Origin of the sequence: Gilliamella sp. (assembly GCF_024104075.1) — a bacterium.
Classification (GTDB): Bacteria; Pseudomonadota; Gammaproteobacteria; order Enterobacterales; family Orbaceae; genus Gilliamella; species Gilliamella bombi.
In genome coordinates this window covers 1-81,654 of sequence record NZ_JAGGHR010000008.1, presented here as the reverse complement: position 1 = coordinate 81,654, position 81,654 = coordinate 1, and the positions used below count along the sequence as shown (strand labels likewise).

The following is an 81,654-nucleotide window of genomic DNA, read 5'->3' as shown; positions in this document are numbered from 1 at the left end:
TCTAAATAAAACAAAATATTACTTGACAGGTGGAACAAAATGCAGTACCATTTTAGGCACAAGGCACAAGGCACTGGCAAACCTATGTATTAAATTTATCAAATAATCCTATTCGACGAGTTTTTACACAAAACTCCATTATATCATCGCAATTATCTCTCAGATTATTATCGAAATTATTCACAAAATTATTTTCAAAAATCCCATTGGCATTAGCACCGTTGTTATTATTGCCGTACTCATTAGAATCACAGGCATTATCGGCCACGACTTCTGAGCGCATTCACGGTACTGAGCCTTATTTAACCTTTGATGGTGGTGTTACTAAAGTGACTAAAACAGAGGACTTATTAGGTATTAAGTTATCAGATGGTCGAACATTTACATCGCAAAATAATTCTTCATCACCAACAGCGCCAATCAAGTTACCTAATGTAGGGGATACCTTGGCTGATATTGAAATGATAGTCCCGCCATTAAGCGTCTCAATAAATATAAATGACTTAGTGACACAAGGTAAATGGGGAGATGATGATGGAGATGGTCAGGGTACAAATGGTGTTACCGCATTAGGAAGTATATCGTTAGCAATAACTGATAAAGATGGAAATGCTGTTAGTCGTGGCGATGCATTAGATATATGTAATGCACCTTATAAGGTAACCTTAGATAGTTCAGGGGGAACTTTAACTACGCAGTATGGCGTGCCGAATAGTAGTAGGTTTTACGGAGGGACAGCGGAATATTATATCACTTTGCCGTTACCGCCAGTTATTTGTTCGGTCAGGCCGAATTTATTGTATGGTGGCACAACTGGAACTGGCTTGGATTGGGACGACCCACGCTATGCAGGTCCAGCTAACATATGGAATCCAGTTAAGGGTTTTTTAGTTCAGTCAACAACCCCATCATCTTACGGTTTAAATTTTCCAACTACGGGGTCAGATGGATTGTATTTTGATTTGGATATAGGTGGGATAGATGCAAGTCAGTTTACTTGGACCGTTATCACAAGTGGTAGTATAAGAGCAACGGTGAGTTGGATATTACCAAACCAAGGTACAAACGAAGATAAATGGATTAGAGATAAATCCAAGAATGTAACACGGGTAACGTTGAATGGTCCAGAGGCAAGAAGCCAGTGGAGCAATTCTAATCCTAGTCAAATTACCGTGCCATCTTTGCCACAGACATTTGAATTAATCGGTAGGGATAGAAGTGGTAATGAGGTTCGGTATGGATTTGAATTGAGGCAGTGGTTCGTCAATCGGGGAGGTCAAGGGGCTAGCCTTTCTAATCAAACCACATGGTGTAATAGTTTGGGTTATCGAATACCACGGATAAGAGATTTAACTAATGCGAAGTGTGGTGTAGATAATCGTTGGTACCCATGTGTAAATGACATAGATGGCGCTAATCCATCCTCAGGTTTTACTGGCTATCAGCGTCACATAGGAGCAGGCTTTTTCACGGAGTGGGGCGCTATGTCCTACTACACTGATGCGGACTTTGTCTTCGACACCTTCTGGACAAGTGACGCTACAGATACAGATAGCGTTCAGTTCACTGTCTACTCGTACTACGGCGGCGTCGGCAGTTACAGCGATTACTACAGCGGCTTTGCTGTTTGCACTACTCCTTAGCGTTTAGTTCTTAATCCTTAGGGAGCAGAAGGTCTTATGGTGCCTGAGAGGACAATATAGATAAGAATAAAGCCCCCGCGCAAGTTGGGGCTTTTAGCAGGCAAAGCTTGCGAGCCTTGCAAATTTATGGTTCGCTAATAAGTAGTTAAATGTTGATTTTATCCGTAATAAATCAGCAAAAAATTAATCAACTTTATTTTAGCCTTAATTTTGTTACGTTTATGCCGATTTTATGTATATAATTAACGTAAATTCATCTATTGTGTATTATTATGGCTAATGTATCTTCGTTTCGCCAAAAGCAAAGCACTATTTTTGTCGCATTTCTAGTCACAACTTTTATTGTTGGTATTGCTGGTGCTTTACAATCTCCTACTTTAAGTCGATTTCTAACTTTTGAAGTTAATGTTAATTCACGGCTAGTTGGACTTTTTTTTTCTGTTAATGCTTTAGCCAGTATTGTGGGTAGCTTTTTATTGGCTAAATATTCCGATAAAAAGGGCGATAGGCGTTATATTGTTATATTTTGCTGTTTAATGGGCATTGCTAATAGCATTACTTTTGCGTTTACACGTCACTATTTGGTGTTAATCACGCTGGGTGTTTTGTTTGCTGCGTTATCGTCTGCTGCTATGCCACAAATTTTTGCTTTAGCACGCGAATATGCCGTTAAAACTGGGCGTAATGTTGTGGCATTTAATTCACTTATTCGAGCTCAACTTTCGCTTGCTTGGGTATTTGGCCCACCAATTTCTTTTGGCTTAGCTATTAATTTTGGTTTTACGGCAATGTATTTAACGGGCATGTGCATGTTTATGGTCGCGATGCTGTTTGTTGCTATTTTTTTACCTTCGGTTGAAAAAAATCCCACCTCACAATTTAATAACGAAGCAGAGTTACAAGCGGCAAATCAACCACTTTGGAAGAATAGAAATGTGCTTTGTTTATTGCTATCTACGGTATTTATGTGGACAGCAAATATGATGTATATTATTGATATGCCAATTTATGTTGATGTTGTATTACATCTTTCAGATTCATTGCCGGGTGTATTGATGGGGCTTGCTGCTGGTATCGAAATTCCAGTTATGCTCATTGCTGGATATTTAGTGCCACATTTAGGTAAACGAAATCTGTTTTTTATTGCGATTGTTTGCGGTTTGATTTTTTATCTTGGTGTGATTTTTTGTACTGGTAAATATGCTTTATTAGCATTACAGCTCTTTAATGCTCTATTTATTGGTATTGTAGCTAACATTGGTATTATCTATTTTCAGGATTTATTGCCTACCCGAATGGGAGTGGCTTCTACTTTATTTAATAATGGTATTATTTTCAGTATAATTATAGCTGGAATGTTGCAAGGATTTGTATCAGAAGCCTATGGACATGAGGTTATCTATTGGATTGCGTTAGTAATGGTTGCGATATCATTGTTATTCTGTACGTTGGTGAAAGATGTAAAAACTAACGTGGGCTGAAAGTAGATGAATAGTTAGATAATTAATAACAAAATCAATAGTAAATAAATAATTAAGTGTAATTTGTCTTCTTAATAGTTAGGAAGACAAATTACTGAAACAATTAAAGATTAGATGTGTTTAACAGTTTTTCATAAAAGGCATAATCGGTCCTTTCATAACCCAATGGCGTAATGGCAATAAAGTTGGCATTAGCGGCATCAAGTTCTTTATTGTCATCAAGTATTTGTAAATTGCGTTTTGCTCTAAACCAAAAGTAATCATTGCCTTCGGGATCTTGTGTTGGTATCACCATAAAACGACTTACATCGCTATCGCCTTGTTTTGTTATTTTCAAACCTTTAATTTGTTGTGCTGTACATGCAGGAAAATTAACGTTAAAACAAATATTTTGCGCAGATGGTAACGAAAGTAATTTAGCAATAACTGTTTGAGCGTGATGTTTGGCACAACTCCAGTCAGTTGGCTGGTTATCTTCACTGGTTAATTGACTCAATGCAATTGCAGGAATGCCCAAAGTCATAGCCATCATTGCCGCACCAACAGTGCCAGATAACACTGTTTCAAATCCCACATTTGAACCATTATTAATTCCAGATAGTACTAGATCGGGTAGGTTATTAGCCATCAAATATTTAATTGCAAATAGTGAGCAATCGGCAGGTGTGCCATAAACGGCAAATTCTTGTTTTCCACGTTGAACAACTCTAAATGGCGTTTTTAAGCTCACTGAACAAGATACTCCACTTTGATCTATGGCTGGTGCAACTACCCAAACCTCGTGAGCTATCTTTTTTGCCACTTCTTGCAATAGTTTAATACCTGGTGCATCAAAGCCATCATCATTGACTAGTAAAACGCGATTAACTAACTTTTTTAACATATTATTTCCTTATTGAGCAAATGTATTACATTCGTTAATTGCACCGCTATCAAACCCATGTTTAAACCAAGTATAACGTTGCTTAGATGTACCATGGGTAAAACTATCAGGTACAACATAACCTTCACTTTGTTGTTGCAAGCGATCATCACCAATGGCTTTTGCGGTGTTTAAAGCTTGTTCAATATCACCTTCATCCAGTCGATTTTGCTGTTGCATTGCATTGCCCCACATGCCAGCAAAACAATCGGCTTGGAGTTCTAATTTAACCGACAATTGGTTATTTTTGATTGTGGACTGACCTTGTTTTAATTGCTCAACGTGGCTAAATGTGCCCAGCAAATTTTGTATATGATGACCAACTTCATGCGCAATTACATAACCTTGAGCAAAGTCGCCACCACCACCAAGTCGCTGTTTCATCTCTTGATAGAAAGACATATCTAGATAGACAGTTTTGTCAATACTACAATAAAATGGTCCCATAAAGGTTTGACCAGTGCCACAAGATGTTCTTGTAGAGCCTTTATAAAGTACTAACTTAGGGGGAGTATAGGTTTTACCTAAACGTTGAAATTCTTGATGCCAATAATCTTCAGTACTTGCTAAAATGATAGACGTAAATTTGACGGCATCTTCATCATCAATTGAATATTGATTAGTATTTTGTTCGGTACTGTTCGTATCAATTAGTGTTGAATCTAGCAAGCCAGTTAAATCAACACCATAATAGCCAGCAATTAACACTACAATAAATAAAACAATCTTACCTTTACCACCAATTGGAAGTCTTGTTCCTATTTCACTTCCTGATTGTGAGCGACGATCTTCAATGTTATCGCTCTCTCGTTGGTCTCTCCAGCGCATAGGAATTACCTTGTCAGTTTTAGTTTAATTATTTTAATGGATAACAAATAAGTATTCTAGATTAAGTTATTAGCGTTGTTATAAATTGAACCAATTAACTGTATAAAAATAGGTAAAGTATTTGTTTGTAAATTTGGTTATTTCTTGCTTTTTTTAGGTATATAATAGAATCCATACCATTATATCTTTATACTAATATTTGGGTATTGTTATGCCATATTTATTTCTTACTTTGGCGGCTTGTTTTTGGGGTGGTAATTACGTTGTTGGACGTGTTTTAGTTACTCAAGCCGATCCTATGGTAATATCCGAAGGTCGTTGGGTTATTACTGCGCTGTTATTATTGTGTTTATATCAACGTCAAGTTCGTAATGACTTATCCAAAATTAGAAAATCAATTGGTCCCATTTGTTTGTTAGCCATTTTTGGGCAGATTTTATTTCCATTAACACTTTATGTTGGATTGCAATATACCTCATCGCTTAATGCATCAATTTACCTTTCTGCAACACCATGTATGGTGTTGGTTATGAATAAATTGTTATTTAATGATACGATTTCAAAAAATAATATTTTAGGCGTGCTATTTAGTACAATTGGCGTGATTTATTTGATTTTACAAGGAAATCTAACTAATTTAAGTGAGTTGAGTAATATTAATAAAGGGGATTTATGGGCAATGGCATCAGCAATGAGCTGGGCTTGTTATAGCGCATTTATACGGTTAAAAGATAAATCTATATCTGGCAATGCTTTTGTGACTGTTAGTGCCGTGTTGGGTTCGGTCATGTTACTTCCTGTTGCGTTAGTGTATTTTTATTTTTACCCAGTTTCCAACCTAGCGCATTATACCTCAACAAGTTTTTTGCTTGGCTTATTATATATTGCTATTTTTGCGTCTTGGTTATCTTATTTATTTTGGAATAAAGGTATTATGGATATTGGCGCAACACGTGGGCAAATCTATACTCATATTATCCCTTTGTCAGCAGGAATTTTCAGTATTCTATTTTTACATACGCCAGTTGCGTATTTTCATATTGTGTCGATAGTACTAATAGTTATTGGGATCTATTTTTGTTCACGGAAATAGTTAATAATACAAACAATCGTTTTTAAAATAGCTTTAGTTTTGACTTAAAAATCAAGAAAATTTTACAAAATGAGGTTATTTTGCTATAATTAGCACTCAATTTTCACAAAAAGGAATTGTTTTGTTGTTATTTAGTAGAAATTAAAACAAACAAACAAACAATAAAACATTAGTTTTTGCTTTTTTATTATCCTCTTTTTTTATCTTTGCTGTATTTTGCTTCAATTTTAATTAACTGATAAACACTTTTTCAAAGTGTAATCTAAAAAGTATTGTTCTTTGTGTATTAAAAGGTAACCGTTTACCTTGTTGCATCATTCCTTTTTATTATTTGTATGTAAACAGGCGGTATTTTATGAAAAAAATAAGACAGTCCCAAAATAAACCATTAAACATCAACGATATTACTATAATTGATGATAGCAAGTTAAAAAAAGCCATTACCGCAGCAGCACTTGGTAATGCGATGGAGTGGTTTGATTTTGGTGTATATGGCTTTTTAGCCTATGTTTTAGGGCAAGTATTTTTCCCTGATGCATCCCCTAGTGTGCAAATGGTTGCTGCACTCGCCACGTTTTCCGTACCATTTTTAGTTCGGCCGTTAGGCGGTTTAGTGTTTGGGATCCTTGGTGATAAATTTGGACGCCAAAAAGTATTATCAATAACCATCATTATTATGTCGTTAAGCACTTTTTGTATTGGTTTAATTCCTTCTTATGCCTCGATTGGTATTGCTGCACCAATATTATTATTGCTAGCTAAATTTGCGCAAGGATTTTCAATAGGGGGTGAATATTCTGGTGCGGCTATATTTGTTGCCGAATATTCGCCAGATCGCAAACGTGGTTTTATGGGGAGTTGGTTAGATTTTGGTTCGATTGCTGGTTTTTTAGTTGGAGCAGGTTTAGTCGTGCTTTTATCTAGTATTCTTGGCAAAGTTGCATTTCATGATTGGGGCTGGAGAATTCCATTTTTATTCGCTTTACCGCTAGGACTAATTGGGCTTTACTTACGTCATGCGCTAGATGAAACACCGGCATTTCAACAGCATACCGATTTGATGGATCAAAATGTTCGCGATCATATTACTAATCAACCTAAAATGACTTTCAAACAGATTATTATCAAATATTGGAAAAGCCTATTAGTCTGTGTAGGGTTAGTGATTGTTACTAATGTGACTTATTATATGTTGCTTACCTATATGCCTAGTTATTTATCTCATAACTTAAATTACGATACAGATCATGGCGTACTAATTATTATTGCTATCATGATAGGTATGTTATTTGTTCAACCATTAATTGGTTTTATTAGCGATAAAATAGGTCGCAGACCGTTCATTATTGGGGGAAGCTTAGGTTTATTAATTCTTGCTTATCCGTCATTTGTTATGATCAATAGCGATATTATAGGTCTTATCTTTTTAGGATTATTGATTTTAGCTGTATTACTTAACTGTTTTACTGGTGTTATGGCCTCAATTTTACCGGCTATCTTTCCGACTAGTATTCGTTACAGTGCTCTAGCTATATCATTTAATATCTCGGTATTAGTTGCTGGTGCTACTCCAACAGTGGCGGCTTGGTTGGTTGAAGAAAGTAATAATTTATACATGCCAGCTTATTATTTAATGGTTGTAGCATTAGTGGGTTTACTTACAGGCATAAAAATGAAAGAAACCGCAAACCGTCCACTCCGCGGCGCAACGCCTGCAGCATCAGACAGGTCAGAGGCAAAAGAAATATTATCAGATCACTTTGACTCAATAGAACAAAGAGTCGAAGATATAGAACAGCAGATCGAAACATTACAACAACAGCGTCAGAATTTAGTCGATCAACATCCTAAGTTAGATTGATTTTTTTATTTTTTGGGTTTTGTATATTTTGTTTAACATACAAAACCCAAATTTAATAAAATCAAAACGATACATAAGTATTTTTTAACGATAAAATTGACACATCATAGAAATAGCTAAAACACTGCCAACCCTTTTTTTTATTAATAAATAAAAGTAAATAAAAACAAAGTATTATAAAACCGCTATAAAAAAGGGTTTTTGAAAACAGAAATCCTATTTGCCTTTTGCTAAACAGGGTTTATAGTATATCGGTTTCTAGTTTACCGCCGCATAGGCGGTTTAGAAATAATTTCTGGTTTTACTCGACTAGTTTCAATGGTTTACCGCCGCATAGGCGGTTTAGAAAATCTTCACAATAAAGACAACTGCTAATAAAAAGTTTACCGCCGCATAGGCGGTTTAGAAACTGCAGATACTGTTAATTGATTATTATTCTTGGTTTACCGCCGCATAGGCGGTTTAGAAATTAATTGCATCAACCACACCAACAAATGTAACGTTTACCGCCGCATAGGCGGTTTAGAAAATATTTTTCAATGATTTTTAACAAAGTAGCTTGTTTACCGCCGCATAGGCGGTTTAGAAAAAAGCACTATCAAATAATCGAGGGTATCGAATGTTTACCGCCGCATAGGCGGTTTAGAAAAAGGTCCACCCCTCAAGTTTTAACTTGTACATGTTTACCGCCGCATAGGCGGTTTAGAAAAGGCTGGTGCTCTTTCTACAAAATCATAAAAAGTTTACCGCCGCATAGGCGGTTTAGAAAATTCCGCATTAGTAAAAATTGCGAAGACATAAGTTTACCGCCGCATAGGCGGTTTAGAAATGCTTTCTGTGATAATGTAGTAGTAATGTTATGTTTACCGCCGCATAGGCGGTTTAGAAATCAAACGTCGAACTATCAAGAATTCCCTGATTGTTTACCGCCGCATAGGCGGTTTAGAAAAAGATCGTATGGTAGTGACGTTATTAAACTTAGTTTACCGCCGCATAGGCGGTTTAGAAACGTCCGTCGCACAAGGTTTTTAGTGTGTTATTGTTTACCGCCGCATAGGCGGTTTAGAAAAAAAAATATAAATGATTTATTGACGTTTTTGAGTTTACCGCCGCATAGGCGGTTTAGAAATTTTTATAAGTAAACTGTTTATGATTCTCACAGTTTACCGCCGCATAGGCGGTTTAGAAACCTTAGAACGTGTGTACCAGTCAAATCTAGGTGTTTACCGCCACATAGGCGGTTAGAAATTCTGGCATTATTATTTTTAACAGCATGACGTTCACAGCTATATAATAGATTGATTTTATTCAAAATTATTAAGTTAAAAAATAAAATCAATATTCTACCTGATTGATTTTATATAAAAATGTACCGATAATTAAGTGCGCTAAACAAGAGCGATAAATATGTGTAATTTTGGCACAATGTAAAAAATAAAAGAGTTTGAAAGTTTACTGTGAAAAAACTATTTGCGCATTAACTTACTATGATATTGTCGACGATATTCGGTTGGTGTTCGTTCTGTCTTTTTTTTAAAAATCCGACAAAAATAATTACTATCTTTAAACCCCGATGCTAGAGCAATTTCTTTTATATTTAGATCATAATCCTTTAGTAGCGATTTTGCATATTCTAAGCGAATATGATTTAGATATTCATTTAGCCCTATTTTTCCCTCGCTTTGAAATAGATGTGATAAGTAATTGGGTGAAATGTAAAACATATTAGCTAAAAAGTCGCGTGTAATATCTTCACGAAAGTGAGTATCAATATATTGGCGAATGGCTTCATATAGGCAAGTAGTTTTGGATGATGTTTTGATATTGATATTTAACAAATCGAGTGTGTTGCTAAGTAAACTGTGAATAAGATAGTAAGCAGTTTGATTTTGTTTACATGATTGGTTTTGCCAGATAAGTTCGGTCAGCGCTTGAATAATAAATGTACCAACCCGCGGGCCTCGTCTTGGTGTGTTAATTTGCCTAAGTGGAATTAGTTGTGTGCCATCCCAATGCAATAGGCTTATACCAATTTGTTGTTTACCAAACAATATGTTTAATGAAGTAACAGGGTTTGTCCAAATGGGTTTGTTCCAGCTTTGAGCGGAAATATATAAAAGATCATTAATTGATAATATTTTTTCAATAACTTTGCCATTACTATCCGCCCATAGCATCTGTTGCTTTCCTTCTAATATAATTTCAATTCTAGGAAAGTTGACTTGGTAGGCAAGTGAAGGCGGACAAGCATTACTATTGGCAAAATAGATATGATTGATTGACTCTTGGTTATTGACTAGTTTGGTTAGTTTTTCGTTAATGATTTTTGTCATAAATTAAGTTAATGATAAATCAAGTGTGTACTATCGTTTAGATTATATACGCATATGGAAAAGATGAAAATAAGTATAAATTTTTCTTTTATTTAATAAATTAATGTTAATTTTTCGTTGTGTGATCTAAATCTCAATTTCTTATTTAGCGTACAAAAATCCAGTAAATGACAAAATTGTCTTCTAGGCGGTTGGATCAGTTTTTTTTACTATAGCTGTAACGCAAAATTTGTAATACAAAGAGCGTTATATGTATACGTTAATAGATATTTGTTGGTTTTAGCTAGGAGTTAACCATGGAATTATATTTAGATACCGCCGATCTTGTCGCCATTAAACGTTTAGCTAAGGTGTTACCTATTAGTGGGGTTACCACTAATCCAAGCATTGTAGCAAAATCGGGCAAGCCAATTTTTTCGTTATTAGATGAACTACAGGGAGTATTGGGTTCAGATAAATTACTATTTGCTCAGGTACTTTCAAGTAATGCTGATGAAATGATAAAAGAAGCTCATCAGCTTAGAAAAGCAGTACCATCGATTGTGACTAAAATTCCTGTCAATGCTCAAGGATTGATTGCAATTAAAGAGTTAACCCAGCAAGGAATTCCAACTTTGGGAACGGCTGTTTATGGTGCAGGGCAGGGATTTTTAGCTGCATTAGCAGGGGCTAAATATATTGCACCTTATGTTAATCGCATTGATGCTCAAGGCGGAAATAGTAAAGATACAGTACTGGAATTACAAGAATTGTTAGATTTGCACTGTCCACAATCGATGGTGTTAGCCGCAAGCTTTAGAACGCCAAGGCAAGCGTTAGATTGTATGCTTGCTGGTTGTAAGTCTATTACGTTGCCAGTAGATGTGGCTGAGCTATTTATTTCTGATCCAGCTGTTGATGCGGCGATTACTAAGTTTGATCAAGACTGGTGTAATGCTTTTGGTGCGTTATCGTTTTAAATTTATTTTTTAATTTGATTTTTTCTAAACTTGTTTCATCGCTTTTGGGTTAAACAAGTTTATCTATTTTTTCAATTATAAAAATAGCATTATTCTAATATATTTTGTTGTATGATGAGTCATTTAGCAATAAATATAAGGATCAGCTGATGGATGAAAAAATAGGAAAAATCAAATTCAATAAGAAAGTCATCGTCAATGCGTTATTAACAGTATTGAATATTGAAAAAATATCTCCCAGTTTTATTCGCATACAGTTTAGTAGCGATAAACCAGTAAATATCGATCCATTATGGATTTGTCCGTATTTAAAATTGCTTTTTCCTGATCCTTCAACCAATGTAATTACTTTCCCTAAACTTGATGATAATAATAAAATCGCTGTTGATGATAAGCAACGTCAGCTAGTCCGTAGTTATAGTGTGCGCGAATTTGAGCGTGCCTCTAATCAATTTTTTGTTGATTTTGCTATTCATGATACAGGATTGGCTTCAGTGTGGTCGCAAAAAACTAAGATTGGTGACCAAATTGGTTTGATTGCGGCAGCCAGCAAGTTGCGATTTACTGATAATTGTTTGGTGTTAATGGGGGATATTTCGGCTGTGCCCGCCATATGTTATACGCTTGAACATCTTCCTCAAAATCAGAAGGCTTTTGCCTTTATACAGGTTAATCATAAAAGTGATATAGTGCCGTTGCCAGATAATAAAAATATTAAGGTGAATTGGTTTATACAAAATAGGGATAATCCCTTTCAATTAGTTGATGCGGTAATTAATGCTGATTTATCAGAGCAAAATAAGCTGTTGTTTTGGGGAGGGATGGAGCGTTCGTTGGCACAATCTGTTCGTCATGCTATTAAAGATAAATATATACATTTGTCGCCTGATGCTTTTCATATTACTAGTTACTGGCGAGAAGGTTTCGCCGAAGGCGAATTTAAACATCGTGAATAATTAACGGTTACTTTTATGAATATTCTTGCTCATTTGCATTTGGCTACGTTAGCACGTAGTTCGTTGATTGGTAATACAGTTGCTGATTTTGTTAAAGGTGATCCTTATTTAATTTATAACTCTAATATTGCCGATGGCATTATGCTACACCGTAAAATTGATAAATTGACCGATAGCCTGCTTGAAGTTAAGAAAGCCAAGCTGCTGTTTAGAAAATCGCATCAGCGAGTTGCACCCATTACATTAGATATTGTGTGGGATCATTTTTTGTCAAAGCATTGGGCTAATTATGGTTTGTTGTCGAGTGTGTCTCAATTTAATCAAGTAACAAAAGCTCATATCCAACCTTATATTGACGTTTATCCGGTAGATTATCAGCATTTTATGAATTCAATGTGGCAAGGGGAGTGGCTCGAAAATTATGCTTCTATTGACTTTGTTGGTAATGTCCTTAGTGGCATGGCAAATAGACGACCAAAATTATATTTGTTAAAAGAAACAATTGTTGATGTTAAGCAGCATTATGCTCAATTAGAGTCGTTATTTTTTTTGTTATATCCCAAAATCTGTTTAATAGTAAAAGATAGCACCAGCTAAACTGGATTTTGGTGCTACCAGTTCAAGCCGCTATGCTTAAACCAGTAGTGTTTTAGATTATTTGCTGTTAATTTGGCAATATCAGTTTGCCATCTGCTTTTTGGATAATGCTGTTGCTATTTGGCGTTTGAGCTATCGGTTTTAGGTTGTTGTCGGTTATTTGTGGCGCATAACCGCTTTTACCTCCACGAGTTTTGGTACGTACAACTTGGCTTACTGGTAGCGTAGCGTTGTTGGTTAAGTTAGCCCATAACCACTCGATGGCATCTTCGCCATAATAATCAATTGGTAGTAATGTGTTGTCAAATGGGGCTCGGCCATCTAAGTAGCTGGCGTTTTCTACTTCAATATATCGCAGTTGTGATTGTTTACCTTCAACTAAGCTATTTAGTGCGACATAAGCGCGCGATGTATAATTTGGTAATTGTTTAACATTGTTCCGACCATGGACAATAAAGGTTTTTATACCATGTAAGTTACCCGATGCCATAACTTGTTTTATGCCTTCTTTAATGCGTGGTTCTTGTGATTTTTTATAAACACAGATCGATCCTTTAGTGCCGTAATCGATTGTATTTTTCGTTTGCGAGCTAGAATAAAATTCACGTCTTGGGGTGTTGAGATCTTCGTTTTCAACTAGATCCAAAACCGTTGCATTACGGCCATTCCAAAGCGGTAAATGGCCGTTAGCCATTCCCCATATTTGTTCAAACGAAATTTCTTTTAATGGTGCAACTTTTCCTGTGTTGTTAATTGGGTTTTGCTGGGTGCTTGCTACCGAAAAATTGCACATATTTTCGGTGACACTATATTTGCCATAGGCACTAATATATTGATATGGTAGACCAATAGATTCAGTGTAGTAAAAATAGGGTAGTTGAATATCCATTTCTGGTGTCCAACCATTTTTATGTAGTTTTTCTAACGCTTCTTTTGGTGTTCCTGTAGTAAGTAACTTTGCTTTTTTAAGGGCGTTACAGCGCTCTTGTGAATAAAGAAAATAATCAGCATAAGGTACATAAGCATCGTCTTTATAAGCTGTTATGGCTGGTATGGCACATGGTATATATAACGCACCATAAGCACTGTAATTAGCAATAGATTTGGCTTCTAACTTTTGCGAGTTGTTGTTGCCGATTTTGAGTTTAACTGAGGCTTTGTCAAGATTTGGTTGAATTTGTGGATTAACTGCAACAATACCGTCAATCATATTTTGATCATCTAATTCGCCAGCTTTTAATGCTGCTCCACCACCATCGCTTGCGCCATAGACTAAAACCAGAGTGTTGTCTTTGTTAAATATAGCTTGATCATTCGGTGAAAACATAATATTAAGTTCATAAAAAGCAAATTCTAGGGATTTTAATACGTGTTCCCCCCAGCGGGCTTCGGCATTGAGTTGCGAGTGTAGTTGTTTTATAGCATAGCGGTGGGGATATTTTTTGATATATTTTTCTTTATTATTAATCGAAGGAGAGAATAAGATGTTACCGCTTTGTACTTCTCCCCAAACGGTGAATCCAAGTTTGCGTTCAATATCATAAATGCCGTTACCTAGCCCTTTGTCGTTATATACTACTGCACAGTTGTGACGGAGTCCCCATAATCCACGAATCTGTATATCTTTGGTATTAAATATTCCATCCGAATCACTAGCAGGAACCGCAACAATGCAAGGTTTATTTTTGTTAAAATCAAGTGGAATTTGTAGCAACATGCCAACACCGTCTTGTCTTTGTACGGCTGATATTTCGGTACCTGCAATTTTACCGTCAAACAAAGGAGTTAGTTCTTGCTTTCTAAAACCAAATAGTGTTCCTTCACCAATTTTGGTGTCAATATAGCGATTTAGTTTGGCTTGTCGGCGTTCTTGAAAGTTTGGTTTAGCTGGAATTTCAACTTCTGGTACGATAGTGGTGGTTGATAATGGGGTAAACCCAAGCCCAGCTGTAACAAGGTCATCACTATCACCATCATAATAAGCCAATGTATTGCGGACTAGCCACTTTGGCTTTTTAATTGTGTTATCAATTGGGGATGGCGTGCTGCTGTTAGTTTCAGTATTGGTTGTTATAGTTGTGGTTGACGTTGCCGTTTTGCCGTCAGCTTTTGTGTTAGAGGTGGTTGATTTTGTGGTATTGGACTGTGCCATTAATGGCATAGTAACAGCGGCAAAAAATATCAATGAGGCTAACGTTCTTAATTTTATCTTTTTCATTTTCAATACCATGCAATGTTATTCTGTTACATAAAATCTTAATAAAAAATTAGGTATATGCTAGTTAACACGTTATATAGTTTTAATTTTTTGAGGTGTAATTATACACTATATTTTTGTTATGCGTTATTAGGTAAATTGAGATTGCAAATTGCCCAAAAGGCAGCAATGATTTTCTCTGATAATCTTCTTTTTTGTACACAAATACCAACATCAAACGGTTCCATTAAGTTTGTTGACCATTCGGTTATGCGCTCTCTTATTCGTTCAGGGCTATTGTCCATTACGACTTTAGGTAATAAGGCTACCCCACAACCTAAAGCAACCATCGATACAATGGCTTCGTGTCCTGCGACCGTAGCATAAATTTTGGGATTGGAAATTTTTCTTTGCTTAAACCATAAATCAATACGGTGGCGACTAGGGCCATGTTCAGGCAATATAAAGGGAATATTATGCCAGTCAGGCTGTTTTTGATGTAATCTGTCACTAAACGTGCTATTAAGTTTAGGTATTAGCAATACCATTTCAATTTCGCCAAATTTTAAAAACTCAATACCAGTAGGGAGCTGTTTTGGTTTGCCTGCTATAGCTAAATCGGCTTCATTTGCTTGAATTTTCTTTACAGCGTCAGCAGCATCACCCGTTGATAGTTTGATTTCAACTAGAGGATAGTGGATCCTAAAGCGATCAAGTATTTCAGGTAGATGGCTATATGCAGCGGTGACTGAACAAAATAGAGTGAGTTCGCCGACAATTTGTTGGTTAGATTGATCTAAATCATATTTTAGTTGTTGGTGCATGTTTATTACTTGTTGAGCAAAACGTTTAACTTTTTCGCCCTCCGAAGTGATTTGTACTTGCCTATTGTCTCGAATAAATAGCGCGTGACCAAAATGTTCTTCAAGTCGTTGGATCTGCCTTGATAAGGTTGATGGACTAACATGCATAGCATTTGCCGTTATACCAAAGTGACAGGTTTCGCATAAATGTAAATACAATTTTAAATCACGAATGTTCATAGCAAATCCCAGTTTTTATACTTAAACATATAGTTACCTGAAACTTTTTAACAAAAAGCAGTAAATAGTGCATTACTTATTAAGTCAAATATTATGCATAGATAAATAAATAAGGCAAATAACGTTGCATATAACATCAATAGCAAAACAGGCAGATACCTGCTAAAATATGTGATTATTTTTGTGTGAGTTAAAACAGTTTTATGACAGAACAAGCTTATTTAGACGAAGTTAATGCACGTCGCACTTTTGCAATTATATCTCACCCCGATGCTGGTAAAACAACCATTACCGAAAAGGTATTGTTATTTGGTCATGCGATTCAAACAGCTGGTACAGTTAAAGGACGAGGCGCTAATGCCCAACATGCGAAATCAGACTGGATGGAAATGGAAAAACAACGTGGTATTTCAATTACTACATCTGTTATGCAGTTTCCTTATAATGACTGCTTAGTTAATTTATTAGACACTCCAGGGCACGAGGATTTTTCTGAAGATACTTATCGTACGCTAACAGCGGTTGATAGTTGTTTGATGGTAATTGATGCAGCAAAAGGGGTTGAAGATCGTACTCGCAAATTAATGGAAGTGACACGATTACGCAATACACCAATTTTAACCTTTATGAATAAGTTAGACCGTGATATTCGCGATCCAATGGAACTGCTTGATGAGGTTGAAAACGAGTTAAATATTATGTGCGCCCCTATTACTTGGCCGATTGGTTGTGGCAAGTTATTTAAAGGTGTTTACCATTTAGCTAAAGACGAAACTTACCTTTACCAATCAGGGAAAGGTCATACAATACAAGAGGTCCGAATTATTAAAGGGTTAACTAACCCTGATTTGGATTTAGCGGTGGGTGATGATTTAGCGCAGCAACTGCGTGAAGAGCTTGAATTAGTGCAAGGCGCATCAAACGAATTTGATTTAGATGCTTTCTTGTCAGGCGATTTAACGCCAGTCTTTTTTGGTACGGCATTGGGTAATTTTGGCGTGGATCATATGCTTGATGGTTTAACAGCTTGGGCACCAACTCCTCAACCTCGTCAAACCGATAAGCGTGAAGTCGAATCATCAGAAGAAAAGTTCAGTGGTTTTGTTTTTAAAATTCAAGCCAATATGGATCCTAAACACCGTGACCGCGTTGCATTTATGCGCATTGTATCCGGTAAATATGAAAAGGGCATGAAGTTACGACATGTACGTATTGCTAAAGATATCAATATTTCTGACGCCTTAACATTTATGGCAGGTGATCGTGAACATGTTGAAGAAGCCTATGCTGGTGATATCATTGGTTTACATAATCATGGCACGATTCAAATAGGTGATACTTTTACACAAGGTGAAGATCTGAAATTTACAGGCATTCCTAACTTTGCACCAGAACTGTTTCGTCGAATTCGTCTTAAAGATCCACTTAAACAAAAGCAGTTATTAAAGGGGTTAGTTCAATTGTCCGAAGAGGGTGCTGTACAAGTGTTTCGTCCATTAACCAATAATGACTTAATTGTGGGAGCTGTAGGGGTGCTACAATTTGATGTGGTGGTTGCTCGTTTAAAATCAGAGTATAACGTTGAAGCCATTTATGAGCCAGTTAATGTGACAACAGCGCGTTGGGTTGAGTGCTCAGATGTGAAAAAACTGGAAGAGTTTAAACGAAAATGTGAACAAAATTTGGCCTTAGATGGCGGGGATAATCTATCTTATGTGGCACCAAGTATGGTTAATTTAAATTTAACTCAAGAAAGATATCCTGATATTGGGTTTAGAAAAACTCGAGAACATTAATTGTATTCATCACAAAATAGCGGAATCTATCATTATGTTTAAGCATTTTGATACATCCGCTTCTTTCTTTTTAACCGTATTTTTTTGATGATAAAGTCAAGCGAGTGAATATTATGGATTTGAAAAATAAAAAAATAGTCAATTTAATAATTAGTAGTGTTATTGGATTATTAACTATGACTACTTCACCGATATTGTTTGCTATTGAAAATAAGCTTGTGAGCCCAGTTTTGTTAGAAAAAGTTCAGCAAAGCGAGCGCGATAAGCGCCAATATGAGGTGGTTGAGCTAGCAAATAAAATGCGAGTGTTACTTGTTTCAGATCCTAATGCTGTAAAATCACTGGCATCATTAGCACTGCCTGTCGGCTCGTTGCAAGATCCCAAAGAGCAACAAGGGTTGGCTCATTATGCTGAACATATGGTATTAATGGGATCGAAAAATTATCCAGAACCAGCAAGCTTTTCTCAATTTTTAAGTCGTCATTCGGGAAGTTATAATGCTAGCACTGCGGCACATAGAACAGCTTTTTATTTTGAAGTTGAAAATAGCGCATTTGATAAAGCACTGGATTATTTAGCTGATGCTATTGCTGAGCCCAATTTAGATCCTAAATTTGCCGATAAAGAACGTAATGCAGTTAACGCTGAATTGACAATGGCCAGATCAAATGATGGTTTTAGGATCGGGCAAGTTGATTCTGAAACAATTAATCAAAACCATCCAGCTTCTCAATTTTCAGGTGGTAATTTAGAAACGTTAAGTGATAAAGAAAATAGTAAATTACAAGATGCTTTAGTGAATTTTCATAAAGATTATTATTCAGCCAATATTATGGTTGGAGTGATGTATAGCAATCAGTCGATCAATAAATTGACAAAATTAGCTGAAAATAGTTTTGGTAAAATCCCTAATAAAAATATTAATGCCCCAATAGTTGATAAACCCGCTATAACACCAAATGTGTTAAATAAACAAATTTCTATGGTACCAGCACAACCCAAAAAGCTATTGTTTTTACAGTTTCCGATTGAAAATAACTTGGCTAAATTTGCTGATAAAACCGATGAGTATATTACTTATTTAATCTGTAACAGTAGTCATAATACGTTGTCTGATCAGTTACAAAAACAAGGTTTAATTGAAGGAATTAGTTCATCTATCAATCCTATCCGTTATGGTAATAGTGGTATATTGAGTATTAATGTGAGTTTAACCGACGATGGACTTGCTCAAAAAGATAAAGTTATTGGCGCTATTTTTAATTATTTACAGTTGATTCAAAAAGAGGGCATTTCTGACGCTTATTATCAAGAGATTCAAAAGGTATTAGCGTTAGAGTTTAAATATCAAGATGTCGAGCGTGATATGTCATATGTAGAATGGCTATCAGATCAAATGTTGTTGTATCCAGTTCAAAATGTGTTAAATTCAGATTATGTTGCTACTCATTTTGATAAATCAGCTATTACGGCACGTTTAAAAAGTTTGACTGCCAATAATGCTAGAATTTGGGTGATTTCGCCAAACCAAACTACCAATAAAACTGCTTATTTTGTCGATGCGCCTTATAAAATTGATAATATCACTAGCGAGCAAAAAGCAAGTTGGTTAGCACTAGGCAAAAATTTTACATTTAGTTTGCCTGAGCTCAATCCTTATATACCTGATAATTTTACGATTTTAAAACAAAATCGTAATCAAGCGCAACCTGAAAAATTTAGTAAGCGCGGTAATCATATTCATTTTGCTAGCCAGTATTTTAAAAATGAACCTAAAGCTGCTATTGTTGTTTCATTACGCAATAATCAGGCTACTAGCGACGTAAAAGCTGTGGTTGCTTTTAATCTGCTTGATTATATTGTTAGTCGTAATTTAGAACAATTGCGATTTCAGGCTGGAGTTGCTGGTATTTCATTATCAACTGGTAATGATAATGGCTTAATGATTTCAGCCAGCGGTTTTAGTCAGCATTTACCAAAAATGGTTACGGCCATACTTGATAACTATCGCAAGGCCACTATTGATGAGCAAAGTTTAGCATTAGCTAAATCTTGGTATTTGCAAGAATTGGATAAAGCCGATCATGCTAAGAGTTATCGGTTAGCGGTTAATCCTATTAATGCATTGTCGGTATTACCGCATTATTTTGAACGAGATGAAAAACGACAAATTACAGCAAATATGACCATTAATGATGTATTAGCTTACCGTGATAACTTATTAACTCACTCAGTACCTTATATGCTTAGCTTGGGTAATTTGTCTAATGAGGACTCTTTAGATCTTTATCATGCCATCCAGAAAACATTAGTGCGTGATGTTGAATTTACTCCTGTTAATAATATTCAGATTAAAAACTCGTTAGAGGCTAAAATAACTCAACATGCAAAAAGCACTGATAATGCTTTGATGATGAGCTATATTCCAATGGGTTATGATCGAATTAGTAGTAGCATGATAAGTTATACTCTTTCTAAAATTATTTCACCTTGGTTTTATGATCAGTTACGCACCAATGAGCAACTAGGTTATGCTGTATTTGCAGAGCCTATTACGGTTGGTGATTCGTCGGGAATGAGTTTTATTATCCAAAGTAATCAATATGATCCGGCTTATTTAATTAAACGCTACCAAGAATTTTATCCAGTTATGCTGAATAAATTGCAAGCATTATCGAAAAAAGATATTGAGCAATATAAAAAAGCGGTACTTGATGAATTGAAAATGCCTCCGCAAACATTGGATGAGGAGTTTGGTCGTTATATGCCTGACTACCGTAATTCACGTTTTGCGTTTGATTTAAAGGATAAAAAAATCGAGCAATTGCAAAAAATTACTAAGCAAGATTTGATTGATTTTTATAAACGTTCAGTAATGCACCCTAACGGATTTGTAATGGCATCACAAGTACTTGGCAATACAACTGATATATTAAAGCAGCCACAAGCAATAACTGAGTATACCGAATATAAGAATGCATCAGCTTTGCAGGCTATATTACTACAGTCACAAACTAAATAAATTGTTATAAATAATAGAAAAGTTAATTCAATAGGAGAAAAAACTTAGATAGGAATAAAACATTTTGCCAAAAATTGGCATTGCTATCACCTTGTGATACACTGCCAAAATCCTAATAGTTTGAGTGTATTATGATTACTGGATCGATTGATTATTGTGCTATAGGTCAGCGTCTGCGTGCGTATCGGATTGCTGCCTCTTTGAAGGCTGAAGATGTTGCAGAAAGTCTTAAAATTTCAAGAGCAGCAGTATATCGGTTAGAAAAAGGTGAGATCGTTAAAATTGAAACTCTAGAGCGATTGGCTTCCTTACTTGATACGTCTTTTGCTAGTTTACTTGGCATTGATACTGAATACTATTCGAGTGGTGAAGGCTTTTTTGAACGTATGCGTCAATTAGAAGAGCAATCAACTCATATCTATTCTCATTTCGATCCTTTTTCCTTTTTATTAACTTCTTCTGATTATTTGTCTCATTTAGCAATGATGTTAAATGAATCGAGTAACCCCGCTGATCCTCAAAAATATGCCACTACCTTATCCATTTTAAAAGATCGTAAAACTCAGTTCTGTCAATCAATTCCAAAAGTTATTAATTTAATCAGTTTACGTAATGTAGAACGTTTTTTACATATTGGTTTGGTTGGTAATTTAACGATTTCGCCGGGTAAAAAATCGGAAAGAATGCTACTAGCACGCAAAGAAGTTTATCACTTAATTCAGTTAATTGAACAACAAGCCCTTGCGCCAACAATTGCTATTACACAAGAAGCTATTCCGTCAATTGCTTTTCAGATTTTTTATCAAGATGGGAATCCTATTTCATTAGCAATGAGCCCATTTCGATTAGGTGAGTTACCTAATGTTACTACCGGTATTGCATCGATTACGTCATCTTATGATGCAATTAAACGGTATCGCCATTTATTTGATAAGTTATGGGAAAATAGTGCTAAAGATAAGCAAGCAATTGATTTATTGAAAGCGACGTTAGAGAAATTTTAAAGAATATTAAAGAGAGTCCTTATGTTATCCTTAACATTACAACCGATAAAAAGATTTAATGGTACTATCAATTTGCCTGGTTCAAAGAGTGTTTCTAATCGTGCTTTATTACTATCAGCATTGAGTAAAGGTAATACACGGTTAAAGAATTTACTTGATAGTGATGATGTGCGTTATATGCTTGATGCGCTTGCAGCGTTAGGTGTGAAGTATCAGCTATCACACGATCGCACGATTTGTGATGTGCAAGGTGTGAGCGGTATTTTGCAATCCGACCATGCATTAGAGCTTTTTTTAGGTAATGCTGGCACAGCAATGCGTCCTTTAGCTGCTACGTTATGTCTTGGAAATAATAATATTGTGTTAACGGGCGAACCTCGCATGAAAGAACGCCCAATTGGTCATTTGGTCGATGCTTTGCGACAAGGTGGAGCTAAAATTGATTATCTTGAAAATGAAGGCTATCCACCACTACATATTCAAGGTGGTTTTACAGGTGGTGATATTAAAGTTGATGGTTCGGTCTCTAGCCAATTTTTAACTGCACTATTAATGGCTGCGCCATTAGCAAAACAAGACACAGAAATTACTATTATTGGTGATCTTGTTTCTAAACCTTATATTGATATTACAGTCAAAATGATGGCTATGTTTGGTGTTTTGGTTACCAATCACAATTATCAAAAATTTACTGTTAAAGCTAATCAGTGTTATCAATCGCCGGGAGATTATTTAGTTGAAGGGGATGCGTCTTCTGCTTCTTATTTTTTAGCAGCGGCTGCAATTAAAGGTGGTAGTGTTAAAGTAACTGGCATAGGGAAAAATAGCTTACAAGGCGATACCCAATTTGCTCATGTACTTGAAAAAATGGGGGCTAAAGTTATTTGGGCTGATGATTATATTCAATGCTCTCGTGGTGAATTACACGGTGTTGATATGGATATGAATCATATCCCAGATGCAGCAATGACTATTGCCACAACAGCGCTGTTTGCTAAAGGTCCAACTACAATTCGTAATATTTACAATTGGCGAGTTAAAGAAACTGATCGTTTATATGCGATGGCAACAGAATTAAGAAAGGTTGGCGCAACTGTTGATGAAGGTCACGATTATATTACTATTATTCCACCAGTTAAATTAAACCATGCCGAAATCGAAACCTATAATGATCACCGTATTGCTATGTGTTTTTCGCTAGTGGCGCTTTCTGATACTTCTGTGACGATATTAGATCCTAAATGCACAATGAAGACTTTTCCTGATTATTTCGAACAATTTAAACGATTAAGCGAAGAATGAAATGAATAAATCTGTTCCCGTTATTGCTGTTGATGGACCAAGTGGTGTCGGTAAAGGTACGTTATGTCAAGCATTAGCCAATCATTTTAAATGGCATCTTTTAGATTCTGGTGCTATCTATCGTGTGCTAGCACTTAGTGCGCTTAAGCAAGATATTGCGCTAGATGATGCCAATAAACTTGAACAACTAGCTCTTAATTTGCCACTAACGTTTGATACGCAAGGTTATAATGTTAAAGTGTTATTAGATCAGATTGATGTGACTAAAGAAATCCGTACAGAACAGACGGGGGGAGCCGCATCAAAAGTGGCGGCAATTAATTCGGTTAGAGTAGCTTTATTACAACGTCAACGTGACTTTAAGCAAGCACCTGGATTGGTTGCAGATGGTCGTGATATGGGCAGTGTAGTATTTAGTGATGCCCCTGTTAAGATATTTCTTGATGCTAGTGCCCAATCTCGTGCAGAAAGGCGAATGAAACAGTTGCAAGATAAGCAAAATAATGTTAAATTCGCCGAAATTTTGCAGGAAATAACTGCGCGTGATGAAAGAGATCGTCATCGCGCCGTTGCGCCACTTAAACCTGCAATTGATGCTCTAATAATTGATACTACATCACTGTCTATTGAAGATGTTTTTAATCAATCTATTAAGTATATAAACGAAAAACTTGCGTTGTAACTTAAATTATAGCGTGAAACTAGCTCCATTATAAGGATGTATGGAGTATTATAAACAACCCCACAAGACAGGATGTAATGTGGACGTTAAAATTAACTTAAGTATATAAATATGACTGAATCTTTTGCTCAACTCTTTGAAGAGTCTATCAATCAACTAGACACTCGTTCTGGTAATATGATCCGTGGTACTGTCGTTGCAATCGACAAAGATGTTGTTTTAGTTGACGCTGGTTTAAAATCTGAATCAGCGATTCCAGTAGAGCAGTTTAAAAATGCCCAAGGCGAATTAGAAGTTCAAGTCGGCGACGTTGTTGACGTTGTGCTTGACTCAATCGAAGATGGTTTTGGTGAAACTATCTTATCTCGTGAAAAAGCTAAGCGTCATGAAGCATGGCTTACACTAGAAAAAGCAGTTGAAGATGCTGCAACAGTTTTAGGTGTTATCAATGGTAAAGTTAAAGGTGGCTTTACGGTTGATCTTAATGGCGTTCGTGCGTTCCTTCCAGGTTCACTTGTTGACGTTCGTCCATTACGCGATACTTCTCATATTGAAAATAGAGAAATCGAATTAAAAGTTATTAAATTAGATCAAAAACGCAACAACGTTGTTGTTTCACGTCGTGCAGTTATTGAATCTGAAAATAGTGCAGAAAGAGAACAACTTCTAGAAAATCTACAAGAAGGTTCCGAAGTTAAAGGTATCATCAAAAATCTTACTGATTACGGTGCATTCGTTGATCTTGGTGGGGTTGATGGTTTACTTCACATTACTGACATGGCTTGGAAACGTGTTAAACACCCAAGTGAAGTGGTTGAAGTTGGTCAAGAATTACTTGTTAAAGTACTTAAATTTGATAAAGATCGTTCACGTGTATCACTTGGCTTAAAACAATTAGGCGAAGACCCATGGGTTTCAATCGCTAAACGTTATCCAGAAGGTACTAAAGTAACTGGTAAGGTAACTAACTTAACTGACTACGGTTGTTTTGTTGAAATTGAAACCGGTGTTGAAGGTTTAGTTCATGTTTCTGAGATGGATTGGACAAACAAAAATATTCACCCTTCTAAAGTTGTTAGCTTAGGTGATGTTGTTGAAGTGGTTGTGCTTGAAATTGATGAAGAACGTCGTCGTATTTCTCTTGGCCTTAAACAATGTAAACCAAACCCATGGTTACAATTTGCTGAAACACACAATAAAGGTGATAAAGTTAGTGGTAAGATTAAGTCAATCACTGATTTTGGTATCTTTATCGGTTTAGATGGTGGTATCGACGGTTTAGTTCATCTTTCAGACATTTCTTGGAATATGCCTGGCGAAGAAGCTGTTAAAGCTTATAAGAAAGGTGATGATATCGAAGCTGTTGTTTTACAAGTTGATGCAGAACGTGAACGTATCTCTCTAGGTATTAAACAATTAGAAGATGATCCATTCAGTAGCTTTGCTTCTAACTATAAAAAAGGCACAATAGTTAAAGGTACAGTAAGTGCAGTTGACGCTAAAGGTGCAACCATCGAAATCGCTGAAGGTATTGAAGGCTACTTAAAAGCACAAGATATCGCTCGTGAGCGTATTGAAGATGCAACAACTGCATTAAAAGTTGGTGATGAAGTTGAAGCTAAAATTGTTAACATCGATCGTAAAACTCGTGCAATTTCGTTATCAGTACGAGCGAAAGATGAAGCTGATGAAAAAGAAGCTCTCGCAGCAGTAAACAACACAGCAACTCAAGAAGATGCATCATTTACTAATGCAATGGCAGAAGCATTCAAAGCTGCATCAAAAACTGAGTAAAAAATATTTATGTAAAGAGTAAAGAGGGCTTGCCCTCTTTTTCTTTTATGGGATAAAATGAAATAGTTACATGCCACATAAATAAATTAGGAGTGATCATGAACAGATCAGATTTAGTAGAACGAATTGTTAACTGGCGAACACACCTCCCAGTTCAACTAGTTGATGATTCAGTTAGAGATATCATTGAACAGATCGCTTTAGCTATGGAAAGTAACGATCGTGTGGAAATTCGAGGTTTCGGTAGTTTTAGTTTGAACTATCGAGCTCCACGTAAAGCAAGGAATCCAAGAACTGGTGGTAATGTTGAAGTGAAACATAAATATATACCTCACTTCAAACCAGGTAAAGAATTACGTGAAAGAGTAAATAATGCTGCAAACGCATAATCTTTAAATTTCACACCTAGATGGAAGCCTTTGAGTTAAATCAAAGGCTTTTTTGTTTTAGCTAGTTTAATTTCTATCATCTAGTCGTACTTACTTATTTAAATAACCTTTACCATTTATCATTAAGGAAAAACCAGTCAACGTTATGTTGATTTAAGTCGTTAAATCCCTCTTTTAAAATATGCAATATTGCGAATAATTTCAGTAAATTTCATTAAGATTAATGATTAAAATGGAACAAAGATCGAAAAATTCAACATCAATTATTTTTTTATAATATCAAGTGATAAACTTATATTGTTCAATTTAAAGATGGTAAAGTGCTAGTGCAAAAAATTTGTTCTTTGGATTTAATGGCTATCATGTTTTCATTAGGTTGTTTGCCATTACTCTTTTTGCCCCATTTATTGTCTGATCTATATTGGTGTTTACTTGCTTTTATCTTGTTTTTAATTGTGTTAACCGTTCCTGTTAATTTTCGTTGGTATTTATCTGTTTTTGTTGCATTTAGTTTAGGTTTTTTGTGGTCAACTGCTTATTCTAAGCAATATTTATCCAACATTTCTCCCTATATTGATAAAACGCTAGTTGTTCATGCCAAAGTAGTTAATATCAATACTCATCAGGCAGCAACGGTCAACGGACCTTATTACATGTCATTTTCTATTTTTTCCATTTCAGATGTTACGCTTGCAAATGATATTCCGATTTCTGTTTACTGGGATAGGTTAGATCCTCCTAAATCTGGGGAAATTTGGCAATTGACACTAAAAACAAATGTTGTACATGGATACTTAAATGATGGAGGATTTGATAGCCAACGCTTTTCGATAGCAAATCGTAGCTTATTATCGGCTAAATTGGTTGATGCCAAGTTATTAAATGATAAATCTGACTTAAAACAATATATTACTGATTTGGCTATACCTTATATCGATTTATTTATTTATAAAGGTATTTTGCTAGCCCTTGCTTTTGGTGATCGTTCTCAATTAGATGACGAGCATCGTATGGTAATGATGCAAACAGGTATTGCTCATTTAATGGCTATATCTGGTATGCATATTTTAGTTGTTTATGGACTTAGTTGCTTTTTGGCTAAAGCTATACTGTTTTTTATTCCAAAGCGTTTTATCTATTTTTTTTTACCAATTATAATAGGGTGGTTATGTGCATTTTTTTATGCATGGTTAACAGGTTTTAATCCGCCTACTTTGCGAGCTATGGTTGCTTTGTCAATTTGGATCTATTTTCGTTATAAAAAATATAAAATAAGTTCATGGCAAAAAATCAATCGGATCATTGCGTTGTTATTATTATTTGATCCATTGATGATTTTATCTGAAAGTTTTTGGTTATCTTGCTATGCAGTAATAACTTTAATTTTTTTGCATGATTGGGCGCCGCTTTCCAAAGCAGTAAGGCATAAAAAACGTTGGTATATAATTAGGATATTGTATTTGCAGTGTGGGTTAACCTTATTGCTGCTTCCAATTCAGTTTTTTGTTTTTCAAGGTGTTAGTGGAGTTTCGATTTTAACAAATCTAATTGCAATTCCTGTTATTTCATTAGTTACATTTCCTACCATTTTATTGGCGTTAATATTTAGTATTTTTGATTGTTTTTCTATTGCCTTATGGTTTTGGCTAATTGCTGATAAATCTCTAGAATGGCTATTTTTGAGTTTAAATTGGCTTAATCAATTATGGATTAACATCCCTTCAGATTTTTATTTATTAGGTCTTTTAGGTTGGTTAACTTTAGTGATAATCCGTACAGGTGTTTGGCAACGCTTTAGCATTACTTTGCTCGTAATTTTGATGATACTGGTTACCCCTTTTTTTAAACAGCAACACTATCGTTGGCGGTTAGACATGTTAGATGTAGGTCATGGATTAGCTATCGTTATCCATGATGGTAAGTCTGCAATTTTGTATGATACAGGAGCTAAGTGGGAAAAAAGTTCCGCTATGGAAAGGGTTATTATTCCTTTTCTACAATGGCATAATTTGAATGTACAAGGTATTATTATTAGTCATCAACATAATGATCATGTTGGCGGTTTGAAATTACTTCAACTTATTTACCCTAAAGCATGGTTAATGAGTTCGTCTTCTGATTTTAATAATGATTATCAATGTTTAGCGGGTAATAGTGTTATTTGGAATGATCTGACGTTTAATGTGCTGTGGCCTAATCAGCTGGTTAGCGATGCTCAAAATAAGGATTCCTGTGTGGTGCAAGTTACAGATGGACATTTTTCTGTATTGTTAACTGGGGATCTAGAACGTAATCAGGAATATCAGTTAGTTACTAAATATCGAAATCAGCTAACATCCACTATTTTACAAATCCCCCATCATGGTAGTAGTACATCGTCAAGTTATACATTTCTAAATCATGTTAAACCAGTAAAGTCTTTGGCGTCTACATCTCGTTATAATCCTTGGAAACTCCCCTCCAATAAGGTAATGGCAAAGTATAAAGATTTACAATTAGACTATTATGTTACTGCTAGAACAGGTCAAATAAGTCTTTTTTTTGATAAACAAACATGGAAGCTAAAAACTATGCGAGGTGAAATTAAACCTAGATGGTATCATGATTGGTTTGGTAGTTTACCAAATTATGAGTAAAATAGGCTATCGTTTGCTATAGGCAACTATAATAATTGTTATATTGAGATATAAAACAATTTTACTAAATGTAATTGAGTGATGTTAAAGTTATGATTGAAAAACTGTGGTATGGTAAAAATCGTTTATTTTGGTTATTCATACCATTTTCCTTATTATATGGTTTAATTGCTATTTTCCGTCGCTTTTTATATCAAGTTGGTATTTTAAAATCTTGGCGATCTCCTGTACCTGTTATTGTTATTGGCAACTTATCTGTTGGTGGTAACGGTAAAACGCCACTAGTTATTAGTTTAATTGAATCGTTAAAACAAAAAGGATTACAGGTTGGAGTCGTTTCACGAGGATATGGAGGCAAAGCTGATAACTATCCGCTTATTTTAGATAATACAACCACAACCGAACAAGCAGGTGATGAGCCTGTGCTTATTTATCAACGTACTAGTGTACCTATTGCTGTCTCACCTTATCGCTCTGAGGCTGTTCAAGCGTTATTAAAGCACTACCAATTAGATGTTATTTTGACTGATGATGGTTTACAACATTATGCTTTAGCGCGTGATATTGAAGTGGTGGTGATTGATGGAAAGCGCCTATTTGGTAATGGATGGTGGATGCCGGCAGGGCCAATGCGAGAGCGTGAAAGTCGGTTAAAATCGGTTGATCTTATTGTCATCAATGGTGATAGTGTAAATAATTTAGCGCAGCAGTATCCTAATAAAACCTTTACTATGCAATTAATGCCCCTGTATGCAGTGAATTTACTTACTCAAGAAAAAAGAGCGTTATCTTCGTTGTCAAATATATGTGCTATTGCTGGTATTAGTAATCCAAAACGTTTTTTTGATATGTTAAGTAAATTGCAAGCGGATGTGGTTGAAACCGTTTCTTTTGCCGATCATCAAAAATTTACTTTACCGTTGTTAAACAATGTTGCACGTAATAAACAAACACTTTTAATGACTGAAAAAGATGCAGTTAAATGTAGACAATTTGCTCAACAAAATTGGTGGTATCTGCCCATCGATGCGGTAATACCTGTGCAAGTTATTGATCAAATCTGTTTATTACTAGCTGAGACAAAATCCAAAGAGAAGAAAAAATGAAAGATATCCTATTAAACGCACTTGCTTGTCCTAAATGCCATGGTCAATTGCAATATAATGCTACTAATCAGCAGTTAATTTGTCATACAGATAATTTAGTTTATACAGTTAAAGATAATATTCCGGTGTTGTTAGAATGTGAAGCTAAACCACTTAACCAATCTGAATGTATTCAAGAATAAATAATAAGGTCTTAATTATGAACTTTTCGGTTATTATTCCCGCTAGGTATGCTTCGAGCCGTTTACCTGGTAAGCCACTAGCGGATATTCATGGTAAACCAATGATTGTTCGTGTGATGGAGCAAGCAAAAAAATCATCAGCCAATCGAGTGATTATTGCCACAGATCATCAACAAGTTTATGAGGTAGTCAAGGAGTATGGTGGTGAAGTCATTCTGACAAGTGATAAGCATAATTCTGGTACAGAAAGACTGGCAGAGGTGATAAATACTTATCAGTTTACTGATGATGAAGTTATTGTTAATGTACAAGGGGATGAACCTTTAATACCGCCAGTCATTATTAATCAAGTGGCTGAAAATTTAGTGCAATATAAAACAGGAATGGCAACGTTAGCAGTGCCAATTGATTCTGTTGAAGAAGCATTTAATACTGGTGCAGTTAAAGTTGTGACAGATAAAGATGGTTATGCGCTTTATTTTTCTCGTGCAACCATTCCTTGGGAACGCGATCGTTTTGTGAAATCAGCTGAACAGTTAAAACCATCGAGTATCGGTGATTTTTATCTCCGCCATATTGGTATTTATGCTTACCGTGCTGGCTTTATTCGTCAATATATTAAATGGGCACCATCAATGCTTGAACAAATTGAAATGTTAGAGCAATTAAGAGTACTTTGGTACGGTGAAAAAATTCATGTCGCTGTGGCAAAACAACCTCCTGCAATTGGTGTCGACACTTTCGAAGATTTAGAAAAAGTAAGAGCGTTATTTAAGGAGTAAGCAATGGCAAACTTTACTGGCTTTAGCCAAGCTGGACTTAATTTTTTACAAGACGCTTGGATTAAAAACAGCAAACCGTGGTTTGAAGAGCATCGTGCTATTTATGATAACGATTTAGTTAAACCGTTTAGGCTTTTGGTTGAACAATTAACACCAGAGATGCTCAAAATTGATGAGTGGTTTGAAACTCGTCCTGCTATTGGTAAAACGATTTCACGTATACATCGAGATACTCGTTTTTCAAATGATAAATCACTTTATCGTAGCCGACTATGGTTGACATTTAAACGACCAAATAAAGATTGGAAAGAAGCGCCTGCTTACTTTTTTGAAATTAGCCCAAGCAGTTATCAATATGGGCTAGGCTATTATTGTTCATCAAAACAAACAATGGATATCTTTCGAGACGAAATTCTTAACGATACTAAGAAATTTTTAGCAATGATACGTTGCGTCAAAAAACCATTTGAGCTTGTTGGCGAAAGTTATAAACGCCCATTAATTAAAGAGCAGGACGAAAAAGTTGCAACCTGGTATAACCGAAAAAATATTGCGGTTATGGTGACAAGTAATCATATTGAGGATGTGTTAAATAGCGATTTACCCGATAAACTAATTAAAGGTTTTAAACAGTTAGTTCCACTTTATGATTATTTAATGCGGGTAGAAATGATTAAAAATATACCGACTCTTTAGCTTTGTTGAGTCGGTGTTTAATATTAAATATTAGGAAAATTCAATATAATTTCTTTAATACCATTAATTATGAATTGAGTTCCAACACAAACTAATAAAAAGCCCATAATTCTTGAAGTGGCTTCAATGCCACTTTTCCCCATAAAACGCATTATGCTACCTGCACTGCGCATGCAAAACCAAAGGATAATACATAACAATAAAGGCACTAAAATCGAAGCAGTATAAACAACCCAAGTTGAAACGTCATAACCACCACTTTTTACTGTTGATGACATGCTTATTATCATTGCTATAGTTCCGGGTCCTGCTGTACTTGGCATAGCGAGAGGAACAAAAGCAATATTATTTGAGATCTCTTTCTTTTTTGCATCTGCTTCAAGCGTTTTGTGTGATGGTTGTTGTGGAAATAACATTCTAAAACCAATAACGCCAACAATCATGCCACCAGCAATACGTAATCCGGGAATCGATATGCCAAATGTGCTCATCACTAGTTGCCCACAATAAAACGATACAACCATAATTATAAACACATAAATACAGGTCAATTTTGATTGGTAATTCCGCTCTTCATTGGTCATATCGCCCGATAGACCTAATAACAGTACCACAGTGGTTAAAGGATTCGTTAAAGGAATAAATAAAATTAAACCAAAGCCGACAGTTTGTATAAGTTCCAACATAGATTTATTTTAAATCCAACAAAATTTGCAGTTAAGTATAATTGAAATAAACAGAAAATGATATATGGAGGTAGTTGTAATTCGGTATCGGATTTTATTACCATGTTTGAAAAAATTGTAGGCACTACACTGATAATTATAGGTCTAATATTAGTAGAAATAATGTCAAGCGTGAATGATTTTTATGCATTAGTAGATAAAATGTAATATCAAATTAAGGTTTGAAAGGAGTAATATTCGACTCCTTTCATTAAATCAAATTGAACTTTTAATACTTAAAATGGAATATCGTCATCAAAATCCATTGGTGGCTCTGGTGTTGCTGCTGGTTGCGCTGGTGTATTTTGCGTTAGAGGACGAGAAGGAGCCACTGGTGCAGATGAAGAATTATTAGCACTTTGTCCCCAATTTTGTGAACCATCGCCCATGTTTTCACCACCATTGCGTGTTGCTAAAATTTGTAAAGTACCACCAATTGGGTTGACTACAACTTCAGTTGTGTAACGATCTTGTCCTGACTGATCTTGCCATTTTCGAGTTTGTAATTGCCCTTCAATATAAATTTGGGAACCTTTTTTTAAGTATTCGCCAGCAATTTCAGCTAATTTACCGAATATAACAACGCGATGCCATTCAGTACGTTCACGGTATTCATTTGTTTGTTTATCTTTCCATGATTCTGATGTTGCAATGCTAATATTAGCAACTGCATTACCATTAGACATATAACGAACTTCGGGATCTTGACCTAAATTACCAACTAAAATGACTTTATTTATTCCTCTATTGGCCATTATTAACTCCTAAACATGACATAAGTATTTTAAGCTGCATATTGTAACATGAGACTGTAGTAATATCAGCGAATTTAATTTAATAATGGAATTTTTCTCCCATTTTATAAAGATATAGAAAGATTGGTTTAAACATAGGAATTTGCTGCCATAGCGAGTATAATGCCAAGCATTTGTTAATGTGATGTTCTAAAAGATTTTTCCTATAGGAGGCCTTATGATTAATGCGTTTGGATTAAAAAACAAACAATTAGTAAAAATTAATGAAGGCGATATAAATAATGCAACTTGGATTGATTTAATTGAGCCAGAAGAAGCTGATCGAGATTTTGTTTTAACACATTTAGGACAAAACTTAGCAACTAGTATTGAACTTGACGATATTGAAGCGTCAGCTCGTTTTTTTGAAGATAACGAAGGTTTACACGTCCACTCTTTCTTTTTTTATGAAGATGCAGAAGATCGTGCAGGCAACTCAACAGTAGCTTTTACAGTGCATAATGGTCGTTTGTTTACACTACGTGAGCGAGATTTACCAGCATTTCGTTTGTATCGCATGCGATCGCGCTACCAAGGAATGAACGATGGAAATCCTTATGAAGTATTACTTGATTTATTTGAAGTTAAAGTTGAGCAGTTAGCAGATCAAATTGAAAATATCTACAGTGAACTCGAAGAATTAAGTTTAATTATTATGGATCGTTCAGCTCAAGAGCATTACGATGAAGCTATTACCTCGTTGGCTGAACTTGAAGATACCGCGTGGAAAGTTCGTCTTTGTTTGATGGATAGCCAACGTGCAGTTAATTATTTAGTTCGCCGAGCAAAGATGCCAGTAGATCAACTAGAACAAGCTCGTGAAGTTATTCGCGATATTGAATCGCTTGTTCCACATAATGAGTCATTATTCCAAAAAGTAAACTTTTTAATGCAAGCTGCAACTAGTTTTATCAATATTGAACAGAGCCGAATTATCAAAATTTTCTCGGTTGTATCTGTTGTGTTTTTACCCCCAACGGTAGTTGCTTCAGCTTATGGTATGAATTTTGAATTTATGCCAGAATTAAAATGGGAATATGGTTATCCTTTTTCATTACTATTAATGTTGCTAGCAGGTGTTGCTCCTTATATTTATTTTAAACTTAAAAAGTGGTTGTAGATTTATTGATTTAAATTGAGTTTTTATTCGATAGTTTTTTAATATATTAGATGAAATTCTTATCGTACTAACTGCTTAGGATAATTTAATATAAATAATTATTAATATCAGCAATATACTTTCATCGAGTGATGGGTAAAACTTAATATTTTAACTGAAAGAATTAATTTATTATAAAGGAAGTAACATGAATCAATATGCACTTGTCACCGATATCGGTGGAACTAATGCTCGATTTGCGCTTTATAATTTGGCTACAAATGAGCTATCAGCAATAACTAAAGTTCTTATTGCAAAGGATGATGTATTGCTAAAATTAATTAAGAATTACTTACAAGCCCAATCGGTTACCGTTAAAATGGCTTGTATTGCAATTGCCTGTCCGATTAATGACGAAGATATAATTAGTATGACAAACAATGATTTGTCGTTTTCACGATCTGAATTAGTTAAGGAACTTAATCTTGAAAAACTAGAAGTAATCAATGATTTTACAGCAGTATCAACTTCAATTCCTAAATTATCTAAACAAGATCTTGTTCAGATTGGTGGTGATGAACCTGATTTAGATTATCCAATTGCAATTTATGGTGCAGGTACAGGACTTGGAGTGTCACATTTAATTAAAGTAAATGGACGTTGGATTAGTTTGTCAGGAGAAGGGGGGCATACAGAGCTTCCAATGATAAGTGATGATGAAGACCGTATTTTAGTGCAACTTCGCAAAAAATTTGGGCGTGTTTCTACCGAGCGGTTTTTATCAGGCAATGGTATTGTTAATATTTATCAAGCGTTGTTACAAATTAATAATCAACCAGTAATAGAGATTACACCCGACATTATTGTTGAGAAAGCGCTATCTAAAAGTTGTCCACTTTGCTTGCAAACTTTAACCTATTTTTGTACTTTTATGGGGCGTTTTGGTGGTAATTTGGCATTAACACTTAATACACAAGGTGGCGTTTATATTGCTGGGGGTATTGTGCCACGCTTTATCGAATTTTTTAAAACATCTCCATTTAGAGATGCTTTTGAACATAAAGGTCGTATGTCCTATTTAGTCAAAAAAATTCCTGTTTATGTAATAACACATGAAGATCCAGGCTTGTTTGGTGCAGGTGTTTATTTACAAAATTGTCTTAATAAATAGTATTAATGAGTAAAGGTTTTATTTTATGATGTGGTGTTATATTTACCGAAGTACCAAAAAAGAGAACTGCTATCTATATATGGAACATGAAAATGATTTTTCAACGATTCCTGAAAAAGTAATGTCTATTTTTGGTTCACCTGTTTTTGTCATGAAAGTATTACTTGACGGTAAACGAAAATTTGTAGTTGGTACCGCCACTGAAATAGAAGAAAAGATTAAAACTGATGGATTTTTCTTACAAATGCTAAAAGAAGATGATTTCAAAGTATGATTGAGCCATTTTGGGAATATAAGACATTAGCTCAGATGAGTGATGAAGAATGGGAACAGCTCTGTGATGGTTGTGGTCAATGTTGCTTAAATAAATTGATGGACGAAGATACAGACGAGATCTTATATACTAATGTTGCTTGTAATTTGCTTGATTCTAATACTTGTCAATGTAAACACTATTATAATCGCTTTGATTACGAACCTGATTGTATCAAGTTGACTCGTGATAACCTCCTTACCATTGAATGGTTACCTTTAACCTGTACCTATCGTTATTTTTCTGAAACAGGACAATTGCCTCATTGGCATCCGCTTATTACGGGTAATAAAAAGCTTATGCATAAGCTGAAGATATCGGTTAAAAATCGGATTGTTTATGAAAAAGATGTGATTTGTTGGGAAGACCATATTATTTAAAATAGGGAGCTACAGCTCCCTTTTGATTTTAATTTAAAGCACAATCCATAAATATCCAAATACATCAACAGCGAGCATATTTAAAAACATTAAAATAAATACAAAAATCATAAATGAGATATCAATCATTCCAAGCGGTGGCACAATACGGCGAATTGGTGCTATAAGTGGTTCAGTTAACTGAGCAAGTAATTCATCCGCGTTTGATTGTCCACGGCTAACCCAACTTAGAATTGCTCGAAATAGTAATAACCAGAATAATAAATGCCCAAATGCATGAGCTATGACAGCAATAGCATAAAGTAGGTATTTACTAGTCCAAATTGATTCATTAATCATTCCATAGTAGGAAATAAAAATAATTTTAATGACGGCAACAAAATATAAAAGAACCCATGTAGCGGTATCTATTTGTTTAATAGAAGGAATGACTTTGCGTAGTGGACCGATAACAGGTTGAGTTATTCGTACGATAAATTGGGTAAATGGGTTATAGAAATTTACACGCACACGCTGCATCCATAAACGCAAAATTAAAACATAGAGACATACCGTTAAGATGGTATTACCTAGAAAATAAAGCGATGTCATTTAAGACTCCTTAAAATAAACTATTCGGGCAATATATCACAAATACTGCCTTGCTCCAAAGATCGCTGTACCTATTCGAACCATAGTGCTACCAGCAACAATAGCAGCTTGCATGTCGCCACTCATGCCCATGGATAATGTATCCATAAATGGATAATCAGTTTGTAAAGAACGCAAAAATTCGTGCATTTTGTTAAAGACGTTTAGTTGTTTGTCAAAATCATTTTCAATTTCAGGGATCGCCATTAATCCACGTAAATTTAAATTGGGTAGTGTTATAATTTGTTTTGCTAAATCAGCAACTTGTTCAGGATAAACCCCCGACTTGCTGGCTTCTTTACTAATATTAACTTGAATAAGTACATTTAAGTTTTCCATATTAGCTGGGCGCTGATCATTTAAACGTTGAGCAATTTTAAATCGATCAATGGTATGCATCCAATCAAAGTGTTCGGCGACTAATTTGCTTTTGTTCGATTGTAATGGACCAATAAAATGCCAAGTTAATAAAGTATTGGGAAGTGTTTGTTTAAAATACTGGATTTTTTCAACGCCTTCTTGAACATAGTTTTCACCAAAAGATAGTTGACCTGCATCTATCGCTTGTTTGATTAAGGTTACTGGCTTTGTTTTACTGACCGCAATAAGTTCGATTGTATTGGGATCTCGTTCGCATTTTTTTGCTATTTCTTGAATTGTGTTTTTTATAGTAAGTAAATTGTCACGTACTGTATTCATGTTAATTCCCAATTAATAAACTAATAGGTAAAATATAATGTTAAAATCGATGTTGTCGCTTAGTGTAACGCAAAAAGCATCCGATTTGCATCTTTCAAGTGGTGAAGTTGCACGCATTCGCATTAATGGACAATTACAGTGTGTATCAAACGAAAAGTTATCGCCGTTAGATTTAGAATCTGAACTATTGGCGTTACTTAATGAATCACAAAAATTACAATTACAGCAAGATAAACAAATTGATTTAGCCTATCAATCTCCTGAAATAGGTCGCTTTAGAGTCAATATTTTTTATCAACAGCGTGGTATTTCGGCAGTGTTTCGAATGATTAAAAAACAGATTCCAGATCTAGATGAAATAGGTGCGCCCGAGGTTTTTAAAAAGCTAATAACGCACGAAAGTGGTATTATTTTAGTGACAGGTGCTACAGGAAGTGGTAAATCAACGACGCTTGCATCATTAATTGAATATATTAACTCAACTCAATCCAAACACATTATTACTTTAGAAGACCCCATTGAGTTTATTTATCATAATCAACATTCATTAATTCAACAAAGAGAGCTTACAAATTTTGACTACGCACTTGATAGCCTTTTAAGGCAAGATCCTGACATAATATTACTTGGGGAATTACGTAATAAAAAATCTATCCAAACTGCATTAACAGTAGCTGAAACAGGGCATTTAGTTTTTGCTACGTTACATACATGTTCTGCTATTCAAAGCATTAATCGTATTATTGATGTATTTGATGAAAATTCGCGTAACTTTATTCGCACACAATTATCAAATAATTTAAGAGCAATTATCAGTCAAAAGCTAATATTAACAAAAAATGGGCGTAAAGCGTTGTTTGAAGTGCTTATCAATACTCCTGCTGTCAGTAATTTAATTAATGAAGGCAAAATTAAACAAATTATTTCCCTTATGCAGACGGGGCGACAACATGGTATGCAAATTATTACGGATCAATAATTACTGAAATTGAAATAATCTTTAATCATAAACTAATTTTATTTATTTACCTGTGACTACAAACGAATGGCAAAGCGGAAAGAGTGATAAAAACTTTGAATTGAGATATGACATAATCAGCAAATATTTATCGATTTAAAAGATAGAAAACAAAAATTTAAACGCTTTATTAATTTTTATAATACCGTTAAAGCACATAGAGCGATTTCAGGGAAAATGCCTTATGATTTTTAGAGGATTATTTTAACCATGAAGTGTAAACAACTCGGCGTTTTCCTGAAATTATCAAAGTTTAAAGCAATTAAAATTAACCCAAAAGCTTAATTGTAAAAAACGTTTACAAATGTTTACAAATCTTTACAAAAAAATTTCATAAAAGTAGTCAAATTTTTTTTTAATAGCTATACTTTAATAATTGAAAAACCTCAAAAGATTGAGTGTTAGTAATTGAAATTAGAGTAAAATAAAAAATATCTGACAGAGGGATATTATGTCAAACTATTTTAAATCTCAGCAAATCGATATCTTAGCTTTACAGTGTTATCGTGCTACCCGTATTTTTACGTTCATCTCATTTATATTCTCGACATTGCCTAAAAAATTATTGCCTGATTTAATGCGAAATTTAGTATCAAACGTTATATTTTTAGCTTCATTACTATTGTACTCTTTTGGTTCACAAGCATTAACATCTTATTCTGCCTATGCTATTCAAGGATCTGCACCATATTTTACGGTCGATGGTGGGCAAACTAAGATAACTTCGTCTGATGGGTTATTAGGGATTCGGTTATCTAACGGTACAATAATTACACCTTCAACTAATGATTCAACCACTGCAAATCCAATTGTGTTACCTAAGAGTGGGGAACGTTTTACTGATATTAGTATGTTTGTTCCACTATCAAAAAATTCTAGCGAGCTAAATATACCGTTAAACACACTTGTTACAGAACCATATAACTATTGGGGTGATGATGATGGTGATGGTCAAGTTTCAGCAACTGGCGAAATATCAGTAAAAATTACTGATAAAAATAATCGAGCTGTTAATCGTAGTGAAGTATTAACGATATGTCATGCACCTTATAAAGTAGTATTAAGTAATACTGATAGCACATTAAAAACAAAATATGGCACACCTGACCATATTATGGTTAGTGCTGCCACCACATCGTATTACATTAACCCAAAAGACTCACCAGCTGTTTGCTATGCCAGGCCGGGGCTACGTTATGGTGGTTTAGATTATGCAGATGATGAACGCTATCACGGCCCAGCAAATATATGGGATCCAGATAGAGGCTTTCTTACCCAAACTGCTACCCCTGAATCATACGCTCGTAATTTTCCAACGACGGGCGGTGATAATGTGTATTTTTATTTAGATATTGGAGGAATAGACGAAAAAGAGCTAACTTGGTCTTCGATTACAAAAGAAGGAATAACGGCGACAATAGAAGTAGTGCCACCAGATGATCGCGCTAGTAACCAGTTTGACCGTAAAGGGGGAACACGAGTTACTTTAACTGGCCCAACAGTGGAATATTTAGGTATGATTAGTTTTCCTGATCGAATATACAAACCAAACTTACCACAAACATTCGAATTAGTGGGCGAAGATAACCATGGTAATAAAGTAAAATACGGGTTTGTATTGAAAAAATGGTTTGTAGGTAGAACCGAATCAGGGTATGTTGAAGAGATGCCGCCTATCGATACGTGGTGTAGTCGTTTAGGAGATTATCGTGCGGTAAAAATAGAGGATCTGACCAATGCAAAATGTGGTATTATAGATAATAACGCTTATTTTCATTTTCCGTGTATAGATGGGGTAGATGGTGCGATGCCTTTCTCAAATGGAAATTATTACCAACGTCAAATAGGTGCTGGTTTTTTAACAGAGTGGGGAAGTTATGGTAATTACCCGATGTCTAAGTTTAGCAATAACTCTCACTTTGTGGGTTTCAGTAAAAATAATGATTATACTTTTGAAATTATAGCGGAGAACGGCGTAGTGTCTGTTAAGGAAAGAGGATATGTTGACGACAAATATCCAGGGATATGTGTTACCCCTTAACCTTTTAATCTGTAAGTTGGCATATAGTATTAAATAAGAATAATCATAATAAAAAAACAAAGCCCTAACCGCAAGGTTGGGCTTGATTTATATTTATACTTTTTAAATAATCATGTAACGATTTCCTAAAATAGTGTAACAAAAACTATAAAACTTTTATGATAAAAATAAAAGATAAATAGAAAAGTAGCTAAACATCAATTGCATCATATATTTAAATAAGGTAGATATTTAGGTTGGCTAAATGGTTGTGCCATTCCAAAAATTGACATAGTTTTGTTATGCTATAATGATATCGATTTGCTTTTAGGGTAGCAAGTTTCGTTCTATTATCAGTGTTGCTTGCTTTAGAATATCGTTTTCCATATGGAATTGTTTAAGCTCTTTGCGCAAAACGATTAACTATTGTTTTTGTGGAGTGCGATTATCTTTTGTTTTAAATGAGCCACTTTTGTTTGCTTGCGTTATCCAACGATCTCGTGTTGATGGAGTCAAATCATATTCTGTAACGATTTCACTATGTGTTTTACCATGTTGATAAAGACTGACCCTTGGTGTTTTAAATCATCTGTGAATGTTCGTCTTTTGCGTTTAATCTTATTCATATTTGTCCCCGTTTTAGTTGTGATAAGTTTACCTTACTCCTTAAAAAAGTTGTATGAATTAGTGTAGCCGATCCAAGTAGGCTAATTAGGGATTGATGAATTTGGTTTTATTAGGTAGATAGAAATTGGTACAAATTTAAATATTTTACAAGGCGAAGATAGTTTAAAAAGGCGAATATTATGGCTAAGACGAGTAACTTTAAGTCGGCTACATTTTTCAGCCAATCCACTATAACTATTCTTACTAAACACCCTTTGCTAAAAGGTCAAAGGTAGTACATAATATGTGGTTAAAATTTAGATAAAAATAATTAGTAATAAGAATTATTGTTTATGGGGTGGAAAATGGGGTTAGTAAAGCATTTAGTTGTATTTAGCCTGCTGTTAGCATTAGCTGGTTGTGATAATAAAGACGCTGAACAAAACACACGCGCTGAACAGGCAGAAACGCAATCAGAAACAAAAGTTATTGATAATAATACAACCGCTGATATTAGCAATCCTAGTGATGACAACGATATCGTACAAGATGAATCGTCAAAACTAGCCTTTAACCCCACACCAGAATTAGTTGAAAAATATCACGGTAAAGAATTAACTGTTATTGATAGTTCAGAGGTCATTATTGATGGTTCAAGTACTTTAGTTATTACCTTTTCGGTTCCTTTAAATCCTAAACTCAATTTTTCTAATTTACTTCGTTTAGTTGATCGCCAAACGGGTAATGTTGACGGAGCTTGGGAGTTGTCGGATAACGGATTAGAATTAAGACATCGCTATCTTGAACCAAATCGTCAATTAGATCTCACCATTGATAAGATGTTAGCTGCAATTAATGGCAACAGCTTAAAAGAAGTCTACCAAGCAGAAATTAAAACTCAAGATCGCCTGCCGATGGTGGGATTTGCTAGTAATGGTTTTTTGTTGCCAAGCAAATCAATGACAGGTTTACCTGTTACTACGCTTAATGTTAATAAAATTGATGTTAATTTCTTTAAAATTAAACCTGAACAGTTATCTGATTTTATCGCTGATTATGGTTTTATTAACCAAGTGTCAGCTTGGAATTCAAAGAATATTAATAAATTTGCTGATTTAGTTTATACGTCTCGGTTTGATCTTAATCCTAAGCGTAATTCGCAAGAAACCGTATTACTTAACTTATCATCCATTCCGCAACTTCAGCAAGAAGGGATTTATTTAGCTGTTATGAATCAAGCAGGAAGTTACGATTATACAAATCCTGCATCGCTATTTTCGATCAGTAATATAGGTGTTGCGGTTCATGCTTATAACAATGGTAAATTATCTGTTATTACCCATGGACTTGACAATGGAAAACCATTTGCTGATGTAAATATATCGATTTTATGTAACAAAAGTATTCGAGATAGTAATAAAAACTGTACCACTATTTCGGCTAAAACTGATGCTACAGGTTATGCTGAAGTCACTTTGCCAAAAGATATGGATTATGCACTACTTACGGCAAGTGATGGTAATCAAATTTCTTTGGTGAATTTGGATCGTAGTGCATTAAATTTAAGTGAATATAATTTAACGGGGTCTACTTTTTATCAAAAACAACTATTTGCTTTTGGGCCTCGTGATTTGTATCGCCCACAAGAGACGGTCTATTTTAATGCACTTTTGCGTAATGCTGATGGTAAGCCATTGCCTTTGCAACCAATTGTGGTTGATGTTATGTCACCCGATAATCAAGTTGTTGAGAATTTTACTGTCGATGCTAAAGCAAAATCTAACGGTTTATATCAATGGCAATATGTTATTCCAGCTAATGCAGCAACGGGTAAATGGGCATTTCGTTTTAATTTAGGCGACGATAATTACCGTTATGTGTGGTTCCGTGTGGAAGAATTTTTACCAGAGCGTATGGCAATGGAAATTACGACCGCATCCAATAAGCCTATTACGCTTGATAAACGTGTCAATTTTGATGTTAAAGGTTGGTATCTTTATGGTGCTCCAGCAGCAGGAAATAATTTAGAAGGTAATATTTATCTTAAAAAAATTGATTCAATACCTGAACTTGCTGATTATAAAATTGGTAATGTGACTGACAATAGTATAGGTAGACAACTTTATAATATTGAGACGACTTTAGATAAAAATGGCAATGCACAAGTAGGAATTGATACTAGCGATTGGGGTAAATTGGGTTTTCCTATCAAATTTATTTTGCAAGCCAGTTTACTTGATTCAGGAGGACGTCCTGTTACTCGTTATGCCAGCCAAATTATTTGGCCAAATCAGCAAATGCCTGCTGTGCGTGCACTATTTTCTCAATCACCTTATTATGATTGGTCATTAGATAAATATGAAACTAGTCCGACAGTTGATAAAGGTGCTAATGCTGAATTTGAAGTGGCTTATGTTAACACTGATGGGCAAAAGCTGGCTGCTAGTCATTTAAAGGCAAGAATTATTCGTGAACGTCATAATTATTATTGGACTTGGTCTGAACATACTGGGTGGTATCAAGCATACAATTCAAGTGAGTTCGTTGTGCAAGAGCAACCGCTGTCTATCGCTGCTAATGGTACAGCTAAAGTGAGTTACCAAACGGATGATTATGGCTTTTATCGTATTGAAGTTGTTGATACTAAAAATAATATTATCAGTAGTTTACGTTTTAGAAGTGGTTATAATTGGGAAGATAATACCAATGGCACCAATGCTGTTCGTCCAGATCAGGTTAAATTAAGCCTGGATAAAACCGCCTATTCGGTTGGTGATACTGCTAAAATACATGTACAAGCTCCAGTAGCAGGCTCGGGTTATATTTCACTTGAAACCAATGATGGTATATTATGGAAAAAAGATATCACTGTTGGTGAAAACGGTCTTGATGTTGAAATTCCAATCCAAGATTGGGGACGCCATGATATTTATATTAGTGCGATGATTATTCGCCCATCAACTGACGCTGCAGTTCAGACAATTAAACGAGCAATTGGGTTACTTTATTTACCAATTGACACTTCAAATCGTCAATTAAACTTGAGCATTGAAGCACCTACGAAGACAGAGCCTGAAAAAACTATTCCAATAAAGGTCAAAATAGATAAAAGTGCAATCCAAAAGGATCATAAGGTTTCAGTATTGGTTTCGGCTGTTGATTCAGGTGTTTTGAACATTACTAATTTTGCGACACCTGATCCTTATAGCGCATTTTTGGGTCGTAAACGTTATGAAGTTGATCTTTATGATGTGTATGGCAAATTAATTGAAGGTAAAGGACGCAATTTGAATGTGAGCTTTGGTGGTGATGCTATGCTTGGTGAATCTGGCCCAGGTGGTAAAAAACCATTAAACGAAGTTAAAATTGTGGCTCAACAATTGCAAACTATTGATCTTAATGATGACGGTGAAGGTTTTGTTGACCTTGCTTTGCCTAATTTTAATGGCGAATTACGCATAATGGCTCAAGCATGGGATGATAGCCGTTATGGTAAAGCGGAAAAAGCCATGATAGTTGCATCACCAGTCGTTGCTGAGCTATCTACACCTCGCTTTTTATCGGGTGGTGATCAGGCTACCTTGGCACTAGATCTAAATAATCTAACCGAAAAAACACAAACAATGCAGGTCAATGTTTTGACGGATGGTTTGATTCATCAAAATGCAGTTGAGTCTACGAAAGTTACACTTGATAGCAAGCAAAGACAGATTATTCAAGTGCCAGTTGTTGCTGATTATGGTTATGGACAAGGTACGGTGACAATTAATGTCACAGGAATTTTATTGGAGGATGGCTCAAATTATCAGATCAAGCGATCGTGGATGGTCGGTGTTAGACCAGCTTATGCCGTTACCAATAAATATTATGCAGCAGCAATCAATGGTGGTGAAAGTTGGGTTTTACCTGAAGATAGTATAGCTGAGATGATTGAAAACACGGTTGATGGTAAATTAATTGTATCTAATCAACCGCCGTTAAATATTGCTCAATATATTAAATCGCTATTTGCTTATCCATATGGTTGTTTAGAACAGACCATTAGTGGTTTAATGCCATCATTGTATGCAAACCAAGACCAGCTTGCAGCTTTGGGAATTAAAACCGAATCGGATAAAGAGCGACGTGAGAAAGTGCAATTAGGTATTTCACGAATTTTATCAATGCAACGTAATAATGGTAGTTTTGGTTTATGGAGCAAAGACAGTGCCGAGGAATATTGGTTAACGGTGTATGCGACTGATTTTTTAATCCAAGCAAGTGAGCGTGGTTATAATGTCAATAATAAAGCGCTTGATGCAGCAATTACCCGTATCAGCCAATATACTTATGATGCCAATGCATTTAATAGTTTACAAAGCTACTATGAAAACTCACAAGTAAGCTATTATACGCAATTTGCAACTAAAGCTTATGCTTTAGCTGTGTTGGCAAGGCAAAATAAAATCACTGTGCCTATGCGTAATGAAATTAATCGGATGTATCAACAGATCACTGAAAGTGATTTTAAAGTATTGTCACCATTACCAGTTGCTCAGTTAGCGCTTTCTGCTAAGCTGGCTGGTTTTGACAATATTTATAATAATTTGATGCCTCGAGTATTTACTACAAGTTATGATAATCGCTATTCTTGGTTAGGCGAATATGGTAGTGCTATTCGTGATAATGCATTAGTTTTATCTTTATTGGTAGAAAATAATTTAAGTGTTGATAAGCAAGCTGATTATTTAATTCAGTTATCTGATTTGCTTAATGATACTCGTTATTTTTCAACTCAGGAACTTAACGCATTATTTGTGGCTGGCTGGTCATTAGAACAACATAAATCTTCACATAAATTTAATGTTGTGCTCAACGAGCAGTCAAATGAGGTTGATTCGACTTTATCACGCTCTTTTGATTTTGCTAATTTAGCCAATAGATTAACGATTTCTAATCCAGAAAATGCACAACCACTTTATATTAAATTCACCGTTTCAGGTTATGGCAAGAAAGCGCCTGCACCAACGAGTGATGAAAATGTTTTAACTATCAATCGTTCCTATTACGATTTGAAAGGTAACAAAATTCAACCTGATCACTTGAAAGTGGGTGATTTAGTGGTGGTATTATTGGATGTTAGAGCACATAAAGAGGTCGTTCACGATGCGTTAATTGTTGATTTTTTACCTGCTGGACTTGAGTTAGAAAATCAAAATCTCACAAATAGTAGTGTAAGTTTACAGGCAATACCAGAACTTGCCAATTTGTTGAAAGATGAAGATAGCAATGATATTAAATATCAAGAATTCCGTGATGATAGATATGTTGCAGCAGTTGATATTAATCACTATTTGAGCGATGGTACTTATCGATCGCAGGTTGCTTATTTGGCTAGAGCAGTGACGGCAGGTAATTATATGATTCCATACCCTTATGTTGAATCTATGTATCGGCCCGATCGGTTTGCAATTGGTCAATCAATTGACTTAATGTCTATTGTTGAGCGCAATGTCGAGCCCAATGAATCTAAACAACAATAACGAGTATGTATCAATTAAATTTGATTTTTAAAATGTAAACAAATTGATTATCCGCTAACAATTGTTAGCGGCATCTATTTATACTGAAACATATTATACTGAAACATAGTGTTACCTGAAACTTTTTGACAAAATGAAAAAGCGCCTACTTAAAATTCTGGCTTTCTTATTTTTTTCTATCCTTTTGTTATTAGGTAGCTTTTTTGTTGCCGATTACTTTTATCCTTTATCAATAACAAAAAATAAAACAACACAAACAATTCTTGCGCAAGATGGTACGCCTCTGTGGCGATTTGCTGATGAAAATGGTATTTGGCGATATCCTATCAAATTAGATGAAGTCCCCAATGATTACCTTGATGTGTTATTAAATTATGAAGACCGCCATTTTTATGATCATTTTGGTATTAATCCTGCCTCTTTATTGAGAGCAGCTTGGCAAAATATCACCAATAAAAGAATTATTTCAGGTGGTAGTACTATTTCGATGCAGGTTGCAAGATTGCTTTATCCACACGATCGCTCCATGGCAGGAAAGTTACAACAAATATTTCGAACACTACAACTTGAATTACATTTTACAAAAGATGAAATTTTAACTTTATATATTAATCGAGCCCCATTTGGCGGGACAATCGAAGGCTTAGGGGCTGCTAGTTGGTCATATTTTGGTAAAGAGCCCAAAGCGTTAACACGTAGTGAGGCGGTTTTATTGGCCGTATTGCCACAAGCACCCAGTCGTTTGCGTCCTGATAGGTACCCCGAACGAGCCAAACAAGCACGCGACAAAGTTCTAGCAAGATTGGCTCAATATCAGGTATGGTCACCTGATATTATAGAGCAAGTTAGAAAAGAAGAAGTATGGGTTTACCCACGTAAAAAGCCACAATTAGCTCCTTTATTAGCTCGAAGGTTAAGTCAACAATATCCTGATGTTGATATTATTCGATCAAATATCGATCTCTCCCTTCAATACAGCCTTGAAGATATTGCTGCTAATCGTAAAAATCAGTTACCTCCCAAAAACTCACTAGCTATTTTAGTTGTCGATCATACGGATATGTCCGTAAAAGGCTATGTTGGGTCGGTTGATTTTAACGATAAAGAGCGATTCGGTCAGGTTGATATGATAAGTTCGCTTCGATCTCCTGGATCGACATTAAAGCCTTTTATGTATGCTTTAGCGATTGATGACGGCATGATTCATTCTGAATCGTTATTGCAAGATACACCTAGAATCAGTTCTGATTATCGACCTACGAATTTTGATGAAGATTTTTATGGACCAATCAGTGCCTCAGAGGCATTAAAAAACTCATTAAACTTACCTGCTGTTGAGTTAATTGAGCTTTATGGACCAAAACGATTTGCTGGCAAGCTGTTTAGTATTGGCTTACCGCTTCAATCTAAAGGTAATGATCCTAATATATCGTATATTTTGGGTGGTGCGTCGTTAAGAATGGATAATTTAGTTAGCGCATATAGTGCCTTTGCTCGTCATGGGCAAGTAAGTCCTTTACGATTTACGCAAGCAGATCCCTTACTAAGCAAGCCATTTATTAGCGATGGAAGTGCATGGATCACAAGACAGATGCTAGTTAATAATTATCAGCTTGCCTATAAAACAGGCACTAGCTATGGATATCGTGATGCATGGGCGATTGGGGTCAATCCTCGCTATTTGATTGGCATTTGGGTCGGTCGTCCTGATGGAACGCCCGTTGTTGGTCAATATGGCAGTATTACAGCGGTGCCGATACTACAGCAAGTTAACACGTTATTATTAAATAAAGAGCGACGAATAAATCGCCCACTTCCCTTAGTAACTAAACCGACAACAGTAACCTTAGAAAAAATTTGTTGGCCATCAGGACAAAAGTTACCTGCAACTGATGAAAACTGCCACCGTCAAAAAAATGCATGGGTATTAAATAATATGATACCTCCAACACTTGATACGCTAACGGCACTTAATAATAATATTTATCGTTCAGGGTGGGTGACTATTTGGGTAAATGATGCCGGCAAACGTGTGTCAGCAGACTGTAGCAATGCACATAAAAAACAGGTTGCACTTTGGCCAATAGCTTTAGAAAATTGGCTACTACCCAAAGAACGTCGACAATCGCTAATTCCTGAAGTTGATAATCATTGCCCAGTGTTTGGTAAAGATATCTTTTTGCCACTCAATATTATTGGGCTGCAAGATAAGCAATTGGTAAAACGATTACCTGGGCAGCAAGATGTCACTATCGATCTAACTCCACAAGGTGGTGTTGGTGACAAATGGTGGTTTTTAGATGGTCAACTTATTGAGAAAACGTATGGCGATCAAAAGGTAGCTTTGACAGTTACTCATAAAGGTTTACATCATCTATTTTTATTAGATCAAAGTGGACAAATTTCACGAATGACATTTACCCTTGATTAAACCAATAAGGAGCAAACCTATGGCTATTGAAAGAACCTTATCTATCATCAAACCTAATGCCGTTAAAAAACAATTGATTGGTGAAATTGAAACCCGTATTAGCCAAGCAAAACTTAACATTATTGCCTTAAAAATGCTTAGATTAACAAAAGAACAGGCAGAAGGATTTTATGCTGAGCACCAAGGTAAATCATTTTTTGATAAGTTGGTTAAATTTATGATATCTGGGCCGATAGTTGTTCAGATTCTCGAAGGCGATAATGCTATTAAGCGTTATCGAGAATTGATGGGACCAACTGATTTATCTAAAGCAGCCACAGGCACTTTACGAGCTGATTTTGCTGACAGTATGACTGAAAATGCCGTACATGGCTCAGATTCTCTAGCCACGGCTGAAAAAGAAATTGCTTATTTTTTTGTTGATAGCGAGATAGTAGGGTAAATCAATATTATTAAATAAATCAAAATAGTGATATAAGCTGTTTTAGCTTGTATTAGTTTTTTTAATGTCATTAATCGAAAGCTACTACATATAACTTTAAGTTATAACCATGTGAGTATTTGTTATTTATTTATTCGATTCTTTGTTGCTAGACTTTAACGGTACATAACATAACCTTGATTGAGGGAGAATCAGAATGAAATTGTTGACTAAATCACTAGCTGTTGTTGCATTAGTAAGTAGTTTGTTAGGTGCAAATTCTGCTTATGCAGATCGCCTTGATGATATTGAGAAACGAGGAGAAATAAAAATAGCGGTATTTGATAGTAATCCGCCATTTGGTTATATTGACGAAAAGACAAATAAAATTGTTGGTCTTGACGTTGATTATGCCAACGAGATAGCAAAAGCATTAAAGGTTAATGTTGAGCTAGTTCCGACTAATCCGGCCAATCGAATTCCGTTATTAACATCCCAAAAAGCCGATTTAATTGTAGCTAATTTTACCGTTACTGATGAAAGAGCAAAAACTGTTGATTTTAGTCTTCCTTATTTTGCGACTGGTCAGAAATTTGTAGCAAAAAAAGGAGTATTGAAATCAGCAGATAATTTGAAAAATCTTCGTATTGGTGCCGATAAAGGTACAGTTATGGAAATTACATTGCGAGAAAAATACCCAACAGCTAAAGTAATTTCTTATGATGATACACCATTTGCGTTTGCAGCGTTACGTAATGGTGTTGTGCAGGCAATTACTCAAGATGATGCAAAATTAATCGGCCTATTAGCGAATTTACCAGAAGAACAACGAGCTGTATTTGAAATTTCACCATTTAGTATTACTCAAGAATATCAAGCTGTTGGTATACCAAAAGGGGAAGATCGTTTGAAAGAAAAAGTGAATCAAATTTTGTTAACACTAGAAAAAGATGGTGAAGCATTAACGATTTATAATCGTTGGTTTGGACCTGAAACTGCATCAGCGATGCCTCGTGGTGATTTTAAAATTGGTAAAGGTCAGTAGTTATGTATGAGCAACTACTTGAGCCTCGTTATTTGTGGTGGTTATGGGATGGTTTTTTAGTTACGTTAGCTATCTCATTGCTAACCATTATATTTTCAACATCACTAGGTTTTTTGCTGGTTATTGCTCAACAAAGTCGAATTAAATTCATTCAAGTTATAGTAATGGGGTATAACGCAATTTTTCGTTATTCTCCGTTATTGCCTCAACTCTTTTTTTGGTATTTTGGTGTGGGTAATTTATTACCAATAGAATTTAAATTATGGTTATTTGACGAACCGCAAATCCAGTTGCTGTTTTTTTCACTGAAAATGCCATCATTTGAATTTATAATCGGTTTAGTTGGTTTAACTTGTTATTCCAGTGCTTTTATTGCCGAAGAGTTTAGAGCGGGTATAGCTGGTGTAAGTCGAGGGCAAGAACAGGCTTCATTGGCATTAGGTTTAACTTGGTGGCAAAGTATGCGATTTATTATTTTGCCACAAAGTTTTCGTATTGCATTTCCGCCTTTAATTGGTCAGTACATGAATATTATAAAAAATTCGTCGTTAACAATGGCCATTGGTGTGTTAGAACTTTCTTATGTATCGCGTCAAGTTGAAACCGAATCATTAAAAACCTTTCAAGATTTTGCTATTGCAACTTTATTATATATTTTGGCGATAGTGATTGTTGGAACTTTGGGTAATATTTATCAAGCAAAACGATTGCAAATAGGTAAGGTGTAATCTTTTATGGAGCTTAAAGGTTTAGAGGTTATTTACCACAATTTCAGTTATATGATGTGGGGAAATTTTCCTGGAGGAATTTTTTTAACGCTGTTAATGAGTTTTGCCGCAATTATATTTTCAAGTTTTTTGGGTATTCTTGCTGGAGTCGGGTTGACTGTTTTAAAAGGAGTTATGCGTTATTTTTTAGTTGGTATACTTGGTTTTTTAAGAGCTATTCCTGTCATTATGCTTATTTTCTGGACTTACTTTCTTCTACCTGTGTTACTTGGTGTAGATGTGCCAGCAATTGCAACGGTAATATTTGCATTATCCTTGATAGGAGCTGCATACATTGGACATTCAGTTCATGCAGGTATGATTGCTGTGGCTAAAGAACAATGGCAAGCGGCGTTTTCATTAGGCTTAACTAAAAAGCAAGTTATTATATTTATCATATTACCACAAGCCCTTAAAATGATGTTGCCGTCTTTTGTAAATCAATGGGTATCACTGATTAAAGATACTTCACTGGCTTATATTGTTGGAGTAGCAGAATTTACTTTTATTGCAACCCAAATTAATAATCGTAGTATGATTTATCCAACAGAAATCTTTCTATTTGTTATAGTTGTTTATTTTATCATCTGCGCCTCGCTTGATTTTGCGGTTACGTTTTTCTCAAAACGCCAATTATTTTGCTTTAAATAAAACAATATTCTCATAGGGTATATGGGGGATTTCACTATTTACTTGAATAACGTTCTCTTAATTTATTCATGTAAAATTCGATTGAATCTTTAGCTTTGGGATGTGTTTCAATATAGCTATTAAATATTATTTGTATAAGTCGAAAAAAATGTGGAAGATATATTATTGAATTTTCATGATCACTAATCTTAAAAGATGCATTTTTAAATGTACTAGCTTAAATTAAATCTGAGCTACTACAACTGATTTCTTGAAGAGCAAGTCCCTTCTCATTGCTCATTTTTTAAAGCGATAATAATTATCTCGATTATATCCTATGACTTTACAGGCTTATTGTGCGTACTAAGTTGCTGGTTAATTCTAAAAGCCATAATTTAGGTTTAATGATTTTTCTGTTTGATTCAATTATGACACTCCTAGTTACGTTATAAAATAACGCAAATGTCAGATTAAAACTATTCTTATGAGGTATAGAAACCCAGTTTATTTATATATTTTATGAAAGAGGATAATTCAATGAATTTTCTCATTGTGTTCTAAAATAGAAAAAAAGCACCTTATATTAAGGTACTTTTTATATTATAAAATGTTAAATAATAGAAGATTAACTCATTCCATATTGTTTTAATTTTTTGCGAAGTGTACCGCGGTTGATTCCAAGCATATTTGCTGCTCGAGTTTGATTGCCGCGTGTATATTGCATAACCATATCAAGGAATGGATGTTCAACTTCAGCTAACACTAATTCATAAAGGTCTGTAGGATCTTCACCATTTAATTGTGATAAATAGTTTTTTAAAGCTTGCTTCACTGAATCACGCAATGGTTTTTGTGTTATTTGGTCTTGAGAATTTACAGTTGTAAATTTAAGTGCTGCAGCTGTAACGCGTTGTTCTGACATAGTATTCTTAACTCTTTGGGTTGTTTCTAATTTTACTAAAAAATGCTTTTAGAGTGTTTACTTGCTCACTTGTATTGCTAAGTACACTAAATAAGCGCCTGAATTGATCGCTGTCAGCATAATTCTTGGTGTACCAATTTACATGCTTTCTGGCAATCCTTAATCCTTTGTATTCTCCATAGAATTGATAAAGATCATCAAGATGTGATAGTACAACTTGTTCTACTTCATCAATACTTTTGTTTTTCTGTAACTGTCCATGTGTTAAATAGAATGCAATTTCTTCAAATATCCAAGGTCGCCCTTGTGCCGCTCGCCCGATCATTATAGCATCAGCCTGCGTATATTGAAAAACATCTTTTGCCTGTTCAGGTGTACAAATATCTCCATTAGCAATTACAGGAATTGTAACATTTTCTTTAACTGCTCTAATAGAGTCATATTCAGCGACACCGTTGAATAAGCAAGCACGTGTTCTTCCGTGAATAGTAATTGCCTTTATACCACAATCCTGTGCAATTTGTGCGATTTCTATGCAATTTCTATTTTCTTTATTCCATCCAGTCCGCGTTTTTAATGTTACCGGAACATCAACTGCACCGACAACTTTCTGCAAAATTTTTTTAATAAGTTCCGGATACTGCATTAAAGCAGAGCCAGCCAATTTTCTATTGACCTTTTTAGCCGGACATCCCATATTAATGTCAATCAACTGAGCACCGTGTTTGACATTAAATTCAGCAGCTTTAGCCATTTCGTCGGGATCAGAACCGACAATTTGTACTGCACGAATACCAACATCATCACTCGCTATCATTCGCATAGCTGATTTATCGGTATGCCAAACATCAGAATTTGCTAAAAACATTTCTGAAACAGTCATACCAGCACCAAATCGATGACATAGATTACGAAATGGTTTATCACTTATTCCAGCCATTGGTGCAGCAATTAAATTATTCTTTAATTTTAGTTCACCAATGCTAAGTAAATTAAAGTCGGCTATATTACGCATTTTTTTTCAAACTTAAAAGGGGGTAGCGTTAATTTTTTTTATTTTTTTTTACCAGTGATACAACACCACTCGTCAAGTTCAACCACTGGATCTAATTTAAAATTGGGTTGGTAAGCCATGCAAACACTTGATGATTGGGTAGTTAAAATACCAGATAAACCTAGTTTACCTTCAGGTTTTACTAATTTACTTATATGTGGTTCAAGCTCTTTTAATGGTCCAGCTAAAATATTGGCAACAACTATATCTGCTTGCAAATTGTCTGGGATCTCTTTTGATAAATAAAGCTCTAGTCTTTCACTGACATCATTACGCTGTGCATTGTCACGGCTAGCTTGAATGGCTTGAGGATCGATATCAATACCTATTACTTGTTTTGCTCCTAATTTTAACGCAGCAATCGCCAAAATACCAGAACCACAACCATAATCGATAACTAATTTATCTTTAAGGTCTAAACTATCAAGCCAAGTTAAGCATAATGCCGTGGTTGGGTGAGTACCTGTGCCAAATGCTAATCCAGGGTCTAACATAACATTAACAGCATTAGTGTCGGGCACGTCACGCCAACTAGGACAAATCCAAAGTCGCTCACCAAATTTCATAGGATGAAAGTTGTCCATCCATTCACGTTCCCAGTCTTTATCTTCTAATTGTTCAATTTTATAAGAATATTGTTCAAGATTTAATATTGCTCTTAATTCATCGATATCTGTTTGAGCATCATAAAGCCCAATCACATCGGTATTACCCCAAAGTTTAGTTTCGCCGGGTAATGGTTCAAAGACAGGCGTGTCAAAGGTATCTTGAAAAGTGACTGATACAGCACCAGACTCCTCTAATTGTTCGCTAATTTGTTCAGCAAGATCGTTGGTTGTATTAATTTTGAGTTGAATCCAAGGCATAATTCTTCCTTTTATTGTCAAACATATTGGCTATAATAAAAATAATAAATCCAATAGTTAAAGAGGGGACTATTGGGTGTAGTGATAATAATTTAATATTATAACTTGCCAATAATGTATAACTTATAGCTCCTGTAAGCATTGAACAAAGAGCACCAGTAGCATTAGCTTTTTTCCAATATAATCCAAGTACTAACGGCCATAAAAAGACAGCTTCAAGTCCACCAAAAGCGAGTAAATTTAGCCAAATAATCATATCAGGCGGGGTCCATGCTGCCCAAATAAGTAACCCACCAAAAATAAAAGTGATAGTGACCGAAATCCGAGTAAGAAACTTATCACTGAAATTAATATTAGTTTTGATGCTTAAAAACAGATCTTTGATGATAACAGATGATACTTGTAATAATTGAGCATTAATGGTGGACATAATAGCGGCAAGTGGAGCAGCTAAAAAGATTCCAGCAGCAAAAGGTGGTAATACATTTATAATTAATGTCGGTACTATTTGATCAGGAATGGTTAAATCGCTAATAATAGCACGCCCTAAAGCACCAGATAAATGCATAGTTAGCATAATAACAGTAACGACAATGGTGCCAAGAATAATTCCTTGATGTACTGCTTTGCTATCTTTATAGGCCATACAACGAACAGCAGTATGAGGTAAGCCAACCACACCAAAACAAACTAATATCCAAAATGAAGCCATGAACGGAAAGTCCATAAAGTCATTAGGTCCTTGTGGTGTTAAAAGAGCAGGGTCAATTTTTATTAGCTGATCAATTATTGCAGTGATTCCACCACCTGCATAGATAATAGCACCAAGTAATAATATAGCACCTATGATCATCACTAACCCTTGAAAAGCATCATTTAATATACTGGCTCGAAAACCGCCAAATGCGGTATAAATAACCGTACCAATACCAAATATTAATAAGCCCGTATGATAAGGTATACCTACTGATGATTGTAGTAAGCGAGCCCCACCAACAAACTGTACTGTCATTGCGCCGATAAAGGCAACGACAAGGGTAATACTTGCTAGCCAAACAATAGTTTTACTTTTATAGTGAGCATAAAGCATATCACTTAACGTTATAGCATCATATTTACGAGCTAAAATGGCAAATTTTTTGCCTAGAATACCAAGCGAGAGTAATACAGTTGGAACTTGGATCATCGATAATAGCACCCAACCAAGGCCAAATTTATAAGCAGCACCAGGACCACCAATAAACGAGCTGGCACTAATATAAGTTGCGGCTAGTGTCATGGCGAGTAAAAATCCTCCCATGGTGCGATTACCGATAAAATAATCAGTAAATTGATTTACTTTTTTGCGTTTTACATAAGCATAAATTGATAATGCGAATACAAAAACAAGATAGATGACAAGCGGTACAATAATATCTAAATGCATGTTAGATCACTTAGTTTGTTCTAATGAGAAATTTTTAAATTGAAATTTTACAACTAACCAGCAAAGCAATATAAAACCGATAGGCACCATAATGCAAGATAGTTCAAACCACAATGGAAGACCTAAAAATCCTATTTTGTCGTTAATACAGTATGCACAAACGATCCATCCAAGAAGATAAATAAAAGTTAGTAATAAAGAAAGTTTAGCCTCTTTATTTGCTTGTTTATATCGAGCATCCATATTGATTTATTCAAAATTAAGGGTGGTTTAGAGTAAAAGAAAGCATTGAACTTAGCAAGTATATTGCGATTTATGCAATATTATATTTTAAATATATCAATTTTAGCAATATTAAAAGTATTATATAGTGTTTTATTGTTGATTATGAATACCTAAACTCTTGGAGAGAAAAATGTCAAATTATTTTAATACATTGAATTTGCGTGAAAAATTAGAACAATTAGGTCAATGTCGTTTTATGGCTCGTGATGAATTTGCATCAGAAGCTAATTTTTTGAAAGGTAAAAAAATTGTAATTGTTGGTTGTGGAGCACAAGGTCTTAACCAAGGTCTAAATATGCGAGATTCAGGTTTAGATATATCTTATGCATTACGTAAAGAAGCTATTGCTGAAAAACGTGCATCATGGAAGAAAGCAACTGAAAATGGTTTTAAAGTTGGAAGTTATGAAGAATTAATTCCAACAGCAGATCTTGTTATCAATTTGACTCCTGACAAACAACATTCTGCCGTTGTTCAAGCTATTCAACCGTTGATGAAAAAAGGCTCTGCGCTTGGCTATTCTCACGGATTTAATATTGTTGAAGTAGGAGAAAAGATTCGCTCTGATATTACAGTAGTGATGGTAGCCCCTAAATGCCCTGGTACTGAAGTTCGTGAAGAATATAAACGAGGTTTTGGTGTGCCAACACTAATTGCAGTTCATCCAGAAAACGATCCAAAAGGTGAAGGGCTAGCAATTGCTAAAGCATGGGCTGCGGCAACAGGCGGACATCGTGCAGGTGTTTTACAGTCGTCATTTGTTGCCGAAGTTAAGTCAGATTTAATGGGTGAACAAACAATCCTTTGTGGAATGTTACAAACAGGATCATTACTTTGTTTTGATAAGCTAGTGGCAGATGGTGTTGATCCTGCTTATGCATGTAAATTACTCCAATTTGGTTGGGAAACGATCACTGAGGCGCTAAAACAAGGTGGAATTACTTTAATGATGGATCGTTTATCAAATCCAGCTAAATTGAGAGCAAATGCTTTAGCAAAAGAATTAAAAGTGATCATGACGGATCTTTATCGTAAACATATGGACGACATTATATCAGGTGAGTTTTCGTCAACTATGATGAAAGACTGGGCAAATGATGATGCGAACCTTCTTAAATGGCGTAAAGAAACAGGTGAAACCGCCTTTGAAAAAGCTGCTGACTATCAAGGTAAAATTGATGAACAAGCTTACTTTGATCAAGGCGTTGTTATGGTTGCAATGGTTAAAGCCGGTGTTGAACTTGCCTTCGAAACTATGCTTGAATCTGGTATTTTAGCTGAATCAGCTTATTACGAATCATTACATGAGTTACCACTTATTGCTAATACTATTGCACGTAAACGTTTGTATGAAATGAATGTTGTTATTTCTGACACAGCTGAGTATGGCAACTATCTATTTGCTAATGCCGCTGTACCACTATTAAAAGAAAAATTTATGCCAATGTTACAAGCTGGCGATTTAGGTAAAGCGATCCCTGAAGGTAGTGTTGATAATGCACAATTACGCGATGTGAATGAAGAAATCCGTAATCATCCAATTGAAACAATCGGTCGTAAATTACGTAGTTACATGACTGATATGAAACGCATCAATGTTGCAAGCTAAATAGCTATTTATAATTATAAAAAAGGTGCTGAAAAGTACCTTTTTTTGTATCTAAAAATTGAATTTATTGTAAAAAACTTTCAGGTAAGTATATGTTTCAGTATAAAATGATTAGATCTAAAAGGATCTAATTTAGATCCAATTTATATTTTTTTGATCCTTTCACTTTATAATTAAATTTTTTAAAAATTATATAATTAAATTATTTTTATTTTAACTTTTTATTTATTTTTTATGTAATTTATGTTATCTTTTTGACCAATTTTAAATCAAATGATAAGGGTAACATATTAATGAAAATGACTTTTCGACCAACTGATTGTTGGCGATGGTATTTTGATAGCGAATACGATAGTTTAATGCTTGAAGTTTCATCTGAAATGTTATTTCGTTCTTGTTATCCAAGTAAAATGTTAGTTCCTGATGTTTTTGGTGAGTTTCCATTTTCTGTTAGTGACGCAACGTCTTATTATCAATTTTATAATAGTTGTCAGTTACTTAATTTGACAGATTCACAAAAGATTGAACTAGCTATTAACGCTATTGTTGCAGCTAATTTTTTAAAGCCTCAAATGCCTAAAAGTTGGTATTTTTCACAACAACCAATGTTATACAAGCCCAAAATAGCTGATATTGTTGAGGTAATTTTACAAGAAGATGGACAAAAGGTTTGTTTAATGGTCGTTGAAGCAGGGGAAAATGCATCTCTTTGTATTATTGCACAAGCTTCATTTATTGCAATGAATAAAACGTTTGTGTTTTCTGAAGCAATTAAAGTAATGAATGATAGATTAATATCTGTAGAGAAAAAATTTACTGAACAAAAGCTGACTTCAGATAATTTTGAATTTAAGGCTATTTCTTAAGTAATTTAATGGTAATATCTCCTTTAGGCACACAACTACAGGCTAAAATTTTATTATTTCGCCTAATAGCAGCTTGTGTTAATGCCTCTACTTCACCTTGTTTTAATTCAACTAGACAACGTCCACATATACCTGCACGGCAAGAATAAGGTAATGCTATTTTATGTTGTTCTAACTGCTCTAAAATAGTTTGCTTATTATTACCTTTAATTATTTGATTTTCAAAATTTATTGTACAAACTTTTGCTTCAGTTTTTATTTCTGTTGGAAAGGTTTTAATATAATTTTTAGCTGGTTGCCGTTCCAATACTTCAATTTTATCGTGAACTGAAATTGTTCCATGATTTCGGGCTATCATATTCATACCAAAATCAATTTCACCTTGCTTATCGGCTCTAAAGTAACGTAAGGTTTTAATTGGTTCATTATCAGCTAAGGATGTTGCAGATTTTATGTTCATTGTCGTTATAACACAGCGACTACAAGGTTTAACAATATCAAAAATCACATTGCCAATTTTTATTGTTTTCCAGCCATCTTCCGCAAAAGGTAGTGCTCCTTGAATAACAATATTTCCACGAAATTGTCTAATATCGAGTTTTTCAAGGCATTGTTGTTGTAAATAATCAAATGAAGCTTTATTTAATAACAAATAAGGATAACCATCAGCAAAACTAACAGGAATTTCAGGATAGCGTTTGGTTCGACGAGTTAATTGTTGACCAACCCATCTTAATTGTACATCTTTATGCAAAATTTGACTGAAAAATTGATTGACTCTTATAGGGGCAATTAATGAAGTAAAATGATTACCCCAAATTTCAGTAGGCTCATAATTCAACGAAAACTCATCAAGATTAAATATTATCATTTCTGTTGGAGATAGCGAAATATGTACTTCGTTTTTTACTATGAATGTTTTGAATTTCAGGAGCTCAGGGTGTTGTCTTGCCGTGATAAAAGTGCCATCGGGTTCACTAAGCATCAATATACGGTCATGCTCAAAGCCTCCATCGACAGTATTAGCCTTTGTTAATTGTATCCCTTGCATCGATTTGATTGGGTAGATGTATAGTTGATTGACGAAAATCATAATATCTTAAATAGATTATAAATGTTCTGATAATTATATACTTAATTACCCATATCTTATAGTTTTTAGATTTAACAAATGGAATGAATAAGTTAAGGCATATCAGCATAACTCGGTATAGCTTATTTCAGTAATGTAATACAATACTTTGCCATTAGGGGTGATAACGGCTATTTCATCATCAACTTTATGACCTATTAATGCTTTTGCTACAGGGCTATTAATCGATATCCAATTTTTTTTAGGATCAAATTCATCGCTACCAACAATACGGTAAATATGTAAATTACCAGATTCATCTTCCAATTTTACCCATGCGCCAAAAAATACTGTACCTTTTTGTTTTGGATGTGGTTCAACAATTGTTAATGTTTCTAGTCGCTTGGTAAGAAAACGTATACGCCGATCAATTTCGCGTAATCTTCTTTTTCCATAAATATATTCTGCATTCTCACTACGATCTCCGAGGGCTGCTGCATCTGATACAGCTTGTGTAACGCGAGGTCTTTCCTCTTTCCATAAATATTTCAATTCACGATTAAGGTTCAAATAACCTTCTCTTGTTATATAATTATTCTTTCGCATATTTTCATTCCCTATAGTAATCTTTATTTTTCGAGTAAAAACTCGATATTTCTTTATTAAAATATATTGTTCGAGTAAAAGCTCGACATTTATTTAATAAAATTTATTCTATTTTTTAATATTTATCAAAATAAAGTTAAATAATATTTAAAAATCAACATTAAAATGATATTATTTTTTTCATTGCTTGTGTTGTGTTTTTTTATTTTATTCTTGGAATATCTCTTGCTCAATAAGTAATTAAGTTAATTATATCGCATAAATAAGTTTAATTTCGCAATTATACAATAATAAAATAAATAAGTTGTTATTATTATCACCATTAGGAATGAATATGACTACACGGAAAGAGCCAATTTGGGGTCTAGTTTGTCTTATTAGTTTTTTTTCAACTAAATCTTTAGCATTATCGGCTGTTACTGCAAATCCTATTAATGGAAATAGTCCTCGGTTTATTAGTTCAATTGAAAATAATATTCAATCCAATAAAGCATTTAATTATTTTGGTGTCATCTATAATGGAAACACCTATTTTTATACAGGTGATTTGAACACAGCATTAGGCTCAAATGTTTCAACTAAAACTCCTGAAAGTTTAGGTTTATTAGCAGCAATTAAACAACCAGAAAGCTCTGAGGTTATAGATGTTGATGGTGATGGAGATATTAAATTATCAGAGGACAAGGATAACCCAGTTTTGTTGGAATGGTATTACGAAGACGAAAATAATAAAGAAGTTAAATTAACAGACGATCAAACAAAAACGACATTTGAAAAATTAGTAAAAAGTGGTATTTATCCTTATATTAAAGTTAGTGGTGGGGTAGCATTAACTACAAAATACGGAGTTCCAAATTTTCAAAATTACCCAGATAGTAAGATTGCTATAACAAAAACACCTTATCGAAATTTTAATGTACAAGTAGGTGGTGAAGCTATCAAATATGCTAGTCCACATATGCTTTATAGTGCTCCAGCTTATTCTTGGGGGGATAGATCTGTTTTTGATTGGGTAGACTGGAATGGTTTTGTAGCACAAAATGATTATTTAAATAATTTCCCTTCAGTTGGTGCAAATGGTCTCTTTTTCTATTTAATTACCGAGAATATTGATAATTCATTAAGCACAACAAAATGGATCGTAAGAACATCGGATCCTGATAAAGGATCACCTGGCGCAATTACAGCGACAGTTGCAAAGTCAGAGGCTCCAAGAGCAGTAGTTGTAGGTGGTTTTAAGGCTTATGATGCAAAAAATATGGTTCTGGTTACGTTAAAAGGTCCTGATTCCTCATCTAAAGGTGCTAATCGAGCTACAGCGCCTAAAGCGAATTTACCTGTTGATATTGAGATAATAGGCGAAACCAAACAAGGCGTAATGCTTAGTTACAGTTTCCGGATAACTAAATGGTTTATCAATAGAGGAGAATATATTGATACATATCAAGAGCAAAAAGATTGGTGCAGAAGTTTAGGTGATTATAAATTAGCATCTCTTAGAGAGCTGAGTAATGCAAACTTTCTGCTTCATCAAGATAAATATGGTAATAATCCTGATAACTACTATAAAAGAGCTGTACATGGGGGATTAATTACTGAATGGGGGGGATTAGCGTATTATCAAGGTGATAATTTTTATAATCCAACCTATGGTTGGACTAGTGATATTTCTAATTCTACGGGTTCTCCTATTTATATCAATATGAATGATGCTGCACTAAATGGCGATAGAGATGATCAGCATCCGTATTACGCATTATGTAGTTCTAAATAAAGAAGTTAAATTTGTGGTTAGCTCTATTAAATGTTAGCCAAGCTAAAAATATCCCAATAACTAGCAGTTATATTTTTGGGGGAGGAGATAAAAGGCTCAGAATTGCAACAGAAACAAGGATAGGTATATAATCACTACTTTGCTTAAAATTGTTAAAAATACCATGATGAATAAACAAATTAGCCATATTATAGCCAGTGAGTTAGCCGTAAAGTCAGAACAAGTTCAAGCGGCGATTCAATTATTAGATGAGGGTAGTACCGTTCCTTTTATTGCTCGTTATCGAAAAGAGGTGACAGGTGGGCTTGATGATACCCAATTACGTACTCTTGATAGTCGATTGAGCTATTTGCGAGAACTTGAAGATCGTAAGCAAACAATTTTAAAGTCTATTGAAGAACAAGGTAAATTGACATTAGAATTAAGTAACAGTATTGCACAAACGCTTAGTAAAACTGAACTTGAAGATCTCTATTTACCATATAAACCTAAACGCCGTACTCGAGGTCAAATTGCCATTGAAGCAGGGCTTGAGCCATTGGCGGATGGCTTATGGCAGAATCCCATGCTTGATCCTGTAATTGAAGCCGAAAAATATATCAATTCCGACAAAGGTATTACTGATACAAAATCAGCAATGGATGGAGCTCGTTACATTTTGATGGAGCGCTTTGCAGAAGATGCAGCATTATTAGCAAAAGTGCGTCATTATCTTTGGAATAATGCTCATTTAGTTTCGCAAGTGGTGAGTGGTAAAGAGGAAGAAGGAGCTAAATTCCGAGACTATTTTTCACAAAGCGAGCTGATTTCTAAAATACCATCTCATCGTGCATTAGCAATGTTTCGAGGACGAAATGAAGGCTTTTTACAACTCTCCTTAAATGCTGATCCGCAATTTGAACAAGCGCCTAAAGAGAGTTATTGTGAACAAATTATCACTGAATATCTAGGCGTCCATTTTAATGAACAGCCAGCAGATAAATGGCGCAAAGCTGTGATTAATTGGACATGGCGCATTAAAATTCTGATGCACATGGAAACCGAATTAATGACAACATTACGTGAGCGAGCAGAGGAAGAAGCGATTAACGTATTTGCTGATAACTTACATGATATGTTAATGGCTGCTCCAGCAGGCATGAAAGTTACTATGGGCATGGATCCTGGTTTAAGGACAGGTGTAAAAATAGCTGTTGTTGATGCAACAGGTAAATTAGTTGCGACTGAAACGATTTATCCTCATACAGGGCAAGCAGATAAAGCAGCTATGGTTATTGCCGCACTTTGTATTAAATATCAAGTTGAATTAGTGGCCATTGGTAATGGTACTGCTTCGCGCGAAACTGAACGTTTTTATCTTGATGTACAAAAGAAATATCCAGAAGTGAAAGCACAAAAAGTAATTGTAAGCGAAGCAGGTGCCTCGGTTTATTCTGCATCAGAACTAGCAGCGCAAGAATTTCCTGATTTAGATGTATCTATTCGTGGTGCAGTATCAATTGCACGTCGTTTACAAGATCCATTAGCAGAGCTTGTTAAAATAGATCCTAAATCGATTGGGGTGGGGCAATATCAGCATGATGTTAGCCAAACTCAGTTAGCAAAAAAACTTGATGCTGTTGTTGAAGATGGTGTTAATGCCGTTGGTGTGAATTTAAACACTGCTTCGATGATGTTACTTGCTCGTATTGCTGGACTTAATAAAGTAATAGCTCAAAATATAATTAATTGGCGTAATGAAAATGGACAATTTACGGATCGTAAACAATTATTGAAAGTGGCTCGCTTAGGTCCTAAAGCATTTGAACAGTGCGCTGGATTTTTACGTATAATGGATGGTAAAAATCCTCTTGACGCATCGGCCGTTCATCCAGAAGCTTATCCAGTTGTAGAACGAATTTTAGAAAAAAATCACAAATCTTTAAAAGAAATTTTAGGTGATACAAACTATTTAAAATCACTTAAAGCAATCGATTACGTAGATGATCATTTTGGTGTGCCAACAGTTACAGATATTATCAAAGAGCTTGATAAACCTGGTCGTGATCCAAGACCTGAATTTAAAACTGCGCAGTTTGCTGATGATATAGAAACGATGGAAGACCTAAAAATAGGTCTGATTATGGAAGGATCTGTTACTAATGTAACTAATTTTGGTGCGTTTGTTGATATTGGTGTGCATCAAGATGGTTTAGTGCATATTTCAGCTTTATCAGATAAGTTTGTTGATGATCCAAGAACAGTGGTAAAAGCTGGTGATATAGTCAAAGTTAAAGTGATAGAAGTTGACATTCCACGAAAACGTATCGCTTTATCAATGCGATTAGATGATCCTGCTGCGCCAAAAACTGATAATCGAAAATTCATTAATGAACGTTCGGTTAACAATACTAAAAAACAACATTCATCTTCAATGACTAATAATGTCATGGGAAATGCATTTGCAACTGCATTTAAAAAGAATAAATAATATTTTTCTAGTTTAAGGGACAATTGTCCCTTTTCTGCATTTAAAACCATTTAGTTAAAGCTATCTAATAGTGATCTATTCAATATAGAACTGAACCATATAATTAAAGCCAACTCAGGTTTATCTTTTTTACTTAATGTAATAATATTATCAGTTATGATATAAAGTATTATTAATATTATATAATTCTATTGTAAATATCCTTAAACAAGCAGCATAATTTCTACTTGAATCTTGACTAAGTTTGAAGTATTTACACATTGGTATAAATTATCTGTTATTTATTGATACTTAAAAGTAACAAGTTATTACCATTACAAATAAACATTAGGTAATATAATATGTTGTAGGCTATGCTGTTTTAATTGTTCTGCAAACTGTTCTACTTCAGGCCTACTGGCGGATGGCCAGTTTTTAGCGATACCACGTACACCATGATTATGAAAAGCATTAATTCTTATTTGAATATTGGGATCTAAATCAATTAAAAATTTGGCAATATTTTTAGCATTAACTTGTAGATCTGTTTGATTAGGAATAATTAAAAGTCTTACCTCATATAGTTTTTTTATTTTTGCCAGATAGTTAATCGTTTCTTTTACTCGTTGATTGTCTCTTCCCGTTAACTTTTTATGCACATCATTATCCCAAGCTTTGAGATCAATCATTGCGCCATCCATCACATTTTCTACTTTTTGCCATCCTGTTTTAGTTAAATAACCATTGCTATCAATAAAACAGGTAAGGTGCTTTAAATCGTTAGATTGTTTGATAACATTGAATAGCTCTTTAATAAAGGGTAACTGCATTGTTGCTTCTCCACCACTTATGGTAATACCATTTAAAAATGGTAGATATTTCCGGATAGCGATTAAAATATCATCTACACTATATCTATAAGTCATTGGTGATGAAAAATGTTTACAAGTATTAATACAAGTATCACATTGCTGACAATTTGAAGTTTGCCATATAACTTTATTGTTACTAAAACTTAATGCTTTGTGTGGACAAGTATCAACACATTGACCACAATCCTTGCACAATGATATCGTATAAGGATTATGGCAGTTTAAACAACGAAAATTACATCCTTGTAAAAATATAACTAGTCGATTACCAGGTCCATCTACACAAGAAAAGGGTAAAAGCTTATTAACGATTGCCCATGACTTGCTCATGACTAATTACTCGTGGTTTTCGACATAAATAACTATTATTTTCGGTATCGTCGGCAGCCTCAGCTCCTAAGAAAGTAGTATTAATTCGTGAGCCTTCTTTTTTATATCTTTTAATATCAGATAATCTCACCATATAACCTGTAACTCGAACAAGATCATTACCACTGATATTGGCAGTAAATTCACGGAAACCAAATTTGAAAGCAGCTTTACAAATTTGTAGCAAGGCTAGGGGATTATTCTTTATGGTCTCATCAATTGTTAAAATATCACTAATACCCGAAGTGAAATACTGGTGATGTTTATACAGTGCCATAATATGAGTGACAGGATCGGGTTCTTGCCCATATGGTATTCTTAATCCAGGTGTTGTTGCTCTATCTATACTAATGCCTGATTGTGAATGTAGCATTGCTTTCCCTTTCCAAGCATAAACTATTGTATGGTTATTAATAAACTTAGCAATTAATTGTGTAATAGTTAATGCAAGTTCATTAGCTTGTTCATTAAAACCATAACGTCCAGCTAAATTTGCTTTTTCTTGCAAGATATTGACGGCTTCAGCCATTCCAAATATACCAAACATTGGAGCAAATCGTTTTGGATCAATTAAACCTTCTTCAACTAAAAAACTGCTATTAAAAAAGTTTGATTTATTGTAAAGAAAGTTTGACCTTGCTTGAATAAGATTGAGCTGCAATTGACAATAGTGGGGTAAGATATTTGACAGAAAGTCTTCTATATTTTTACTGCGTATCGCAACTTCTTTTAAATTGATTCGTGAAAGCGTGCTTCCCCCTCCAGCTACTGGTAGTGAATTATAGCAACTTACAACACCGTAACCTTGGTTATCAAAATCTTTTTGAATCATATTGTTGTTTGCAATATGAGGTTTGCTTGTTTCACAAATATTTTCAATTGCCACTAATAATAATGATTCTGGTGTAATGTCTTCATCATAGATAAAGGTTAAATTTGGAGCAACTTGTTTGAGTTCTCTATCTATACGCAAGATTACCCGACAGATAATATTATCGGTTGGTCCAATGTTTGCATGCATAAATGCATCAGGTAAATTACGATCAAGCATGATCCAAAAATGCTTTAATCGCTGATAAATCTCATCTTCAGTAAGATTACCAACGTAAGGAAGTAAAATTTGATCTAAGCATCCTAAATAAACAGGCATACCAGTTACTGAAGGAACATGATGATAGATGATGATAAGCAAATTTAATGCATCATTAAATGTTTCAGCTGGATTAAGTTCTAGCCACTGTGATCCTTGTTTTAAAAATTTTACATAATCAGGTAAAACATAACGAGGTTTATAAGGTGCGTGACCTTCGTACATATCACAAATAACGCGGTCATTTAAAGCTTGTTGTGTTTCTTCATCCAGATCTACATAAGGTAAATTATTTTCTGCTGCTAAGGCGAGCAAATTTGATTTTTGTTTGGGTGACAAATTGGGGTCTGTCACAATATTATAACAACTTTGTTGAAATTCGGTCATGCTCATAATTATCTCAATATTTATTTCTCAATAATAAATTGTTTTGGTTCATAATCAGACGCAGTAATTGGCGAATGGTTCTCAAAATACTGTTTTACTACATCGGCATCGCGATAACCCGTATCAACGTAAGTCGGTGATGTATTAGTTATTGGATAGCCATCTCCACCAGCGGCTAAAAAGTCAAGTGTAGCAACGCGATAGTTTTTTTGTAAATCGATCGGTTGATCATTAATTTTTACATCTTCAATATTGTTCCCATTTCTTGTTAGGTTTATATTTTTCAAATGTGCATACCCACCCGAACCTTGCTTTTTACTTAATGCAACTTTTAGATAATCAATTAATTCATTGCCAGTTAATTCGAAATAAACCACACTGTTACCAAAAGGTTCTACTTTTAAAATATCACGATAAGTAATATCACCTTCAATTAATGAGTCACGAATCATCCCCCCAGACATAATGCCAACGTTTGCATTAGTTTTTTCAACAAAAGCACTGAGTAAAAGTTGTCCCATATTGCTTTGTTGGTATCTAACAACATCTCGATTACCTTCTAATCGTCCTTTTAACTCGCCACTTTTCACTAACAACTGCTGTTTACCTAATTCTTGATAAGGTCTTAAATTTTCAAGTAAGGATTTATCTTGAGGAATTTCTTGCGTGTAATATTCAAGGCGTTTGGTACTGTTACCATTATCAACCTCTTTTTTAAGGTTAATAGGAATTAATTGGTAATTTTTTAACGTGATTTTGCCATTTAAAAAGACAAAATCTCCACGTCCAACATATTTCCCCCATTCGTGGGCCTGCACAATCCATGTGCCATTTTGTTGATCTGGCGCACAAGGTGTACCTGGTACATATTCGGTAATACGTTTATTAGGACTAGCCATACACACAGGGTTTTGTGAGTGTCCTCCCACTATCATATCTAAATCGCCGGCCTGTAAATTTCTGGCTAATTCAACATCACCCAGTGCCATTGAGCCATGTTCACCATTTTCATAATGCCCCATATGAGTGACAGCAATAATCATGTCAGGGTGTTCATTATCTTTTAACTGTTTAATTATTTTTTGTGCTTCGGGTAAGGTTTGTCGAAATTCGACGCCTTCCGTATTTTTGGGTGAAGCAAGAAAAATAGTATCGTCAGTGGTTAAACCAAACACAGCAACTTTAATACCATTCAAATCAAACATTTTATAGGCATCAAATACACGTTTATCTGTGCCTTTAAAGTAAGTGTTTGCCGATAAAAAAGGAAATTTTGCCCATTTCTGTTGCTCACGAATAATAGTCAAAGGATGATCAAACTCATGATTACCCACAGCCATAGCATCGTAACCAACCGCATTCATGCCAATAAAATCAGGTTTGGCTTGCTGTACATCAGATTCAGGGACACCAGTATTAATATCACCACCTGATAGCAGCAGTAATTTCCCTCCTTTTGCTGTAACTTCTTTTCGAATTTCATCTACTACGGTTTTTTGAGCAGCAAGCCCATACTCACCAATATCATTTTGCCAAAAACGGCCGTGGTGGTCATTGGTATGCAAAATAGTAAATTGATAAGACTTGTCTTTTTCTAAAGTTGGAACTGATGAGCTTTTTGTGGAAACAGCGGCCATGCAAGAGGCTGAAAATAGCCCCATACAAACAAGTAATGATAATTTTTTATTAAACTGATAATAGTACATGGTATCTCCTAAATCCTTATATAACAGCTATTATCCTGTAATCACCTTGTAAATAAGTTGTGGCTCAGTTGCGTTATCACTAATGGTAATATTGTCATATAATTTTTGCTTGATAGTATCAAGCTTATCAGTATTGGCGTGTATCGTTAATAAAACTTCACCTTCAGTAACTTTGTCACCTACTTTTTTATGTAACACGATTCCAACAGCGGGATCAATAATATCTTCTTTGGTTGCGCGACCAGCACCTAATTGCATTGCAGCGATCCCGATTTGATCTGCGATAATTTTTGATACATAACCTGACTTAAGGGCTGGTAGGGCAATTTGGTAAGGTGCACTAGCCAATTTTTCAGGATGATCAACGACCGAACTATCACCGCCTTGTGCTTCAATTAGGGTTTTAAACTTCTCGATAGCTTTACCATTTTTAATGACTTCTTGAAGTTTTATTCTGGCTTCTTCTAATGTTTTTGCTTTATCGGCAAGTACAACCATTTGACTACCTAATGTTAAAACCAGTTCGGTTAAATCGGCTGGACCATGACCTTTTAACGTATCAATTGCTTCTTTTACTTCAAGAGCATTACCAATTGCAAAACCAAGAGGTTGAGACATATCCGAAATAATTGCCATGGTTCTACGGCCAATTTGATTACCAATATTTACCATTTCATGGGCTAATTTTTCTGAATCGGCCATATCTTTCATTAGCGCACCATCACCTGTTTTAACATCAAGAACGATGGCATCAGCACCCGCTGCCAATTTTTTACTCATAATTGAACTTGCAATAAGAGGAATAGAGTTAACAGTACCTGTTACATCACGTAACGAATAAAGTTTCTTGTCTGCTGGGGTTAAATTGCCTGATTGACCAATAACTGCAAGGCCTTTATTATTAACTTGATTAATAAAATCTTGTTTACTTAATTCAATTTTAAAATCAGGAATCGATTCAAATTTATCTGTGGTGCCGCCCGTGTGACCAAGCCCTCGTCCAGACATTTTTGCTACTGGAACATCTAAAGCTGCTACTAAAGGAGCTAGAACTAATGTTGTAGTGTCACCTACACCGCCAGTTGAATGTTTATCAACTTTAATGCCTTTGATTGAAGACAGATCAACAGTATCGCCAGAATACATCATCGCCGAGGTTAAATCTGCGCACTCTTTGGAAGTCATACCTTGATAATAAATTGCCATTAATAAAGCACTAACTTGATAATCGGGGATAGTTCCATTGGTATAATTAGTGATAAAAAATTGGATTTCATCAGTGGTTAATACATTGCCGTCACGTTTTTTTTCTATAATATCTACAAATCTCATTACTATCCTCTCTTACTATCAATAAATAAAATTAGTGTATTGCTTTGTTTATACAAAATAAATTTTAAGTCCTAATTATTATTTTTTATTGTTAAAAAATAATGTTAATCAAGATCACTTGGTGAAAAAGACCAAGGTAATAATTCTCCAACTGTTGTTTCTTGAATTTTTCCCTGCATGTTGGTCAAAATAACAGGCATATCTTTAGCGCAAAACTCACTAATAACTTGACGGCAAGCTCCACATGGTGAAATAGGCCCATCAGTATCTCCAATTACCACCAATTTTTTAAATTTTGTTTTACCTTCAGAAACCGCTTTAAAAATTGCCGTTCTTTCGGCACAATTTGCTAGTCCATAAGATGCGTTTTCAATATTACAACCTAAAATTGCTTCATCATCTTCAGTAATTAGCACGGCACCAACCTGAAATTTAGAATAAGGTACATAAGCTTTAGAACGGGCTGTTTTAGCAAGTTCAATCAGTTTTTCAATTTTCATATTAATAATCCTTTTGGCCGTAATAAATCTAACTAAATTTTAGGTTGAGAGTTAACAGGAGACTGCAAATCTATCTTATAAACACCAAAACCAGATGTATCTGTATCGATAAAATGAATAGGGTATAGTGAATGTTTCTCGATATAGGTTTTAGCTTCATCTGTTGGTGATGATTCAAAGCGAATATCTAATTTTGTGTTACTAATAATTGGAGAAATTTGCCAATTATTGTCGATGGTAACATTCGTTATACTATATTTTTGGGTAGTATTGGTAATATAGGCTGAAAGAATTACTCTTAGATCGTCAGGAGAATTAAATTTGACATTTTTTTCACCAGTACCTGGAAATATACCACTATAAGCACGATAATTATTGGTGGCAATTAAGAATTCTTGGTTAGGAGCAATTGTTTTTTGTTGATAAGTCAGATTCCTAATTCTTTCAGATGTAGGGTTAATTAACTGGCAATTTGCATCATAACGGGGTGGCTTTGTTACATCTATTTGATAATTCACTCCATCAATAATATCAAAATTATAGGTTCTGAATTTATCCCAATTAATCAAATATTGTGGTTGTGATGAATTAGTATTAATTTGATTATATACACCAGCTGAACACTCTAACCACTCTTTGACATCTTTACCTGTAATTTTCACAGCAGACAAAATATTAGGATAAAGGTAAATATCTGCAGCATTTCTAAACGATAAATTACCTGCTTTAACATCAACAAAAGCGCTAGGATCGTTTTTCCTGCCGCCAGCTTTAAATGGTGCAATGGCCGATAAAACGGGCAAACCATCAAGATCAGGATCCCCTTTAATAAACTGCTTAACGTAATCGATTTGTGCATCATTAATAATTTGTAAGGCAGATGTATCTTCAACCAATGCTAGATAGCTCGTAATATCGGTTGAAACTTTACCTATTGGTTTACTAACAAATTCACGTGTTCCTTGGTGATCTTTGTTTAGAATGTCGACGATTTTTTGATCGGCTTTAACAAGTGCCTTTTTAGTTTTTACATCATAGATTGGTCTAGCTTCTGATTTACCTGAAATCACTTGCCATTTTGATTTATCACCATCAAGAACTAAGTCCACCACTCCCAAATGGCTACCCCAATGTCCGGGCATAACAGCAGGCACATGATTAATGTTACCAGTTTTGATATCAGTATTTGGTAATGATTTGAAATCTTCACTAGGAAATATGCCGTGAGAATGACCAAACATAATTGCATTAATACCCTCTACTTGACTCAAGTAGTAAACCGAATTTTCAGCTAATGCTTTATAAGGTTCAGCTGAAACACCAGAATGTGGAATAGCAATAATAACATTAGTGCCTTGTTTTTTCATTTCAGGGACTAATAGTTTGGCCGTTTCTGTAATATCTTTGACGACAACTTTGCCATCAAGATTAAGTTTGTCCCATTGCATAATCTGTGGAGGGACAAAACCAATATAGCCGATTTTAATCGTGTGCTTATTGCCGTTTCTATCAATAACAGGAGTATCTAAGATAATATATTGTGTAAAAAATGGCTTTTGAGTTTTGGCATCATAAACATTAGCGTTGATGTAAGGAAATTTAGCCCCAGAAAGACTTTTTTGTAGAAATTCTAATCCAAAATTAAATTCGTGGTTACCAATATTACCCACACTATAATTAAGTGTATTGAGCGCTTTATAAACAGGATGAATATCGCCATCATTAAAACCCTTCTTTACGGCATAATCAGCCATTGGGCTACCTTGAATTAGGTCACCATTATCAACAAGAACACTATTTTTTACCTCACTTCTTGCTTGATGAATTAAATTAGCAGTTTTTACTAATCCAAAAGAATCAACAGACTGATCTTTGAAATAATCATAATTCATCATGTTTCCATGCAAGTCGGTTGTTTCAATAATCCTTAAATCAACAGTTGCGGCATTAACAACGCCAGATATAAATAGGGTTAAAAAGGGTAAAATTAACTTATTTTTTTTCATGCAAATCTCCTATTATTCTGACAACTAAATTAGTTAACGGGTATGGCTAGTAACAGCTTCTGATATTCTAAAAATCGTTCAATGATTGCTGGATGATATTTTTTGTCATTAATAAATTTTTTAAGCAATTGTCTATCATCAGATGAAAAACATAAAAGAACTTGCTCAGTTAAACGACTTTTAACCATATCTTCAACAAATGCGGCTTGAATGCCACATAGCGTTATATCAAGCAATTCTAATCGTGAAAATGCAAATATGGATTGGGCGATACTATATTCTTTTTCAATATCAGTACCAAAAATCCCTGCATCATCGGTATTTAAGGTAATGCGAACACCTTGGTCATAAAGTTGCCTTATAGGATGTTGATAAATATCGCCATGCAATTCATTCACTAAAATCCGATTACTCGTTAAAGCAATTTCTAGAGTGATTTTTTTTTCGACCAGTTCACAAATAAGCGCTTTGTTTTCAATGGCACGAATACCATGACCGATTCTGATTGCACCGTGTTTAAGAGCTTGAATAATGCTCTCATCTGAATCAATTTCGCCAGCATGATACGATTTTTTTAAGTTCAGCTGAGTAGCCAACTTATGTGCATCTTTAAAATCATCAAAATGCCCAGCCATTTCGTTACCAGCAATATTAAATCCCGTAATAAAAGGGTGATGATTTTGCTGAATAAAACACAACGTATCATAAACAACTTTAGCGCCTAGGTGTCTAACACCAATAACATGATATCTAACTGTAATATCATAGTCGTTTTGTACTTTTATAATCGCTTTGTCCATGTAGAAAAGAGTTTTATTAAACCTTTCTTTATCCCAAATTAATTTTCCATTAACTTCGGTTGTGCAAATATGATAGGGGGACAAAAATAGCTCGCAATAAATTAACCCTTGTTTAGCATTTCTATTAAGAAAATCGTAAGTAATAGAATAATAATCTTCAGGATCTTTTAGAAAGCTAGAAACGGTATCATATGTATTAATAAATTCTTCAAATTTGGATTCGTCATACAAATATCTACCATTTTTATATTCTTTGGCATTGTATTGACCAGATTTGTAACATAGTGTACTAGGAAAAGGAATATTATTTTTTTGCGCTAACTGATGAGCCATGACAGGGGTAATGCTGCCTTCAACATGTTCGTGCAATATAACTTTAGGTATCATTTGATCGTTCATTAGGTATTTAATCTATTTTTAAATGAGCTAAATTGGCTTTAGTAACATTGGTTTTACTAACAATGACATTAAACGCTTATTAAAAAATTTTTAATAACATGTATATCATTGTTAATTGGGTTATTTTAACTTGATAAGATACTTATCTGCTATATCTTTTGCATCACTTATTTATATTTTTGTGCGGTAAATCAAATTTTTACGATAATTAATTGTTAGTAAAAAGGCAACAAAATGTATTGTTGCCTACGTATTGATTGAGTGGGAAAAAGTTCCACCACACAAAGAATAATTAATTAATGATTTAAATAGTTTTTGGATTAGGCTTTTCGTTTTTAAAGATCAACATAAATACAATTGCTAGAACCAAAGCATAACCTGCAAAAATAAGCCAAACTGTTTGCCATTCTGTAACGTTTCCAACTGTATAATAATCGACTACATAACCACTGCCTACCGAACCTAAATAAGCACCGAACCCATTAGTCATGGTCATAAATAATCCTTGAGCACTATTACGAATGGTTGGCGATACCGATTTTTCAACATACATTGAGCCAGATATGTTGTAAAAGTCGAAAGCACAACCATAAACAATCATTGAAAGGAGAAGTAAAACAGAACCGAAAAGAGATGGATCGCCATAAGCAAATAAACCAAAACGAGCAACCCAAGCAAGCATACTAATTAGCATAACGTATTTAATACCTAAACGTTTCATAAAAAAAGGTACAAATAAGATAAATGCGACTTCTGACATTTGAGAAATAGACAACAGTATAGAAGGGTATTTAACCACTAAACTATCAGCATATTCAGGGAATCTTTCAAAATCATGTAAAAATGGATTACCAAAAGTATTGGTTATTTGTAAAATACCGCCTAATAAAACTGCAAATAGAAAAAATATAACCATTCGTGGTTGTTTGAATAAAACAATAGCATCTAACCCTAATGAACTAATGATGTTTTTTTCTTCAGTTTTATTTTTTGTTGTTGGAATCAATGGTAGCAAGAATGAATAAAGGCTGAGTAATAAAGCAGATGCAGCTGCAATATAAAGTTGCATGCTACTCAGTTCTAATTTTAAAAGACTCACAAGCCACATAGCAACAATAAATCCAATGGTGCCAAAAATTCTGATACAAGGGAACTCGGTAATAACATCAAGTCCACGTGATTCTAAGCAAGAATAAGCGATTGAATTTGAAATGGCGATGGTTGGCATGAAAGCTAGGCAATGAATCAATATCACAATCATCATCATGAAAGGAGATGTTACTGAAGCCGCAATAAATAGCGTTAAAGCACCGATTAAATGACAAAGCATATACAAACGGTTAGCAGGTATCCATCTATCCGCTACAATCCCAAGTAAGCCAGGCATAAATAAAGATGCGATACCCATTGTTCCGTATATCGATCCTACTTCAAGACCAGTAAATTGTAATTTACGTATCATATAAGAACCGAGAGTTATTAACCAACTTCCCCAGATAAAATATTGTAAGAAAAATATAACCCTAAGTTTAAAATGAATATTCATTTATAATTCCTTAATAAACGAGATTTACTATAATCTAATATCTAAATATCAATAAAATAATTATTTGATCAAAATAAAAAATGGCAGATTAACCTGCCATTTTTTTAGTTTTGATTTAATAAAACAGACTCCAGTGCAACAGTGATCATTTCTTTGAACCCTAATTGTCTTTGTTCTGCTGACATTGCTTCGCCTTTTCGGATATGATCTGAAACTGTACAAATAGCCAGTGCTTTTGCACCATATTCAGCCGCAACGCCATAAATGCCAGCAGCTTCCATTTCGACGCCTAAAATATTGTATTTTTCCATAACATCAAACATATCAGGTTCAACACTATAAAAAAGGTCAGCAGAAAAAAGGTTACCAACTTTAACATTCACACCCAATTTTTTAGCTGCATTAACGGCATTACAAGTTAAATCAAAATCGGCGATAGCGGCAAAATCATGATCTTTAAAACGTAAACGGTTGACTTTTGAATCGGTACAAGCACCTAACCCAACAATAACATCCCCCAAGTTGACATTAGGGCTAATTGCACCACATGAACCAATACGAATGATGTTTTCAACACCATAAAATTTAATTAGTTCGGTTGTATAGATTGAACAAGATGGAATACCCATTCCATGCCCCATAACTGAAACCTTTTTATCTTTGTAATAACCAGTAAAACCCAACATGGATCTTACATTAGTAACTTCTGTTGCATTCTCTAAAAAGGTTTCTGCAATGAATTTTGCTCGTAGCGGATCGCCGGGCATTAAAACGGTTTTTGCAAAGGCATTATCAACAGCATTAATATGCGGGGTAGACATTAACTTCTCCTGATATTTGTTTTGAAATCGATATTACTTAAACTTAAATTATTTATTTTTTTATAAAAGATTTACCGTAATCCATTGGCGATAAATCAAAATAATCGGCAACACTCTGTCCTATATCGGCAAATGTTTCACGATGACCTAAAGAGCCAACAGGCACACTATCTCCGTAGACAATGACAGGTATATGTTCGCGAGTATGATCGGTACCTGACCAAGTTGGATCACAACCATGATCGGCGCTAATAATAAGCAGATCGCCAGGTTGGATAAGCGCTAACATCTCAGGAAGACGACTATCAAAATATTCTAAAGCAGCGGCATAACCTGAGACATCGCGACGATGCCCATAAGAAGAGTCAAAATCGACAAAATTAGTAAATACAATCGTATTATCTTTAGCCTGCTTAATTTCTTCTAGTGACGCATTAAATAAAGCTTCAAGACCGGTTGCTTTTACTTTTTTGGTAATTCCAACTTGTGCATAAATATCGGCAATTTTACCAATTGACACTACGATACCTTGTTTTTCATCAACTAGTTTTTTAATCATCGTTGGTGCTGGTGGTTCAACAGCAAGATCGTGGCGGTTACCCGTACGCACAAATTCGCCCGCTTTTTTGCCAACAAAAGGTCTAGCAATAACGCGGCCAATGTTGTAATTACCTTTATTTAGCTCATCACGTGCAATTTCGCAGACTTCATAAAGTTTATCTAAACCAAATGCCTCCTCATGACATGCAATTTGGAATACAGAATCAGCAGAAGTATAAAAAATTGGCTTGCCAGATGCTATATGTTCTTCACCAAGTTCATCAAGAATGACTGTACCAGATGAGTGACAATTACCGAGGTAACCAGGAAGTTTTGCACGAGAGACAATTTTATCTAAAAGATCTTGAGGGAAGCTATTAGTGGTATTAGTAAAATAACCCCAGTCAAAAAGAACTGGCACGCCAGCTAATTCCCAATGTCCTGATGGAGTATCTTTACCTGAGGAAATCTCGCTTGCATAGCCATATGAACCAATAATTTCACCTTCAGTTTGCATACCTTTAGGATAATGACCAGTTGATTCATACGCCGCTTCGATTAAGCCTAATTTGCCTAAATTAGGTAAATTTAATGGACCACTACGACCATGCTCAGCTTTACCTAAAGCACAAGCTTCAGCAATATGTCCTAAAGTATCAGCACCCTCATCGCCATATTTATTTGCATCTTCAGCGCCACCGATACCAAACGAATCTAGGATCATAATAAAAACTCTTTTCATAATTTCCTCTAACTAATAAGCAAAACTTAATTTGTGTACAATCTTTTTTATTAGAATTCTGGTTATAATTTATAAAAACATCGCTTAGTTAGCTATAATACACGATAACAAAAAACAAAAAAGATTTAAGCGTTGCTTTAGCTGAATATTTGTATAAATAATGTGATTAATTTGATCTTAGTCATATTTTTGTATATCAAAAAATTTATAAAACACTTTTTTAAGTGTAGAAATTAGTCATGCTGTTTACACTATTTTGAGAAAAAAACGTAATGGATATACATAAAAAACAAAACATTCTGACTTGGAACATTCTTATTTATAATTCTGTTTATCTGCATTTATATTTTATATAACAGAGCCCAAATTTATTTAACACAATTTAATTAAGGAGTGACTGATGTCATTTGTCAATGCCTATGTCTCAGACGAAGATGCCAAAAAATATGATTTAGATAATTTATGGAATAAGTACCGCCGCTTTGGTACCAAAATGCCTGAACTATTTACCGACTTATATCAGATACAATTTGCTTGGGAAATTGTGTCAATGAACCCGAGTAATTTACCTAGTATGTCGAAGGCGGATTTATTAACCATTTTGAAAGAGGCATTAGCTGTCTATAAATGTAGTGGAATTAGAGATTTATAAGCTAATAATAAATTATTTTTTAAGTTTAATTTGTAATAATCTTTATTTAATCTGACAGGTAATTATTACTCATCGGGAGCATTTTTCAGATAAAAACCGAAGAGTAACTTATTTTGATAAGTTTGTTCTATCTCAAATCAATCAATACCTAGCACCATTCGCCCATTCTTAGTTGCCACATTAATCACATTGTCTAAATCGGTATAACGGCATCCTGTTACTAACAATTTAAGTTCTTCCCACATATTACCCGTTGAAAATGGTAACATATAATCACTAACATTATCTGTGCCAATAGCAACAGGAATACCAGCAGCCGCCAGTTCATCAACAGGGGTTAATGAGTTACGAGTAGGACCTTGTTCTTCACGACGAGGGCTATCGATCCAAGCAAAAGGACAAGCAATAACCATCATTTTGGCCTCTTTCATTTTTTTGTAGAGTTTTTGGCGATATGCTAAACTATGCGCGGTGATAGAAATGCTATGGATAGCAACAACTCGCCCGTGCATACCATGCTCAAGAGTTTTATCGGTAAGTTGTTCTGTTTCGATTTCATCTTGTGAGTTAAATTGGTCAACATGTACATGCACCATTTTACCCAATGACTTACCTGTTTGCATTAACACATCAAGATGTTTAAGTCCCATACCTTCACCATGATCACGCTCATCACGACGCGGTAAACCGCCAATAATATCAACTAAATCAGCTCCTTTATCAAACCAATAACGTGCTTCTTTATCAATAACACCTTTAAGTGTTTGATTAACTAATTTAATGGTGATGTCATTTTTATAAGTTTCTCGTGCTCTTAAGGCACCTTTAATTGCTCGTTCTTCAGCAATAGGATCAATATCAACAAACGATCCCATGGCACTTACACCTTGCTCAATCATACGCTCAACCGCCATACTAAAATGGCGATAGTAATCATCTTCACTCATTGATGCTTTGACTTTATCTAATGTATCCCATTTTTCAATTAAAGTCTGTTTTTGATAGACATCAAAACTATCAACCGAAATAGTAAAAGCACGATCAGCATGCATATGTGCATTAACCCATCCGCCTTTTTGCTTAATATTATTCATTAAATAGGCTTTTAAACTTTGGTCTCTTGTGGTTAATAACATGTTTTTATGTTCAATCATAATATGCCTCTACAATTCAATCTAAATGAAGTTGATAAAATCGGACGCAATAGGCAAAAAAAATCCCCCAAAAAGGAGGATAAAATGGAATCAATAATATTAATGATTAAGATTACTGAGTTACAATTGATCATTGTGCCTACACCGTGTCGATAAAAAACTGCAGAAATTCTAACCAAAATATTTTTAATAGCAAGTACTATAATTTATAAAATATATAAATAAATGAAATGGTTAAAGTATTATTTTTTAGATTTTTTACTTCAAAAAATAGTTTTTAATAAAGTTAATTACCAATAAATTAAGAAATAAAATCATAACTAATTATTTAATAACAATAATTAGTTGTCACAAAAATGAGATTATAAACCTTAAATACTGCTTTTTGATATTAGCAGTAGCAAGCGTATACTACACAAGCAACTTATTTTGAAATATAGGTAGTCTACTGACATGAGTCAATTAAATATTATTGCCACAATCACAGTTAAACCAGAATTCTATGGCGCATTTCAACCGATATTTAAACGATTAGTTGCAGGTAGCAGGGCCGAAACAGGTTGTGTGCACTATGAGCTTAACCAAAGTATTGATAACCCCAATATCTTTATTGTGATCGAAACATGGGTATCACAGCAGGCAATTGATTTTCACAACACAACGCCACATTTTGTTGAATTTGCCAACTTTGCTAAAAAACATACTGATAGATTAGAGATTAATATTGCCAAACAAGTAATATAACTTAAAAGATGATAGTAGCTAACATTTGGGGTTAACTATCATATTAATTAATCAAACAGTTCGATTTTTATATTCCGTGAATCGCTTCGACCCATATCGTCAAGCACTAAAATTTTAAAAGTCCCGCTTTGTGTTGGGATCCAGTTAAGAGCCTTCCGTGGCTCGGTTTGCCCAATAAAACTGTTATTAACAAACCAATAAAGTGATTTAACATCACCATCACAATTAGCAGTAAAACTAATTTGTTCATTTTTTTGTTTAGTGGTTCTAAATTGATAAACTACATTTTTAAGAGGCGAAGTTATTTTTGGCGGTTCGCCTAAAAAATTTTGTGATGAATGACAATGTTTTGTTGATGGTGGCGCTTTTTTAGCAATCCCGGCTTTAGCAAAAACAGCGGCTAAATCTGACGGCCAATATTCAAAAACAGCTAAGTGAGAGGTTGCTAAATCATAAGGAGGACAAACAGCTTTACCTGTTTGATTGTCGACCATAACGGGTCTAAAAATGGTATCGGGATTAATTGGCGACACACCCGGAATAAACCACGTTTTACCTTTTGCCTTGCACCATTGAGTCAGTAGATTGCCACTGGTTAGACAAATATCGATACGCTTTAAATTTGGAGGTAATGGGCGATTAGGTTCACGCAAGTTAGGATAATAAGCGTTAATGCTTTCAACGATATTAAAAAAGAGCGGTGTGGCGGCATCGACGCCTACAAAGGCATTATTACCACTACCATCAAAGTTACCAAGCCAAACCACCATTGCATAGTTACCAAAAGTTCCAGCTGTCCAAGCATCACGAAATCCCCATGATGTACCTGTCTTCCAAGCAACGGGTACCACCTTTTTTTGCATTTTGCTAAGTACATCTTGTGGGCGGGTATTTTGTTTCAACATATCAATGGTCATAAATGCTGCTTGTGGACTTAACAGCTTTTGTGGTTCGGGTGAGTCGTCGGCTTCAATAAATTGCAATGGCTGCCAACGACCTTCGTTGGCTAGCATGGCATATAACCCGACTAACTCTTGTGCACTAACTTCACCACCACCTAACACTAAAGATAAACCATAATGCGACTCATCGGCGAGTTTTTGGATATGGGCATTGACCAAAAATTGATAAAAAGAGGGATTATGTAATTTAGAGGCCACCGATACAGCAGGAATATTACGGCTATGAATTAATGCATCGGTTGCCGAAATAGGGCCACGAAAGTTACGATTAAAGTTTTCTGGCGTGTATGAACCAAAATCAGTGGCCACATCTTTTAAAATTGTACGAGGATGTAAAACACCTTGGTCAATACCAAGCGCATAAATAAACGGCTTAAGTGTAGATCCGGGTGAGCGTTTAGCAAGTGTACCATTAACTTGACCTTGGATAGAATTATCAAAATAATTAGCTGTAATAGTCTTTACTTAATCTGACGTTTGAGTTATTTTATAACACAAAAAGGAGAGTCAGAAATGAATCAAACTGC

General features: G+C 34.8%; 65 protein-coding genes and 1 CRISPR repeat array. Of the genes, 37 read left to right on the top strand and 28 right to left on the bottom strand.

The features are described from left to right. The first annotated feature begins 206 nt into the window (after window positions 1-206). Both J6569_RS04095 and J6569_RS04090 read left to right on the top strand, forming a co-directional pair. A complete protein-coding gene (locus tag J6569_RS04095; RefSeq protein WP_296317725.1) occupies window positions 207-1,643 on the top strand; it encodes a hypothetical protein in 1,437 nt (478 codons plus the stop codon). Window positions 1,644-1,915: 272 nt separating this feature from the next. Continuing rightward, window positions 1,916-3,124, top strand: coding sequence for an MFS transporter (locus tag J6569_RS04090; protein WP_296317723.1), 1,209 nt, complete (start codon window positions 1,916-1,918; stop codon window positions 3,122-3,124). 103 nt (window positions 3,125-3,227) lie between these two features. On the opposite strand, the gene surE is transcribed toward J6569_RS04090, so the two are convergent. Next, window positions 3,228-4,007, bottom strand: a complete 780-nt coding sequence (gene surE / locus J6569_RS04085) for a 5'/3'-nucleotidase SurE (protein ID WP_065607505.1) — start codon at window positions 4,005-4,007, stop codon at window positions 3,228-3,230. A gap of 9 nt (window positions 4,008-4,016) precedes the next feature. Further along, window positions 4,017-4,874, bottom strand: coding sequence for a neutral zinc metallopeptidase (locus tag J6569_RS04080; protein ID WP_296317720.1), 858 nt, complete (start codon window positions 4,872-4,874; stop codon window positions 4,017-4,019). Between the two features lie 211 nt (window positions 4,875-5,085). Here J6569_RS04080 and J6569_RS04075 point away from each other — a divergent pair, with 211 nt between their 5' ends. Continuing rightward, window positions 5,086-5,967, top strand: coding sequence for a DMT family transporter (locus tag J6569_RS04075; RefSeq protein ID WP_065589261.1), 882 nt, complete (start codon window positions 5,086-5,088; stop codon window positions 5,965-5,967). Window positions 5,968-6,322: 355 nt separating this feature from the next. Beyond that, window positions 6,323-7,828: a glycine betaine/L-proline transporter ProP gene (proP, locus tag J6569_RS04070; protein ID WP_065559897.1), complete on the top strand. Its 1,506-nt coding sequence runs from the start codon at window positions 6,323-6,325 to the stop codon at window positions 7,826-7,828. A gap of 261 nt (window positions 7,829-8,089) precedes the next feature. Then, window positions 8,090-9,077: a CRISPR direct-repeat array (repeat unit 28 nt; unit sequence GTTTACCGCCGCATAGGCGGTTTAGAAA). A gap of 217 nt (window positions 9,078-9,294) precedes the next feature. Here proP and J6569_RS04065 read toward each other — a convergent pair. Then, window positions 9,295-10,161: an AraC family transcriptional regulator gene (locus J6569_RS04065; RefSeq protein ID WP_174799510.1), complete on the bottom strand. Its 867-nt coding sequence runs from the start codon at window positions 10,159-10,161 to the stop codon at window positions 9,295-9,297. A gap of 296 nt (window positions 10,162-10,457) precedes the next feature. Here J6569_RS04065 and fsa point away from each other — a divergent pair, with 296 nt between their 5' ends. The 3 genes from fsa to J6569_RS04050 all read left to right on the top strand — a co-directional run bounded on the left by fsa (window position 10,458) and on the right by J6569_RS04050 (window position 12,673). Next, window positions 10,458-11,120 carry a fructose-6-phosphate aldolase gene (gene fsa, locus J6569_RS04060; protein WP_174799511.1) on the top strand — a complete coding sequence of 221 codons (663 nt, stop codon included), beginning with the start codon at window positions 10,458-10,460 and terminating at the stop codon, window positions 11,118-11,120. A 149-nt stretch (window positions 11,121-11,269) separates the two neighbouring features. After that, window positions 11,270-12,076 (top strand): siderophore-interacting protein, encoded by an 807-nt coding sequence (locus tag J6569_RS04055; protein WP_174799364.1) that lies wholly within the window; start codon window positions 11,270-11,272, stop codon window positions 12,074-12,076. Window positions 12,077-12,091: 15 nt separating this feature from the next. After that, window positions 12,092-12,673 (top strand): ACP phosphodiesterase, encoded by a 582-nt coding sequence (locus J6569_RS04050; protein WP_296317714.1) that lies wholly within the window; start codon window positions 12,092-12,094, stop codon window positions 12,671-12,673. A gap of 67 nt (window positions 12,674-12,740) precedes the next feature. Here J6569_RS04050 and J6569_RS04045 read toward each other — a convergent pair whose 3' ends face one another. Further along, window positions 12,741-14,891: a 3-hydroxybutyrate oligomer hydrolase family protein gene (locus tag J6569_RS04045; RefSeq protein ID WP_296317712.1), complete on the bottom strand. Its 2,151-nt coding sequence runs from the start codon at window positions 14,889-14,891 to the stop codon at window positions 12,741-12,743. Between the two features lie 119 nt (window positions 14,892-15,010). Then, entirely contained in the window at window positions 15,011-15,913 is a 903-nt protein-coding gene (gene ilvY / locus J6569_RS04040) for an HTH-type transcriptional activator IlvY (RefSeq protein WP_085163939.1), read from the bottom strand. A 203-nt stretch (window positions 15,914-16,116) separates the two neighbouring features. Between ilvY and prfC the strand changes: the two genes are divergently transcribed. From prfC to J6569_RS03980, 12 genes are all read left to right on the top strand, one after another. Continuing rightward, window positions 16,117-17,709 (top strand): peptide chain release factor 3, encoded by a 1,593-nt coding sequence (prfC, locus tag J6569_RS04035; RefSeq protein WP_296317708.1) that lies wholly within the window; start codon window positions 16,117-16,119, stop codon window positions 17,707-17,709. A gap of 176 nt (window positions 17,710-17,885) precedes the next feature. Continuing rightward, complete coding sequence (gene ptrA / locus J6569_RS04030; RefSeq protein ID WP_296317706.1) at window positions 17,886-20,732, top strand: pitrilysin; 2,847 nt, start codon at window positions 17,886-17,888, stop codon at window positions 20,730-20,732. Between the two features lie 131 nt (window positions 20,733-20,863). Continuing rightward, window positions 20,864-21,736 (top strand): helix-turn-helix transcriptional regulator, encoded by an 873-nt coding sequence (locus tag J6569_RS04025; RefSeq protein ID WP_296317704.1) that lies wholly within the window; start codon window positions 20,864-20,866, stop codon window positions 21,734-21,736. A 21-nt stretch (window positions 21,737-21,757) separates the two neighbouring features. Beyond that, window positions 21,758-23,038, top strand: a complete 1,281-nt coding sequence (gene aroA, locus J6569_RS04020) for a 3-phosphoshikimate 1-carboxyvinyltransferase (RefSeq protein WP_296302696.1) — start codon at window positions 21,758-21,760, stop codon at window positions 23,036-23,038. Between the two features lies 1 nt (window position 23,039). Then, window positions 23,040-23,720 (top strand): (d)CMP kinase, encoded by a 681-nt coding sequence (cmk, locus tag J6569_RS04015; RefSeq protein WP_065589251.1) that lies wholly within the window; start codon window positions 23,040-23,042, stop codon window positions 23,718-23,720. Window positions 23,721-23,831: 111 nt separating this feature from the next. Continuing rightward, window positions 23,832-25,514 (top strand): 30S ribosomal protein S1, encoded by a 1,683-nt coding sequence (gene rpsA / locus J6569_RS04010; protein WP_296317702.1) that lies wholly within the window; start codon window positions 23,832-23,834, stop codon window positions 25,512-25,514. A 98-nt stretch (window positions 25,515-25,612) separates the two neighbouring features. Then, complete coding sequence (gene ihfB, locus J6569_RS04005) at window positions 25,613-25,903, top strand: integration host factor subunit beta (protein ID WP_034912930.1); 291 nt, start codon at window positions 25,613-25,615, stop codon at window positions 25,901-25,903. 326 nt (window positions 25,904-26,229) lie between these two features. Continuing rightward, the gene (locus tag J6569_RS04000; protein ID WP_296317700.1) at window positions 26,230-28,539 is read left to right on the top strand and encodes a DNA internalization-related competence protein ComEC/Rec2; all 2,310 of its coding nucleotides are present in this window, start codon (window positions 26,230-26,232) and stop codon (window positions 28,537-28,539) included. 92 nt (window positions 28,540-28,631) lie between these two features. Further along, a complete protein-coding gene (lpxK, locus tag J6569_RS03995; RefSeq protein ID WP_174799372.1) occupies window positions 28,632-29,645 on the top strand; it encodes a tetraacyldisaccharide 4'-kinase in 1,014 nt (337 codons plus the stop codon). Continuing rightward, the gene (locus tag J6569_RS03990; protein WP_065560220.1) at window positions 29,642-29,827 is read left to right on the top strand and encodes a Trm112 family protein; all 186 of its coding nucleotides are present in this window, start codon (window positions 29,642-29,644) and stop codon (window positions 29,825-29,827) included. Before lpxK ends, J6569_RS03990 begins: the two co-directional genes overlap by 4 nt. Window positions 29,828-29,844: 17 nt before the next feature. Continuing rightward, window positions 29,845-30,609, top strand: a complete 765-nt coding sequence (kdsB, locus tag J6569_RS03985; protein ID WP_296317699.1) for a 3-deoxy-manno-octulosonate cytidylyltransferase — start codon at window positions 29,845-29,847, stop codon at window positions 30,607-30,609. A gap of 3 nt (window positions 30,610-30,612) precedes the next feature. Then, window positions 30,613-31,305 carry a DUF2461 domain-containing protein gene (locus J6569_RS03980; protein ID WP_174799374.1) on the top strand — a complete coding sequence of 231 codons (693 nt, stop codon included), beginning with the start codon at window positions 30,613-30,615 and terminating at the stop codon, window positions 31,303-31,305. Window positions 31,306-31,328: 23 nt separating this feature from the next. On the opposite strand, the gene J6569_RS03975 is transcribed toward J6569_RS03980, so the two are convergent. Both J6569_RS03975 and J6569_RS03970 read right to left on the bottom strand, forming a co-directional pair. Next, the gene (locus J6569_RS03975; protein ID WP_065589244.1) at window positions 31,329-31,991 is read right to left on the bottom strand and encodes a MarC family NAAT transporter; all 663 of its coding nucleotides are present in this window, start codon (window positions 31,989-31,991) and stop codon (window positions 31,329-31,331) included. A 275-nt stretch (window positions 31,992-32,266) separates the two neighbouring features. Beyond that, window positions 32,267-32,785, bottom strand: coding sequence for a single-stranded DNA-binding protein (locus J6569_RS03970; RefSeq protein ID WP_065589243.1), 519 nt, complete (start codon window positions 32,783-32,785; stop codon window positions 32,267-32,269). Between the two features lie 217 nt (window positions 32,786-33,002). Between J6569_RS03970 and corA the strand changes: the two genes are divergently transcribed. From corA to J6569_RS03950, 4 genes are all read left to right on the top strand, one after another. Next, window positions 33,003-33,944 (top strand): magnesium/cobalt transporter CorA, encoded by a 942-nt coding sequence (corA, locus tag J6569_RS03965; protein WP_034912903.1) that lies wholly within the window; start codon window positions 33,003-33,005, stop codon window positions 33,942-33,944. 187 nt (window positions 33,945-34,131) lie between these two features. Beyond that, window positions 34,132-35,094 (top strand): glucokinase, encoded by a 963-nt coding sequence (locus tag J6569_RS03960; RefSeq protein ID WP_065589242.1) that lies wholly within the window; start codon window positions 34,132-34,134, stop codon window positions 35,092-35,094. Window positions 35,095-35,119: 25 nt separating this feature from the next. Next, window positions 35,120-35,368, top strand: coding sequence for a YcgL domain-containing protein (locus J6569_RS03955; RefSeq protein WP_081296761.1), 249 nt, complete (start codon window positions 35,120-35,122; stop codon window positions 35,366-35,368). Continuing rightward, on the top strand, window positions 35,365-35,787 hold the full coding sequence (locus J6569_RS03950; RefSeq protein ID WP_085163949.1) for a YcgN family cysteine cluster protein: 423 nt from the start codon (window positions 35,365-35,367) through the stop codon (window positions 35,785-35,787). The genes J6569_RS03955 and J6569_RS03950 overlap by 4 nt, the downstream gene beginning before the upstream one ends. Before the next feature lie 33 nt (window positions 35,788-35,820). On the opposite strand, the gene J6569_RS03945 is transcribed toward J6569_RS03950, so the two are convergent. Together J6569_RS03945 and J6569_RS03940 are read right to left on the bottom strand one after the other, a co-directional pair. Further along, window positions 35,821-36,378: a YggT family protein gene (locus J6569_RS03945; protein WP_034912890.1), complete on the bottom strand. Its 558-nt coding sequence runs from the start codon at window positions 36,376-36,378 to the stop codon at window positions 35,821-35,823. A 36-nt stretch (window positions 36,379-36,414) separates the two neighbouring features. Beyond that, entirely contained in the window at window positions 36,415-37,116 is a 702-nt protein-coding gene (locus tag J6569_RS03940) for a YggS family pyridoxal phosphate-dependent enzyme (protein ID WP_296317693.1), read from the bottom strand. A gap of 37 nt (window positions 37,117-37,153) precedes the next feature. Here J6569_RS03940 and J6569_RS03935 point away from each other — a divergent pair, with 37 nt between their 5' ends. The 8 genes from J6569_RS03935 to J6569_RS03900 all read left to right on the top strand — a co-directional run bounded on the left by J6569_RS03935 (window position 37,154) and on the right by J6569_RS03900 (window position 51,597). Next, complete coding sequence (locus tag J6569_RS03935; protein WP_085163951.1) at window positions 37,154-38,095, top strand: type IV pilus twitching motility protein PilT; 942 nt, start codon at window positions 37,154-37,156, stop codon at window positions 38,093-38,095. Between the two features lie 490 nt (window positions 38,096-38,585). Beyond that, window positions 38,586-40,175, top strand: coding sequence for a hypothetical protein (locus J6569_RS03930; protein WP_085163952.1), 1,590 nt, complete (start codon window positions 38,586-38,588; stop codon window positions 40,173-40,175). Between the two features lie 950 nt (window positions 40,176-41,125). Then, window positions 41,126-46,282 (top strand): alpha-2-macroglobulin, encoded by a 5,157-nt coding sequence (locus J6569_RS03925; RefSeq protein ID WP_296317691.1) that lies wholly within the window; start codon window positions 41,126-41,128, stop codon window positions 46,280-46,282. Between the two features lie 133 nt (window positions 46,283-46,415). Continuing rightward, entirely contained in the window at window positions 46,416-48,713 is a 2,298-nt protein-coding gene (gene pbpC / locus J6569_RS03920; protein ID WP_296317689.1) for a penicillin-binding protein 1C, read from the top strand. A 19-nt stretch (window positions 48,714-48,732) separates the two neighbouring features. Then, complete coding sequence (gene ndk / locus J6569_RS03915) at window positions 48,733-49,155, top strand: nucleoside-diphosphate kinase (RefSeq protein WP_085163956.1); 423 nt, start codon at window positions 48,733-48,735, stop codon at window positions 49,153-49,155. Window positions 49,156-49,351: 196 nt separating this feature from the next. Then, entirely contained in the window at window positions 49,352-50,179 is an 828-nt protein-coding gene (locus J6569_RS03910) for an ABC transporter substrate-binding protein (RefSeq protein ID WP_085163957.1), read from the top strand. Window positions 50,180-50,181: 2 nt separating this feature from the next. Beyond that, the gene (locus J6569_RS03905; RefSeq protein WP_034911070.1) at window positions 50,182-50,907 is read left to right on the top strand and encodes an amino acid ABC transporter permease; all 726 of its coding nucleotides are present in this window, start codon (window positions 50,182-50,184) and stop codon (window positions 50,905-50,907) included. Between the two features lie 6 nt (window positions 50,908-50,913). Further along, window positions 50,914-51,597: an amino acid ABC transporter permease gene (locus J6569_RS03900; protein ID WP_296317687.1), complete on the top strand. Its 684-nt coding sequence runs from the start codon at window positions 50,914-50,916 to the stop codon at window positions 51,595-51,597. Between the two features lie 604 nt (window positions 51,598-52,201). On the opposite strand, the gene fis is transcribed toward J6569_RS03900, so the two are convergent. Genes fis through J6569_RS03875 form a run of 5 tightly spaced genes read right to left on the bottom strand, consistent with a single transcriptional unit; the run spans window position 52,202 to window position 56,087 of the window. Continuing rightward, entirely contained in the window at window positions 52,202-52,498 is a 297-nt protein-coding gene (gene fis / locus J6569_RS03895; protein ID WP_034883623.1) for a DNA-binding transcriptional regulator Fis, read from the bottom strand. Between the two features lie 7 nt (window positions 52,499-52,505). Beyond that, window positions 52,506-53,513 (bottom strand): tRNA dihydrouridine synthase DusB, encoded by a 1,008-nt coding sequence (gene dusB, locus J6569_RS03890; protein WP_065589687.1) that lies wholly within the window; start codon window positions 53,511-53,513, stop codon window positions 52,506-52,508. A gap of 38 nt (window positions 53,514-53,551) precedes the next feature. Then, window positions 53,552-54,418: a 50S ribosomal protein L11 methyltransferase gene (prmA, locus tag J6569_RS03885; RefSeq protein ID WP_296317685.1), complete on the bottom strand. Its 867-nt coding sequence runs from the start codon at window positions 54,416-54,418 to the stop codon at window positions 53,552-53,554. After that, on the bottom strand, window positions 54,393-55,844 hold the full coding sequence (gene panF, locus J6569_RS03880; protein WP_085163960.1) for a sodium/pantothenate symporter: 1,452 nt from the start codon (window positions 55,842-55,844) through the stop codon (window positions 54,393-54,395). The genes prmA and panF overlap by 26 nt, the downstream gene beginning before the upstream one ends. Window positions 55,845-55,850: 6 nt before the next feature. Beyond that, entirely contained in the window at window positions 55,851-56,087 is a 237-nt protein-coding gene (locus J6569_RS03875; RefSeq protein ID WP_085163961.1) for a DUF997 family protein, read from the bottom strand. 172 nt (window positions 56,088-56,259) lie between these two features. Here J6569_RS03875 and ilvC point away from each other — a divergent pair, with 172 nt between their 5' ends. Both ilvC and J6569_RS03865 read left to right on the top strand, forming a co-directional pair. Further along, a complete protein-coding gene (gene ilvC / locus J6569_RS03870; protein ID WP_065589683.1) occupies window positions 56,260-57,738 on the top strand; it encodes a ketol-acid reductoisomerase in 1,479 nt (492 codons plus the stop codon). Window positions 57,739-58,031: 293 nt separating this feature from the next. Then, entirely contained in the window at window positions 58,032-58,604 is a 573-nt protein-coding gene (locus J6569_RS03865; protein ID WP_085163963.1) for a cell division protein ZapC, read from the top strand. Here J6569_RS03865 and J6569_RS03860 read toward each other — a convergent pair. Next, window positions 58,594-59,697 (bottom strand): YcbX family protein, encoded by a 1,104-nt coding sequence (locus tag J6569_RS03860; protein ID WP_174799385.1) that lies wholly within the window; start codon window positions 59,695-59,697, stop codon window positions 58,594-58,596. The genes J6569_RS03865 and J6569_RS03860 overlap by 11 nt on opposite strands. 102 nt (window positions 59,698-59,799) lie before the next feature. Further along, a complete protein-coding gene (gene greB / locus J6569_RS03855) occupies window positions 59,800-60,282 on the bottom strand; it encodes a transcription elongation factor GreB (RefSeq protein ID WP_174799386.1) in 483 nt (160 codons plus the stop codon). A gap of 334 nt (window positions 60,283-60,616) precedes the next feature. Between greB and J6569_RS03850 the strand changes: the two genes are divergently transcribed. Together J6569_RS03850 and J6569_RS03845 are read left to right on the top strand one after the other, a co-directional pair. After that, the gene (locus J6569_RS03850; RefSeq protein ID WP_296317681.1) at window positions 60,617-62,056 is read left to right on the top strand and encodes a hypothetical protein; all 1,440 of its coding nucleotides are present in this window, start codon (window positions 60,617-60,619) and stop codon (window positions 62,054-62,056) included. 163 nt (window positions 62,057-62,219) lie between these two features. Beyond that, window positions 62,220-64,526: a Tex family protein gene (locus tag J6569_RS03845; RefSeq protein WP_296317679.1), complete on the top strand. Its 2,307-nt coding sequence runs from the start codon at window positions 62,220-62,222 to the stop codon at window positions 64,524-64,526. Window positions 64,527-64,840: 314 nt separating this feature from the next. Here J6569_RS03845 and J6569_RS03840 read toward each other — a convergent pair whose 3' ends face one another. The 10 genes from J6569_RS03840 to J6569_RS03795 form a co-directional block, all read right to left on the bottom strand. Continuing rightward, complete coding sequence (locus J6569_RS03840; RefSeq protein ID WP_296317677.1) at window positions 64,841-65,707, bottom strand: YjjW family glycine radical enzyme activase; 867 nt, start codon at window positions 65,705-65,707, stop codon at window positions 64,841-64,843. Next, on the bottom strand, window positions 65,682-67,223 hold the full coding sequence (locus tag J6569_RS03835; protein ID WP_366941237.1) for a YjjI family glycine radical enzyme: 1,542 nt from the start codon (window positions 67,221-67,223) through the stop codon (window positions 65,682-65,684). The genes J6569_RS03840 and J6569_RS03835 overlap by 26 nt, the downstream gene beginning before the upstream one ends. A gap of 20 nt (window positions 67,224-67,243) precedes the next feature. Further along, window positions 67,244-68,860 carry a bifunctional UDP-sugar hydrolase/5'-nucleotidase UshA gene (gene ushA / locus J6569_RS03830; RefSeq protein ID WP_366941236.1) on the bottom strand — a complete coding sequence of 539 codons (1,617 nt, stop codon included), beginning with the start codon at window positions 68,858-68,860 and terminating at the stop codon, window positions 67,244-67,246. 99 nt (window positions 68,861-68,959) lie between these two features. Then, the gene (locus tag J6569_RS03825) at window positions 68,960-70,261 is read right to left on the bottom strand and encodes a pyrimidine-nucleoside phosphorylase (protein WP_174799391.1); all 1,302 of its coding nucleotides are present in this window, start codon (window positions 70,259-70,261) and stop codon (window positions 68,960-68,962) included. Between the two features lie 104 nt (window positions 70,262-70,365). Continuing rightward, window positions 70,366-70,761 (bottom strand): cytidine deaminase, encoded by a 396-nt coding sequence (locus J6569_RS03820; protein ID WP_065560330.1) that lies wholly within the window; start codon window positions 70,759-70,761, stop codon window positions 70,366-70,368. A 32-nt stretch (window positions 70,762-70,793) separates the two neighbouring features. Further along, window positions 70,794-72,767, bottom strand: a complete 1,974-nt coding sequence (locus J6569_RS03815) for a bifunctional 2',3'-cyclic-nucleotide 2'-phosphodiesterase/3'-nucleotidase (protein ID WP_296317672.1) — start codon at window positions 72,765-72,767, stop codon at window positions 70,794-70,796. 29 nt (window positions 72,768-72,796) lie between these two features. Further along, window positions 72,797-73,966 (bottom strand): adenosine deaminase, encoded by a 1,170-nt coding sequence (gene add / locus J6569_RS03810; RefSeq protein WP_085163971.1) that lies wholly within the window; start codon window positions 73,964-73,966, stop codon window positions 72,797-72,799. Between the two features lie 304 nt (window positions 73,967-74,270). Further along, window positions 74,271-75,512 carry a nucleoside permease gene (locus J6569_RS03805; protein WP_174799393.1) on the bottom strand — a complete coding sequence of 414 codons (1,242 nt, stop codon included), beginning with the start codon at window positions 75,510-75,512 and terminating at the stop codon, window positions 74,271-74,273. A gap of 104 nt (window positions 75,513-75,616) precedes the next feature. Beyond that, on the bottom strand, window positions 75,617-76,333 hold the full coding sequence (gene deoD / locus J6569_RS03800) for a purine-nucleoside phosphorylase (protein WP_065589674.1): 717 nt from the start codon (window positions 76,331-76,333) through the stop codon (window positions 75,617-75,619). Window positions 76,334-76,385: 52 nt separating this feature from the next. Next, the gene (locus J6569_RS03795) at window positions 76,386-77,615 is read right to left on the bottom strand and encodes a phosphopentomutase (protein WP_296317670.1); all 1,230 of its coding nucleotides are present in this window, start codon (window positions 77,613-77,615) and stop codon (window positions 76,386-76,388) included. A gap of 400 nt (window positions 77,616-78,015) precedes the next feature. On the opposite strand from J6569_RS03795, the gene J6569_RS03790 reads away from it, so the two are divergent. Continuing rightward, window positions 78,016-78,267 carry a hypothetical protein gene (locus J6569_RS03790; RefSeq protein WP_296317668.1) on the top strand — a complete coding sequence of 84 codons (252 nt, stop codon included), beginning with the start codon at window positions 78,016-78,018 and terminating at the stop codon, window positions 78,265-78,267. A gap of 137 nt (window positions 78,268-78,404) precedes the next feature. Here the strand turns inward: J6569_RS03790 and J6569_RS03785 are convergent, their stop codons facing one another. Beyond that, window positions 78,405-79,421, bottom strand: a complete 1,017-nt coding sequence (locus J6569_RS03785; protein ID WP_202961539.1) for an amidohydrolase family protein — start codon at window positions 79,419-79,421, stop codon at window positions 78,405-78,407. A gap of 453 nt (window positions 79,422-79,874) precedes the next feature. On the opposite strand from J6569_RS03785, the gene J6569_RS03780 reads away from it, so the two are divergent. Then, complete coding sequence (locus tag J6569_RS03780) at window positions 79,875-80,165, top strand: putative quinol monooxygenase (RefSeq protein ID WP_296317665.1); 291 nt, start codon at window positions 79,875-79,877, stop codon at window positions 80,163-80,165. A gap of 47 nt (window positions 80,166-80,212) precedes the next feature. Here J6569_RS03780 and J6569_RS03775 read toward each other — a convergent pair whose 3' ends face one another. Further along, on the bottom strand, window positions 80,213-81,556 hold the full coding sequence (locus J6569_RS03775) for a penicillin-binding transpeptidase domain-containing protein (protein WP_296317727.1): 1,344 nt from the start codon (window positions 81,554-81,556) through the stop codon (window positions 80,213-80,215). Window positions 81,557-81,654: the final 98 nt, after the last annotated feature.

Coding starts and splice junctions, on each gene's coding strand:
- J6569_RS03980 (WP_174799374.1), top strand. CDS start 30,613: ATGGCAAACTTTACTGGCTTTAGCCAAGCTGGACTTAATTTTTTACAA.
- J6569_RS03850 (WP_296317681.1), top strand. CDS start 60,617: ATGACTACACGGAAAGAGCCAATTTGGGGTCTAGTTTGTCTTATTAGT.
- J6569_RS03960 (WP_065589242.1), top strand. CDS start 34,132: ATGAATCAATATGCACTTGTCACCGATATCGGTGGAACTAATGCTCGA.
- J6569_RS03940 (WP_296317693.1), bottom strand. CDS start 37,116: ATGAATACAGTACGTGACAATTTACTTACTATAAAAAACACAATTCAA.
- ndk (WP_085163956.1), top strand. CDS start 48,733: ATGGCTATTGAAAGAACCTTATCTATCATCAAACCTAATGCCGTTAAA.
- J6569_RS03815 (WP_296317672.1), bottom strand. CDS start 72,767: ATGAAAAAAAATAAGTTAATTTTACCCTTTTTAACCCTATTTATATCT.
- J6569_RS04050 (WP_296317714.1), top strand. CDS start 12,092: ATGAATATTCTTGCTCATTTGCATTTGGCTACGTTAGCACGTAGTTCG.
- kdsB (WP_296317699.1), top strand. CDS start 29,845: ATGAACTTTTCGGTTATTATTCCCGCTAGGTATGCTTCGAGCCGTTTA.
- J6569_RS03970 (WP_065589243.1), bottom strand. CDS start 32,785: ATGGCCAATAGAGGAATAAATAAAGTCATTTTAGTTGGTAATTTAGGT.
- panF (WP_085163960.1), bottom strand. CDS start 55,844: ATGCATTTAGATATTATTGTACCGCTTGTCATCTATCTTGTTTTTGTA.
- J6569_RS03865 (WP_085163963.1), top strand. CDS start 58,032: ATGAAAATGACTTTTCGACCAACTGATTGTTGGCGATGGTATTTTGAT.
- J6569_RS03785 (WP_202961539.1), bottom strand. CDS start 79,421: ATGATTGAACATAAAAACATGTTATTAACCACAAGAGACCAAAGTTTA.
- J6569_RS03930 (WP_085163952.1), top strand. CDS start 38,586: ATGTCAAACTATTTTAAATCTCAGCAAATCGATATCTTAGCTTTACAG.
- corA (WP_034912903.1), top strand. CDS start 33,003: ATGATTAATGCGTTTGGATTAAAAAACAAACAATTAGTAAAAATTAAT.
- J6569_RS03840 (WP_296317677.1), bottom strand. CDS start 65,707: ATGAGCAAGTCATGGGCAATCGTTAATAAGCTTTTACCCTTTTCTTGT.
- J6569_RS03975 (WP_065589244.1), bottom strand. CDS start 31,991: ATGTTGGAACTTATACAAACTGTCGGCTTTGGTTTAATTTTATTTATT.
- fis (WP_034883623.1), bottom strand. CDS start 52,498: ATGTCAGAACAACGCGTTACAGCTGCAGCACTTAAATTTACAACTGTA.
- aroA (WP_296302696.1), top strand. CDS start 21,758: ATGTTATCCTTAACATTACAACCGATAAAAAGATTTAATGGTACTATC.
- prfC (WP_296317708.1), top strand. CDS start 16,117: ATGACAGAACAAGCTTATTTAGACGAAGTTAATGCACGTCGCACTTTT.
- J6569_RS04080 (WP_296317720.1), bottom strand. CDS start 4,874: ATGCGCTGGAGAGACCAACGAGAGAGCGATAACATTGAAGATCGTCGC.
- lpxK (WP_174799372.1), top strand. CDS start 28,632: ATGATTGAAAAACTGTGGTATGGTAAAAATCGTTTATTTTGGTTATTC.
- J6569_RS03925 (WP_296317691.1), top strand. CDS start 41,126: ATGGGGTTAGTAAAGCATTTAGTTGTATTTAGCCTGCTGTTAGCATTA.
- fsa (WP_174799511.1), top strand. CDS start 10,458: ATGGAATTATATTTAGATACCGCCGATCTTGTCGCCATTAAACGTTTA.
- dusB (WP_065589687.1), bottom strand. CDS start 53,513: ATGCGTAATATAGCCGACTTTAATTTACTTAGCATTGGTGAACTAAAA.
- J6569_RS03875 (WP_085163961.1), bottom strand. CDS start 56,087: ATGGATGCTCGATATAAACAAGCAAATAAAGAGGCTAAACTTTCTTTA.
- add (WP_085163971.1), bottom strand. CDS start 73,966: ATGAACGATCAAATGATACCTAAAGTTATATTGCACGAACATGTTGAA.
- ilvC (WP_065589683.1), top strand. CDS start 56,260: ATGTCAAATTATTTTAATACATTGAATTTGCGTGAAAAATTAGAACAA.
- J6569_RS03820 (WP_065560330.1), bottom strand. CDS start 70,761: ATGAAAATTGAAAAACTGATTGAACTTGCTAAAACAGCCCGTTCTAAA.
- J6569_RS03950 (WP_085163949.1), top strand. CDS start 35,365: ATGATTGAGCCATTTTGGGAATATAAGACATTAGCTCAGATGAGTGAT.
- J6569_RS03790 (WP_296317668.1), top strand. CDS start 78,016: ATGTCATTTGTCAATGCCTATGTCTCAGACGAAGATGCCAAAAAATAT.
- ihfB (WP_034912930.1), top strand. CDS start 25,613: ATGAACAGATCAGATTTAGTAGAACGAATTGTTAACTGGCGAACACAC.
- J6569_RS03795 (WP_296317670.1), bottom strand. CDS start 77,615: ATGAAAAGAGTTTTTATTATGATCCTAGATTCGTTTGGTATCGGTGGC.
- surE (WP_065607505.1), bottom strand. CDS start 4,007: ATGTTAAAAAAGTTAGTTAATCGCGTTTTACTAGTCAATGATGATGGC.
- ushA (WP_366941236.1), bottom strand. CDS start 68,860: ATGGCCGCTGTTTCCACAAAAAGCTCATCAGTTCCAACTTTAGAAAAA.
- pbpC (WP_296317689.1), top strand. CDS start 46,416: ATGAAAAAGCGCCTACTTAAAATTCTGGCTTTCTTATTTTTTTCTATC.
- J6569_RS03780 (WP_296317665.1), top strand. CDS start 79,875: ATGAGTCAATTAAATATTATTGCCACAATCACAGTTAAACCAGAATTC.
- J6569_RS03805 (WP_174799393.1), bottom strand. CDS start 75,512: ATGAATATTCATTTTAAACTTAGGGTTATATTTTTCTTACAATATTTT.
- J6569_RS03935 (WP_085163951.1), top strand. CDS start 37,154: ATGTTAAAATCGATGTTGTCGCTTAGTGTAACGCAAAAAGCATCCGAT.
- J6569_RS04055 (WP_174799364.1), top strand. CDS start 11,270: ATGGATGAAAAAATAGGAAAAATCAAATTCAATAAGAAAGTCATCGTC.
- J6569_RS04025 (WP_296317704.1), top strand. CDS start 20,864: ATGATTACTGGATCGATTGATTATTGTGCTATAGGTCAGCGTCTGCGT.
- cmk (WP_065589251.1), top strand. CDS start 23,040: ATGAATAAATCTGTTCCCGTTATTGCTGTTGATGGACCAAGTGGTGTC.
- J6569_RS03835 (WP_366941237.1), bottom strand. CDS start 67,223: ATGACCGAATTTCAACAAAGTTGTTATAATATTGTGACAGACCCCAAT.
- J6569_RS04045 (WP_296317712.1), bottom strand. CDS start 14,891: ATGAAAAAGATAAAATTAAGAACGTTAGCCTCATTGATATTTTTTGCC.
- J6569_RS03910 (WP_085163957.1), top strand. CDS start 49,352: ATGAAATTGTTGACTAAATCACTAGCTGTTGTTGCATTAGTAAGTAGT.
- J6569_RS03905 (WP_034911070.1), top strand. CDS start 50,182: ATGTATGAGCAACTACTTGAGCCTCGTTATTTGTGGTGGTTATGGGAT.
- greB (WP_174799386.1), bottom strand. CDS start 60,282: ATGCGAAAGAATAATTATATAACAAGAGAAGGTTATTTGAACCTTAAT.
- J6569_RS03825 (WP_174799391.1), bottom strand. CDS start 70,261: ATGAGATTTGTAGATATTATAGAAAAAAAACGTGACGGCAATGTATTA.
- J6569_RS03990 (WP_065560220.1), top strand. CDS start 29,642: ATGAAAGATATCCTATTAAACGCACTTGCTTGTCCTAAATGCCATGGT.
- rpsA (WP_296317702.1), top strand. CDS start 23,832: ATGACTGAATCTTTTGCTCAACTCTTTGAAGAGTCTATCAATCAACTA.
- J6569_RS03900 (WP_296317687.1), top strand. CDS start 50,914: ATGGAGCTTAAAGGTTTAGAGGTTATTTACCACAATTTCAGTTATATG.
- J6569_RS03860 (WP_174799385.1), bottom strand. CDS start 59,697: ATGATTTTCGTCAATCAACTATACATCTACCCAATCAAATCGATGCAA.
- J6569_RS03955 (WP_081296761.1), top strand. CDS start 35,120: ATGATGTGGTGTTATATTTACCGAAGTACCAAAAAAGAGAACTGCTAT.
- prmA (WP_296317685.1), bottom strand. CDS start 54,418: ATGCCTTGGATTCAACTCAAAATTAATACAACCAACGATCTTGCTGAA.
- J6569_RS04075 (WP_065589261.1), top strand. CDS start 5,086: ATGCCATATTTATTTCTTACTTTGGCGGCTTGTTTTTGGGGTGGTAAT.
- proP (WP_065559897.1), top strand. CDS start 6,323: ATGAAAAAAATAAGACAGTCCCAAAATAAACCATTAAACATCAACGAT.
- deoD (WP_065589674.1), bottom strand. CDS start 76,333: ATGTCTACCCCGCATATTAATGCTGTTGATAATGCCTTTGCAAAAACC.
- J6569_RS03845 (WP_296317679.1), top strand. CDS start 62,220: ATGATGAATAAACAAATTAGCCATATTATAGCCAGTGAGTTAGCCGTA.
- J6569_RS04090 (WP_296317723.1), top strand. CDS start 1,916: ATGGCTAATGTATCTTCGTTTCGCCAAAAGCAAAGCACTATTTTTGTC.
- ilvY (WP_085163939.1), bottom strand. CDS start 15,913: ATGAACATTCGTGATTTAAAATTGTATTTACATTTATGCGAAACCTGT.
- ptrA (WP_296317706.1), top strand. CDS start 17,886: ATGACTACTTCACCGATATTGTTTGCTATTGAAAATAAGCTTGTGAGC.
- J6569_RS04065 (WP_174799510.1), bottom strand. CDS start 10,161: ATGACAAAAATCATTAACGAAAAACTAACCAAACTAGTCAATAACCAA.
- J6569_RS03945 (WP_034912890.1), bottom strand. CDS start 36,378: ATGACATCGCTTTATTTTCTAGGTAATACCATCTTAACGGTATGTCTC.